This is a genomic window from Rubrobacter aplysinae, from assembly GCF_001029505.1.
Classification (GTDB): Bacteria; Actinomycetota; Rubrobacteria; order Rubrobacterales; family Rubrobacteraceae; genus Rubrobacter_A; species Rubrobacter_A aplysinae.
In genome coordinates this window covers 112,013-201,704 of record NZ_LEKH01000006.1, presented here as the reverse complement: position 1 = coordinate 201,704, position 89,692 = coordinate 112,013, and the positions used below count along the sequence as shown (strand labels likewise).

At 66.3% G+C, this 89,692-nt stretch carries 91 protein-coding genes and 1 tRNA gene (1 of these 92 only partly in view); 64 read left to right on the top strand and 28 right to left on the bottom strand.

All coding sequences use genetic code 11. The annotated features are described in order from the left end of the window. From ABD53_RS08580 to ABD53_RS08555, 7 genes are all read left to right on the top strand, one after another. Window positions 1–389: aldehyde dehydrogenase family protein (locus tag ABD53_RS08580; RefSeq protein ID WP_152670672.1), on the top strand; the 389-nt coding region annotated here is incomplete at its 5' end. Between the two features lie 203 nt (window positions 390–592). Then, window positions 593–1,999 carry a dihydropyrimidinase gene (gene hydA / locus ABD53_RS08575; protein WP_084709440.1) on the top strand — a complete coding sequence of 469 codons (1,407 nt, stop codon included), beginning with the start codon at window positions 593–595 and terminating at the stop codon, window positions 1,997–1,999. Between the two features lie 228 nt (window positions 2,000–2,227). Then, the gene (locus ABD53_RS08570) at window positions 2,228–3,472 is read left to right on the top strand and encodes a Zn-dependent hydrolase (protein WP_200900341.1); all 1,245 of its coding nucleotides are present in this window, start codon (window positions 2,228–2,230) and stop codon (window positions 3,470–3,472) included. Window positions 3,473–3,519: 47 nt separating this feature from the next. After that, window positions 3,520–5,070: an NCS1 family nucleobase:cation symporter-1 gene (locus tag ABD53_RS08565; RefSeq protein WP_053057847.1), complete on the top strand. Its 1,551-nt coding sequence runs from the start codon at window positions 3,520–3,522 to the stop codon at window positions 5,068–5,070. A 94-nt stretch (window positions 5,071–5,164) separates the two neighbouring features. Then, the gene (locus tag ABD53_RS17810) at window positions 5,165–5,380 is read left to right on the top strand and encodes a LysE family transporter (RefSeq protein ID WP_200900340.1); all 216 of its coding nucleotides are present in this window, start codon (window positions 5,165–5,167) and stop codon (window positions 5,378–5,380) included. 58 nt (window positions 5,381–5,438) lie between these two features. Continuing rightward, window positions 5,439–5,729: a LysE family translocator gene (locus ABD53_RS17805; RefSeq protein WP_200900339.1), complete on the top strand. Its 291-nt coding sequence runs from the start codon at window positions 5,439–5,441 to the stop codon at window positions 5,727–5,729. Between the two features lie 18 nt (window positions 5,730–5,747). Beyond that, entirely contained in the window at window positions 5,748–6,743 is a 996-nt protein-coding gene (locus tag ABD53_RS08555) for a TIGR03842 family LLM class F420-dependent oxidoreductase (RefSeq protein ID WP_047865321.1), read from the top strand. Window positions 6,744–7,032: 289 nt separating this feature from the next. Here ABD53_RS08555 and ABD53_RS08550 read toward each other — a convergent pair whose 3' ends face one another. The 5 genes from ABD53_RS08550 to ABD53_RS08530 all read right to left on the bottom strand — a co-directional run bounded on the left by ABD53_RS08550 (window position 7,033) and on the right by ABD53_RS08530 (window position 11,626). Continuing rightward, entirely contained in the window at window positions 7,033–7,824 is a 792-nt protein-coding gene (locus ABD53_RS08550) for a 2-keto-4-pentenoate hydratase (RefSeq protein ID WP_047865320.1), read from the bottom strand. 39 nt (window positions 7,825–7,863) lie between these two features. Then, window positions 7,864–8,730: an alpha/beta fold hydrolase gene (locus ABD53_RS08545; RefSeq protein ID WP_047865319.1), complete on the bottom strand. Its 867-nt coding sequence runs from the start codon at window positions 8,728–8,730 to the stop codon at window positions 7,864–7,866. A 69-nt stretch (window positions 8,731–8,799) separates the two neighbouring features. Next, complete coding sequence (dmpG, locus tag ABD53_RS08540) at window positions 8,800–9,846, bottom strand: 4-hydroxy-2-oxovalerate aldolase (protein ID WP_047865318.1); 1,047 nt, start codon at window positions 9,844–9,846, stop codon at window positions 8,800–8,802. Further along, entirely contained in the window at window positions 9,843–10,811 is a 969-nt protein-coding gene (locus tag ABD53_RS08535; RefSeq protein WP_084709439.1) for an acetaldehyde dehydrogenase (acetylating), read from the bottom strand. Before ABD53_RS08535 ends, dmpG begins: the two co-directional genes overlap by 4 nt. Further along, on the bottom strand, window positions 10,808–11,626 hold the full coding sequence (locus ABD53_RS08530; RefSeq protein WP_047865317.1) for an IclR family transcriptional regulator: 819 nt from the start codon (window positions 11,624–11,626) through the stop codon (window positions 10,808–10,810). Before ABD53_RS08530 ends, ABD53_RS08535 begins: the two co-directional genes overlap by 4 nt. A 192-nt stretch (window positions 11,627–11,818) precedes the next feature. Here ABD53_RS08530 and ABD53_RS08525 point away from each other — a divergent pair, with 192 nt between their 5' ends. From ABD53_RS08525 to ABD53_RS08470, 11 genes are all read left to right on the top strand, one after another. Beyond that, the gene (locus ABD53_RS08525) at window positions 11,819–13,165 is read left to right on the top strand and encodes an aromatic ring-hydroxylating dioxygenase subunit alpha (protein WP_053057846.1); all 1,347 of its coding nucleotides are present in this window, start codon (window positions 11,819–11,821) and stop codon (window positions 13,163–13,165) included. A 26-nt stretch (window positions 13,166–13,191) separates the two neighbouring features. After that, window positions 13,192–13,701 carry an aromatic-ring-hydroxylating dioxygenase subunit beta gene (locus tag ABD53_RS08520; protein ID WP_047865316.1) on the top strand — a complete coding sequence of 170 codons (510 nt, stop codon included), beginning with the start codon at window positions 13,192–13,194 and terminating at the stop codon, window positions 13,699–13,701. 41 nt (window positions 13,702–13,742) lie between these two features. Beyond that, window positions 13,743–14,192, top strand: coding sequence for a hypothetical protein (locus ABD53_RS17485; protein WP_053057845.1), 450 nt, complete (start codon window positions 13,743–13,745; stop codon window positions 14,190–14,192). A gap of 31 nt (window positions 14,193–14,223) precedes the next feature. Next, window positions 14,224–15,033 (top strand): SDR family NAD(P)-dependent oxidoreductase, encoded by an 810-nt coding sequence (locus ABD53_RS08505; RefSeq protein WP_047865315.1) that lies wholly within the window; start codon window positions 14,224–14,226, stop codon window positions 15,031–15,033. Beyond that, on the top strand, window positions 15,030–16,796 hold the full coding sequence (locus ABD53_RS08500; RefSeq protein ID WP_235401471.1) for an adenine deaminase C-terminal domain-containing protein: 1,767 nt from the start codon (window positions 15,030–15,032) through the stop codon (window positions 16,794–16,796). Before ABD53_RS08505 ends, ABD53_RS08500 begins: the two co-directional genes overlap by 4 nt. A 221-nt stretch (window positions 16,797–17,017) precedes the next feature. Beyond that, window positions 17,018–18,259, top strand: a complete 1,242-nt coding sequence (locus tag ABD53_RS08495; RefSeq protein ID WP_152670671.1) for an ABC transporter substrate-binding protein — start codon at window positions 17,018–17,020, stop codon at window positions 18,257–18,259. 51 nt (window positions 18,260–18,310) lie between these two features. Further along, the gene (locus ABD53_RS08490) at window positions 18,311–19,183 is read left to right on the top strand and encodes a branched-chain amino acid ABC transporter permease (RefSeq protein ID WP_047865314.1); all 873 of its coding nucleotides are present in this window, start codon (window positions 18,311–18,313) and stop codon (window positions 19,181–19,183) included. Between the two features lies 1 nt (window position 19,184). Next, window positions 19,185–20,165 carry a branched-chain amino acid ABC transporter permease gene (locus ABD53_RS08485; protein ID WP_053057843.1) on the top strand — a complete coding sequence of 327 codons (981 nt, stop codon included), beginning with the start codon at window positions 19,185–19,187 and terminating at the stop codon, window positions 20,163–20,165. Continuing rightward, on the top strand, window positions 20,162–20,920 hold the full coding sequence (locus ABD53_RS08480) for an ABC transporter ATP-binding protein (protein ID WP_047865313.1): 759 nt from the start codon (window positions 20,162–20,164) through the stop codon (window positions 20,918–20,920). Before ABD53_RS08485 ends, ABD53_RS08480 begins: the two co-directional genes overlap by 4 nt. Further along, window positions 20,913–21,608 carry an ABC transporter ATP-binding protein gene (locus tag ABD53_RS08475; protein ID WP_047865312.1) on the top strand — a complete coding sequence of 232 codons (696 nt, stop codon included), beginning with the start codon at window positions 20,913–20,915 and terminating at the stop codon, window positions 21,606–21,608. Before ABD53_RS08480 ends, ABD53_RS08475 begins: the two co-directional genes overlap by 8 nt. 31 nt (window positions 21,609–21,639) lie before the next feature. Next, the gene (locus ABD53_RS08470; RefSeq protein ID WP_047865311.1) at window positions 21,640–22,854 is read left to right on the top strand and encodes a benzoate/H(+) symporter BenE family transporter; all 1,215 of its coding nucleotides are present in this window, start codon (window positions 21,640–21,642) and stop codon (window positions 22,852–22,854) included. 16 nt (window positions 22,855–22,870) lie between these two features. Here ABD53_RS08470 and ABD53_RS08465 read toward each other — a convergent pair whose 3' ends face one another. The 3 genes from ABD53_RS08465 to ABD53_RS08455 all read right to left on the bottom strand — a co-directional run bounded on the left by ABD53_RS08465 (window position 22,871) and on the right by ABD53_RS08455 (window position 25,683). After that, entirely contained in the window at window positions 22,871–23,956 is a 1,086-nt protein-coding gene (locus ABD53_RS08465) for an NAD(P)-dependent alcohol dehydrogenase (RefSeq protein WP_235401468.1), read from the bottom strand. 91 nt (window positions 23,957–24,047) lie between these two features. Then, entirely contained in the window at window positions 24,048–24,683 is a 636-nt protein-coding gene (locus tag ABD53_RS08460; protein WP_047865309.1) for a class II aldolase/adducin family protein, read from the bottom strand. A gap of 7 nt (window positions 24,684–24,690) precedes the next feature. Then, the gene (locus tag ABD53_RS08455; protein WP_053057842.1) at window positions 24,691–25,683 is read right to left on the bottom strand and encodes a VOC family protein; all 993 of its coding nucleotides are present in this window, start codon (window positions 25,681–25,683) and stop codon (window positions 24,691–24,693) included. A gap of 290 nt (window positions 25,684–25,973) precedes the next feature. Between ABD53_RS08455 and ABD53_RS08450 the strand changes: the two genes are divergently transcribed. Genes ABD53_RS08450 through ABD53_RS08440 form a run of 3 tightly spaced genes read left to right on the top strand, consistent with a single transcriptional unit; the run spans window position 25,974 to window position 29,015 of the window. Next, window positions 25,974–27,554 (top strand): benzoate-CoA ligase family protein, encoded by a 1,581-nt coding sequence (locus ABD53_RS08450; RefSeq protein ID WP_047865308.1) that lies wholly within the window; start codon window positions 25,974–25,976, stop codon window positions 27,552–27,554. Window positions 27,555–27,604: 50 nt separating this feature from the next. Continuing rightward, window positions 27,605–28,123 (top strand): gamma carbonic anhydrase family protein, encoded by a 519-nt coding sequence (locus ABD53_RS08445; protein ID WP_047865307.1) that lies wholly within the window; start codon window positions 27,605–27,607, stop codon window positions 28,121–28,123. A gap of 40 nt (window positions 28,124–28,163) precedes the next feature. Continuing rightward, complete coding sequence (locus ABD53_RS08440; protein ID WP_047865306.1) at window positions 28,164–29,015, top strand: amidohydrolase family protein; 852 nt, start codon at window positions 28,164–28,166, stop codon at window positions 29,013–29,015. A gap of 16 nt (window positions 29,016–29,031) precedes the next feature. On the opposite strand, the gene ABD53_RS08435 is transcribed toward ABD53_RS08440, so the two are convergent. Further along, window positions 29,032–29,103, bottom strand: a tRNA-Val gene (locus ABD53_RS08435). A 112-nt stretch (window positions 29,104–29,215) separates the two neighbouring features. Then, complete coding sequence (locus ABD53_RS17800) at window positions 29,216–29,776, bottom strand: PAS domain-containing protein (protein WP_268778275.1); 561 nt, start codon at window positions 29,774–29,776, stop codon at window positions 29,216–29,218. Window positions 29,777–30,096: 320 nt separating this feature from the next. Here ABD53_RS17800 and ABD53_RS08425 point away from each other — a divergent pair, with 320 nt between their 5' ends. Further along, window positions 30,097–30,528: a roadblock/LC7 domain-containing protein gene (locus tag ABD53_RS08425; protein WP_047865305.1), complete on the top strand. Its 432-nt coding sequence runs from the start codon at window positions 30,097–30,099 to the stop codon at window positions 30,526–30,528. Further along, the gene (locus tag ABD53_RS08420) at window positions 30,518–30,730 is read left to right on the top strand and encodes a hypothetical protein (protein ID WP_152670670.1); all 213 of its coding nucleotides are present in this window, start codon (window positions 30,518–30,520) and stop codon (window positions 30,728–30,730) included. Before ABD53_RS08425 ends, ABD53_RS08420 begins: the two co-directional genes overlap by 11 nt. 605 nt (window positions 30,731–31,335) lie before the next feature. On the opposite strand, the gene ABD53_RS08415 is transcribed toward ABD53_RS08420, so the two are convergent. Continuing rightward, window positions 31,336–32,562, bottom strand: coding sequence for a 4-hydroxy-3-methylbut-2-enyl diphosphate reductase (locus ABD53_RS08415; protein ID WP_053057851.1), 1,227 nt, complete (start codon window positions 32,560–32,562; stop codon window positions 31,336–31,338). Between the two features lie 85 nt (window positions 32,563–32,647). Between ABD53_RS08415 and ABD53_RS15900 the strand changes: the two genes are divergently transcribed. The 5 genes from ABD53_RS15900 (at window position 32,648) to ABD53_RS08390 (ending at window position 37,467) form a co-directional block, all read left to right on the top strand. Further along, complete coding sequence (locus tag ABD53_RS15900; RefSeq protein ID WP_084709436.1) at window positions 32,648–33,112, top strand: response regulator; 465 nt, start codon at window positions 32,648–32,650, stop codon at window positions 33,110–33,112. Between the two features lie 93 nt (window positions 33,113–33,205). Continuing rightward, the gene (locus ABD53_RS08405) at window positions 33,206–34,378 is read left to right on the top strand and encodes an FAD-dependent monooxygenase (RefSeq protein ID WP_047865302.1); all 1,173 of its coding nucleotides are present in this window, start codon (window positions 33,206–33,208) and stop codon (window positions 34,376–34,378) included. A 44-nt stretch (window positions 34,379–34,422) separates the two neighbouring features. Then, the gene (locus ABD53_RS08400) at window positions 34,423–35,118 is read left to right on the top strand and encodes a hypothetical protein (RefSeq protein WP_047865301.1); all 696 of its coding nucleotides are present in this window, start codon (window positions 34,423–34,425) and stop codon (window positions 35,116–35,118) included. A 61-nt stretch (window positions 35,119–35,179) separates the two neighbouring features. Further along, window positions 35,180–35,764 (top strand): GNAT family N-acetyltransferase, encoded by a 585-nt coding sequence (locus tag ABD53_RS08395; RefSeq protein WP_200900338.1) that lies wholly within the window; start codon window positions 35,180–35,182, stop codon window positions 35,762–35,764. Window positions 35,765–35,976: 212 nt separating this feature from the next. Beyond that, window positions 35,977–37,467: an arylsulfotransferase family protein gene (locus ABD53_RS08390; protein WP_053057839.1), complete on the top strand. Its 1,491-nt coding sequence runs from the start codon at window positions 35,977–35,979 to the stop codon at window positions 37,465–37,467. 58 nt (window positions 37,468–37,525) lie between these two features. Here ABD53_RS08390 and ABD53_RS08385 read toward each other — a convergent pair whose 3' ends face one another. Both ABD53_RS08385 and ABD53_RS08380 read right to left on the bottom strand, forming a co-directional pair. After that, window positions 37,526–38,998 carry a phytoene desaturase family protein gene (locus ABD53_RS08385; protein ID WP_047865300.1) on the bottom strand — a complete coding sequence of 491 codons (1,473 nt, stop codon included), beginning with the start codon at window positions 38,996–38,998 and terminating at the stop codon, window positions 37,526–37,528. Then, window positions 38,995–39,870, bottom strand: a complete 876-nt coding sequence (locus ABD53_RS08380) for a UbiA family prenyltransferase (RefSeq protein ID WP_047865299.1) — start codon at window positions 39,868–39,870, stop codon at window positions 38,995–38,997. The genes ABD53_RS08385 and ABD53_RS08380 overlap by 4 nt, the downstream gene beginning before the upstream one ends. A gap of 46 nt (window positions 39,871–39,916) precedes the next feature. On the opposite strand from ABD53_RS08380, the gene ABD53_RS08375 reads away from it, so the two are divergent. Then, window positions 39,917–40,720: a carotenoid biosynthesis protein gene (locus ABD53_RS08375; RefSeq protein WP_053057838.1), complete on the top strand. Its 804-nt coding sequence runs from the start codon at window positions 39,917–39,919 to the stop codon at window positions 40,718–40,720. 71 nt (window positions 40,721–40,791) lie between these two features. Continuing rightward, the gene (locus tag ABD53_RS08370) at window positions 40,792–42,018 is read left to right on the top strand and encodes an FIST signal transduction protein (protein WP_235401474.1); all 1,227 of its coding nucleotides are present in this window, start codon (window positions 40,792–40,794) and stop codon (window positions 42,016–42,018) included. A 67-nt stretch (window positions 42,019–42,085) separates the two neighbouring features. Here ABD53_RS08370 and ABD53_RS08365 read toward each other — a convergent pair whose 3' ends face one another. After that, window positions 42,086–43,192 carry an EAL domain-containing protein gene (locus tag ABD53_RS08365; RefSeq protein WP_084709434.1) on the bottom strand — a complete coding sequence of 369 codons (1,107 nt, stop codon included), beginning with the start codon at window positions 43,190–43,192 and terminating at the stop codon, window positions 42,086–42,088. A gap of 479 nt (window positions 43,193–43,671) precedes the next feature. Here ABD53_RS08365 and ABD53_RS08360 point away from each other — a divergent pair, with 479 nt between their 5' ends. The 4 genes from ABD53_RS08360 (at window position 43,672) to ABD53_RS08345 (ending at window position 49,894) form a co-directional block, all read left to right on the top strand. After that, window positions 43,672–44,289 carry a TetR/AcrR family transcriptional regulator gene (locus ABD53_RS08360; RefSeq protein ID WP_160309649.1) on the top strand — a complete coding sequence of 206 codons (618 nt, stop codon included), beginning with the start codon at window positions 43,672–43,674 and terminating at the stop codon, window positions 44,287–44,289. A 350-nt stretch (window positions 44,290–44,639) separates the two neighbouring features. Further along, complete coding sequence (gene betT / locus ABD53_RS08355) at window positions 44,640–46,718, top strand: choline BCCT transporter BetT (protein WP_047865295.1); 2,079 nt, start codon at window positions 44,640–44,642, stop codon at window positions 46,716–46,718. Window positions 46,719–46,859: 141 nt separating this feature from the next. After that, window positions 46,860–48,347 carry an aldehyde dehydrogenase family protein gene (locus tag ABD53_RS08350; protein ID WP_047865365.1) on the top strand — a complete coding sequence of 496 codons (1,488 nt, stop codon included), beginning with the start codon at window positions 46,860–46,862 and terminating at the stop codon, window positions 48,345–48,347. Between the two features lie 35 nt (window positions 48,348–48,382). Further along, entirely contained in the window at window positions 48,383–49,894 is a 1,512-nt protein-coding gene (locus ABD53_RS08345; RefSeq protein ID WP_047865294.1) for a GMC family oxidoreductase, read from the top strand. Between the two features lie 65 nt (window positions 49,895–49,959). Here ABD53_RS08345 and ABD53_RS08340 read toward each other — a convergent pair whose 3' ends face one another. Beyond that, window positions 49,960–51,354: a glycine--tRNA ligase gene (locus ABD53_RS08340; protein WP_047865364.1), complete on the bottom strand. Its 1,395-nt coding sequence runs from the start codon at window positions 51,352–51,354 to the stop codon at window positions 49,960–49,962. A gap of 158 nt (window positions 51,355–51,512) precedes the next feature. On the opposite strand from ABD53_RS08340, the gene ABD53_RS08335 reads away from it, so the two are divergent. From ABD53_RS08335 to ABD53_RS08320, 4 genes are all read left to right on the top strand, one after another. Further along, window positions 51,513–52,109 carry a DUF4126 domain-containing protein gene (locus tag ABD53_RS08335; protein WP_047865293.1) on the top strand — a complete coding sequence of 199 codons (597 nt, stop codon included), beginning with the start codon at window positions 51,513–51,515 and terminating at the stop codon, window positions 52,107–52,109. Between the two features lie 65 nt (window positions 52,110–52,174). Further along, window positions 52,175–53,146 carry a 2-phosphoglycerate kinase gene (locus tag ABD53_RS08330; RefSeq protein WP_053057837.1) on the top strand — a complete coding sequence of 324 codons (972 nt, stop codon included), beginning with the start codon at window positions 52,175–52,177 and terminating at the stop codon, window positions 53,144–53,146. A gap of 91 nt (window positions 53,147–53,237) precedes the next feature. Continuing rightward, complete coding sequence (locus ABD53_RS08325; RefSeq protein ID WP_047865292.1) at window positions 53,238–53,711, top strand: YtxH domain-containing protein; 474 nt, start codon at window positions 53,238–53,240, stop codon at window positions 53,709–53,711. Then, window positions 53,704–54,447: a hypothetical protein gene (locus ABD53_RS08320; RefSeq protein ID WP_047865291.1), complete on the top strand. Its 744-nt coding sequence runs from the start codon at window positions 53,704–53,706 to the stop codon at window positions 54,445–54,447. Before ABD53_RS08325 ends, ABD53_RS08320 begins: the two co-directional genes overlap by 8 nt. A gap of 36 nt (window positions 54,448–54,483) precedes the next feature. Here the strand turns inward: ABD53_RS08320 and ABD53_RS08315 are convergent, their stop codons facing one another. The 4 genes from ABD53_RS08315 to ABD53_RS08300 all read right to left on the bottom strand — a co-directional run bounded on the left by ABD53_RS08315 (window position 54,484) and on the right by ABD53_RS08300 (window position 59,131). Then, window positions 54,484–54,996, bottom strand: coding sequence for a hypothetical protein (locus ABD53_RS08315; RefSeq protein WP_047865290.1), 513 nt, complete (start codon window positions 54,994–54,996; stop codon window positions 54,484–54,486). Further along, the gene (locus ABD53_RS08310; protein ID WP_047865289.1) at window positions 54,993–56,180 is read right to left on the bottom strand and encodes a TolB-like translocation protein; all 1,188 of its coding nucleotides are present in this window, start codon (window positions 56,178–56,180) and stop codon (window positions 54,993–54,995) included. The genes ABD53_RS08315 and ABD53_RS08310 overlap by 4 nt, the downstream gene beginning before the upstream one ends. Window positions 56,181–56,281: 101 nt before the next feature. Continuing rightward, window positions 56,282–58,393: a HAMP domain-containing histidine kinase gene (locus tag ABD53_RS15895; RefSeq protein WP_053057836.1), complete on the bottom strand. Its 2,112-nt coding sequence runs from the start codon at window positions 58,391–58,393 to the stop codon at window positions 56,282–56,284. A 24-nt stretch (window positions 58,394–58,417) separates the two neighbouring features. Then, a complete protein-coding gene (locus tag ABD53_RS08300; RefSeq protein WP_047865288.1) occupies window positions 58,418–59,131 on the bottom strand; it encodes a response regulator transcription factor in 714 nt (237 codons plus the stop codon). 194 nt (window positions 59,132–59,325) lie between these two features. Between ABD53_RS08300 and dnaK the strand changes: the two genes are divergently transcribed. From dnaK to ABD53_RS08270, 6 genes are all read left to right on the top strand, one after another. Continuing rightward, entirely contained in the window at window positions 59,326–61,248 is a 1,923-nt protein-coding gene (dnaK, locus tag ABD53_RS08295) for a molecular chaperone DnaK (protein ID WP_047865287.1), read from the top strand. Window positions 61,249–61,337: 89 nt separating this feature from the next. Continuing rightward, on the top strand, window positions 61,338–61,982 hold the full coding sequence (locus ABD53_RS08290; RefSeq protein WP_047865286.1) for a nucleotide exchange factor GrpE: 645 nt from the start codon (window positions 61,338–61,340) through the stop codon (window positions 61,980–61,982). 11 nt (window positions 61,983–61,993) lie between these two features. After that, complete coding sequence (dnaJ, locus tag ABD53_RS08285) at window positions 61,994–63,139, top strand: molecular chaperone DnaJ (protein ID WP_047865285.1); 1,146 nt, start codon at window positions 61,994–61,996, stop codon at window positions 63,137–63,139. A 10-nt stretch (window positions 63,140–63,149) separates the two neighbouring features. Next, entirely contained in the window at window positions 63,150–63,575 is a 426-nt protein-coding gene (locus ABD53_RS08280) for a MerR family transcriptional regulator (protein ID WP_053057835.1), read from the top strand. Next, window positions 63,575–64,060 carry a B-box zinc finger protein gene (locus ABD53_RS15890; protein ID WP_053057834.1) on the top strand — a complete coding sequence of 162 codons (486 nt, stop codon included), beginning with the start codon at window positions 63,575–63,577 and terminating at the stop codon, window positions 64,058–64,060. The genes ABD53_RS08280 and ABD53_RS15890 overlap by 1 nt, the downstream gene beginning before the upstream one ends. Window positions 64,061–64,156: 96 nt before the next feature. Further along, window positions 64,157–64,831 carry an ATP synthase subunit B family protein gene (locus tag ABD53_RS08270; protein ID WP_152670667.1) on the top strand — a complete coding sequence of 225 codons (675 nt, stop codon included), beginning with the start codon at window positions 64,157–64,159 and terminating at the stop codon, window positions 64,829–64,831. Between the two features lie 163 nt (window positions 64,832–64,994). On the opposite strand, the gene ABD53_RS08265 is transcribed toward ABD53_RS08270, so the two are convergent. The 4 genes from ABD53_RS08265 to ABD53_RS15885 form a co-directional block, all read right to left on the bottom strand. After that, window positions 64,995–65,777, bottom strand: coding sequence for a hypothetical protein (locus ABD53_RS08265; RefSeq protein WP_047865283.1), 783 nt, complete (start codon window positions 65,775–65,777; stop codon window positions 64,995–64,997). After that, window positions 65,761–66,609, bottom strand: coding sequence for an SAM hydrolase/SAM-dependent halogenase family protein (locus tag ABD53_RS08260; RefSeq protein ID WP_047865282.1), 849 nt, complete (start codon window positions 66,607–66,609; stop codon window positions 65,761–65,763). Before ABD53_RS08260 ends, ABD53_RS08265 begins: the two co-directional genes overlap by 17 nt. 135 nt (window positions 66,610–66,744) lie before the next feature. After that, window positions 66,745–67,827: a type IV pilus twitching motility protein PilT gene (locus ABD53_RS08255; protein ID WP_047865281.1), complete on the bottom strand. Its 1,083-nt coding sequence runs from the start codon at window positions 67,825–67,827 to the stop codon at window positions 66,745–66,747. A 62-nt stretch (window positions 67,828–67,889) separates the two neighbouring features. Beyond that, window positions 67,890–69,503, bottom strand: coding sequence for a glycosyltransferase (locus ABD53_RS15885; RefSeq protein ID WP_053057833.1), 1,614 nt, complete (start codon window positions 69,501–69,503; stop codon window positions 67,890–67,892). Window positions 69,504–69,717: 214 nt separating this feature from the next. Between ABD53_RS15885 and ABD53_RS08245 the strand changes: the two genes are divergently transcribed. Genes ABD53_RS08245 through ABD53_RS08225 form a run of 5 tightly spaced genes read left to right on the top strand, consistent with a single transcriptional unit; the run spans window position 69,718 to window position 73,484 of the window. After that, window positions 69,718–70,026, top strand: coding sequence for an acylphosphatase (locus tag ABD53_RS08245; RefSeq protein ID WP_047865358.1), 309 nt, complete (start codon window positions 69,718–69,720; stop codon window positions 70,024–70,026). Continuing rightward, entirely contained in the window at window positions 70,023–70,988 is a 966-nt protein-coding gene (locus ABD53_RS08240) for a ribonuclease HIII (RefSeq protein WP_047865280.1), read from the top strand. Before ABD53_RS08245 ends, ABD53_RS08240 begins: the two co-directional genes overlap by 4 nt. After that, a complete protein-coding gene (locus tag ABD53_RS08235; RefSeq protein ID WP_047865279.1) occupies window positions 70,988–72,028 on the top strand; it encodes a threonine aldolase family protein in 1,041 nt (346 codons plus the stop codon). Before ABD53_RS08240 ends, ABD53_RS08235 begins: the two co-directional genes overlap by 1 nt. Before the next feature lie 11 nt (window positions 72,029–72,039). Next, a complete protein-coding gene (locus ABD53_RS17250; protein ID WP_160309648.1) occupies window positions 72,040–72,522 on the top strand; it encodes a GNAT family N-acetyltransferase in 483 nt (160 codons plus the stop codon). Beyond that, complete coding sequence (locus ABD53_RS08225) at window positions 72,519–73,484, top strand: proline dehydrogenase family protein (protein ID WP_047865277.1); 966 nt, start codon at window positions 72,519–72,521, stop codon at window positions 73,482–73,484. The genes ABD53_RS17250 and ABD53_RS08225 overlap by 4 nt, the downstream gene beginning before the upstream one ends. A gap of 104 nt (window positions 73,485–73,588) precedes the next feature. Here ABD53_RS08225 and ABD53_RS08220 read toward each other — a convergent pair whose 3' ends face one another. After that, window positions 73,589–74,080 (bottom strand): GNAT family N-acetyltransferase, encoded by a 492-nt coding sequence (locus ABD53_RS08220; RefSeq protein ID WP_053057832.1) that lies wholly within the window; start codon window positions 74,078–74,080, stop codon window positions 73,589–73,591. Between the two features lie 609 nt (window positions 74,081–74,689). Here ABD53_RS08220 and glmS point away from each other — a divergent pair. Both glmS and ABD53_RS08210 read left to right on the top strand, forming a co-directional pair. Beyond that, entirely contained in the window at window positions 74,690–76,576 is a 1,887-nt protein-coding gene (gene glmS, locus ABD53_RS08215) for a glutamine--fructose-6-phosphate transaminase (isomerizing) (protein ID WP_047865276.1), read from the top strand. Window positions 76,577–76,593: 17 nt separating this feature from the next. Then, window positions 76,594–77,220, top strand: a complete 627-nt coding sequence (locus tag ABD53_RS08210) for a LysE family translocator (protein WP_053057831.1) — start codon at window positions 76,594–76,596, stop codon at window positions 77,218–77,220. A gap of 529 nt (window positions 77,221–77,749) precedes the next feature. On the opposite strand, the gene ABD53_RS08205 is transcribed toward ABD53_RS08210, so the two are convergent. Further along, on the bottom strand, window positions 77,750–78,616 hold the full coding sequence (locus ABD53_RS08205; RefSeq protein ID WP_047865275.1) for a diacylglycerol/lipid kinase family protein: 867 nt from the start codon (window positions 78,614–78,616) through the stop codon (window positions 77,750–77,752). Window positions 78,617–78,715: 99 nt separating this feature from the next. Here ABD53_RS08205 and ABD53_RS08200 point away from each other — a divergent pair, with 99 nt between their 5' ends. From ABD53_RS08200 to alr, 4 genes are all read left to right on the top strand, one after another. Continuing rightward, window positions 78,716–79,126: a holo-ACP synthase gene (locus tag ABD53_RS08200; RefSeq protein ID WP_053057830.1), complete on the top strand. Its 411-nt coding sequence runs from the start codon at window positions 78,716–78,718 to the stop codon at window positions 79,124–79,126. Next, window positions 79,123–80,640 carry a bifunctional ADP-dependent NAD(P)H-hydrate dehydratase/NAD(P)H-hydrate epimerase gene (locus ABD53_RS08195; RefSeq protein WP_047865274.1) on the top strand — a complete coding sequence of 506 codons (1,518 nt, stop codon included), beginning with the start codon at window positions 79,123–79,125 and terminating at the stop codon, window positions 80,638–80,640. Before ABD53_RS08200 ends, ABD53_RS08195 begins: the two co-directional genes overlap by 4 nt. A gap of 106 nt (window positions 80,641–80,746) precedes the next feature. Further along, window positions 80,747–81,226, top strand: coding sequence for a CBS domain-containing protein (locus tag ABD53_RS08190; protein WP_053057829.1), 480 nt, complete (start codon window positions 80,747–80,749; stop codon window positions 81,224–81,226). Next, complete coding sequence (gene alr / locus ABD53_RS08185) at window positions 81,223–82,335, top strand: alanine racemase (RefSeq protein ID WP_047865273.1); 1,113 nt, start codon at window positions 81,223–81,225, stop codon at window positions 82,333–82,335. Before ABD53_RS08190 ends, alr begins: the two co-directional genes overlap by 4 nt. A 13-nt stretch (window positions 82,336–82,348) precedes the next feature. On the opposite strand, the gene ABD53_RS08180 is transcribed toward alr, so the two are convergent. Together ABD53_RS08180 and ABD53_RS08175 are read right to left on the bottom strand one after the other, a co-directional pair. Beyond that, window positions 82,349–82,780 (bottom strand): MarR family winged helix-turn-helix transcriptional regulator, encoded by a 432-nt coding sequence (locus ABD53_RS08180; protein WP_047865272.1) that lies wholly within the window; start codon window positions 82,778–82,780, stop codon window positions 82,349–82,351. A gap of 169 nt (window positions 82,781–82,949) precedes the next feature. After that, window positions 82,950–83,783 carry an alpha/beta fold hydrolase gene (locus ABD53_RS08175; protein WP_047865271.1) on the bottom strand — a complete coding sequence of 278 codons (834 nt, stop codon included), beginning with the start codon at window positions 83,781–83,783 and terminating at the stop codon, window positions 82,950–82,952. A 299-nt stretch (window positions 83,784–84,082) separates the two neighbouring features. On the opposite strand from ABD53_RS08175, the gene ABD53_RS08170 reads away from it, so the two are divergent. From ABD53_RS08170 to rimI, 8 genes are all read left to right on the top strand, one after another. Beyond that, the gene (locus ABD53_RS08170) at window positions 84,083–84,445 is read left to right on the top strand and encodes a hypothetical protein (RefSeq protein ID WP_047865270.1); all 363 of its coding nucleotides are present in this window, start codon (window positions 84,083–84,085) and stop codon (window positions 84,443–84,445) included. A 28-nt stretch (window positions 84,446–84,473) separates the two neighbouring features. After that, on the top strand, window positions 84,474–85,358 hold the full coding sequence (locus ABD53_RS08165; protein ID WP_047865269.1) for an HD domain-containing protein: 885 nt from the start codon (window positions 84,474–84,476) through the stop codon (window positions 85,356–85,358). A 105-nt stretch (window positions 85,359–85,463) separates the two neighbouring features. Beyond that, a complete protein-coding gene (gene panC, locus ABD53_RS08160) occupies window positions 85,464–86,363 on the top strand; it encodes a pantoate--beta-alanine ligase (protein WP_047865268.1) in 900 nt (299 codons plus the stop codon). A 137-nt stretch (window positions 86,364–86,500) separates the two neighbouring features. After that, a complete protein-coding gene (locus ABD53_RS08155) occupies window positions 86,501–86,704 on the top strand; it encodes a PspC domain-containing protein (RefSeq protein WP_047865267.1) in 204 nt (67 codons plus the stop codon). A 9-nt stretch (window positions 86,705–86,713) separates the two neighbouring features. After that, complete coding sequence (locus ABD53_RS08150; RefSeq protein ID WP_053057828.1) at window positions 86,714–87,346, top strand: uracil-DNA glycosylase; 633 nt, start codon at window positions 86,714–86,716, stop codon at window positions 87,344–87,346. Between the two features lie 6 nt (window positions 87,347–87,352). Next, window positions 87,353–87,856 carry a tRNA (adenosine(37)-N6)-threonylcarbamoyltransferase complex ATPase subunit type 1 TsaE gene (tsaE, locus tag ABD53_RS08145; protein WP_152670664.1) on the top strand — a complete coding sequence of 168 codons (504 nt, stop codon included), beginning with the start codon at window positions 87,353–87,355 and terminating at the stop codon, window positions 87,854–87,856. Further along, window positions 87,850–88,563 carry a tRNA (adenosine(37)-N6)-threonylcarbamoyltransferase complex dimerization subunit type 1 TsaB gene (gene tsaB, locus ABD53_RS15880; RefSeq protein ID WP_053057827.1) on the top strand — a complete coding sequence of 238 codons (714 nt, stop codon included), beginning with the start codon at window positions 87,850–87,852 and terminating at the stop codon, window positions 88,561–88,563. The genes tsaE and tsaB overlap by 7 nt, the downstream gene beginning before the upstream one ends. After that, entirely contained in the window at window positions 88,560–89,033 is a 474-nt protein-coding gene (gene rimI / locus ABD53_RS08135; protein WP_047865266.1) for a ribosomal protein S18-alanine N-acetyltransferase, read from the top strand. The genes tsaB and rimI overlap by 4 nt, the downstream gene beginning before the upstream one ends. Window positions 89,034–89,056: 23 nt before the next feature. Here rimI and ABD53_RS08130 read toward each other — a convergent pair whose 3' ends face one another. After that, complete coding sequence (locus ABD53_RS08130) at window positions 89,057–89,332, bottom strand: hypothetical protein (RefSeq protein ID WP_047865265.1); 276 nt, start codon at window positions 89,330–89,332, stop codon at window positions 89,057–89,059. Between the two features lie 74 nt (window positions 89,333–89,406). On the opposite strand from ABD53_RS08130, the gene tsaD reads away from it, so the two are divergent. After that, on the top strand, window positions 89,407–89,692 hold the beginning of the coding sequence (gene tsaD / locus ABD53_RS08125; RefSeq protein WP_047865264.1) for a tRNA (adenosine(37)-N6)-threonylcarbamoyltransferase complex transferase subunit TsaD. The gene runs 710 nt beyond the window's last position; only the first 286 of its 996 coding nucleotides appear in the window; the start codon lies at window positions 89,407–89,409; its stop codon lies beyond the right edge, outside the window.

Here is an 89,692-nt window from a genome sequence, read left to right as displayed (position 1 = left end):
TGACAGATGAGATGCGGGTCTCGAGAGAGGAGATCTTCGGCCCCGTACTTTCGGTGGTGCGGGTAGGCAGCTTAGAAGAGGCCATAGAGTTCACAAACGGCTCGGACTTTGGCAACGCCTGCTCCATCTACACCGAGAACGGGGCGGCTGTAAGGCACTGGAGAGAAGAGGTAGAGGCCGGGATGCTCGGGGTAAACATCGGGGTAGCGGCACCGATGGCGTTCTTTCCGTTCAACGGGGTGAAGAACTCCTTTTACGGTGACCTGCACGCCACTGGAAAGGACGGGGTGAGGTTCTTCACCGAGAACAAGGTACAGGTCACCCGCTACCTGTCTGACCCCACGGGTCCGGCACCCGAGGTCGAGGGCACCGTGGAGGCCGGCGCCTAGGCTATGGAAGCCGCTGCCCCGGTAGGGCTACAGTGGTAGCGGGTTGATCAGGGTATCCGGGGAACGTGCGGCCGCCGGTGGGGAGGCGGTCGCGCGTGGCACATATTCCGTCATCGGGCCGAATATTTGACACGAATGGTGCTACGTAGTCTCCGTGTGCAGGATGCGATAGTAGAACCACAAGTAGCATAAGGAGGAGAGAGTTGGGTAGGACACTGTTCTCTGGGGGTACGGTAATGACCGCCGACGGCGGCTACCGGGCCGACGTGCTGGTCGAGGATGAGAAGATCTCCGCCGTGGGCACGAACCTGAACCCGGAAGGCGCCGAGGTGGTCGACGCCACCGGGCGGCTCGTGATGCCGGGCTTTATCGACGGGCACACCCACATGGACATGCCGTTCGGCGGGACGATGACGGCGGACGACTGGCACGCCGGTACCCGCGCGGCCATAGCGGGCGGTACGACGACCATCGTTGACTTCTCGTTGCAGGACGCCGAGGGCACGCTCGACGGGGCGCTACAGACCTGGTTCGGCAAGGCCGAGGGCAAGGCGCACATAGATTATGGTCTGCATGTCGCCATCACCAACCTCACCGAGGAGATAAAGGCCGAGATCCCCTCCCTCCCTGAGAAGGGCGTCTCGACGATCAAGATCTTCATGGCCTACAAGGGCACCCCGCTCTACAGCGAGGACGACGACCTCTTCGAGACCCTCCAGATCGCGCGCGACGCGGGAGTCCTCGTCATGGTCCACGCGGAGAACGGGGACGTAATAGCGAGGCTCACGGATCAGGCGCTCTCCCGGGGCGACACCGCCCCCCGGTTCCACGCCCTGACCCGCCCGCCCGAGGTCGAGGCCGAGGCCACGAACCGCGCCATACGCCTCGCGGAGGTCGCCGGAGCGCCGCTTCTGGTGGTCCACGTCTCCTGCGCCGCCGCCCTCGCCGAGGTACACCGGGCGCACGAGCGCGGCCAGACGGTGTACGCCGAGACCTGCCCGCAGTACTTCGTATTCTCCTACTCCGACCTCGCGCGCGAGGGCTTCGAGGGCGCGAAGTACGTCTGCTCCCCGCCCCTGCGCGACGAGTGGAACCGCGATCCGCTGTGGCGCGGGCTGCAGAGCGGGGACCTCCAGATATTCGGCTCCGACCATTGCGCCTTCAACTACGAGGGCCAGAAAGAGCTCGGCCTGGACGATTTCTCCAAGATCCCGAACGGCCTACCCGGCGCCGAGGAGCGTGCGATGACGCTCTGGACCGAGGGCGTGCGTGGGGACCGCATCTCCGAGGCCCAGTTCGTCTCGCTCCTGTCCACGAACCAGGCCCGCATTCACGGCCTCTACCCGCGCAAGGGCGTCATAGCGCCCGGGGCGGACGCGGACATAGTTCTCTGGGACCCGGACCTCACGATGACCGTCACCGCCGAAAACCGCCACGGCAACGTGGACTACACCCCGTACGAGGGCATGACCTTCCACGGCGGCCCGACAGAGGTGTACGTCCGCGGCAGGCTCGGCTACAAGGACGGGGAGGTAATCGCCGAGGCCGGCTCCGGCCGGTTTATAGAGCGCAGCTTTGAAGGGCCCGCCATAAAGTCGGCGCTGGTCTGATCGTCTCAATGAACCACGACGATCTGCTACAACGACACAGGCCTGTGATACCTGGCGTGCTCGTCGGAAATCGTCGGAAAAGGGCAGGCTGGAAGGTGACGCGATCCGCATCGCGTCGCCCCTGATCGTCACGCAGGAAGCCGCCGCCTCGGTGGACGTCTTTGTGGAGGCGCTGTCCGGGCTACAGAGCCGGGGCAAAGGGGAGAATAAACGGGAGAAAGTGGGGTAGTGGTGGACACGCAGCAGGTAGATTCACGCAGGGCGGTGGACGAGCTCAAGGAGCTGGCCGAGCTAACCGGCGGGCCCGGAGGCGCCCGCAGGGTGTGCTGGACCGAGGAGTGGCGCAACGCCCGCGAGTGGCTCAAGGGCAAGCTCGCCGAGATAGACGGCGTCGAGGTGGAGACCGACGAGGCCGGAAACCTGTGGGCCACCGCCCCGGGCGAATCCGAAGACGAGGTCCTGATCGGCGGCCACATGGACTCCGTACCCGAGGGCGGCTGGCTCGACGGCAGCCTCAACACCATCGCGGGTCTGGAGGCGATGCGGGTGCTGGCCCCACAGAGGCGGCCCGTCACCCTGCGGCTCGTGGACTGGGCCGACGAGGAAGGGGCGCGCTTCGGGCGCAGCCTGCTCGGTTCGAGCGCCACCGCCGGATCCCTGGACCCGGACTCCGTGCGCGGCCTCACGGACCGCGACGGCGTCGCCCTGCCGGATGCCCTGGCCGAGAACGGGGTGGACCTCGACCGGATGAAGGAGTCGCACCGGCAGCTAAAGAACGCCCGGGCCTACATAGAGCTCCACATCGAGCAGGGGCCGGTGCTCGAAAGGATGGGCCTCCCGCTCGGGGTGGTGCTCGGCACCTTCGGGGTGGAGCGGCACATGGTCCGCTTCCGGGGCCAGCACGCCCACTCCGGCTCGACCCCGATGGACGTTCGCCGGGACGCGTTTCTGGCGGCGGCGAAGTCCGCGCTCGCCTTCCGAGACGACGCCGCGTCCCGCGACGACGTGCGCGGCACGACCGGTATCGTGAACGTGAACCCCGGCATAGTCACGGCGTTCAACGGGTGGTGTGAGACCTCGTTGGATCAGCGCGCCCTCGACGCCGACGTGCTCGCCGACATGCTGGAGAAGGCAAAGGAGGCCAGCGAGAAAGCCGCTTCCGAGGAAAACGTCGAGCTCGAGTGGGAGAAGGTGTGGGAGATAGAGCCCCGCCCCTTCGACGACGACCTTATAGAGCTCGCCGACGAGGCGGTGCAGGAGGTCGCCGGGAGCTCTCACAGGCTGGCCTCGGGGCCGCTGCACGACGCGGCGGAGATGGCGCCCCTGATGCCGACGGTGATGCTCTTCGCCAAGAGTCTGCGGGGACTCAGCCACACCAAGGAAGAGGACACGCCGGAGGAGGACATCGAGCTTTCCGTGCAGGCGGTCCACAGGCTCGCGCAAAAGACGATGCAGTGGGTGGGTAACCGCTAGAAGCCTAGAGGCTCATAGCCGTAGGCTAAACAGGGGAGGGAGGCGCGGTGGAGAGGGAAGAGTTCCGGGATCTCGCGGTAAGGGATCAATCAGAGGCGGAGGGGATAAGGCGCGAGGTAAGGGGATCTCGCCTGTACAACGAGGACCTCGCGCCGATGGGGCCGGAGGACCGCACCTGGAGCACGTACAACATCGCGGCGCTCTGGATCGGCATCTCGGTGGTCATCACGACCTACACCATCGCCTCCGGCCTTATAGCGGCCGGCATGACCTGGTGGCAAGGCCTTTTGACGGTCAGCCTCGCAAACCTCATAGTGCTGATACCCGTCCTCCTGAACGGCCACGCCGGCACCAAGTACGGCATACCGTTTCCGGTGTTCGTCCGTTCCTCGTTCGGGGTAACCGGCTCCAACTTCGCGGCCCTGGCCCGGGCGTTGGTCGCCTGCGGCTGGTTCGGCATCCAGACCTGGATCGGCGGGCTGGCGCTAAACTCGCTGATGACCGCGGTCTGGGGCGGGTGGGCCGACGTTGCGGGGGCGCAGTTCATAACCTTCTTCGTGTTCTGGGTGATACAGGTCGCGATAGTCCTCCGAGGCGTGGAGGCGATAAAGGTACTGGAGTCGTTCGCCGCCCCGCTGCTGATCGTCGGCGGTCTCGCGCTCCTGGTCTGGGCGTTCTCGGCGAGCGGGGGCCTCGGAAACGCCTTTGCCTCATCCTCGGCCCTGCGAGAGGGCAACGGCTCGTTCTGGGTGCTTTTCTGGCCGGGGCTCGCGGCGAACGTCGGTTACTGGGCTACCCTGAGCCTGAACATCCCGGACTTTACCCGCTACACCAGGAGCCAGAGGTCCCAGATCATCGGCCAGACGCTCGGGCTCCCGCTGACCATGATCGCCTTCAGCTTCATCGGGATAGCGGTAACGGCGGCCACGGTCGCGGTCTACGGGGAGGCGATCTGGGACCCGGTGGAGCTCATAACTCGGGTCGCCGGGCCGTTCCCGCTACTGTTGATCGTATGCATGATCGTGATAATGATCGCCCAGATCTCGACGAACATGGCGGCGAACGTGGTCTCGCCCTCGAACGACTTCTCGAACCTCGCCCCGCGCTACATCTCGTTCAAGATGGGCGGCATCATAACGGCGGTGATCGGGGTGCTCTCGTTCCCCTGGGTGCTGTTCAACAACGTTGGGGCGTACATCTTTACCTGGCTAAACGGTTACGGCAGCCTCCTCGGGGCCATCGGCGCGGTAATGATAATGGACTACTGGATACTGCGCCGGCAGAGGCTGAGTCTCACCGACCTCTACCTGACCGACGGCTGCTACTCGTTCTCGAGAGGCTGGAACCTCAAGGCGCTGGCCGCCGTGGCCATCGGCGTCGTCCCGGTCATCCCCGGCTTCGTCAAGGCGGCGACCACCCCGAACTTCAGCGGATCGTTTACCGACCCGACCTTCGTGGAGGGCCTGTACAACTACGGGCTCTTCCTGACCTTCACCCTGGCCGCCATCGCCTATCTGGTAATGTCCGCCCTCTCCGCCGCCCGCGAGCCCGCCTCGGAGCCGGCAACGGAGAGCGCCCGCGAGACGGTAACGGAGTAAGTGATGCTGGACGTGGATACGCTGCTCGTCTTTATCCCGGCCACACTCGCCCTGACCCTCGCGCCCGGACCCGCCGTGCTCTACGTTATCTCCTGTGGCGTGGAAGGACGCGAAAGACGGCCGTGTATCCGGGCTGGCCTCGGCTTTCGGCATCGGTGCGGGAGGGCTGGTACACATAACGTTCGCGGTGGCCGGGCTCTCTTCGCTGCTCGCTTCTTCAGCCGCGGCTTTCACCGTGGTGAAGTGGCTCGGCGTCGCCTACCTCGTGTGGCTCGGGCCCTCGCGCCTGCTCGGGAGCGGCCACACGTGAGGCGTTAACGTGGCCCCGTGGATGCAAGGAGGCTTTCGACCATCTTCAGAGCATGCTCGTGGACGCGTTGAACCCGAAGGTCGCCTTGTTCTTCCTGGCATTTCTGCCGCAGTTCGTGGACCCGGCGGTCGGATCTGCCTGGCTCCAGCTCCTCTTGCTGGGGCTCGTATTCGCCGTTATTGGCCTTTTTACAGACGCGCTGTACGCTCTGCTCTCCGGCTCCGCCGGGGATTGGCTGCGGCGCAAGAGCGAGAGTGTGCGGCTGCGGAGGGCGGGGCGCTACTCGAGCGGCGGAGTCTATCTGGCCCTCGGGGCGGGCGCGGCCACCTCTGGTCCGGGCAAGAACTGATACAGAAAGGTTGAACAGATGGATTTCGGAGTAACGCTACAGACCGACCCACCGGCGAGCCGCATCATAGAGCTAACGCGGAAGGCCGAGGCCCTGGGCTTTACCCACGCCTGGACCTTTGACTCCCACATCCTGTGGCAGGAGCCGTACGTGATCTACTCGCAGATGCTCGCCGCAACCGAGCACATCAAGGTGGGGCCGATGGTCACCAACCCCGCGACCCGCGACCCCTCGGTAACGGCCTCACTATTCGCCACGCTGAACGACATGTTCGGCAACCGTACCGTCTGCGGCATCGGGCGCGGAGACTCGGCCCAGCGGGTGCTCGGCAAGCGGCCGACCACGCTCGCCAGCCTCGAAGAGGCGATGAGCCTGATAAAGGAGCTCGCAGAGGGGCGTCCCGTACAGACGGAGACCGGGGAGGTTCAAATTCCCTGGGTGGATGACGGCGAGCTCGAGGTATGGATGGCTGGATACGGTCCGAAGGCGCTCTCGCTGGCCGGGCGCCAGGCGGACGGCTTTATCCTGCAGCTCGCGGACCCGACGATACTGGAGTGGACCGTGGGCCACGTCCGGCGCGCAGCCGAGGAGGCCGGGCGCGATCCGGACGAGATAAAGGTCTGCGTAGCCGCCCCAGCCTACGTCGGCGAGAACGTAGAGCACCAGCGCGAGCAGTGCCGGTGGTTCGGCGGCATGGTAGGCAACCACGTCTCGGACCTCGTATCCCGCTACGGCGAGAGCGGCGCGGTCCCGACCGCGCTTACGGACTACATAAAGAGGCGCGAGGACTACGATTACGGCCACCACGGCCGAGCCGGAAACCCCTCGACGGACTTCGTGCCCGACGAGATCGTGGACCGCTTCTGCATCCTCGGCACCCCCGAACAACACGTCGAGAAGCTGTCGGAGCTGGAGGAGCTTGGCGTGGATCAGTTCAACGTCTACCTCATGCACGACGCGATGGACGCGACGCTCGACGCCTACGGCGAGAGCGTGATCCCGGGTCTCACCTAGCCTCGATCCACTATCCATACCGCACTAGCGTTATTGAAAGCCCCCGCCACTCTGGTGCCTGGCTCGGAGAACTTCCACTATATCGAGCCGGGAAAGCGGACGATAGCTGATTCCGAGCTAGCGGCCTCTGCCGTGTGAATGAGAAACATTATATGCCGGAGGTTTCTGGATATTTCTTGCTGCTATCTATCCATGTTATATACGTTACTTTACTAATTGAGTTACGTGTGGCACCCCAAGGAGCAAGCACAGGTGGGTGGTTCTTTAAGACGTACTTCTAGCCTACGCTCTAGTCGTCGGTGAATTTTACGGTCAATGGCGACTTTTCCCCTAGGTGTAGGGTGAATTCTTCACCAGACGTCACCGGCACGGCTGCCGCCAGCGCTCCGGAGAGTACGATGTCGCCGGCTTGCAGGCTTATTCCAAAGCCGTGGAGCTTGTTAGCCAGCCAAGCCACGCACAGTGCGGGGTCTCCCATTGCCGCCGAGCCTTCGCCTTCTCCAACGAGCTCGCCCGAACGCTCCACGCGCATCGGCAGCGAGCCCAGGTTGGAGTCTTTTAGAGATGAGTCCCAAGGGCCGGTGGTGAAGGCTCCGTAGGAGGCGTTATCCGCAATGGTGTCGGGGAGCTTTATGCGCCAGTCTTCTATGCGGCTGTCTACTATCTCGAATGCCGGGGCTAGTGCCTCGGTAGCCGCGAGCACCTGCTCGGGGGTGGCCTCCGGCCCCGAGACTGCTTCACCGAGCAGGAAGGCGATCTCTCCCTCTATCCTCGGAGCGACGAACGTGTCTGCAGGTATCTCCGCATGGCCGTCTTTGGCGGGGAAATAGCGGGAGGACCAGAGGCTGCCGTAGTCCGGTTCTGAGACGCCGAGCTGTTCTTGCATGGCGAGACTGGTAAGCCCTATCTTGCGCCCGAGTATACCTTCTCCACCCGCCAAACGGCGCTCGGTCCAGGCCATCTGCACCGCGTAGGCGAACTCCGTGTCCTCTAGGCCGTAGCTTTCCGTGAGTGGGGGTATGGGGGCACTTTGTTTGGTCCAGGCCGCGTCCAGCGTCTTTGCTATATCGCTTGGATCCATCTGTCTATTCGTTCCTACGCTCTAGTCGTTTTAGTCGTTCTAGCCGAGGAAGTCGGCGACCACGTCGTTGAAAGCTTCGCGGTGCTCGATCATGATCCAGTGCCGGCAGCGCCCGAAGACGTGCAACTGCACCTGGGGCAGCCTCTCCAGTAGATACAGGCTGGTTTCTAGTGGGATGATCACATCATCGCGGCCGTGTACCAGGAGAGTAGGATTCTCTATGGACTGGAAGAATGAGTCCGGGAGGGCCAGGTTATCCACGTGCTGCTGGCGCGGCGCGGGGAACATCGAGGCGAAGCTACGCTTCGTGTTCTCGTCCATCGCGGCCTCGTAGCGGGCTTCTGCTATGGCGTCGAGGTCGCCGCCAACTATGGCCGGATCGTAGACGAAACGCTCGATAGCCTTTTTCATGTTTTCGGGAGATGGATCATCGTAGAAGCCCCAGAGGTCGGCAAGGCCGTCTCTGATCTGGTGTGGCGTGCCCATCGTGCCCATGAGCACTAGCCTCCCAACCTTCTCGGGGTTGCGCTTGAGAAAGTGAAGCGCGAGCGCCCCGCCCATGGAGTTGCCGACTATGTGAACCTTTTCGACCTCTAGCTGCTCCAGAATCGAGGAGATCTGATCCAGCCACACCTCTAGCCACTCGTCAGACCCCTGGGGCGGGTGCTCAGGATGGGCGCTCTTTCCATAGCCGATCATGTCCGGTCCTATGCAATCGAAAGCCTCACCGAGGGCGGGCAGGGCGAACTGCCAGTTGGACCAAGCTGTAGCGCCGGGACCCGAGCCGTGCAGAAAGAGCACCTTCTCCTCGTTACCCTCCCCGGCCCGATTGTAGTGGGTGGTGTATCCTCCGGTCTGTAGCGTGCCCGTACTTACCTCTGCGGCTGCGGTGTTGGTTTGTGCCATATACTATCTGCTCTCCTCCCACTGTGACTTCACAGTTCCCTGTATTGATACTTCCCGGGCTGTCCGAGCCTAAGCCGCGCCCTGCTCCTTGGCCAACTCCAGGGCGACGTCCAGGATCCAATCTTCTTGTCCGGCTACCGCCTCCCGGTGTCCAAGCTCGACAAGTATGTCTCTGGTGTCTATGCCGTAACGCTCTGCGGCTCGCTTTGCGTGTAAGAGAAACGTTGAGTATACCCCGGCGTAACCTATAGCGATAGAGTCGCGGTCCCTGCCGGGCTGGAAGGGCATGAACGGAGCCACGACGTATTCCGCTGCGTCCATGAGACCGAATGCGTCCATCCCGGAGTCGAGCCCAGACTTGTCCAGCACCGCCGCCAGAAGCTCGGTTGGGGCGTTGCCGGCCCCGGCACCGAGGCCGCGCAGAGAGCCGTCCAGCTGGTCCGTGCCGGCCTCGACGGCGGCGAGGCTATTGCCGAGGGCGAGCCCGAGGTTGTCGTGGGCGTGGAAGCCGACCTCGCACTCGAGGCTGTCTTTGAGGGCGCCGATCCGCTCTCGAACCCCGTCGGGCAGTAGCGCCCCGGCGGAGTCCACTATGTACACGCAGTCGGCCCCGTAGCTCTGCATGAGACCGGCCTGCTCGGCTAGCTCGGCTGGGCCCCGCATGTGGCTCATCATCAGAAAGCCCACGGCTTCGAGGTCCATCTCCTTTGCGAGCTCGAAGTGCTGCTGAGAGATGTCTGCCTCGGTACACTGGGTCGCCACGCGCACTATGCTGGTGCCTCTCTCAGCGGCGTCCTTTAGCTCGCTCGCCGTGCCGACCCCGGGCAGCAGGAGCGAGGCTATCCTCGCCTGCCCGCACACCGCTGCGGCTTCGGAGATGAGATCCATCTCCGGCGTCGCGGAGAAGCCGTACTGTACGGAGGAGCCTGCGAGGCCGTCACCGTGGGTTACCTCTATGACCGGAACCCCGGAGGCGTCCAGGGCGCGGGCGACCTCCCGGACCTGCTCCGTGGTAAACCTGTGGCCCATCGCGTGGGAGCCGTCGCGCAGAGAGGTGTCCGTTACCCTGGGGGCCGCTCCGGAGCCGCTCCTGCTGCCATCTACTCCCTCGCTCACGCCACGGCCTCCTTGCCTAGCAGGTGGGCGGAGAGGCGCTCTCCGACGCCCCGCGCGGCGGAGGTCATGATATCCAGGTTTCCGGCGTAGGCCGGGAGATAGTCTCCGGCTCCCTCGACCTCCAGCAGCATTACTATTACCGGCCTCTCGCCCCACGGCGTCTGGCGGCGGTCGAAGACGGGGCCGTTCTTTAGCTGGTATCCGGGGACGTAGGCCTGGATCTCCTCTACCACCCGTTCCACGGACTCGGCTATCCCGGTCTCGTCTACCTCCTCGCTCTCGGGGACGACGTAGACGGTGTTGCGCATCATGATCGGGGGATCGGCGGGATTGAGGATGATGATCGCCTTACCAGACTCCGCACCGCCGATCTGCTCCAGGCCGCGAGCCGTGGTAAACGTGAACTCATCTATGTTCTGGCGGGTTCCCGGCCCGGCGGAGAGGCTGGCTATCGTGGAGACCATCTCGGCGTAGCGTACCGGCGCGACCCGGGAGACGGCGTAGGCCATCGGGGTGGTCGCCTGGGCGCCGCAGGTCAGGAGGTTCACGTTACCGGAGTCGAGATGCTCGTCTATGTTCGCGACCGGCACCACGTACGGACCTACCGCCGCCGGGGTGAGATCCACGGCGATCTTGCCCGCCTCCTCTAGCGCGGCCGCGTGTTTCACATGGGCCTTCGCGCTGGTGGCGTCGAAGACGAGCTTTATCTCCGGGTCCTCGAGTATCTCGTCTATGCCGTGGTGTGTGGTGCCGACGCCCTCGGAATCCGCCCGTTTCAGGCCCTCGGAGTCCTTCTCTATACCGGCCAGGAGCGAGAGCTCCATGTGCCCGGGGTCCTTGAGGAGCTTGTACATCAGGTCGCTGCCGATATTGCCGGAGCCCAGTATCGCGACCTTTATCTTTTCCTGGGCAGTATCTCGAGTCTCTCGTGCTTGTGAGGCCCTCTGGGTACTCTCGGTGCTCAACTCCTCGACCCCTCCATCCTGTGAGTCTTGCGATCTTCGTGGTCCTGATACCGTCCCATTGTGTTTCCCACTCCCTGTGAGATCCGGCGGGCTGCCTCCAAAACCGCCCGCGTGTATTCTTCCTCGTTCGTCTCGAAGCGGAACGCCGGGGCCGAGATGCTCAGGGCCGCGATCACCTCTCCTCCGGCGTCGCGCACCGGGGCCGCCACGCAACACAACCCCTGTAACGTCTCCTCCAGGTCGAAGGCGTGGCCTCTGGCGCGAACCTCCCGCAACTCCTCGGCCATCGCCTCCGGCGTGACGATGGTGTTCTGCGTGAAGGCGGGCATTCCCTGATGCTCCAGGGCACGCTCTACCCGATCCCACTCGCAGGCGGAGAGGAGGACCTTGCCCACGCCGCTACAGTGAGCATGGAGCCGGCCCCCGGCGCGAGAGGCGAGTATCTTCACCGCGGGTGTGGGCTGCTGCTTCTCTATGTACACGGCCTGCATGTTGTCCAGCACCGCCAGGTGGACGGTCTCGCCGTAGCCCTCCACGAGCTCCTCGATGACCCGGTGGGACTCGGTACGGAACTCGGTGGTGTCCAAGAGATTCTGGCTCAGCTCGAAGAGCCGCCAGCCAAGCCGGTAACGCCCCCCTTCGGTGCGGCGCAACAGCCGCTGCTCGGCGAGGGTGGTCATGAGCTCGCTTGCGGTGGTCTTCGGAACCCCGAGCGCCTCCGCAACCTCGCCGACGCGCCACTCCGGACTCTCCGGGGTGAAGAGATCCAGCATCCGCGCCACCTTCCACACCACCTGCTGTTTCTGTTGTCTCATGGCGACCCCTGTGTACTCCGTGCCTCTAAAGTTCACACGTTCCTTATCCCAAGATATACCGGCATACTAGGCTCCGGGAGCCGGAGGCTCAACGGGTGTGTTCGTTATTGACGGCCGCGGCTGTGGCGGTGGCTCGTCATCACGTTAGACGGGGCTATAAACTTAACCGGAGGGCAGCGAAGGAGGAGGACGATGCTTCAACAGCCAGCTCAACATCCGGCCCGCGAGGGAGAGACTTACCAGGCGCTCACGGAGGCCAGAAGGGCTCTCGTGGAGGAGGGTAAGCTCCTGGCGAAGATCTACAACGAGCCCGCGGTCTTCGAGATGGAGAAGGACAACATCTTCACCAAGACCTGGATATTCCTGGCCCACGAGACGGAGTTGCCGGACCCCGGGGACTACGTCGTGCGGCGCATCGTGGGGGACTCCTTTATCGTCTCCCGGGACGAGCATGGCGAGATCCACGTCCTCTTCAATATGTGCCGCCACCGGGGGATGCAGCTCTGCCGAGTGGACTCGGGGAACACCTCGCACTTTCGCTGCCCGTACCACGGTTGGACCTACCGCAACACAGGCAAGCTAAACGGCGCCCCCTTCCAGAAGGAGGCCTACGGTAAGGACGGACTCGACAAGGAGGAGTGGGCGATGACCCCCGCGCCCGCCGTCGGGGTGTACAAGGGTATGATCTTCGCCAGCATGAACGCCGACGTGCCCCCGATAGAAGAGTACATCGGCGGGATGGGCTGGTATCTGGACTTCTACCTGAACAAGACGCCCGCGGGCTCTGAGGTGATCGGCGCGCCCCAGCGGTGGGTGCTAGACGCCGACTGGAAGCTCGCCGCGGAGAACTTCTTCGGCGACGGATACCACACCCAGTCGGCGCACATGTCGACGATCAAGGCCGGCATCATGCGCGTCAAGAAGGCCGCCTACTTCAAGGACGGCGTGCAGTACAAGGTCGGGCCGCACGGCGGGATGTTTATCCCGTTCAAGCCGGGCAGCTTCTTCAACTACCCGCAGGACGTGGTAGACGGGATGCGCGAGAATCTTGGGGCGGACCAGTTCAAGGTGCTCGAAGAAGACTCCATACTGCCCCTGAATGCGACGGTATTCCCGAACCTGAGCTTCTTGCATTCGGCTATGGCCGTCGAGCCGGAGGGTCGGAGCATCCCATACCTGACGATCCGGCTCTGGCAGCCTCTGGGGCCCGGCAAGATAGAGGTCTGGTCCTGGGGCGTGGTCGAGGCCGACGCCCCGGAGGAGTTCAAGGAAGAGGCGAAGCGGGCGTACCTCACGACCTTCGGGGCCTCGGGGACCTTCGAGCAGGATGACGCCGAGAATTGGCGCAGCGTCACCCGGGTGGCTGCGGGCGAGATGGCCGATCACCATTACCTCAACTACCAGATGGGCCTCGACCACGTAGAGCCGATACCAGACGAGGAGTGGCCCGGCCCCGGCACCGCCTACGCCCGGAACTTCGCCGACTTCGCCCAGCAGCGCTTCTGGCGTACCTACTTCGAGTACCTGCTCGGTCAGTAGAGCCGGAGATACAGAGAGGACCGGAGATGCTAGAGACGTCAGCCGAGACCTACTGGGAGGTGTACGAGTTCCTGATGCGGGAGGCCGAGCTTCTAGACGGCCACCACGAGCGGGAGTGGGTGGAGCTTTGCACCGACGACGTCGTATATCGCATGCCCGTGCGCGAGACCCGGGAGAGGGGCGCCGGCGAGGGATTCAACGGGCAAATGTATTACTTCGATGAGACGCGCGGCAGCCTGGAGCTTCGCGTCCGGCGGCTGGAGACCGAGTACGCCTGGGCCGAGGACCCACCGTCCCGCACCCGGCACTTCGTGACCAATATTCGCGTTTCCTCTGCAGACGCGGAAGAGGAGCTCGCGGTCCGCTCCAACCTGCTCCTGTATCGTTCTCAAGGGACGGAACTGCACCAGGATCTCATCTCGGCCGAGCGCCGGGACGTGCTGCGGCGCTCGGAGGAGGGGCTCAGGCTGGCGCGGCGTGAGATCCTGCTGGATCACTCCGTACTGACCACCCACAACCTGTCCATCTTTCTCTGAGTTTCTCTGAGCCTGTGCTGGAACACTCTACGGGAGGGAAGATGCAAGAAGAGTACACCGAGGTCTCGAACGACTCGGCGAACGCCCTGGTGCGCCGGGTACGCACCGGGAACGGCGCCCGGTTGGAGGTCTACTCCCCTGGTGCGGGCACCCGGGTCTTACTGGACGCCCTGCTGCTGGAGAGCCTCTCGTGGCAAAGCCCGGAGGGGCTAGCCAGCGGGCTTGACTCTCCGCACGAGCGGGCCGACGGTCAGCGTGAGGTGGAGCCCTCGGGGGACGAGCCTTATACGGAGTTCAGCAACGAGTTCGCGGTCGTGCTGGTCAGGGTCGTGGGGGAGAGCGAGGACGGAAGGCTGGAGATCCACTCCCCAAAGCTCGGCTACCAAGTATACCTGGCCGCGCCCCTGCTGGAGACTCTCTCGTGGCAGAGCCCCGAGAAGCTCTCGGAGGCCCTGGAGGAGCCCTACGGCCCCGCCGGGGCCGCGCACTAAGACGATAGATTGACGTGGAGGATGTTCTGGATTGAATAGTTCAGAGGGGCTTGAGGGAAAGGTCGCGCTCGTAACCGGCGGCGGCTCCGGCATAGGCCGGGCCGTGGTCGAGGCCTTCGTCGGCTTGGGGATGAGGGTCTGTGTACTGGAGAGGTCCGAGGAGAAGGTCGGCGGACTCGATGGCCTCGGGGATTCGGTACGGGCGGTGCGCGGAGACGCGACGAGCCTGGAGGACAACGAGCAGGCCCTCTCGCAGGCTCTGGAGGAGTTCGGGCGGCTGGACACGCTGGTGTGCTGCGTTGGTCTGTGGGACAACCTGGTGAAGATGCGTCGGTTGCCGAAGGAGAGGCTTCACGCGGCGTTTGAGGAGATTTTCTCCACCAACGTGGAGAGCTACGTGGTCGCCACGAAGGTCTGCCTCGATGCCCTCGTGGAGAGCGAGGGGTCAATCGTGTATACGCTTTCGAACTCGGCCTTCTACTCCGATGGCGGAGGGCCACTATACATGGCCTCGAAGTTCGCCGTGCGGGGTCTCCTGACGCAGATGGCCTACGAGCTCGCCCCGAAGGTGCGGGTGAACGGCGTCGCGCCCGGCGGCACGGCCACCGGGATCGCCGGGCTTTCGAGCCTGGAACAGGAGCCGATGCTCGGCTCCGAGAAGATGCAGGAAGGGATCAAGTCCATAAACCCCCTCCAGCACGAGTTCACACCAGAGGACCACGTCGGGGCCTATCTGTATCTCGCCGACCCCACGCTGGCCGGTGGGGTGACGGGTGTGATCATCAACTCCGACGGCGGGCTGGGGGTGCGAGGCTTCTCCAAGCCCGGCGGCATGGTGTGAGTCAGGGGGTGCCCCGGCCCTACGCCCTATCCGAGGACGAACGACTGACGCTCCGGCGGGTGGCCCTCGGTGAGGAGGAGGCGGATCTCTTCCTGCGGGGCGGCACGGTGGTCAACGTGTACTCCGGGGAGCTCGTGGAGGCTAACGTCGCCGTCCGGGGCGGGCGTATAGCCTACGTGGGCCCCGAGGAACGTTGCGTGGGGTCGGAGACCGAGATGATCGAGGCCGGAGGCGGCTACGTCTGTCCGGGTTTGATCGAGCCGCACTCCCACGCGTACCTCGGATACAACCCGGCCAGCCTGGCCGAGGCCGTCCTACCGGGCGGCACCACCACGATAGTTAGCGACGACCTTGTATTCTCGCTCGTTGGCGGCGCGGGGACGAGCCGTGCCGTAATGGACGCCTGCTCCCAGCTCCCGGTGCGCTTTCTCTGGTACGCTCGGCCCGAGCCCGCCTCGCCGCTCGCAGAGAACGGCGAGCGTTTCGGGCGAGAGCGGCTCGGGCGGGTTCTGGATCATCCACTCGCCGTCGGGGTCGGCGAGGCCCCGGCCTGGGTGCGGTTCCTCTCGGAGGAGTCCGGGGGCGCCTACGGCGCGGCGATCGCGGAGGCCGAGTCGCGCGGCGCGGTCGTCGACGGTCACACCACCGGGGCCCGCGGTCCGCGGCTCACCGCACTCGCGGCCTCCGGCCTGAGATCCTGCCACGAGGCGACCACCGCCGAAGAGGCCCTGGAGCGGCTGAGGCTCGGCTTGTGGACCCCGCTGCGGCACAGCTCCGTAAGGCCGGACCTGCCGGAGCTTCTGCGGCTGCTGACAGAGAAAGAGGCCGACACCCGGCGGGTATTGCTAACCACCGACGGCCCTTCGCCGGACGCGGTAGCCGAGCGCGGCTACGTGGACGGTCTCCTGAGGCTGCTCGTCGAAGCCGGCGTTCCGCCCGTAAAGGCCATACAGATGGCGACGATAAACGCCGCCACCTACCTCAAGCTGGACGACCACCTCGGAGGGGTGGCGCCGGGGCGTCTGGCGGACATGCTGCTGCTCGACGACCTCGACTCCTTCAGGCCCTCTCGTGTGATCTCCGGCGGCGTGATAAGAGCCCGAGACGGCGAGCTTACCGGCGCCCCGCCGGTACTCGACCAGGATGCTCTCGGTCGAGGGGTGGAGTTCTCCGGAGGAGATTGGATCTCCGCCCCCGCCCTGTACAAGGCCCATAGGTCCCCGGAGACGCCAGTGATCGAGTTCGTCTCCGACGTGATCACCCGCGCCGGAGCGCCGCCGAACGCCTCCGAGGCCCTCCCCGAAGGCCATCTCCACGCCGCGCACGTGGACCGTCACGGCACCCGGGTCGTACACGCCCTGGTTAGCGGATTTGCGCCGGGGCTCACCGGCCTCGCGACCACCGCGACCTCCAGCGGAGACCTGCTCGTCCTCGGCCGGGAGCCGGAGGCCATGGCCCTCGCGGCCCGCCGTGTGTGCGAGATGGGTGGCGGGGTAGCCGTCGCCGATTCGGGCGTGGTGTCCTGGGAGGCGGCCCTGCCGTTGGCCGGGATAATGTCCGCCGGTGGCTTCCCGGAGGCCGTGCGCTTCGCAAGGGGGTTAAAGTCCTGCCTGCGAGACGCGGGCTTCCCGTTCGAGGACCCACTGTACTCGCTACTCTTCCTGACGGCGGACTTCCTGCCTGGCCCGAGGCTCACCAGCTCCGGAGTGCTCGACGTGGCGGGCGGCAAGCTGCTCTCCGGCACAGAGGCCATGGAGCATTAGGGCACGGCGGACCACCGGCGGCCGGCCCCTAGCGGAAGCGCCGAATGACCATTTGTATCGAGCATCATTCGCTTCACAGGGCGCCCTGAACGTCTATGACGAACTGTGAGACTCGTCGCAATTGAACCCTCTTTGAGAAGTCGCTACCGTTGAGACGAAAGGTGATTAGGTAAGTTCTACGGCATTCTACGGAGCTGCCTAGAGGGGTTAAGGAGAATATCTTGAGGAATAGAGATTCGGTGTCCGGTGCCTCGGCCCGTTCCGCGAGGAAGCCGGTCCTGGCGTTACTGATGACTGCGAGCCTCGGGCTCATCGCCGCCGGTTGCGGCGGGGGCTCAGGCGGGAGTGAGAGCGGAGAGAGCGGAGGGAGTGGGGAGCCCCTCAAGATAGGCGTGATCCTGCCTTACTCCGGCGTCTACGCCCAGCTCGGCGAGGATATTACGAACTCTATGGAGCTATACCTGGACGAGCAGGGCGGAGAGATCGCGGGCCGCCCGGTGGAGATCATCCAGGAGGACACAGAGGCCGATCCCCAGGCGGGGGTCCAGGCCGCCCGCACGCTGCTGGAGCGCGAGGACGTGGACTTCCTGACCGGGGCCGTGAGCACTTCGGTCGCCTACGGCGTCATAGACCTGGCCGAGAGGGAGCAGGTGCCGTTCGTGATCTCGAACGCCCTGGGCAACGACGCCACGCGCCAGGGCTCGGACTACGTGTTCCGCACCTCCGGGAACAGCTGGCAGGTGACGCATCCGATGGGACAGTACCTGGTAGACCAGGGTGTAGAGGAGATCTTCGTGTCCGCCGCGGACTACGCCGCCGGTACCGAGATGGCCGGGGACTTCAAGGCCGGGTTCACAGAGGCCGGTGGCGAGGTCGTGGATGAGGCATACCCGCCGCTGGGCACCAACGACTACAGCTCGTACCTGACGAACATCGAGCAGTCCGAGGCGCAGGCCTCCTGGAGCTTCTACGCCGGGAGCGACGCCGTGAGTTTCGTCCAGCAGTTCGACGAGTTCGGCCTGCACGAGACCACCGATCTTTACGGGACCGGTAACCTGGTCGGCACCGACACCCTGGAGGCCCAGGGCGAGGCCGCCGAAGGCGCCCAGACGGCCCTCTTCTACGCGCCGGACCTCGACACCCCAGAGAACCAGGAGTTCAAGGAGAGCTTCCAGAGTAGCTTCGATCACGAGCCCGGCGTGTACGCCGTACAGGGCTGGGACGCGGCCTGGCTCATGGGCGAGGCGGTCAAGGCCACGGAAGGAGATACGGAAGACACGGATGCCCTGATCGAGGCCATGGAGAACGTGGACTTCGAGAGCCCCCGCGGCCCGATGACGCTCGACGCCAACCACAACCCGATCCAGAACATCTACATCCGGGAGGCCCGGGCCCAGGACGACGGTTCCGTACAGAACGTGGTGGTGGATACCATAGAGGAAGTCGAGGACCCTGGTGAGTAGCCCCACCGGGAGGAAGCCAAGCTCCCCGAGCAGCGGTTTGCGGAGCTAGGCATGCCCGCCGCGGACGCGCTCATAAGCCACGTGATAAACGGGCTCGCGTACGGGCTGCTCTTGTTCCTGCTCGCCGCAGGGCTGTCGTTGATCTTCGGCATGATGGACGTGATCAACCTGTCGCACGGCTCGTTCTTCATGCTTGGGGGATTCGTGGGTATAAGCGCCCTCGCGCTCACCGGCAGCTTCTGGGTGGCCCTGCCTCTCGCCGTGGCCGCGGTCGTCCTGCTCGGGCTCGTCGTCGAGCGGGCACTTCTAAGGCCCCTATACTCCAGGGGCCATCTGGACCAGATTCTCCTGACCTTCGGCCTGGCGCTCGTGATAGACGATGCCGTGGAGTGGATCTGGGGCACCAGGATACGCTCCCTGGACTCCCCGGCTCTCGTTACGGGCTCGGTCGAGGCCTTTGGCGTCTCCGTGCCGGGTTACCGGCTGTTCGTGATCTTCGTCGGGCTGCTGCTTGCCTTCGCCCTGTGGTACGTGCTCGAAAGGACGCGGCTCGGGTCCATCATCCGGGCCGGGGTCTCCGACCGCGAGATGGTCTCCGCCATAGGGTTCAACATAACCGCCGTGTTCGCCGGTGTTTTCGTGGCGGGCGTGGGGCTCGCGGCCTTTGCCGGGTTCGTCGGGGCGCCGATACTCGGGGTCTACCCGGGCCTGGACTTCACCGTCCTGATACTCGCGCTGATAATCGTGGTGATCGGCGGTCTCGGCAGCCTGACCGGGGTCTTCTTCATAAGCGTGATCATCGGCCTCACCCAGACGCTCGGGCAGGCGTACTTCCCGAGTGTCGCCGCCGTGATCGTGTACGTGATAATGGCCGCGGTGCTGCTCGTGAGGCCCTCCGGCCTGTTCCAGAGAAAGTACGCCTGAGATGGCCGTCGAGACGAAATCCCCGACCCGGGGCCTGCGCTCCATCTCCTCCTACTACGCCCCCGCCGCGGCCCTCGCCGGTCTTCTGGCGCTGGCGGCGCTACCCCTGTCCGGGTCCTCCTATCTGGTAAGCGTCGCCTCCGAGATACTGATACTCGCGGTGTTCGCCATGAGCCTGGGGCTTTTGATGGGTTTCCCGAAGCTGATCTCCCTGGGGCACGCGGCGTTCTTCGGCGGCGGGGCGTACGCCGCCGGTATCGTGGCGGTACGCGTGGAGGCGAACATACTGCTGACGCTGGGCGCGGCGCTCGCGTTCTCCGCGCTGCTCGCGCTGGTTATCGGGGCGCTGTCGCTGAGGAATACCGGGGTGTACTTCCTGATGATCACGCTGGCCCTGGCGCAGCTCGTCTACGTCGTGGCGCAGCAGTGGGTGTCGCTCACGGGTGGCACGAACGGGCTCGTCGGCATACCCTACCCGGAGCTCTTTGGCGTGATCAGCTTCGACGGCACCGCCCTGTACTACCTGATACTGCTCTTTGCGGCCGGTACCTACCTGCTGCTTAGGGCGCTGACCCGGTCACCCTTCGGTCGGGTGCTCGTCGGGATCGGCTCCAACGAGCGCCGGGTGCGCGCCATCGGATACGACCCGAGAATCTACAAGCTAATAGCCTTCGTCATCGCCGGAACCGTGGCCGGAGGGGCCGGGGCGCTGTGGGCGCACTTCAACGGCCTGGTCGCCCCGACCGACCTAAACTGGCCGCTATCTGCGGAGGCCCTGATAATGGTGATAGTCGGCGGCGCGGGAACCCTGATAGGACCGATGCTCGGGGCCGCCCTCGTGTGGATGCTGGACAGCGGTCTCGGCTCGTACACGGAGCGCTCGACCATGATCACCGGCGTGGTCTTTATCCTCTTCGTGTTCTTCGCCCGGCGCGGTATCGTCGGGCTCGCCGAGGACCTGTGGCGTAAGGTCCGAGGATGAGCCTGTTAGAGCTAGCCGGGGTCTGCAAGAGCTTCGGCGCGCTGGCGGCCACGAACGAGGTCGGCTTCTCGGTCGGCGCCGGGGAGCGCGTGGCGATAATCGGTCCGAACGGCGCCGGCAAGACCACGCTGTTCAACCTGATCAGCGGCGAGCTCACCCCGGACTCGGGCACCATAAAGCTCGGCGACCGCGACATCACTCGCTGGAGCCCCGAGAAGGTGGCGGCGGCCGGCCTCGGACGCACCTTCCAGAGAAACTCGCTCTTCGCGGAGAGCACGGTGTACGAGAACGTGCGGCTCTCCGTCCAGCGCAAGGTCGGCGGCGGGCTGAGGATGCTGCGGTCCGTGGAGAGGTACCGGCGGCTCAGGGAGGAGACCGAGGAGGTGCTAGAGCGTGTCGGCCTCGACGAGCGAGCCGGGGTGGTCGCCGACGAGCTCTCCTACGGCGAGCAGCGCCAGCTGGAGCTCGGCATGGCTCTCGCGACCGACCCGGAGGTCCTCCTGCTCGACGAGCCGGCGGCCGGCATGTCCTCGGCGGAGACCGGGGAGATGGTCGAGATGCTCGGGGGTCTGCCGCAGGAGATCGCGCTCGTCCTGGTCGAGCACGACATGGACGTGGTAGCCGCGCTCGCCGGCCGCATCGTGGTTCTGAACTTCGGCGAGGTCATAGCCGACGGCACCCCAGAGGAGGTGCGCCAGAGGCCAGAGGTGCTGGCCGCCTACCTCGGAGCCCCGGAGGAGACGCCTGATGCTTGAGCTGCGGGACGTGCACGCCTACTACGGGAGCAGCTACGTGCTGCAGGGTGCCTCGCTCGGCGTGGAGGGCGGCGAGGTCGTAGCCCTCCTCGGACGGAACGGGGTGGGAAAGACGACCACTATCCGCGCCGTCATGGGCCTGCTGCGTTCCAGCGGGGGCTCGATCAGCTTCAAGGGAGAGGCCATAGAGGCCGAAGCTTCCCACAAACGAGCCCGCCGGGGGCTCGGGCTGGTGCCGCAGGGCCGGGGGATCTTCCCGAACCTCAGCGTCCGGGAGCAGCTCGTCCTGCCGCCGCGCCGGAGCGAGGCGGAGGGCTGGAGCCTGGAGGAGGTATACGAGCTCTTCCCCCGTCTCCGGGAGCGCGACCGGCACAGCGGCGACCAGCTCAGCGGCGGCGAGCAGCAGATGCTGGCCATCGCCCGGGCGCTGCGCGGCTCGCCCGACCTTCTGCTCCTGGACGAGCCCTCCGACGGGCTGTCTCCGATGATGGTCAGCCACGTGGGCGAGATCCTCAAGAGCCTCAAGAGCCGTTCTCTGTCTATCCTGCTCGTCGAGCAGAACCTCCAGCTCGCGCTCTCCGTGGCGGACCGCATCTACGTCATGAACAAGGGCCGGGTGGTGCACGAGTCGAGTGCGGCAGAGCTCGCGGAGGACAAGGAGATGCAACAGCAACTCCTGGGCGTGTAGTGGAGATCTCCGTGCCCGAGGCGGCCGCCCGGTGTGGCTAAAAAGCCCCGAGCCGCCCCGGGCCGCCCGCCGCAATCTGCGGGACTCCGCGCGTCACATGAACGCCTCGACGCTGGGCGCCGGCTCCGTCGCCACGCTGCTCGGGATCACGGGCCCGGCCCTGCTGGTGTACCAGGCGGGCTCGAACGCCGGGTACCCGGAGGCCGTCATAGACTCCTGGTTCTTCGCCATCTTCGTCGGGGGCGGGATACTGAGCCTGTTGCTCGCGTTCTTGTACCGGGAGCCGGTCTGTGGCGCGTATCCCATCGCCGGCAGCGCCTTGCTCGTAACGACGCTCTCCGGCTACGGTGTCTCCGAGGCGGTGGGGGCGTTCCTCATCTCCGGGGTGCTCGTCGCCGTGATCGGCTTCTCCGGGCTCTTCGGGATGATAATGGCCCGGGTGCCGAACGAGGTGGTGATGGGGGCGCTCGCCGGCATCCTGATCGACTTCGGCATCCAGGTCTTCGCCTCTCTGCCTTCCGCACCGCTGCTCGTTGGCTCGATGGTCGTGGCGTACCTGCTCGGCACGCGTTTCGTCGGCGGTATACCCCCGGCGGTCCCGGCTCTGGCGGCCGGTCTCGCTGTCGCCGGCCTCGGCGGACAGTTCGGCAGCGGCGAGGTCCAGCTCTCTCTGACGCAGCCGGTCCTGGTGGCCCCTGCCTTCGACCTGTCCGCGCTCTTCTCCATAGCCATACCACTTACCCTGCTCGCCATCGCGACCCAGAATGCTCCGGGGGTGGGCATCTTGAGGGCCAACGGTTACGAGCCGCCCGTGAACGCCATAACCATCTTCAGCGGCATCGGCTCCATACTGACCGCCCCGCTGGTCGGCAACGGACTGAACATCGCCGCGCCGATGACGGCGGTCTGCGCGGGGCCGGAGTCTCACAGAGAGCCCGAGAACCGTTACGTGGCGACCGTGGTGCAGGGCCTGGGCTTCGTGCTGTTCGGGCTGCTGGGCGCCACGGCGGCGTCCCTGATACAGGTCATGCCCCCGGCCCTGGTCGCTGGTGTCGCCGGTCTCGCGTTGCTCCCGGTGATCCTGCAATCGCTCCGGCTCTCCGTAGGAGAGAGCCGACACTCTCTAGCCGCCGGGATCTCGCTGCTGGTCGCGGCCTCGGACGCGAGCCTCCTGGGCATCGACTCCGCTTTCTGGGCCATAGTAGTCGGCATGGTACTCGTGTGGATGCTGGATACGGGCGACTGAGAGCCTCACCGAATCGTCAGCCCGTGCGGAGCACCGGCTTGAGGGTATCGCCTTTCTCCGCGTCCTCGCAGGCGCGGTTGATCTCGTCCAGGTCGTAGAACCTGATAAGACGCTCGAACGGGAACCTGCCCTGTGTGTTTAGCTCTATTAGCCTCGGTATGAACAAGGAGGGCACGCTGTTGCCCTCGACGATGCCCCGGATCTTCTTCCCCGGTATGAGGATGTCGTTCATGTCGAAGCTGGCCTCGGTGCCGAGCGGTGCGGCCCCGATAAGCCCGCACTCCCCGAGAGGGCCCAAGGCGTCCACCGCCTGCCGGAAGACGCTCGGCGCCGCAGAGGTCTCTAGAGCATAGTCTACTCCACCGCCCGTGATGCGCCGGATCTCCTCGACCGGGTCGGTCCCGGAGGCGTCTATGGTGTGGGTCGCGCCGAGCTCGCGGGCCAGCTCCAGACGGCCCGGCTTTATATCCACCCCGACGATCGTGGTGCAGCCCGCCACCACTGAGGCCATGATCGCGCTCATCCCGACCGCCCCGGCGCCGAAGACGGCGATGCTGCTCCCGGCCTCCGGCCTCAGCGCGTTCAAGACCCCGCCGGCCCCGGTCTGTACTCCGCAGCCCAGTGGGCCGAGCTGCTCCAGCGGCGCGTCGTCTCCGACCTTCACCACGCTCCGCTCGGCGGCCAGCGCGTAGGTCCCGAACGAGGACTGCCCGAAGAAGTGGCTGTGCACCTCCCGCCCCTCGTCTTGCAGCCCGACCGAGCCGTCGGGCCGTGAGGCGCCGAAGTTGCGCCCGAAGAACTCGGCGCAGAACGCCGGATTACCGCTGGCGCAGTTGGCGCAGAGGCCGCAGGAGTTGAAGGTGAGCACCACGTTGTCGCCGGGCGCGACGCGCGTTACGTTATCCCCGACGCGTTCGACCACTCCAGCGCCCTCGTGGCCGAGCACCGCCGGCAGCGGCACCGGGTACCACTGGTCCCGGACTATGAGGTCGGTGTGGCACACCCCGGTCGCCACGACCCGCACCAGTACCTCATCCGCCCGCGGCTCCTCTAGCTCAAGCTCCCGGGAGACGAAAGGCTGCTCCTTCTCCTCTGTGACCATGGCCTTGATCCTCATACGATCCCCTTTCCCGTGCCCTTTTGTCTCATACTGACCGTGCTCCGGGTCCGCCGCAAACCTCCTTCAAACCTCCTTATCCCCTCAGGTGGGCCCAGATCCTACCCAGTATCTCTTCCGATACGGAGTCCCAATAGACGAACTCTTCCTCGCTTATCGGGCGCGGTATACCCGCCGAGGCGGCCCGCTGGTTCATCTCAGCGGAGGCTTCGAGCACCCTCATCCTGGCCGCCGCGAGCCCGACGCTCGCGCCCACCGCAACCGCCCCGTTACCGCGCATCACGAGCCCTCCGGCTTCGCCCAGGCACTCGGCCAGAGCCTCTCCCGTGGCGTGCTCCCTCACCAGCCGGGCCTCGTCGAAGACCGGGACCTCCCGGCCCAGAAAGGCTCCCTGGCCGTGCAGGGGGAGTATCGGGACGCTGGCGGAGGCCAGGGCCGTCGCGACCGGGGGCTGGGCCCGGCAGATCCCCCCGGCGTCGGGGCGGCGGTTGTAGATCGCCCAGTGAACCCAGGCCTCGCCCGGCACCCCGGCGGGCAACTCGTTTCCTACTAGGGATACCTCTGAGAGAGGATCGTCGTCTTCCAGGGCGCCGAGCGGCTTCGGCGGCGTGATGTAGAAACTATCTCCCTCCCGGTAAGAGGCGTGCCCGAAAGCGGTTACGAGCCCGACACGGGAGAGGGCGCGGGCCGCCGCAATAACCTCTTGTCTCATCCCCGGCCTACCGCGTGGCGGAGGCGTTCTGGGTACTCGGGGCGTTTCTGATTTCGGTGAACCGGCACTCGGTGCCGTAGGTGAAGTAGCTCTCGGGCACGTCGGAGCCCCAGAGCTCCAGGCCCAGAGAGCCGACCGAGGAGTCCCAGCGTATCGGCTCCCAGTCCGGGGCGAAGATCAGCATCCCGCCGGTCCAGATCTCCAGCCGGTTACCGGCCGGGTCGAAACAGTACAGGAATATGGCCCCGCTCGTGCCGTGCTGGCCCGGCCCCCACTCGATCTTTACGTCGTTGTCCGCCAGGATGGTCGCCGCCCGGATCAACTGATCCGGCGAGTCGAGGAAGTAGGCCGTGTGGTGCAGCCTGGTGCCGTTTTGCGCTTTGTTTCGCATCAATGCGATTTCGTGGGCGATGTTCGTCCGGCTCATCCAGGAGCCGAGCCGCTCGCCCTCGGAGTTCTCGACGTAGTAGCGGTGGTGGATGCCGAGCTCGTCGGCGAGCCATCTCTGATCCTCGGCGGGCGAGTTCTGCAGGAAGTTCATGTGGTCGAAGCGGCGGGGCGCTATGCCCCGGGTCCCGTAGCGTTGCGGGTGGCTCGGGAGCCTGGAGGCCTGCCCGTCGTGGCCGGGGACGAACTGCTCGACCTCCCAGTACAGCTCGAAAGGCATGCCGGACGGTGTGTAGAAGCGCAGGCCGTCGCCCTGGCCCGGCTCGCGGCCGCCTTCGAGCCAGTGATAATCGACGCCTAGCTCGGAGAGGCGCTTCTCGTATGCGGACATGTCCTCGGGCCTCTCGACCCGCCATCCGACGTGATCCAGGCCGGGCTCGGCGGCCTTGGTCAGGGTCAGGGTGTGATGGTCCCAATCCTGCCAGGCTCTGAGGTAGACGTGCTCGTCGTCCTCCTCGGTCGCGTAGAGGCCCACGATCTCCGTGTAGAAATACCGCGCCGCCTCCAGGTCGGTTACCCGGATCTCCGCGTGTCCTAGATGTGCTACCGCCATAACGGTTCCTACCTCCCGTTCCCAAGAAGTGTCGAGACCGGACCCCTCGAAGGCCCGGCGTAAAAAGGATAATAGAACCCGGGAGATAACGCCTCAACGGATACGTTCGCCATGAGCGAATGTGAGCGTTGACCGGTATCCGGCCTGAAAGTAGCATCGATTTCGTAGCCGATACGTTGGATACGTTGGCTATGCATGGAGAGCATAAAACAGGGGCGGCGGGGAAGCCCGGGCGGATAGGGATTCGAGGTAGTCCAGCCAGGGCGCGAGTGTTAGGAGGATTGGTCGTTTTGAGTACCGTATTACCCGAGCTATACAACGCCAGCCGAATCGTAGACGCTAACCTGGAGGCCGGACGCGCCGGGAAGGTTGCGATCTACTGCGAGGGCGAAGAGGTGACCTACGGGGAGCTTGCGGAGCGGATCAATCGCCTCGGTAACTCGCTGCTCGACCTCGGGGTAAGGCAGGAGGATCGGGTGCTCATGGTCCTGAACGACACCCCGGCCTTCCCGGTGACCTTCTTCGCCGCGATACGTATCGGGGCCGTGCCAATACCCACGAACACCCTGCTCGGGGCCGAGGACTACCGGTTCTTCGTCGAGAACAGCCGGGCCGAGGTGGTGGTCCTGGACTCCCAGCATCACGAGAAGGTCTCCGAAGGTCTGCGGGATCTGGACGCGAGCCCTACCCTGATACTTGCCGATGGTGACGCCGGGGGATGCTTGAGACTGGCGGATCTCATAGAGGCCGGGGATGCGGAGTTGAGCCCGGCGGATACCCACAGGGACGACCCGGCGTTCTGGCTGTATAGCTCCGGTAGCACGGGCAAACCGAAGGCCGCCGTACACCTGCAGCACGACATAGACTATACCTGCGATACATACGCCCGTAACGTGCTGAGGATCTCTGAAGAAGATCACGTGTTCTCGGCCTCGAAGCTATTTCACGCCTACGGGCTCGGGAACGGGATCTCGTTCCCCTACTGGGCCGGGGCCTCGACGGTGCTGTATCCGGGGAAGCCGACCCCGGAGGCCATACTGGAGACGGCGCAGGCGAACAGGCCGACGCTGTTTTTCAGCGTACCGACGCTTTACAACGCGATGCTCAACCATCCCGGGGCGGAGGAGTACGATCTCTCCTCGATAAGGCTCTGCGCCTCGGCTGCGGAGGCCCTGCCGGCGAGCATCTGGCACAGGTGGAGGGATACCTTCGGCTCCGTGATCCTGGATGGTATCGGCTCCACGGAGATGCTCCACATCTTCGTCTCGAATACCGAGGAGGAGCTCAAGCCGGGCTCCAGCGGCAAGCCCGTGCCCGGCTACGAGGCCCGGATAATAGACGAGGAGGGGCATTCGCTAGGGCGCGGACACGCGGGGTATCTCGCTGTAAAGGGCGACTCCGCGGCAGCCTTCTACTGGCGGAACCACGAGAAGACCAAGGCTACCATGCAGGGCGACTGGCTGTTTGCCGGAGACTGGTATCACGTGGATGAGGACGGCTTCTACTGGTACGAGGGGCGCTCGGACGACATGATCAAGGTCAGCGGCCTCTGGGTCTCGCCGGTGGAGATAGAGAACGTGCTCGGCGAGCATCCGGCCGTGATCGAGGCCGCGGCGGTCGGCGTCACGGTAGACGAGCTGACCCGGGTGAAGGCCTCCGTGATACTGCGCGAGGACCACGAGGCCTCGGAGGGGCTGATCGGCGAGCTCCAGGACTGGTGCAAGGAACGGCTAAAACGCTACCAGTATCCGCACGTCGTAGAGTTTGCCGAAGATCTACCGAAGACCGTCACCGGGAAGATACAGCGGTTCAAGCTCCGGCAGAGCCCGGATGACCTCGAGTTCCCTCGCCAGGAGGACGAGCTAGTATAAGGGTGAAAACGACGGTCCACCGAAGGTCCATCTAGGGGAGGAAGACGGGTTTGGCGAACATACTATCTTTCGAGGGCAAGGAGCCCAGCGTCGCCGCCGATGCCTACATAGCCCCGACCGCCACGCTCATCGGAGACGTGGTGGTCGAGGCGGGGGCGAGCGTATGGTTCGGGGCGGTGCTCCGCGGGGACTTCAACCGGATCGTGATCGGGTCCGGCACCAGCGTCCAGGACAACTCCGTGATCCACACCAACGAGGGACTGCCCACGACGGTAGGATCCAACGTCACCGTCGGCCACCTCTCCATGCTCGAAGGCTGTACCGTCGGAGACTCCGCGCTTATCGGCATGGGCTCCATAGTCCTCAACCGAGCCGGCGTCGGAGACGGGGCGATGCTCGCGGCCGGCAGCGTGGTGGTAGAAGACGCCGAGATCCCGAGCGGTGTCCTAGCCGCCGGAGCGCCGGCAAAGGTCAAGAAAGAGCTCGGGGGCAGCTCGGCCGAGTGGGTCGAGATGGCCGCCCGCGAGTACCAGGCGCTCAGGCTCAAGTACATGAACGGCTCGGGCTAGCTTGCTCAGTCCTATACACTTCGTCGCGGGAGTAACCTAGGTGCTGGGAGAGACTCCGCTAATAGACGCCCACGTCCACGCGGCGCGCCGCCCGACGCTCAAGGAGTCCTGGACCGAGTGGGCCGCACGCTTCGGCAAGAACGTGCCCCTCGACGAGCTCTACGACGACGAGGGCACGATAGTGCCCGAGCGCCTCGACCGCTACATGCAGGGCGAGGGCGTGGACCTTGCCATACTGCTCTGCGAGTATAGCCCGCTCGCCACCGGCATCCAGCCGATAGAGGATCTCCTGCCCATCGTGCGTTACAACCCGGAGCGTTTCCGGATGCTGGCGAACCTCAACCCGCACTACCACCATCCGGTATCCGACGAGCTGGAGCGTCAGGCGGATCTCGGCGCCGTAGGCCTCAAGCTCCACCCCGTGCATGGCGGTTTCACCCCGAACGACCGCCGGCTCTACCCGGCGTACGGGATCTGCCGCGATCGTGGTCTACCGGTGGTGTTCCACTGCGGCACCAGCACCTTCCCCGGCTCCACGAACCGCTACGCGAACCCGGAGCTCATGGAAGACGTGGTCCGCGACTTCCCCGGGCTCAAGGTGGTGCTCGCCCACGGCGGGCGTGGCTGGTGGTACGACGCCGCGGCCTTCATGGCCTCCATGCGCGAGGATGTCTGGATCGAGGTCTCCGGCCTGCCGCCGAAGAAGCTCCCCGAATACTACGTCAACCACAACTTCGAAAGGCTCGCCCGCAAGATGATCTTCGGCACCGACTGGCCCGGCGTTCCGGGCCTCCGTCAGAACGCCGAAGCCATCCGGAACCTGGGCCTAGACGGAGAGACCGTGGAGATGATCCTGCACAGGAACGCCCGGGGTGTGTACAGACTGGAGTAAAGAAGGCTCGGTACTGTGGGCGATGCTGGTTTCGAACCAGCGACCTCTGCCGTGTGAAGGCAGCGCTCTCCCGCTGAGCTAATCGCCCTTAGACAGAGAGAATATAGCATTCTTCCCGGTGATTGTTAAGGCTCTGGCACCGGCATTGGCGGACGCATGTACCCGTGACGCCCGCGGCCTCATCGCAGGTGTCACGGGGATTATCCGTTGCGGTTGGCGCTGATGTCGCGCTGTATGGCGAGATACTGGAGGACATCTCCCCGGTCGTCGGTTACCGGTATGACGCGCCAGTCTATGACGAACTCAGAGCCATCCTTGCGGTAGTTGATCGTCTCGCCTTCGAAGATCCGCCCCTCGGACATGTCGCGCACCAGACGTCTATCACTTCCGGGTCGGTCTTTGGACCCTGGAGCATCTTCGGCGTGTTGCCTATCGCCTCTTCCCTGCCGTAGCCGGTCATCAGCTCGAAGGCCGGGTTGACGTAGGTTATCGGCCAGTCTCCCGAGGGCGTGTCCGGCCGGGCGGAGGTGAGCGTGATGGAGTCGAAGGCGTTCAGCATCAGACTCTCCAGCAACGGGGCAGCCAGCCCCGTCTCGAGCCCGGACGATTTGAGATCCTCGGTCTGCCAGTTTTGCACTTTCTTTCCTCCCGATTCGAACGTCTTCCGCGTATCCTCGCGTGTGGTGGTACGGCTCGCGCTTCGTACTCGTGGAGCATAGAACGGGAGTAAGACGAATACAGTAAATCCGCTCCCACCGCACGGTGCTTGGTTGACGGGATCTGGTAGATTCTGGCTGACCTCTCCGCGAGGAGCGTGGCGGGGCAGAATACTCAGAATCTTTTAGAGAGGAGTTCGTGGTGGGCGATGGAGACGATAAAGGCCTCAGTCGCAGAGAGGTGTGGGCAATCCGTATAGCTTACCTGTCAGTACCGGCGGCTCTGACGTTCTTCTTGGTCCTGCGCAGGTTGCAGAGATCATAGCAGACTATATGGCGATCCAGAATGGCGGCGGGTGCGTGAGAGGACGTTCGGATATAATCTTTCTCCTGTAGACCGGCTTCGCGGATGGAGAAGGAGCGGCATGACAGAAGATGGCGACGCCGCCACGCAGGGCAGCGAGAGCGGCGAGGGCGGCGGGTCCGGGCTCGGGCGTGTCCTAGAGGATCTGCGTTCGCTTTCGGGAGAGGTCGAGGCGGGGTACGTGGTCTCGGGTGAGGGAGGTATTCTCGCCTCCACGGTGGAGGGCGGTGGAGAGCGGGCCGGAGCCATGATCTCGGCCCTCTCTAGCGCATCAACCCGCCGGGCCCGGGAGCGCGGACACGAGGCATACTCACAGGTCAGGGTACGCGCGGAGGAGGGTTACGTACTGCTTACCCGTCTCTCTGATGGATCTACGCTTGCCGCCACCACGGGGCCGGAGGCCCGGGTCGGGCTCGTGCTCTATGACATGCGTAACGCCCGCCCGGAGGCAGAGCGGGTGCTATCCGGGACGAGTGGGGGCGATGATGCGTAAACTACTTAAGGGAGCGGCCCTGCTAGGAGCGGCCGTCGGTACCGCGTACGCCGTGAAGGCCTATCTCGATAGATCCGCCGGAGCGGGCGGGGACGAGGTGCAGATCTCCTTCGAGGACGGTACCACGGAGATGTTGAGCGCCGACGAGGCAAAGGAGTTTACGGACATAGCCAGCGGCGTGCTCCGCAGTAGCGGCCGCTGACGGCTCCACCGGAGAGCGCCGCGATGCACTCCTCGCGGATAGACAGAAGCTCGCGCCAGTCGAGCCCGCAGGAAGCTGGGAGCCCGGACCACCCTCCCAGAAATCGTTCATGTAGGGTGGTTTTGTAGCTTCCGATTCCTGCTGGAGATATTGTCTCTTCATAGAGGAAATGGTTTATAGGCTTTGCTGCCGAACCTCCGTCATGGGTGAGGTCCACCCTCACGCCGTTATGCTTTAGATAGCAGTGTGCCTCTGGAATTTTGGATAAGCCGTATCTGTCTAGCACGGGACCGACCCCTGGTGTGTTATCAGCGTCCATCTCGTAGATACCCAAGGTGAGTAGCACATCGTTACGGTTCTGTTCTTCGGCCAGGCGCGTCAACAGAGCATGCTTGGTGCTACAGGTGCCGCGATCTTCGCGGAGGACCAGTGAGTAGTCTGCCCGATCCACGTTTCTGCCGTAGGGTAAGCGATACACGTATCCGGCTGCTAAGCGGAAGTCTTCTATCCCAATGTCGAGGAAGCCCTGCGTAATCTCCCCGGCGATAACGAGTGGAAAACCTGGCAGAGGCTTTGGGGAGTGGATCACGACCGTTCAGGCTTGTTCAGGCCAGCGCCTCCTCGGCGGAGACGTTGCGGGCCTCCAGAATGCGCTCCACAGCGCGGCCGATCTGGGAGTTCGGGGTCGAGGCCCCGGCTGTGAGGCCGATACGCACCGGTCCGTCCGGCAGCCAGCCCTCTTCTACTATCTCCTGTGCGGGGTCCAGCGGCGTTCCGGCGGGCTTGTGGCGGATGGAGTCGCCCTCTATGCACGAGCCGTCCGGGATGTGGAAGGCCCGCGGCACCTTCTCCTCCGCGATTATGGCGAGGTTGTTCGTGTTCGAGGAGTTGTAGCCCCCGATCACGACCATTACGTCCAGCGGCTGATCCAGTAGCTGCATCAGGGCGTCCTGGCGGTCCTGGGTCGCCGAGCAGATGGTGTCGAAGAGCTCGAAGTGCTCGGCGATGTTCTCCTCGCCGTAGCGGTCGAGCATGGCCTTCTGGATCTCCTTGCCCACCGCGAGCGTCTCCGTCATGAGCATCGTGGTCTGGTTCGCCACCCCGACGCTCACCAGGTCCGTCTCCGGCTCGAAGCCGGGGCTCATGCCGTGTCCGAGACGCTCCTTTAGAGTCTCGGCGTCCAGTTCGCCCCGGATGAAGTCGGTGACGTGGGCCGTCTCTTCGAGGTTGCGCACGATGAGGTATTTGCCGTTGCCGCCTTCTTTCTCGGTCTGGGAGGCGGTCGCCTTGGTCTCCTCGTGATAGTACTTGCCGTGAATAACGCTCGTAAAGCCCTTCTGGGCGTAGCGGGTGACGCGCTTCCACACGGACAGTACCGAGCCGCAGGTGGTGTCCACGATAATGCAGCCGCGCTCGCGCAGGGCGTTTACCCACTCCACGGGCGCGCCGAAGGCGGGCAGCAGGACAACGTCCTCGGGCCCGATCTCGTCGAACTTCTCGTCCGGGCGGCCCTCGAAGCCCTCGGAGAGGAACTCGATGCCGAGCTCCACGAGGCGGTCGTTCATGGAGGCATTGTGGATCATGTCCCCCGTGATAAAGATGCGCTTGTCGGGGAACTTCTCGCGGGCCTGGAAGGCGTAGTCGACCGCGCGGTCCACGCCGTAACAGAAGCCGAACTCCCCGGCCAGGGTTATCGTGAGGTCTCCGGCTTCGAGGATGTTGCCCGAGGAGCGGATGCTATCCACTATGGCGGACTGGTAGTCCCGGTCCAGCAGGTGCTGGATCTCGCCGCGCATCTTGAAGCCTTTGCGGTAGTACTTCTGATCCTGCACGATCACCTCTCGTCTCTCGGAGACGCCCCTTGCTCTCTGAGCCGGGGCTCGTCGTGTACGGGGCTGTACGGGGAAATTCTAACGCATGCCCGCGCGCGTGGAGCCGGAGTCCGGCATGGTCTCAGACTTCCTTGCCACCAGCCCGCGCGGGTGTACAATCTCCGCCGTGGAACGCGGAACCATAATCCTCGCGGATAGCGACCCCTCGGTAGTAAGCTCGGCCCAGGCGCTGGAGACCGCCGGCTTCAAGGTCATAATGGCCGGAGACTGCCAGAGCACCATAGAGGAGAGCCTCACCCGCAAGGTGGACCTCATAGTCCTGGACGTGGCGATGCCCCAGATGGGCGGCGTCGAGACCTGCCACTGCCTCAAGGCGATGCCGAAAACCTCCAGGGTGCCCGTGATCCTCACCGCCGGCAAGAAGGACCCGGCGGCCAAGACGCTCGCGAGCCGCACCCACCGCTCTGTGAAGGTGCTCCGCAAGCCCTTCGAGCCCGATGACCTCGTCTCGCTCGCCAAAGAGGTCGTGCGCTCGAAGTCCCTGATCTAGCCCCTACCGAGGCCCTCTTGCTCGCTCTTGCCAGCCCCGTCGGGCTCTTATCAGCGCAACCCACGAGACATGTGAAGCATCCATGAAGCGCCTATGAATTGCGAGAGAGCGCTGGTGGCCGGAGCCGGTATCGGGGGGCTCGCGGCGGCGGTTGCCCTGCGTAACGCGGGGTTCGAGCCCCTAGTACTGGAACGCGCGGCAACGACGCGGGAGGCCGGGGCCGGGCTCCTGCTCGGCGCTAACGCCGTGGCCGCGCTCCACTCCCTCGGGCTGCACGAGACCGCTTCCGGGCTCGGGGTGCCGACGACCGCCGGGCTGCTCCGCGACCCTCGCGGAGAGACCCTGGCCGACCTCCGGCTGCCGGCGGGCAGCGAGCGCCTGGGAGCGGATAGCATGGCCGTGAGCCGGCCCGAGCTGGTTTCGGCGCTCGTCTCGGCGGCGGGCGGGGACGTCGTGCGCACCGTGCGCCGGGTGGCCGGGCTGCGCCGGACGGAGGGCGGCGTGGCGGCGGTGCTGGAAGGCGGCGGCGAGGAGCGCGGGCGCGTCCTGATCGGGGCGGACGGGCTCCACTCCACCGTGCGGGCCGTGCGTGGGCGGCCTCGCGAAGCGCGCTTTGAAAACCCTCCGCGCTACGCCGGCTACACCGCCTGGCGGGGCGTGGCGCGCCGGGCCGGAGGGCTCGTGCCCCGGGGTGTGGGGCTGGAGACCTGGGGGCGGGGCGTGAGGTTCGGCTGCGTGTACATCGGCGGCGGGCGGGTGTACTGGTTTGCCACCCAGAACGCGCCGGAGGGGGCGCGTGATGTGCCCGGAGAGAGCCGGGCGCGGGTGCTGGGGCTACTGCGCGGCTGGCACGAGCCCGTACAGGCGCTGGTACGAGCCACCCCGGAAGAGGAGATCCGGCGCGACGACATCTACGACCGCGACCCGACGCTACGCTGGGGCTCGGGCCCCGTCACCCTGCTCGGCGACGCCGCCCATCCCATGACCCCGAACCTGGGCCAGGGCGCGGGACAGGCTCTCGTGGACGCGGCGGCTCTCGGCGGCGCGCTCTCGCGCCCTGGGACCCCCGAGGCCGGGCTCAGGCTGTACGAGCGTCGCAGGGCCGCGCCGGCCGCCGCCCTCGTGCTCTTATCCCGTTACGCGGGCGTCGCCGGCCAGCTTGAGAGCCCTACGCTCACGGGTCTCCGTGACCGCGTGTTCCGCGCCGCGCCACGGAGGTTGAAGGAGCGCCAGCTACGAGAGATGCTCGGCTACCGGGGCCGCTAGAATATGCGACTTATGCGACCGGTAGATATATTCAGGAGGCCGCGTTGACCACTCCGGACAGGGAGTTACCGTTAGAGGAAGTGCCCGGGCCGCCGCTGTACCGGCTCGTGGACGGCTCCGGCGCACCCGTTCTGGAGCACGCGGAGATAGGTGGAGAAGCCGGAGAGGAGGGGCTCGTCGGGGTGATCTTCGCCTCACCGGACCTCGCCCGCGAGTTCTCCGAAGAGGCCGGAGGGCTGGGCTTCTCCGCGCTCGCCGGCCTCTCGCCGGAGGAGGCTCCGGCGGGGGGAGGGTACCCGCTGCCGGGGGCCGGATACGTGCTCGTGGTGAGCGAAAGGGGCACCGGCCTCTTCCACGCCGAGGACCTCGCGGCCCGGCTCGCCCCGGTGCCCGGGCCTGGGGCCCCGGGGACGGCGAGCCTGAGCTTCCCGCTGTACCTGATCTCCGATGAGGCCGGGGAGTCGCCCCTGATCTCGGTCGCGGACGAGGAGGCCGGGGAGGAGGGGCTTCTCGTGGCGGCCCTGTTTACCTCCCCGGAGCTTGCCGGGGATTTCCGCCGGAGGGCGGGGCACCTCGGGCTGCCGGGGTCTCTGGGGACCATAGAAGACGCCGACGGCCTGCGCCGCCACGCCCTCGTCGCCCAGAAGGCCGGGGCCCGTTACGTCGTCGTGGACCCGGAGGCCGGAGAGACGGACGCGCTCCCCGTCGAGGAGCTGATCCGGTACCCATATGGCCCGTAGAGAAGCCAGAGAAAGTAGAGAAGCCAGAGAACGGCGGAGCCAGAATCAGGGTGGGAGCCGGTTGGAGGAGAGCCTGGAGGCCCGGGGCCGGCGCATCTTCCGGGAGCTGCCGACTCTGGAGACCCGGCGTCTGACGCTGCGCCGCATGCGGCTCGGTGACGCCGGGGCCATGCACGCCTACGCCTCCGACCCGGAGGTGGCCCGCCACATGCTCTGGGAGCCCCACGAGAGCCTCCGGGACTCGGAGAACTTCCTCCGCTTCGTGCGGGAACGTTACTCCAGAGGCGACCCGGCGGGCTGGGGCCTGGAGGAATGTGAGACCGGGGAGTTTATCGGGACGTGCGGCATCCAGGGCTGGCAGCCGGAGCACTCGCGGGCCGAGATCGGGTACGTGCTCTCCCGCGAGCACTGGGGCCGGGGCCTGATGACCGAGGCCGTCGCCGCCGTCGTGGGGTTCGGCTTCGACCGGGTGGGACTCAACCGGCTGGAGGCCCGCTGCCTGGACGGTAACGCCGCCTCGGCCCGGGTCCTGGAGAAGGCCGGCATGGCCCACGAGGGGACCTCCCGGTCGAGCCACCTTATCGGGGGAGGCTTCCGGGACCTGCACCACTACGCGATACTCCGGGACGATCCGCGCCCAGGGTGAAAAGGACTGGAGACGGTCTGAAAACACTGTGGCAGCCCCGGCAGCCGTGGTATGAGATTCCGGTGTGATCCAGGGTTATCATTGAGCATTGCTCAGGCCCGGTGGGCTCCGGTAGGCACCACGGTCGTCCCGGCAGCCGGACGAGCCGGACACGCCGGACAGGCTTGAAGCCGCGGCCAGCAGGGTAGAGATGAGCTTGGAGGGGGTACGACTTGGGCGTTGAGCTAACCCGGCAGAGATTCTTGCGGACCCTGGGCGTCGGCGCCGCGGGGACCGCTATGCTGGGTGCAGCGGGCTGCGGGTCCAGCAAGCGCACCCGGAAGGCGAGCCTACCCGGCGTCACCCCGTCCGGGTCTTACGTGCGGACCTTCCTCTCCCGCCCGGATCTGCTCCCGCCCGCGATACAGGTGCGGAAGTCGGCCAGCGGCACCGCCCCGGGGTACATATTTATCAGCCCGGCAAAGGGACCGGGACAGTACGGGCCCATGATCCTGGATGATCAGGGACAGACCGTGTGGTTCGACTACTCCCGGGAGAAGCAGGTGAGAGACTTCCGCGCGCAGAGCTACCGGGGAGAGCCCGTGCTTACCTGGTGGGAGGGCAGGGTCAGCAGCATCCGCGGCCTCGGCGAGTACGTGGTGCTCGACGACTCCTACAGCGAGATAGCCCGGCTGGAGGCCGCAAACGGACTGAGCGGCGACTTGCATGAGTTCATCATCAGCCCCGACGACACCGCGCTGGTCACGATCTACAGCCGCGTGCGCCGGGACCTCACCCCGTTCGGCGGGCCGGACGACGCCGCGATCCTCGACGGGGTCATACAGGAGCTCGACATCGAGACCGGCGAGCTCCTGTTCGAGTGGCGCAGCCTGGATCACGTCGGAGTAGACGAGGCGTACATCGGACATTCGGGGAACCCGGACGAGGACTTCGACTACTTCCACATCAACTCCATAGACGTGGATCACGACGGCCACCTTCTCGTATCCGCCCGCAACACCTGGGCCGTGTACAAGATAGACCGCGACACCGGAGAGGTCATCTGGCGTCTCGGGGGGCGTCAGAGCGACTTCGAGATGGGACCGGGCACCGGCGTCGCCTTCCAGCACGACGCCCGCCGCCAGCCGGACGGCACCATAACCATCTTCGACAACGGCTCCCACCCGCCGGTCCGCGAGCGGTCCCGGGCCATCGTGGTCGAGCTGGATATGGATGCCATGTCCGCAACCATGAAGCGGGAGTACGTCCACCCAAACAAGCGGCTCCTGGCCGGATACCTGGGCAGCATGCAGACGCTGCCAAACGACAACGTGTTCGTGGGCTGGGGTGCGGAGCCGTTTTTCTCGGAGTTCAGCCGCGACGGCGAGCTTCTGTTCGACGCGCGGCTCCCCATCGAGTACACCTCGTACCGCTCGTACCGGATGAAGTGGAAAGGATACCCGGAAGAAGAGCCTGCGGTCGCAGCCGAGCGCCGCTCCGGCGGCGGGGTAACGCTGTACGCCAGCTGGAACGGCGCCACGGAGGTCGCGGTCTGGGAGGCCCTGGCGGGTCCCGAACGGGACCGGCTGAGGCCGGCCGCGACCGCCCTCCGCGAGGGCTTCGAGACCACCATCGGCGTGCAGACCGAGGAGCCTTACGTCGCCGCCCGCGCCCTGGACGACGCGGGCCGCACGCTCGGCGTATCGGAGGTGATCGAGCTTTAGAGAGGTGCGGGGTGGGATAGGGAGAGCCTGATAGGAGCTTCTCCGGGCTCGCCGGTGGCTAGCGCCTGCCGCCCAGGGAATCCAACATCCGGTCGGTCGAGATCATGGCCCCGCCGAGCACCGCCGGGATGCCGCCGCCCGGATGAACCGAGCTCCCCACCCGGTATAGCCACGGCGTTTTTCCCACCCGCCACGGCTTCTCCTTTAGCGCGTAGCGGGGCCGGTGCAGGGGCCCACTACGCCAGAACGGCCTCGCGGCGCCGTACAGCGCACCGCCCGTGGCCCCGCGCCCGGCGAAGTATTCGGGATGGAGCACCGTGCTCTGCCCGAGGTACTCGGTCAGGGGGAGATCCAGGCCCATCACCTCCGAGATACGGCCCAGCTCCCGCGCCACGAACGGGTCGTCCACGCCGTACTCTGCGCCGTTCGCCGGGGCGGTCAGGAGCACCGCGAGCGTGGTGCGGTCGTTGGGGTAGACCTCGCCGGGCCGGAAGCGGTTGACGAAAGCCATCGTCTCCTCCGGCTCCTCGCCGCGCTCCAGGCTCCCGTACAGGCTCTTTGGGGAGGACGGGAGGACCACGCCGTGGGCGGGTGTCCCCCGGGGCAGCGTGGCGTCCTCGCGCAGGGCTCCGTAGATGGCAACCCCCGAGCACGAGAGGCTCTCGGGGTCGGGGTCCGGGTGGCCGATCAGGCGCTCCAGAAGCCCGGCGTCCAGACCGCTCACGACGAGATCGGCCTCGTAGACGCCGCCCCCGGTCTCGACGCGGCCCGGGCTGACGCCGCCGACCGGCTCGCCGGTTCGGATCTCGACCCCCGAGTGGCGGGCCAGACGCTCCAGGGCGAGGACCAGCTCGTACACGCCGCCTTCGGGCACGTAGACGCCGTCGGTGGCCATGATCGCGGGCATGCTCGCGTATAGCGCGGCGGTGCGGTGCGGGCTGACGCCGGCGTTCAGGGTGTGGATGGCTATGATCTCGCGCAGCCCCTCCGGCATCCACTCCAGGGAGTCCAGATAGCCGCGGGTCGTGGGGTGCCGGCCGTAGGCCTTCAGCAGCTTCCTGAGCGCGGGCAGCGCCCGGCGGTCGGTGGGTGAGGTGGTCAACAGGCGCGTCACCTCCGGGCCGAGACCGCCGTGCCCGGCGACGAACCGCTCCCAGGCCGGATACCACTCGTGGCCGGGCGGGACCGGGAGCGACACCGCCTCGCCGCCGTAGTGATAGCGGCCGACCTCGGGGAGCCGCAGGAGCCGCAGGCCGGATATCTCCGCCGCCTCTCCGGGTTTGGGGGAGCCGCCGAGTGCGTCCCACCGCAGCAGGAGCTCGTCCCACACGCCCGGGAACGTCACCAGAGACGGCCCGGTGTCCACCCGCTGGCCATCCACGGTGATGCGGCGGCTCTTGCCTCCGAGATAATCCGCCGCCTCCAGCAGCGTCACCCGGTGCCCGGCCCGCCCGAGCAGCGCCGCAGCCGCGAGACCGCCGAGCCCGCCGCCGACCACGACGACACGCTTTCCGGTATCCGGCGCGCTCACGGGTACGCCCCGATGGAGAGCGCGCCGACGAGCTGGATGCCGGCGACGGTACCGGCGACGTAGGGGTAGAGGATGGAGATCCGGTACAGTCTGCGTCCGGTTCGAGGCTCTGGACGCCGGTAGAGAGCGGAAATCAAACCACCGGAGATAACGGCGACTATCAGCGCCACGGGCACGTTTACCAGGGCGAAGCACACGACCGAGACGAGCCACAGCCCCCCGCTCCAGTAGGCGACACCCCGGGCCCCGAGCCGGACGGCGGTGGTGCGGATGCCCGAGCGCCGGTCCTCGTGTATGTCCTGCACGGCGTCGAAGGTGTGCTTGGCCGCGCTCCACGCCATCAGCCCGAGGGCGGCGGGCCACACGACATCAGCCCCGAGGGCGAGCGGGACGAAGACCAGCGGGAAAGCGTAGGCCGCGTTCGAGAGCGAGTCCAGAAAGGGCCGGGCCTTGAAGCGCGCCGGTGGGGCCGAATAGCCGACGAAGACCGCCGCGTACAGGGTCATCCACGCAAAGGCCGAGGCCCCCACGCCGAAGAAGAAGTACAGGAGAAACGGCAGGTTGGTCGCCAGCACTCCGAGCCGGATGTGCCTCACCTCGCCGCCCGAGATCCGCGCCCCCTCCAGCGAGCCCTTGCGCGGGTTGTCCGCATCGGTGTCGCGGTCGAACACGTCGTTGACGCCGTAGATCAGAAGGTTGAACGGCAGCGTGAGCCACAGGAGTATCGGCAGGGCCTGCCAGGACCACAGGCTACCGGCGAGCCACATCCCGACCACGGCGGTCCCGACGGTGTTGACCCACAACACCGGGCGCGAGATGTGAAAGAGCCGTACGAATAGCTGGAGGAGCACAGAAAAGAATATACCAGCCATGCACCGGCCGTCCGGCTCCTCTTACAGCGGCTCGGGGATGTAGCATATGCCCGTGAACCGTGGTGGTGAAAATAGGGGACCCGAAAAACCGGGCCGGTTCGCGGTGCCCCGTTACCTGCTCGCGGGCAGCGTCGCGCTCTTTGTGGTGTCGTACTTCGCCGCCCGCTTTACGGACTTTCCGGGCGCGTGGGCCGGCTCCTATATCTCCACGGCCCTGATCGCGCTCCCTTCAGCCGTCGCGCTGTGGCGCTATATGGGGGCCGGCCGGGCTTCACTCTCGCTTGGCGTCCTGGCCGTTTTCGGCTTTGCCATAGAGTCGACCGGCACCGTCACCGGCTTTCCATACGGTGCTTTCTTCTACGGTGACTCCCTGGGGCCCAAGATCGCCGGTCACGTCCCCTACATACTCCCCGTCTCCTACGTGCCGCTGGTCATAGGGGCGGTCGCGGCCTGCGTCCCGGCGCGGTCTCTTACCTCCCCGGCGGGGCCGGCTCGCGGGTTGGCCTGGGTCGTGGTCTCCGCGCTCCTCCTGACCCTCGTGGACGGCGTGCTCGACCCCGGCGCGGCGGCGCTCGGCTTCTGGGTGTGGCCGGAGGGAGGAGCTTACTACGGCGTCCCGCTAACAAACTACGCGGGCTGGGTCCTCTCGGGGCTACTGGCGTGCGCTCTGCTCGTCCTCGCCGGGAGGTGGCGGGAGCCGCCGCCGGGTGGCCTGCTGGACAGCGTCCTGCTCGCGCTGGCGTTCTGGTGCGGGGTGGCCGTGTTCGAGGGCCTGTGGCTGCCCGCGCTACTCGGGGCCGGGCTGTACGCCGCGCTGTTCGTCCGGCGGCGCGGGCTGACGAAGGGCTGACGAGGGGCCGAGGAATCCGGCAGGCGGTATAAACTCCGTAAGGTAGCGAGAGGAGGCTGTTTTTGGACTCTGTGGGTTCTATGAGGTGGGCGACGGCGATCTCCCGCGACACGGACCTCGACGAGGCCGTCGCCGGGTGCGCGGCGGAACTGCGGCGAGAGCTCGGCGAGGGTCCGGTCTCGCTTGCCCTGATCTTCGTCACCCCGCACCACAGGGAGCGTTACCGGGAGGTGCCCTCGCTGGTGCTCTCACACCTCGGGGCCGACGCGCTCCTCGGATGCTCGGGGGGCGGCGTCATAGGCGGCGGCGAGGAAGTCGAGGGCGCGCCGGCGGTTACGCTCACGGCGGCCCGCATGCGGAACGTGGAGGTGCGCGGTTTCCGTATCGGGGGGCCGGGTGCCCTGCCGGACCTGGACGGACCGCCCGACGCCTGGGAGGAGCTCGTCGGGGCCCGCGCCGCCGAGGAGCCCCAGTTCGTCCTGCTTGCCGACCCGTTCTCCTCGGACCCGGTGACGCTCCTCTCCGGGCTCGACTACGCCTTTCCGGGGGCGGCCAAGGTCGGGGGGCTCGCGAGCGGCGCGACCTCGGCCGGGGAGGGGGCGCTGTTCGTCGGCGAGGACTACTACGCCTCCGGGACCGCCGGCCTCGCCCTGACCGGCGACGTCGCCGTGGACACCGTGGTCGCCCAGGGCTGCAAGCCCGTCGGTGGGGTAATGCAGATCACCTCCTGCCAGGACAACGTGCTGCAAGAGCTCGACGGCCGCCCGGCGTTCAAGGCGCTGGAGGAGGTCTACGCCGCCCTGGACGAGCGCGACCGCAAGCTCGCCGGCAGCGCCCTGTTCGTCGGGATGCTCATGGACGAGTTCGAGGAGGAGCCGGGTCCGGGGGATTTCCTGATCCGGAACCTCATCGGTGTGGACCCCCAGAACGGCTCGCTCGGCGTCGGGGAGCGGCTGCAGGAGGGGATGCGCGTCCAGTTCCACCTGCGCGACGCCGAAGCCTCCGCCGAGGACCTCCGCGCCGTCCTCACCGGCTACGAGCGCGCGATGGGCCCGGCCCGCGCCTCAGGCGAGGTTTCGGGCGCGCTCTTGTTCTCCTGTCTCGGGCGCGGCGAGGGCCTGTACGGCGAGCCGGGCTTCGACACGGGAGTCTTGCACGAGCGTCTCGGCCCGGTGCCGGTCGGAGGGTTCTTCTGCAACGGCGAGTTCGGACCCGTGGGCGGCACGAGCTTTCTGCACGGCTACACCTCGTCGTTCGGCTTGTTCCGGCCCAGAGGCCCCAGAGAGGGTCGGCAGTAGCCTCCGAACAGCCTGAAGAGTCTGGAAACTTGTCGGCGGCGCGTCCGCCGGAGGTGCCGGGCGCTTACTAGAGGCTGACGACCGGTGGCGAGGTGGGTCTGGAGATGAGAAAGCCCTGCACGTAGTCCGCGCCCTCCTGTTGCACCCAGGAAAGCTCGCCGGGGGTCTCGACGCCCTCTGCTATGGTCTGGATGCCGAGACCGCGGGTTAGCTCCAACAGCTTGCGGGCTATTACCGCCTTGTAGGGGTCCGTGTCCACGTCCCGGATGAGCCCCAGATCCAGCTTCACGAAGTCGGGTCGGAGGCGGTGGATCAGGTTCAGCGAGGAGTATCCCGAGCCCAGGTCGTCCAGGGCCACCCGGAAGCCCTGCTCCCGGTAGTAGCGGACGATGTTCTCCAGGTGAGTGGCGTCACCGACGTCCTCGCTCTCGGTGATCTCGAACGTAATGCTCTCATGGGGTATCCCCACCTCGTCCACGGTCTCCACCGTCTGACTCAGGCAGAACACGGGATCGTAGATGGAGGTGGGGGTGAAATTCACGAACAGGTTGGACTCGACCCCGTTGGCCGAGGCCTCCCGGATCGCCGCGCGCCGGGCGGCGAGATCGGTCTGGAAGAGCACGCCGCACCTCCCGGCGGCGGCGAATATCCTGCCGGGCGGGATCGTGGAGCCGTCCTCGTCTATCCCGCGCAGCAGGCACTCCTGGGCGTAGACCTCCTCCGGAGAGTCGGCGGGGACGATGGGCTGGAAGTGGACGGTAAGCCGCTCCTCGGCGAGCACGTCCAAGAGCCACTCCGAGCGTCCCAGGCCAGCCAGGCGTCCGAGCGACTCCGTCCGGGCTATGTCCGCGACCTCTAGTTCTCCGCCACCGGACTTGAACAGCGCCCGCGTCTCCCCGAGCTCCGCGCCGGTCAGCGTGTCCTCGGAGAGCGCGGAGAGGAGATCCCGCGCCCCCTCCCCGATGGAGACCATGAGCCCGCCGCCGGCCGCGCTTTCGGGCCTGAGCCCGCTGCGTCTCAGGTGACTCCGGACCTTGCCCAGGGTATGGCCGAGCGGGGGCCAGAGATACAGCGTGCCGGAGCCCCCGGGCCTCTCGGGCAACGACCCGCAGTTCGGACACCCGCCTCCGCCTTCCCGGACGTCGTTGTTGGCGCAAGTCTCTCTCTCACTCAAGCCGGCACCATCCTCTTGACTCCGCTCTTCCCGGTCCCCGGGGCCCGAGGCTCCGGCGGAACGCCGTCTCGCCGTCGCGCATGAGCTCCCGCCTCTCCAGAGGGCGCTCCGCCAGGTTCATCCGGCACGACTTTTATATCACGCGTTATGAAGCCGCTCCTTAACCGGGGACTCCCGCAACACATTTGCAGCACAAGCAACACAAAACAGGTCCGGCCGGGCCGGCTTTTATTCACTCACCCCTACCTTCGTCTCCGCTCCGCCCTGGCCGCATCCTTGTTTAGCAGCTTTAGCCACTTCCGGGATCCGTGTCGTGGCCCTCCCGGTACAGGATAGCTTTTATACGTTTTACTCGCGCTACCCTGGAGGAGTCTCCGAGCCGCACCAGAGGAAGCCGGCTAGCCTAGGCTCATCCGGGGCCGCTGGCACGGGCCGTCAGGCGTTGACCCCAAAACCGTCCAGCCGGTATAGTCATGCCTGTGGATGCGAAGCGAGGCTCGGCGGACACGCACCAGAAGCTGCTCGACGCGGCGGAGAGGATCGTGCTCGGCGAGGGTGCGGGCAGGCTGACGCTGGACGCGGTGGCTCGGGAGGCCGGGGTCAGCAAGGGCGGTCTCCTGTACCACTTCCCGAGCAAGGAGAGGCTCGTCGCGGAGATGGTCGAGCACCTCGCGGTAGAGCGTTTCGAGCGGGAGCTGGATCGCAGGGTCCAGAGGTCCGAGGGCCAGGAGAAGGATGACGGCGGCGACGGCAGCTGGGTCAGGGCCTACGTGGAGGCAACCTTCGAGCCCGAAGACGAGGAGCGCAACCTGGCCGTACAGTCCGGGCTCTTCGCCGCCGTCGCCAACGACCCCGCCCTGCTCGAACCGCTGCGCGAGCGTTACGGCGCGCTCCAGGAACGGGCCGAGAACGACGGGGTGGACCCGGCGCTCGCCACCATAGTCCGGCTCGCCTCGGACGGGCTGTGGTTCCTGGAGCTATTCGACATCCCCGGTGTCGAAGGTGAGCTGCGCGAGGAGGTGCTCACGCGCCTGCGCACGATCACGGACGAAGACCCCAACCCGGCCCCGCCCGACTCTCCAAACAACCAGGCATAAGAGCCACCGTAAGATCCGTCCGAGCCGGCCCCGGACGCGCACCCCGGGCGCCTCACCGCCCCTGTAACGGTGAATAATGGCAAAACATGCCATTTTGCTATTGACTACTAAACCGTCCAGACGGTACACTGCCGAGCCGACATGCAAATAAAGGTTTGCAGGCGTCGAAGGAGTCTCGGGGGCGGGCCGTAACGAGCGCAACCACATCTGGGTCGGAGGATCAAAGTGGTGGAATTGTGACGTAGGTTACGGGAAGGTGCTTTACTGCCGGTCATGACGTGCGCCGGCTATGTACGGCCACGTATATCGGGCCACCGGGCCGCGATGGGAAGACAGGAAGGAGAGGGTTTATGAGTGATGTGAACGATACGAGGCAGCCGGAGCCGGAGGGCTCGGACGGCGTGCCGGAGGGCTCGGAGCCCAGGAACCGGATCAATCCGGTGGTGTTCTTCGGCTCGGCCATAGCCATCGTCGTGTTCGCGCTGTGGGCGATGATCTTCCAGGAGAACGCCAGCGGGGCCATTGGGGTGCTGGTTGGTTGGATCTCGACCGGCTTCGGGTGGTTCTACATCCTGATAGCGACGGTGATACTGGCGTTCGTGATCTTCCTCGCGCTCTCCCGGTACGGCAGCGTGAAGCTTGGCCCGGAGCACTCCAAACCCGAGTTCAGCCTGTTCTCCTGGGCCGCGATGCTCTTCGCCGCCGGTATCGGCACGGACCTGATGTTCTTCGCCGTCGCCGAGCCCGTTACCCAGTACCTCGCCCCGCCGACGGGCGGCGGTGAGACCCAGGCCGCCGCCCGTGAGGCCACCGTGTGGACCATCTTCCACTACGGCCTCACCGGCTGGGGAATGTACGCGCTGATGGGTATCGCGCTGGCGTACTCCGCCTACCGGCTGAACCTGCCGCTAAACATCCGGTCGGCGCTGTACCCGATCTTCGGCAAGCGCATCTACGGGCCACTGGGTCACGCGGTAGACCTGGCCGCGATACTCGGCACCATCTTCGGCATCGCGACCACGCTCGGCATCGGGGTGGTGCAGCTCAACTTCGGGCTTAACATCCTGTACGGTATCCCCGAGGGGCTATCGGCTCAGGTCGGGCTGATAGTGCTCGCCGTGATCGTGGCTATTATCTCTGCGGTAAGCGGCATCGCCCGGGGCATCCGGCGGCTGTCGGAGCTCAACGTGTGGCTGACCATCGGGCTTGCGGCGTTTATCCTGATCGCCGGTCCCACCGTGTTCCTCCTGAATGCCGTGGTCCTGAACATCGGCGACTACGTGAGCAACTTCCCCAGCCTCACCCTGCAGACGTTCGCCTTCTCCGGCGGCGAGATCGACTCCTGGATGACGGGCTGGACGCTGTTCTTCTGGGCGTGGTGGATAGCCTGGGCTTCTTTCGTCGGGCTGTTCCTGGCCAGGATCTCGCGCGGGCGCACGATCCGGCAGTTCGTCGCCGGTACCCTCACCATCCCGTTCATGTACATCGTCATGTGGGTCGCGATTTTCGGCAACACCGCCCTCAGAGAGGTCAGGAGCGGCAACGGGCAGTTCGGCCAGACGGCGATGAACAACCCCGAGCAGGGCTTCTACACTCTGCTACAGCAGTTCCCGGCCTTCACTATCATCGGCACCCTCGCTACCATCGCGGGTCTGTTGTTCTACATCACCTCCGCCGACTCCGGCGCTCTGGTGATGGCGAACCTCTCCTCGTACCTGCGCTCGGTGCGTGAGGACGCCGCCTCCAGCGTGCGGATCTTCTGGGCGCTGGCCATCGGCTTGCTCACCCTGGCCATGCTCGTGGTCGGCGGCGTGCCGGCGCTACAGAATGCCACCGTCGTCATGGGGCTGCCGTTCGCCTTCGTGATTATCCTAGTGATGGTCGGGCTGTACAGGGCCCTGCGTGTGGAGGGATTCCGGGCCGACAGCCAGCGCCAGAGCCTGCCCGCCCGGCTCTCCGGCCGCAGCTCCACCCCCGAGGAGGAGCGGGCGAGGGAGCGGGGCTGGCGGCAGCGCCTCAAGCGCAGCATGAGCTTCCCGGATCACGACGCCGTATCGGAGTTCCTCGCCGAGACGGCGCGCCCGGCCCTGATCGAGGTCGGCGAGGAGCTCGGTGAGCAGGGCATCGAGGCTCGGGTCGGCGGCGGCACGGACGAGTCCGGCTTCGGCTACGTCGAGCTGACGGCGGACCTCGGCGAGGAGGAGCCCTTCCAGTACCGGCTCGCCCCGCAAGAGGCCCCGATGCCCGTGTACGGCGACCGCTCCCTGCGCGAGAGCGACGTCTACTATCGCCTCGACGTCCACCTGCGCGAGGGCGGCCAGGGCTACGACGTGATGGGCTACACCCACAGCCAGCTAATAGACGACGTCCTCGACCAGTACGAGCAGCACGTCGAGTTTATGCGGCTCAACGCCCAGGCCACCCGATAGCCGGACCCGGTATTAGAGTCCCGGAGACAGCCGCGTCGTCCCGGCGGCGTGGCTGCGCATCGTGGCGGGTAACCACGCCGGGAAAGATTATGGAAGATTAGAAACACTCAGAAACCCGCGGAAGAGAGGCAAAAGTTGACCATGACGGACGTGCAGACGAGAAGAGGCATGTTGATAGGCGGGGAGTGGGTCGCCGCCGAGGAGGGCGGGGAGCGCGAGATCCTGAACCCCGCCACATCCGAGGCGGTGGCCGCCGTCCCCGAGGCGACCCGCGCCGACACCCGCCGGGCGATAGCCGCCGCCCGCCGCGCCTTCGACGAGGGCCCGTGGCCCCACACGCTCCCCCAGGAGCGTTCGCGCCTGCTGAACCGCGTCGCCGACCTGCTGGAGCGCGACGAGGCCGAGCTTGCGAGGCTGGAGACGCTGGACACCGGCAAGACGCTCGTGGAGAGCCACGCCGACATGCAGGACATCGCGGGTACTTTCCGGTACTATGGCGCGCTCATCGCGACCCACGGCGGGGACATCAACCCGGTACCGGACAGCTCGCTCAGTATGACCGTGTACGAGCCCATCGGTGTGGTCGGCATGATCTCACCCTGGAACTACCCGCTGCTCCAGATCTCCTGGAAGATTGCCCCCGCGATAGCAGCCGGATGCACCTTCGTCGCAAAGCCGAGCGAGCTAACCCCGCTCACGACCATAAAGGTCTGTGAGCTGTTGCAGGAGGCCGGACTGCCCGACGGCGTCGCAAACGTCGTGCTCGGCGCGGGTGCGGAGACCGGTGCGGAGCTATCCGAAAACCCGGACGTCGACTTCGTCTCGTTTACCGGCGGGGTCGTCAGCGGCCGCAAGGTCGCCGAGTCCGCCTCCGAGTCCATAAAGCGCGTCGCGCTGGAGCTCGGCGGCAAGAACCCGAACCTCGTATTCGCCGACGCCGACTTCGACGTCGCCGTGGACTACGCGCTGCAGGCCGCGTTCTTCCATGCCGGTCAGGTCTGCTCCGCCGGGTCCCGGCTGCTGGTAGAGGACTCCATCCACGACCGGTTCGTTGACGCCATCCTGGAGCGTGCCGACCGGATAAAGCTCGGCTTCGGCGCAGAGGACGAGACCGAGATGGGGCCCGTGATCTCCGCCGAGCACCGGGAGAAGATCGAGGGCTACATCGAGCTCGCCAAGGAGGAAGGCGCGGAGCTCCGCCTCGGCGGCGGCCGCCCGGAAGGCGAGAAGTTCGAGAACGGCTTCTTCGTCGAGCCGACGGTGTTCACCGGTGTGGAGCCCGAGATGCGGATAGCGAAGGAGGAGATCTTCGGTCCCGTACTCACCATCGAGCGTTTCACGAGCGAGGAAGAGGCCGTCCGCAACGCCAACGCCACCGACTACGGCCTGGCCGGGGCGGTGTGGACCACGGACATGCTCCGCGCCAACCGGGTCGCCCGCGGCCTCAAGCTCGGCACCGTGTGGGTCAACGACTTCCACCCGTACTATCCGCAGGCCCCGTGGGGCGGCTACAAAAAGAGCGGCTCGGGACGCGAGCTCGGCGAGGCGGGTCTTCACGAGTACCAGGAGACCAAGCACATAAGCGTGAATCTCGCCCCCGAGTCCTCCGGCTGGTTCGGCAACGTCTAGCCGCCGCTTGATCTTCTGTGACGGAAAGGAACGAGTTGGATACTGAGCTGGATACTACGACCTTTGATTACGTGGTGGTCGGCGGCGGGACGGCCGGCGCGGTCGCCGCGGCCCGGCTTTCGGAAGACCCCGAGACGAGCGTGTGCCTCGTCGAGGCCGGGCCCTCGGACGAGGGCGTGCGCGAGATCCTGGAGCTCAAACGCTGGCAGAACCTGCTCGGCCACGAGAGCTACGGCCAGGAGTTCGAGATAGAGGATCAGCCGCGCGGCAACTCCAATATCCTGCACAGCCGCGGCATAATGCTCGGTGGCTCGAGCTCCCACAACTCGGCCATCGCCTTCAAGCCGACCGAGGGCGACATGCGCCGCTGGGAGGGTGCCGGAGCAACGGGCTGGGGACCGGACGGCGTGGCGAAGTACTTCTCCCGCGTCTCCCGCACGGTGAACATGGAGCCTTCGGACGCGGGCAACCCGCTGGTCGAGGCGTTCCTCGCCGGCGGCGAGGAGCTCGGCTTCCCGCGCCTGAACTTCGGCAAGGGCGTGAAAGAGGGCGTCGGGCTCTTCCAGCTCAACAAGAAAGGCGAGCACCGGCAGTCGAGCTCGGCTGCGTATCTTCATCCGATGCAGGAGCTACCGGATAACCTCACCGTCTTGACCGGCACGCGCACGTACCGCGTCCTGTTCGACGAGAACCGGGCCGTGGGTGTGGAGACCGAGAGGGGCGAGCTGCGGGCGAATGAGGAGATCGTGCTCTCGGCCGGGGCCTTCGACACTCCGAAGCTCCTGATGCTCTCCGGCGTGGGCGCGGCGGAGCCGCTCGGGATGCTAGGCGTGCCCGTGGTCTCGGATCTGGTCGGGGTTGGGGAGAACCTCCTGGATCACCCGGAGGGCGTCATCATGTGGGAGGCGTCCCGTCCGGTACCCGACGAGACGGCCAACTACTACGAGGCCGGGCTCTTCGCGAACGTGGACCCCGACGCCGGAGACCCGGATCTTATGTTCCACTTTGGCTTACAGGCGTTCGACATGCACACGCTGCCAAAAGGTTACCCGACGGCGGAGAACGCGTTCTCCATTACCCCGAACGTCACCCGCGCTAGGAGCCGGGGGACGGTGCGCCTGCGCTCCGCCGACCCCGACACGCCACCGGCGATAGACTTCCGCTACTTCACCGACCCGGAAGGCTACGACGAGCGGATCATGGTCGAGGGAGTCCGCCTCGCCCGCGAGATCGCCGCGAGCTCCTCGATCTCGGAGTGGATGGAGCGCGAGCTGGCTCCGGGGCCTTCGGCCCAGAGCTTCGAGGAGATCTCGGAGTACGTCCGCACCACGGCCAACACCGTGTACCATCCGGCCGGGACGGCAAAGATGGGAGCGCCCGACGACCCGGACGCCGTCGTGGACCCCGAGCTCCGGGTGCGGGGCGTAGAGGGGCTACGCGTGGCGGATGCTTCGGTGTTCCCGGCCATGATAAGCGTAAACCCCTGCATCACCTGCATGATGGTCGGAGAGAAGGCCGCCGATCTGTTGAAGAGTGTAAAGGTGTAGCGGAGCTCAGCAAACCCGGCGCACGAACGAGCGCGCCGGGCTCCGCAGTACTAAATTATCCTGAGTTACCTCTCCGCCGCGGCCGAGCCGGTCGAGATCAGGCGTTGAAGGCGCTCGCGCACCTCGCTTATCGGCACCCGCTCCTGCTGCATGGTGTCTCTGTCGCGGATGGTGACCTGATCGTCCTCCAGGGTGTCGAAGTCCACTGTGACGCAGAACGGGGTGCCGATCTCGTCCTGGCGCCGGTAACGCCGCCCTATCGCCCCGGTCTCGTCGTAGAAGATGCTGTAGTCGCCGCGCAGGTCGTTGTATAGCTCCCGGGCTTTCGTGGAGACGGGCTCCTTCTTGGTGAGCGGGAAGACCGCCGCCTTTACCGGCGCAATGCGCGGGTGCAGCTTCAGCACAACCCGGCTATCGTCGGACTCGCCCTCTAGCTCCTCCTCGCGGTAGGCGTCCACGATAAAGGCGAGCGCGACCCGGTCGGCCCCGGCTGCGGGCTCGATGACGTAGGGCACGAAGCGGTTTCCGGTGCCCTGATCTATGTACTCCAGCTTCTGGCCGGAGAACTCCGCGTGGCGTGAGAGGTCGTAGTCGGTACGGTTTGCGACGCCTTCGAGCTCGGACCAGCCCGCGAACGGGAAGTCGTACTCGATGTCCACGGTGCGCTTGGAGTAGTGGGAGAGCTTCTCGGGCGGGTGCTCGTACACGCGCAGATTCTCCGGGTCCATGCCGAGGCCCGTGTACCAGTCCCAGCGTTCCTGTATCCAGGTCTCGTGCCACTCCTCGTCGGTGCCGGGCTCGACGAAGAACTCCATCTCCATCTGCTCGAACTCCCGGGTGCGGAAGATGAAGTTTCCGGGGGTGATCTCGTTCCGGAAAGACTTGCCCTGCTGCGCTATCCCGAACGGCACCTTTACGCGGCTCGTGTCCAGCACGTTCTTGAAGTTGGTGAATATCCCCTGCGCCGTCTCCGGCCGCAGGAAGGCCAGGTTCTCCGGGCCTTTTACGGGACCGGTATACGTCTCGAACATCAGGTTGAACGGGCGTGCCTCGGTAAAGTCCCGGCCGCCGTCCACCGGGTCCTTTATCCGCTCGTCTTCCCGGATCACCTTCGTCATCTCCTCGGCGGAGAGGCCCTCGGCGTCTATCTCGGTGGCCTCTTCTATGAGGTGGTCGGCGCGGTAGCGCCGTCCCGAGGTGCGGCTTTCGACGAGCATGTCGTTGAACGTGGCGGTGTGCCCCGAGGCCTCCCACACCCTGGGGTGCTGGATGATGGCGGAGTCCACGCCGACCACGTCGTCGCGCATGTGCACGAGCCGTCTCCACCACTCGTCCTTGATGTTCTTCTTCAGCTCGACGCCGAGGGGCCCGTAGTCGTAGGAGGAGCGGATGCCGCCGTAGATCTCTGACGACTGATACACGAACCCGCGGCGCTTGCAAAACGAGACGATCTTGTCCATGTCTACGGGCTGTGTCACTCGGGCTCCTCCAGGGTTTGCGTAATGGGCCTGCTAGTCGAACTAGTTGAGTGGGGCAAGTATAGCCGCTTGCAACGGTCGTTGAAAACGGGGTCCGAACCGTCCGGTCCGGGTGTCCGGGATTACGGCTGGCGGGTATAATGCCGGACATGAATACGCTGGAGATAGTGCTCGCCGCTGGCACGGGTATAGGGCTGGCCTCGGTCGCCGGGATACGGGCCTTCGTGCCGCTCCTGCTCGCGGCCCTCGCCGCGCGCCTCGGGCTGCTGGAGCTGCCGGATGCGCTAAGTTTCCTCTCCGAGTGGGCTTTTGTCGGCGTGCTCGTCGGGCTGGCCGTCGCCGAGGCCGTGCTGGACAAGTTCGGCGCCCTCGACCGGGTGCTCGACGGAGTGATGACGCCAGTGAGGCTGGCGTCCGGCGCGCTGCTCTTCGCCGTGGCGCTGCAGAGCACGCTGTGGGCCGGGGCCATCCCGGAGCTCGTGGCCGGCGGGGTCATAGCCGCCGCGGTGTCCGTGCTGAAAGCCGTGCTCAGGCCCCCGGTCGGGTCGGGGAACGTCGGGGTGTCGGACGGGTTTATCAGCATTATGGAGGACGCCGTCGCCCTGGTGGGGGGCGTGGTTGCGATACTCGTGCCGCTGGTACCGCTGGCCTTCGTAGCCTTTTTCCTGTTCTTCTTGTACCGGGTCCGGCGCAGGCGGGCCAAGAAGTATGGAGGCCTGCGAATACTCGGTGACTAGCCGAGCCGGGCCCGTTAAAGACCCGGCCGGCGTTCCCGGAGCTTCCGGGAGTCTTGGAGGGTGCTGTGGAGGAGCGAGAGATCACCGTAGTCAAGGGCGGCAGGGAGACCCCGTTTTCCCGGGGAATCCTGGCCCAGACGCTGGCCCAGGCCGGGGCCAGGATGGAGCTTGCTCACAGGATAGCGAGCGAGGTGCGGGCCGAGCTCGTCGCAGAGGAACGCTACACGGTCGTCGAGGAAGAGGTGCTCGCCCGGGTGCGCGCCAAGCTCCAGACCATGGACGCCTTCATCCTCTCCCGCCTCGACCGCTGGCGGCTACTCAGGGAGTCCACGGAGCCGGTGATCGTGCTGATAGGCGGGGCGACCGGGGTGGGTACGAGCACGCTCGCCGCCGACGTGGCCCGCCGCCTGAACATCCAGAGCGTGATCGGCACCGACGCCATCCGGGAGGTGCTGCGGCGTGCGGTGAGCCCGGCGCTGCTGCCGATACTCCACAAGAGCTCCTACGGCGTCAAGAGAGAGGACATCCGGGTGCCGATAGAGGAGTCCGAGAGGGTGCTCTACGGCTTCCGGGCCCAGGCGAGCCAGGTGTCGGTCGGGGTGGAGGCCATCGTGGACCGGGGGCTCGAGGAGGGGACCAACCTCGTCGTCGAGGGGGTGCATCTCGCGCCCGAGCTCCTGATGGAACGTTACAAGGATCACCCGAACGTGTGCCCTCTGATCGTGTACCTCTCGGACTGCGGTGTCCACCGCGACCGTTTCCACATCCGGGCTCTCGGGACCTCCATGCGCCGCCCCGCCGAGGAGTACATAAGCCACTTCCGGGAGATACGCCAGATCCACGACTACATACTGGAGACCGCCCGGGGGCGCGGGGTGCGGGCGGTGGAGAACGTCTCCATAGAGGCGGCTTCGGACGCGGCGGTCGAGATAGTCACCGAGCGCGTCTCGAAGATCGCCGCCGGGGCCGACGGCCACGGCGCCTCGATGCTGCTGGACACCGGGCCGGGGGAGACCGGCTCCCGGGGTCCGCTGTAGAGGCTCTGCACGGAGTTGCACAGAGCTACACGGAGCCGCGCGGCGGCACGGCAGGGGGTAGAATAGCTTCCGAGTGCCAGGAGGTACAGCAATGGACAGGCAGAAGATCGAGAAGTTAGAGAAGCTCGGGACCTTCGTCCTGGGCGGCATAGCGGGGACCGTCGCCGGGATAATGATCTCACCCCGCAGCGGACGCGAGCTGCGGGGCGCGATGTCTTCCCGCGCCGGAGAGGCCCGGGAGCGGGGCCGGGAAGGTTACTTCGAGGCTCGTGAGCGCGCCCGGGAGCGGCTCTCCGGTCTGCGCGAGTCCGGCCCTCACGACGAAGCCGAGGTCTCCCTTGGGGATCTCGGGGATCTCGGAGAGCCCGAGCAGCCAGAGGCGGACGGGGTAGCCCCCGAACAGGCTCCCGGAAGAGCCCCCGACGAGCCTGCGGCTCATCTCAGGGCCGTACCGCCGGACGAGGAGCCGGAGACTTCCGGCGAAGATTCCGAGGACTTGAAGTTCAGGATACGACAGACCCGCGAGAGGCTGCGCCGGCGGGGGCCGGGGAGCGGGGATGGATGAGCGGCTCCAGGAACGACTCCAGGAACGGCTGCCAGAGGGCCTGCGCGTAAGGCTGCGGAGTCTCGTGCCGGAGGTGACGGAGATCCCGGCCCCGGAGGCGGGTGAGATCCCCGGCCTCTCCGGCGCGGTCGCCTACTGGGCGGGAGAGGAGCTCCGGGCCGAGGAGTGGTTCCGGGAGGTGGAGAGGCACTGGGGCCCGCCGGGGCTCGTGATGCGGCGGGGGCCGGAGGTTCTGGGATACGCCCTTTTCGCCCCGGTCGAGCACCTGCCCCGGTCGTTGAGCCTCCCCGTCTCGCCCGCGAGCCGGGAGTCCGTGCTCCTGGCCTATGCCGGCGGCGGCCCCCGCACCCGGAGGCATCTGCTCGTGCGCGTCCTGCGGGAGATGCGGCTCCGGGGAGTCGGGGTCGTGGAGGCCATAGGCAGCGACGCCGGGCTGGCGCCGTATCACCTGGCGACGCGGCACCTGATGGAGAGCGGCTGGGAGCCAGTCGAGAGCGGGCGGCGGTGGGGCCTGCGCTACACCCTGACCCGGGTAGAGCTCGCCAACACCGTCGAGGTGGCTGAGCTTGCGCGGGGTTTGATCGGGCGTGTCAGGATACCCTCCTTCGGCCGCGCCCCCGCGCCCGGTATGTACAGAGGCTACGGGGACGGCTTCAGCCGCTCCAGTACGGCACCCCGGACACCGCGCAATAGGTACCCGAAGCATCCGTCAGAACGGACCCCGACCCCGGTATAGCTCTGCTGCCAGTGTGCCGTTCCGGGGCAGGCCGGATCAGAAGGAGAGCACGGCGGTCTTGACCGTCGAGGCCCCCTGGGAAGAGGCGGCCCGCGCTTCCAGGATGGTGAAGGAGTCCTGCTCCCGTGAGCCGCTCTCCCCGCCGCCGGATTCAGAAGCGTCGGGTGAGGAGAGGTCCAAATCGAACGTGACCCGCTTGGATTCGTTGGCCGCGAGCTCGGATATCGAGGCCTCGTAGTAGCGGGCGTTCTGCTCGGCGGTGTCCTCGGAAGAGAGGATCAGGTACACGTTTATGTTCGTCAGGGGGCGGTCGCTGCCGTTCGAGAGGCTCATGCCAAGCTCCTGATCCTCCGCCTCTTCGAGGCCCTGTAGCGTCTCTTGACGGAGATCCAGGCCGAGCGACTGCCGGTCGCCGCCTTCTCGTCCGGCGTCGGCGCTGAGGCTGCGTTCCGGCGGGGACGTGCCAACCTCCGCCAACATGAGGAACACGGCGGCCGTAACGGCGAAGGCGAGCACGGTGCTCGTTATCCAGAAAAGCGTGCCCCTCATTCCGGCTCCCGGAGGTCGTCCACCGGTACCTCGTATACGTTGTAGAAGGGGGCCAGCAGGGCGGCCGCCGAGCCACTGTAGACCTCCGGCTCGGAGACGTCGCTCCGGGCGACTACTGCGACGCTCCCGCCGTCGGGGTGCCAGTCGAGGCTGTCCGTGCCGGTCTTGATCTCCATGTCCTCATTGCTAGTGGCCGAGTACAGGTTCCCGTCCGAGAGGTCGAGAACGTAGAGGTTCGTCGCCGAGCCCGACTCCCGGCGGCCCAGTAGTGCCAGCCGGCCGCCGTCTGGAGATACCTTGATGCTGGAGGCGATAAAGTCCTGGCCGACGCCGGAGGCCGGCTCCGGGGAGCTCGAGCCTTCGGGCAGACGGTACAGGGTGTACTGTATGTCCTCCTGAGCGCCGTCCTCGGTATTCCTCGCCCCCGCCACGTAATAGATGCCGTCCGAGGTCTGCTGGGGGGCCCCGAATATCTCCTGATCCTCGGGCAGCCGCGCCACGCGCCGGCTGTCGCCGGTCTCCAGGTCGAAGGTGTGGATCTCGTACCGCCGGGAGCCGGAGCCGTCGGCGGAGATCACCGTCGCGAGCACCCGACCGCCACCGGGCGCCACGGATATCTCCGCCACGCCGCCCTCTATGCTCCCCGGATAGGCTTCGATCTCTCCCGAGCCCACATCCACGGCCGAGATGCGGCTCTCCTCCGGGCCGGACTCCAGGGCGGCCACCAGCGGCCCATCGCCCGAGGGGGCGCTCATCGCCAGGGCGTCTTCGGTAAGGCTCTCGATCTTGAGCTGCCCTTCGTCGCCCCGGGTGACGTAGAGCGGGTGGGGGTGGGCTCCACCCTCGGAGCCCGGGTCCTTGCTCTCCCCGAGGATCACCAACCGCTCACCGGATACGGACCACGTTACACGCTCAGCCCCGAGACCCCGCACCGTGCGGCGTGTGGAGCCCTCCGCGGACAGGCTCTTGTCCGAGACGTAGCCGTCCACGACGAACGCAACCCGCCCGCCGGACGGGCTCCAGGTCGGAGAGTCCTTATCCCCGGGGCCGAAGCTCAGAGGGTCCACCGCCGGCGAGCCGAGCTCCGGGTTGTTCACCTCCCGGGACGCCGGAGAGGATTCTATGCGGGAGACCTCGCGCTCCGGGCCGCATCCGGAAAGGCCGAAGAGCCCAAAGAGTGTCATAGCCAGCAGTAGCCCGAGCAGAGCCGCCCCACGGCGTGCGCGCCGCGTCTGGCATCTGGACCGGCAGGCGTGAACGGAGGGGGGAGAGGAGGAGGGCAAGGTTAGATCGCGTAGTTCGCAGAGCGCGAGAGGGGGGCCTTTGGCAGCCGGACCTCAAAGGTCGAGCCTACGCCCACCTCGCTGTGCACGGAGACTTCGCCGCCGTGGAGCTCCACGAGCTCTCTGGTGATGGAGAGGCCGAGTCCGCTGCCGCCGGTGGCGCGGGAGCGGGCCTTGTCCACCCGGTAGAACCTCTCGAAGAGCTGCGGCAGGTCCTCCTCGGGGATGCCGACTCCGGTGTCCCGGATCCTCACCAGCACCGACGAGCCCTCCTCTTCGAGAGAGACATAGACCTGGGCCCCGGGGTCGGAGTACTTTATTGCGTTGTCCAGCAGGTTCAGGAAGACCTGATACAGCTTTCCCGCGTCGCAGACGCAGTAGTGTTCTCCGGGCTCTGCGGAGCCTGTGCCATTTACCTCATCCGCCTCATCCGCCTCATCCGCCTCGTCCGGGGCGTCGCCGTGTCCGCTGAAGTGGAGCTCTATGCCGAACCTGCCCGCCTTGGACTCTACGCTGTCTACCGCGCTCTTCACCACCTCGTCTATGTCGTTTGGCTTCATCTCCAGCGCGTACTGCCAGGAGTCCATCTGCGCCAGCGTCAACAGCTCCTCGACCATCCCCCGGACCCTGCCGAGCTCTCCCTCCGCGAGCTCCAGGGCCCGGTGCTCTATCGGGTCCAGCTTCTCCCGCCCCCGGCCCATTAGGTCTACTGCGCTCTGGATCGTGGTTAGCGGCGTCCTCAGCTCGTGCGAGACGTCCGAGACGAAGGCGGTTTTTGCCCTTTCGAGCGAGCGATGCTCGGTGATGTCCCGGACCGCCAGGATCGTGCCGGCCCGGCCGCGCCCGGGTTCCGCCGGTTCCAGGCTGTCCGGTTCTCCGCCCTGGCCGTCCGGGTGCTCCGGCGGCTCGGAGCCGTGACCGTTGGCCTCGCGGGAGGCGGGGGAGAGGCCGTCCGTCTCCGGACGAGGGGATGCTTGATCTCCCCGGCGGCCGTCCTGCCCAGGGAACTCGACGCCGTCGGCCTCGGGGCTCATCTGGGCGGCGTAGGCCCAGAAGACCTTTTCGCCGGCCTCGAGCTCCCGGACCGCCGCCCCGGTGGAGGAGGCTTCGCGCAGGCACTTGAGAACCTCCTCCGGCACGCCGAGCTCCTCGATGCGGCGGCCGACGTCGGACATGCGCACTCCGAGCATCCGGGCGGCCGCCGGGTTCGACATGGTGATGCGCTCATCGGGGTCCACGGCGATGACCGCCTCCGGAGAGGCTTCCAGCACCGCCTCCAGACGGGATTTCTGCTCCTGGATCTCGCTTATGTAGTGCTCTATCTCGGCGGCCATGTAGTTGAAGGCGCTGACGAGCTCGCCGAGCTCGTCGCGGTTGTCCACCGGGACCGCCCGGTAGTCCCCTGACGCGACCCGGATCACCGCGTCCCGTGTCTCGGATAGCGGGCGCGTGATCTGGCGCGCCAGCACCAGGCTCGCGAGCCCGGCCAGTAGCACGCTCGCGCCTATAGCTCCGAGTATCCCGTACCGCAGGAAGGTCAGCGCCTCGTCGAAGCCTGCCTGTGGGTCGGCGTAGACCATCACGCCGCGCACGGAGCCGTCTGAGCTCGTCAGGGGCCACACCGCTATGTACCGGGGCCAGTCCTCCCGGGCTATGAGCCGGCCGCCGGTCTCGCCGCTCTCGCCTCTTTGGACCGCGTTCTGTATCGTCTTCTCGTTGAGCCCGAGGCGGTCGTAGGCGGTCTCGGGCTCCAGGGAGCTTTCCTCGCCGTTACGGGCGGCCAGGGGCTCTCCTTCGGGGCTCAGATACAGCGCGCTCAGGCCGGTGCGGTCTATGGAGCGCACCAGTTCCTCAGCGTAGGCCTCCGGGGCCGGGAAGGTATCGTCCTCGGGGTTTCTGAGCCCCGAGAGGAAGTCCTCGGCCCCGTCGTGAGCGGTGCGGGAACGCTGCTCCATGAGCCCCTCCTCGGCGGTGGCGAGCTGGTTACCGGCGAAGTAGAAGAGCACCAGCCCGATAGCGAGACTCGTGAACGCGGATATCCCGACGAGCGCCACGAAGGTGCGGGCCCTGAACGAGAGCGGCGGCAGTAGCCTCCGGAGTCCCCTCTCCTTCATCTCCGCCGCAGCCTCCTAACCCGCCTAGCCTACGGCTTCCGCCGCGCTCTTGGAGGCCCGGTACCCGATGCTCGGGACGGTCTGTATGAGCTGGGGGTGGCGATGGTCGGTCTCGACTTTGCCCCGCAACCGGGAGATGTGCACGTCGATGTAACGGCTGGCGAGGTAGTGCGATCCGGTCGAGACGGCCTCGGAGATCTGGCTGCGCGAGAACGCCTGCCCCGGACGCCGCATGAGCATCGCCAGGATCTTGAACTCCGTCGGCGTCAGCTCCAGAGGATCGCCGTCCCTGGTAACGGTGTAGGCCTCGGGGTCGAGCTCCACCGGCCCGAGCCTCATGACGTTGTCGCCGTGGACGGGGCCGCCGTCCTGCCGCCCGAAGCGCCGCAGGATGGCCTTGATCCTGGCGAGGAGCTCCTTGGTGTCGAAGGGCTTGGTTATGTAGTCGTCCGCGCCTAGCTCCAGGCCGACCACCTTGTCCACCGACTGGCTCTTGGCGGTCAGCATCACCACCGGCACGTCCGTCTGCTCCCGGAGCTTTTTAAGCACGTCGAAGCCGCTCATCTGCGGGAGCATGATGTCGAGCACGACGAGGTTCAAATTCTCCTGCTCGCTGATCTTCAGGGCCTCCGCCCCGTTCTCCGCCGTCAGCACCCGGTACCCCTCGGAGAGCATCATGATCGACATGACCTCTAGAAGAGCCGCGTCGTCGTCCACGACCAGAATAGTCTCTTCCAACGCTCGCTCACCCCCGCTACTAGATAAACTCCGAAAAGCCCCGTGGTCCGGCGCGTCTCCCTCGAACTTTCTTGAACCTAACCAGGCATTACAAACATTATACTAGTGTCGTGACTTTAGAAACCTTGAAGCACCTACACTAAGATTTTATACTGCTCTCAGGTTAGAAATTTCAAAACGAAGGAGGCAGGCGCATGGGCAAGAGCATTGGGATAGACCTGGGCACGACCAACAGTTGTGTCGCGGTTCTTGAGGGCGGAGACCCGACCGTTATATCCAACTCCGAGGGCGAGCGCACGACGCCGTCGGTCATCGCTTTCGACAAGAAAAGCGGAGACCGGCTCGTGGGACAGCTGGCTCGGCGGCAGGCCGTGACCAACCCGGAAGGCACGATCTACTCCATCAAGCGTTTCATGGGCATGAGCTACAACGGCGTCTCGGACGACGCCAAGAAGGTTGGTTACAACCTCAGCAAGGGCTCTGACGGTGAGGTCAAGGTAGACGTAGAAGACAAGGACTACTCGCCGCAGGAGATCTCGGCCATGCTCCTGCAGAAGATCAAGCGCGACGCCGAGGATTACCTGGGCGATGAGGTGACCGAGGCGGTCATCACCGTTCCGGCGTACTTCGAGGACGCCCAGCGCCAGGCCACCAAGGATGCGGGCCGCATCGCCGGGCTGGACGTGAAGCGCATCATCAACGAGCCGACCGCCGCGTCCCTGGCATACGGGCTCGACAAGGAGAACGACCAGACCATACTCGTCTTCGACCTCGGCGGCGGCACGTTCGACGTGTCCGCGCTAGAGCTCGGCGAAGGCGTGTTCGAGGTCAAGGCCACCAGCGGCAACAACCACCTCGGCGGCGACGACTTCGACAACAAGATCGTCGAGTGGCTCACGAGCGAGTTCAAGAAGGCCGAGGGCATAGACCTCTCGCAGGACAAGATGGCCACCCAGCGCCTCGTCGAGGCCGCCGAGAAGGCCAAGCGCGAGCTCTCCTCGACCACCTCGACCAACATCAACCTGCCGTTCATCACCGCCGACCAGAACGGCCCCAAGCACCTCGACCTCACGCTTAGCCGCAGCGAGTTCAATCGCCTCACGGCCGACCTTGTCGAGGGCACGGCGGGTCCGGTGCGGCAGGCCATGAAGGACGCCGGTCTGGACAAGGGTCAGGTTGACCAGGTGATACTGGTCGGCGGCTCGACCCGGATACCGGCGGTTCAGGAGAAGGTCAAGGAGATCACGGGCAAGGACCCGCACAAGGGCATCAACCCGGATGAGGTAGTCGCAATCGGCGCCGCGATCCAGGCTGGTGTGCTCTCTGGCGACGTCAAGGACGTGCTGCTCCTCGACGTTACCCCGCTCTCCCTCGGCATCGAGACCAAGGGTGGCGTGATGACCAAGCTCATCGAGCGCAACACGACTATACCTACACGTAAGAGTGAGACCTTTACGACCGCGGACGACAACCAGTCCTCGGTCGAGATCAAGGTCTACCAGGGCGAGCGCGAGATGGCGGCGTACAACAAGCTCATAGGCAACTTCCAGCTCGTGGGCATCCCGCCGGCACAGCGCGGCGTGCCCCAGATCGAGGTCTCCTTCGACATCGACGCCAACGGCATCGTGAACGTAGGCGCCAAGGACCTCGGCACTGGCAAGGAGCAGAAGATCACGATCACGGCCTCCAGCGGCCTGAACGACTCCGACATCGAGCAGATGGTCAAGGACGCCGAGTCCCACGCCGAGGAGGACAGCCGCAAGCGTGAGGAGGCCGAGGTCCGGAACAACGCGGACAACCTCGTCTACTCCGTGGAGCGTTCACGCAGCGAGGCCGACGGCCAGGTGGACGTCGCGACCAAGAACGAGATCGACGAGGCCCTCAAGGAGGCCAAGGAGGCCCTCCAGGGCGAGGATATCGAGCAGATAAAGGAGAAGCAGGAGGCGCTGCAGACGGCCTCCCACAAGCTCTCCGAGGCCCTCTACCAGAACGCGCAGCAGGAGCAGCAGGCCTCCGACGCCGGGGAGTCCGACGAGGACTTCGTGGAGGACGCCGAGGTCGTCGACGATGACGACCAGCGCGGTGATCAGCAGGACGGTCAGGAGGATCGCCGGTAGAGCACGCCGGAGTGGCGGGACCGGACTCCGTGCCCGGTCCCGCTCCGCGTCCCGGTGGGCGATTCTGGCCGAGAGGAGGCTTACGAAATTTGAGTAGCGAGGAAAACAACCGAGACAATCAGGAGCATCCCGAGGAGACGCCCCGGGAGGAGTCCGTGCAAGAGGGCGAGGACGCGCCCGGCTCCGGCCCCGATCCCGAAGAGGCGGTAGAAGGCGAGGTGGTCTTCGAAGAGGCTGCCGATACCGGAGAGCCCGAGGAGCCCGAGATGGCGGAAGCCGGGCAGGTAGCGGCCCTTACCGAGGAGCTCGAAGCCTTGCGCGCCGAGCGCGACGAGACCCTGGACAGCCTGAAGCGTCTGAGGGCCGAGTTCGAGAACTCGCGCAAGCGTCAGGAGCGCGAGCGGGAACGGATACTGGAAACCGCCTCCGAGAAGCTCGTAAAGGAGCTCCTGCCGGTGGTGGACAATCTGGACCGGGCGCTACAGGCCGAGGGCGACATCCGGGGCGGCGTGAGCTCCACCCGGGACCAGCTCGTGAGCATCTTGGGAGAAGAGGGCCTGTCTCCGGTCTCCAGCGACGGGGAACACTTCGATCCCAACGTGCACGAGGCAGTTATGGGTCAGCCCTCCGAAGAGCACGAGGATGGAACCGTGATCCAGACCTTCGAGCGCGGCTATGTGCTTAACGGCAAGTCCATACGGCCCGCCAAGGTCGTGGTCGCCAGGCAGGGCTAGGGCCGCTCAGAGTGGACACCAAAGACCTCTACAAGGTTCTCGGCGTAGAGAAGAGCGCCTCCCAGGACGACATCCGGCGCGCCTACCGCAAGCTCGCCCGCAAGTATCACCCGGACGCGAACCCGGAAGACCCGGATGCCGAAACCCGCTTCAAAGAGGTCCAGCAGGCGTACGAGATACTCTCCAACCCCGAAAAACGCCGCGAGTACGACCGCGGCCCTCGCGAATACTTCGGCGGCGGGGCCGGCCAGGGTGGCAGACAGCCCGGCGGCGGGGCTGGTGGAGCCGGCGAAGCCTCCTTCTCGGACCTCTCGGATCTCTTCGGCGGCTTCGGGGACATCTTCGGCGGCCGCAGTGGGACCCAGCAACAGCGCCGGAGCGCCTCCACGAAGGGTGACGACGTAACGGTAACGGTGAACCTGAGGTTCAAAGATGCCTTTCAGGGGATCACGACCCGGGTAAACGCGCCGGCCGAAGAGTCCTGCGGCGACTGCCGGGGGACCGGGGCCGCGCCGGGGACCGCGCCGCGCACCTGTCCCGATTGCGGAGGCTCGGGTATGAAGAACCGGGACCAGGGCTTTTTCGCGCTCTCCGGGACCTGCTCGCGGTGCGGCGGCAAGGGCACGGTGGTCGAGAAGCCGTGTCCGGCCTGTAGCGGCCGAGGCCGCGTGAGGCGCGTGCGGCAGGTTACGGTAAAGATACCGGCTGGGGCGAGGGACGGGATGAAGATCCGGGTACCGGGCCGCGGAGGCTCTGGGACCAGAGGAGGACCGGCGGGAGACCTGTACGTGGTCACCCGCGTCGAGGAGCATCCCGTCTTCAAGCGCCAGGGGGACGACTTCGTGGCCGAGGTGCCGGTCAGCTTCGTGGAGGCTGCGCTCGGCTCCGAGATAGCGGTGCCCCGTCCAGAGGGCGGCACGGTGAAGCTCAGGCTGGCCGCCGGCACCCAGGACGGCAAGCAGATGAGGGTGCGCGGGGCCGGCGCGCCGCGCGCCAAGGCTCGCGGCGAGCGCGGAGACCTGATGGTGAAGATCCGGCTCGTGGTGCCGGAGAAGCTCACCAAGCGGGAGAAGGAGATACTGGAGGCCCTGGCGGACGAGCGCGACGAGGACGTGCGCGAGCGGCTCTTCCGCGAGGCTCGCGAGGCCGGGGCCTAGGAGGCTAGAAGTGGGCGCGAAGGTGCGCAGACGGCCCGTGTACATGATCGGCGTGGCCGCGGAGTTGATCGGGGTGCATCCGCAGACACTGCGGATGTACGAGCAGAAGGGCATACTCTGTCCGCGTAAGAGCATAAAGAACACCCGCCTCTACTCCGAGGAGGACGTGGAGCGCGGCCAGTACATACAGAGGCTCACCCGCGAGACGGGGATGAACCTCGCCGGGGTGAAGAAGGTCTTCGACATGGAACGCCGCATAGAGAAGCTCGAGTACGAGAACCGGAAGCTCTACCGCGAGCTGGACCGCGCCCACGTCGAGCACGAGCACAGTCTGAGCGAGGTACACCGCAGCTACAAACGCGAGCTCGTCGTGCTACCGCGTGGAGAGGTAGAGCAGTTCGCACCACCCCGCCGCGGGCTGCGAAAGGGACTGTAGTGGCCGCGCCAAAGCACTGCTACCGCCACCCGGACCGCGAGACCCGCCTCACCTGCGCCACCTGCGGGCGTCCGATCTGCACCGAGTGCATGCGCCAGACCGACGTGGGCATAAAGTGCCCGGACGACGCCCGCCTGCCGCGCGGGGCCCGGGCCGGGGTCATGAAGTCGAGCCAGATACTCCGGGCCGTGGGCGCCGGGGTCGGGGTTGCGCTGGCGGGTACCCTGGTGGCGTACATCATTCTCCAGATAGGCTTCGGCAGCATCATACTCTCCGGCCTCGCGGGCTACGGGGCGGGGACCGTGATCTACCGCGCCGGAGGCTACAACGGCGGGCCCATAGCAATGACCATCTCGGCCGCCGCCGTGCTGATAGCCTTCGCGCCCTGGGTACTGCCAGCGCTGCTCGCCGGGGTGTTCGGGCTCGGGGTGGTCCTCGGCCCCCTGATAGCCGTGGCCGTCGCCCTGTACGCGAGCCGGGGCTAGGCCCGCCGCCAGCACCGGGACGCATGATCCTGAGCTTCAGGGTTAGAAATCGGCCGGCTGAAATGCTCCTTTCGAGCTAGCGAGGCGATGGTCGCCGTGCTAGGGTTCCAAGGCATGAGGGCGGATCTCGAATACATAACCGGCGTCCTGGATGAGCTCGAGTCGCTGGTCCAGGATGCTTCCAATGTACCCATGAACCGGGCCCGGGCAATGGTGGACCGCTCGGACGTGCTCGTGCTGGTGAAGGAGTTGCGGGACTCCCTGCCGGGAGAGCTAGAAGAGGCCAAGGCCATCCACCGGGAGCACGAGTCAATAGTAGACTCCGGCCGGGAAGAGGCCGAGAGGATAGTGCAGAACGCCCGCCAGCGCGCCCAGGAGATGGTCGCCGACTCGGAGACGTACCGTAGGGCACAGCGCCGGGCGGACGAGAACCTGGATAGCGCGGAGAAATACTCGGAGGAGGTCTGCCGGGGCTCCGAAGCCTACAGGGAGCAGGTCATGGCGCAGGTGGAACGCTGGTTCGGGGAGTCCATGCAATCCGTGGCCGATTCGCGCCAGGAGTTCGAGGTGCGTGATTCTCATAAGAGCCGTGAGGATCGAGGGGCCGAAGAGGGCCGGGAAGATCAAGAAAGTCACGAGAGTCACGAGAGCCGGGAGGTTCCATCCGGGGAGCAGAACCCTCTCGACGACACCCGACCCCAGGAGCGCCAGGAGCCAATTGCGGGGGATAGGGAAAACGGCGGTGGTGGATGGCGGGCCAGCTCGGCCTGATCCTCCGGGTAGGTCTGTCACGGGGTAGCCAGTCCTACGCCAGCTCGTGAGCTTATGTGCCCGGGGCTCGTAACAGGGCAGATCCGAGCCCCTACGGTATCCCTTCCGGGCGGGTTATACCGCGTTGCTTCATCCTGCCTTACGTTGCGCTATGCTCCTTGCATTAGCCGGACGGCGGTTCAGTGGTCTCGCCGAGAGCCTCGACGCGGCGGTTCAGGTCGTCCAGGTTCCTGATCAGGGACCCGGCGGCCTCCCGGGCGGGCTCGCCGCTCTCCAGGGATACCCGGACCACCCGGGAGCGGAGGGTGAGTAGCCGCTCGACCATGTCCGAGAGCTCCCGGTCCATGCGCTCGGCCTCCTGCTGGAGTCTCTGTATCTCCTCCTGGACGCCCCGGCCTCCGGTCTGGTTTCCCGATTCTGGCTCCCGGAGCTTCTGGAGCTCCAGGACTTCCGATCCCGCTTTTTCGCGGCGGTGGGCCAGATCCACCAGCCCGTTACCCAGCTCCCCGAGCTTGGGGACGGCGCCGGAAAGTACCTCGCGCGTTACCTCGTCGGACTCCTCTATAGCGGCTATCGTCTTGCGGCGCACCTCGAGCGCCGCCTCGACCTTCTCCCGGGTCTGTCCGCGCGGGAGCCAGCGGGCGCGGCGGTCGGGCGAGGGCTCCTTCGCTTCCTGCTCCGCTTCCGGGAGCCCCGGGCGCTGGCGGCCTTCAAGCATGCGCCTCTGGAAGAAAGGGTCGCGGGCGGAGAAAAAGACCGCGGCCCCGTACGTGGCCAGGGTCAGCGGCGGTACCCAGAAGGCCAGAGTGGTCAGGAACATCACGAGACCTACGAGCAGGATCAGCAGGTGCATCGGCCGCCGGGCAGAGGCCAGGGCGACCCGCCGCTGCTCTTCCCGGGAGAGCCCGGCCCAGCCGGGGGTATGCTGGTTATTCTCCTGGCTCATCCGGGGCTCCGGTTTCGAGCAGCGTTAACCTTACCCGGTGTCCGACCTTCAGGCCGAGGGCCTTGGCCGCGTTCCCCTGGTTTATGGAGATGCTCAGGCGCCGGTGGGAGTCGGGCACGACGAGCAGATCCCCGAACGCAGAGCCCCCGAAGGTCTCAGCGTAGCGGCACTTCAGGGCGCCCTCCGGGGTGTCTACCTTGAGCAGACAGCCGAACTCGAAGCCCGGCGTATCCTGGGAGGCGGAGAGCCTGACGTTACCGTAGCGGTCCACGGCGAGCACCCTGGTCTGGACACCGCCCGGGACAATGGTCCCTGCCTCGGGGAGCTCTAGCCGGACCAGCGTGTCAGGGTCCACGCCCTCGCCGAGGTCTGCCACCGGCACGCCGGAGGCGATCCTCGCGGCCACGGGGGCGAAGACGTCCCTGCCGTGGAAGGTGCTAGAAACCGGATGCACGTGATAGCGGTCGTCGGTCAGCGAGACCGCCTCCTCGACGCCGCCGAGGGTCTCGGCCGCCGGTACTAGTAGGCCGTTGTCCGGCCCGACGAGGCTAGCTCCGCCGGAGGTTCGGAGCGCCAGGGCCCGGCGCGTGGTGCCGACGCCGGGGTCTATGACGGCGAGGTACACGGCGTCGGCGGGCATGTAGCGGGTCGCGTGTTCGAGGACCTCGGAGCCGTATTCCAGGCCGAAGCCCGGCAGCTCGTGGGCCAGATCCACGACGTTCGCGGAGGGCAGGAGCGAGGAGATCACCCCCTTGCACACCCCGACGTAGTCGTCGCCGAGCCCGAAGTCCGACAGAAAGCAGATCACCCGCGTGCCCCGCGTCTCGTCCATGCCCGGAGTATAGAATCTGGCGGGGCTCCGCGCCTCCGGTCCTCGAGCCCCATCCGCTCCCGCCACACTACGCCCGGAGCTCTTCGGGAGATATTAGCGGTACTTAGCGATGCTAGCTAGCGGTACTTAGCGATGCTAGCGCGGTGCCCCGACCCCGAGAGACTGCGCCATGAGCTTGAAGTTCTGGGGCTGGCTGGCGACGCCCAGCGCCTCGGCGTAGTCTATGGTCCCTTCCTCGACGAGCTTCAGGAGCGCCTGGTCGTAGGTCTGCATCCCGTAGTACTCGCCCTCGGCGATGGCCTCGTGGATCTGGCCCGTCTGCTCCGGATCCAGGATAAAGTCCCGGATGCGGTTCGTGGCGACGAGCACCTCGCAGGCGGCGGCCCGACCCGCGCCGTCGGCGGTACGCAACAGCCTCTGGCCGACGATTCCCTTCAGCGTCCCGGCGAGCATGGTCCGCACCTGACCGCGTTCGTGCGGCGGGAAGAGGTCTATGATGCGGTTTACCGTCTCGGTGGCGTCCACCGTGTGCAGCGTCGAGAGGACGAGATGCCCCGTCTCGGCGGCGGAGAGCGCGATCTGGGCGCTCTCCGCGTCCCGGATCTCGCCGATGAGGATTATGTCCGGGTCCTGGCGCAGCACGCGCCGCAGGGCCCGGGCGAAGGAGTCCGTGTCCGCCCCGACCTCGCGCTGGTTTATGAGGCTCTCCCGGTCCCGGTGCAGGAACTCTATCGGGTCCTCTATGGTCACGATGTGCTTGCTGGAGGAGCGGTTTATGAGGTCGATCATGGACGCCAGCGTCGTGGACTTGCCGCTGCCGGTGGTGCCGGTCACGAGCACGATGCCGCGCTCCTGGGCGGCGAGCCTGCGGATTGCTTCCGGAAGCCCGAGGTCCTCGAACTTCGGCACCCCGAACGGTATGTGCCGCATGACTATGGAGATCGAGCCCCGCTGGCGGAAGGCGTTTACCCGCAGACGGCCCACGCCTTCGACCGCGTAGGAGAAGTCGGCCTCGCCCTGGGAGGCGAACTCCTCGGAGAGCTTCTGCGGCAGGATCTCCCCCAGTATCTCCTCCGTGTCCCGGGGGGTGAGCGGCTCGTGCTCGGAGCGTTGCATGCTGCCCTTCACCCGCATCGCGGGCGGCGACCCCACCTTCAGGTGCAGGTCGCTGCCCTCCCGCTCTACCAGCAGGCGCACCAACTCGTCTACCCTGGCCAACTTGAGACCGCCTTCCTCGTCGGATACCTCGTGCTAGAGTCCCAAGCCTGACTGGACCGGGCTCAGTCGGATTTTCGTACCGTGGGCCCTGACACTTTAGCGGGCGCTTCCTGAGGCCCCGGCTCCGGCGGGGGGTCGAAGATGCCGCCCGCATCCTGCACGTAGGCGGTCAGCCAGTGCAGGTCATCCTCCGAGAACCGGGCGCTGGCGCGCCGGGTGACGTAGAAGACGCCGCGCACCTGGTTGCCGAGCGAGACCGGGACCGCGAGCGAGTTGTCCCAACGCGCGTTGGTCCTCGCCTGCGGCAGCCGGCGCGGGCCGTTCACAACCAGCATCGGCTGTCCGTTCCCCAGCGCGAGCTCCGCGATGCTCCGGTCCGCCCCGGTGAGCCTGCCGCCGGAGGAGAGGCCGACGGTCTCGGTGTCCCCGGCCCGCACCAGCGCCACCAGATCCGCCCCGAGCGCCGAGCGCACCCTGTCGGCCACCGCGTCCGGGCCTTCCTCCGGGTCGGGGTAATCTGGCTTCGAGGGCCGGAAGACCACCCGGGAGTTGAGCGTGAAGTTCACCATCATGCCCGCCAGGATGCCCAGGAAGTTGAAGAAGACGTAGTAGGGGAAGGCCTCGGTCACGTACTTCAGAAGCGGGTAGTACACGGCGAAGTTCGCCCCGATGCCGATAATCGCCACCGGATACGCCAGCGCCCCGCGCGCCAGAAAGTGTATGCGGCTGGCGTGCCGGATGTCGCGCCAGGTAAACGCGCTGTTCAGGAGAAAGTTGGAGAGCGTGGAGAGCCCGACGGCGAACATCCAGGCGATGACCTTGTGGGCGTTTACGTACTCGGCGAGCAGGATCAGGACCGCCATGTTCACCAGCACGCCCGACGCCCCGACCATCGCGAACTTCCAGAACCTCCCCGCCGATGGCACGTACCAGAACAGGCTCGCCAGGTGAGACAGGTACTCCGCGCCTTGCCCGAGGCTCGCCTTCGATACCCCGGCGTTTCGCGCCTGGAAGTTGAACGGGACCTCTACCACCTTGAGGTCCGGGGCGCAGACCAGGATCTCGACCAGTATCTTGAACCCCGTCGGCCTTAGCTGGATCCCCGAGATCGCCTCGTTGCGTACCAGGAAGAAGCCGGTCATCGGGTCGGTGGTCTTGCGGGCCTCCCGGAACACTATCTGCGCCAGGTACTTGCTGCCGGTCGAGACTGCGCGCCTCAGGGGGCCGGAGAGCCCCTCGTAGCTCCCCCCGGAGACGTAGCGGCTGGCGACCACCACGTCCGAGCCCTCGTTATCGGCGGTCCCCAGCATCTCGCGCACCTTCTGCGGCGGGTGCTGGAGGTCGGCGTCCATGACACAGGTGTACTCGCTGGCCTCCGAGACCGTGTCTATACCCGTCGTAACGGCGGTCGAGAGCCCGCCTTCCCGGTCCTCGCCTTCGCGGTGGATCAGGGTTATCCGGGGGTCTTCCTCTGCCAGGGAGCGTACTATCTCCGGGGTCTCGTCGGTGGAGTCGTCCACGAACACGAGCCGGTAATCTATGTCCGACAGGCTTTGCCGGACCTCGGAGACCAGCCTGGGCACGTTGCCCGCCTCGTTGCGGGTCGGGACGACAAGGGTGAGCCTGGAGCGCCCGGCTCCGTCCGCCTCTGGCGGCTCCGAACCTCCCGGTAGCACCTGACTCCCCGATTCCATAGCCGTGCTAGGCTAGCATACCCGTGACCCCGGCCCAAGTTACGCGCTGCGCCCCACGCCTGCGCCCCGCTCCTGGCGGACTTTTCACCACAGAGACCTGGACGTTAGACTCTGGATGCTCCCGCTGGCGGACCCGGGGGAGCGCGTACCGTAAGCTATCGCCGGAGCGCCGGCGGGTATAGTGGGGGTGAGGATCTTGCAGGGCGAAACAGAGGATAGAGAGAGGGCTCACGTATACGTCTCGGGCCGCGTGCAAGGCGTGTTTTTCCGGGATGCGGCCCGCCAGGAGGCGAACCGGCTCGGGCTCTCCGGGTGGGCCTCGAACCTGCCGGACGGCCGGGTCGAGGCGGCCTTCGAGGGAGAGTCCAGTAGCGTGCGGCAGATGATCCGGTGGTGCGAAGAGGGCTCGCCCGAGGCCTCCGTCGAGAGCGTGGAGACGGAGTTCGAGGAGCCCGGAGAAAGCCAGGGCGGCTCGGAAAACTCGGGAGACTTCGAGATCCGGTGAGCAGAGCCGGCGAGGCCCCCGCGGACCTGCGGCGTCTGCTCGATGGGGCGGGGGCCGAAATCTCCGAGGGCCGCAAGATAGACCACGGCGTCCAGCACCGCATCTTCCGGGGCCCGGAGAAGGTGACCCTCAACCTCTATGATAGCGGCAAGGCGCTGGTTCAGGGCAAGGAGTCCGACCTCAAGGGTCTGCTGGAGGGCTGGAAACAGGAGCGGCGGCCCGCCACGGCGTCCACGGCATTCAGAGCGTCCAAAGCATCTAACAGGGCGTCTAACAGAGCGCCCGGAGAAGACGGCACTACGAACGGAGGTGCGAAAGCCTCTGCCCAGAGTCCCAGCCGGACCGGCACCGACGAGGCCGGGAAAGGGGACTACTTCGGGCCGCTGGTGGTCGCCGGGGCGCGGGTCCGGGACGCGGAGACGGACCGGGCGCTGCGCGGGCTCGGGGTGCGGGACTCCAAGCTGCTCACAACCGTCCAGGCCGTGGAGCTGGCGGAGGGCATCGAGGAGGTGCTCGGGCCGGAGAACGTGCGTGTGTCGTGCCTGGAGCCGATGGAGTTTGAGCGCCGCCGCTCAAAGGCGGGCGAGAACGTAAACCGGCTGCTCGGGGAACTGAACGTCGAGATCCTCGCAGAGCTGGGCGGCGTTGAGAGGTTCGTGGTGGACGAGTTCGCGAAGAAGGCCCGCTCCTACATAGAGCCCGGAACCCCCGACAGGGTAGAGCTGGAGGTGAGGCCGCGCGCCGAGGATGATATGGCGGTCGCGGCGGCCTCTATCCTGGCCCGCGCCCGCTACCTGCGAGAGATGGACCAACTCTCCCGGTGGGCCGGGTTTACCCTGCCGCGCGGCTCCACCCACGTAAAGGCCGCCGCCCGGCGGCTGTACGCCGCGCGGGGCCGTGAGGGGCTGGAGCGGGCCGCGAAGGTGAGCTTCTCCATAACCACCAGCATCGGGGCCGTGTGATGGCCGGGGTTACGGGAGGAGAGAAGACGATAGACCTGCGCAGCGACACGGTGACGCGGCCCACGCCCGGCATGCGGAGTGCGATGGCCGAGGCCCCCGTCGGCGATGACGTTTTCGGGGAGGACCCGACCGTGGAGCGTCTGGAGCGGCACGTCGCCGGGGTCCTGGGGAAGGAGGCCGCGCTCTACGCCCCGTCGGGCACGATGACTAACCAGATCGGGGTGATGGTGAACACCGCCCGCGCTGACGAGATCCTTCTTCACGAAACCTCCCACATATTCAACTACGAGGGTGGCGCTCCGGCATTGCTATCCGGCGTCCAGGCCCGGCAACTATCCGGTGAGGCCGGGATCATAAGCCCGGATACCCTCCGCGCCGCCGTCCCTCCCGAGAACATCCACTTCGCCCGGCCCGCCCTCCTGTGTCTGGAGAACACCCACAACGTATCCGGAGGCCGGATCTTCCCGCTACAAGATTTCGCCGCCGTCGCCGCCGAGGCCCACGGCCTCGGCCTGCGGGTCCACCTCGATAGCGCGAGGCTCTTCAACGCGGCCGTCGCGACCGGCGTCCCGGCCTCTGAATGGGCCGAGCACGCGGATACGGTATCGGTGTGCTCTTCCAAGGGCCTCGGCGCTCCGGTCGGGTCGCTGCTCGCCGGGAGCGAGGAGACTATCCGCGAGGCCCGGCGCGCCCGCAAGGCGCTCGGCGGCGGGATGCGCCAGGCTGGGATGATCGCCGCAGGCTCCCTCTACGCCTTCGAGCACCACGTCGGGCGGCTGGCGGAGGATCACGCCCGCGCCCGCCGTCTCGCGGAGGGTCTCGCCGAATCCGGGTACGAGGCGATGCCGCCACAGACCAACATCGTGCTCGTGCGGGCCGAGCGCCCGGCGGACCTGACCCAGGCTCTCCAGCGAGAGGGAGTGCTCGTCACCCCCGGCGGCAGCGGCTACGTCCGCCTCTGCACCCACCTCGACGTGGACGACGGAGATATCGAGGCCGCGATACGGGCCGCCGGTCGTGCCGTGGCGAGGTCCGCCTGACCGTGGAGCCCGTGGAGGTGGGACCGGCCCCGGCGGACGATCTCCGGCCCCCGCTACGGCTGCTGGAGGCCGAGCTCAGGGAAGGTGAGCCACTCCCCGAGGAGATCGTGCGCTCGCTCGCGGACGCGGTGCGCGCCGGGGAGGCGGATGTGATCACGGCCAGAGCGGCCAGAGAAACGTCCGAGACCGGATCGGACGCGGTGCTCGGAACGGCGCTACTCTACTACCGGCTGAACCTCTCCTCCGGCGGCCGTTTCGCGAGCTTCGAGGAGCTGCACGTCGCCCCCGGCAGCCGGGGCCGGGGCGTAGGCCGGGCGCTGCTGGCGGAGGTAGAGCGGCGTTGCTCCGAGAAAGGCATCTCCTACATAGAGGCCCAGATCATAGCGGAGTCTGTAGAGTTCTTCTTCTATATGGGCTACGAGTCCGAGCCAGATCTGAAAGTGCTCTCCCGGTCCATAGCTTTTGGCGGTTATCAAGCTGAGGAGGACATATGAAAGACGCTACACCGGAGATTGAAGATGCTGACCGGGCAGCGTTAGCTCTAAAAGGTATAGCTCGTGACGAGAGCATAAAGGCTTACATACTGAGTGAGCCGAACTTACGCGCCGTACTGTTACGATCCGCCAGACGTTTTATCGGTGGTGAGCAGCTAGAAGAGTGTTTGACCGGCGCGCAATCTTTCAACAGTGAAGGCTTCGCCGTAACCATCGATTACATGGGTGAGAGTACCCGCGACGAGCAGATAGCCAGGGAAGCCGTGCAAGAGTTTGAGACCGTCATCGACTCGATTTTGCGCTGGGGGCTGGATTCCTCTGTCTCCCTGGACCTATCTCATATAGGTCTCGCCGTGGATGAAGAACTTTGTTATAGCCAAGCCTACCGGCTGGCGGAGAGAGCCAGACGCGCTGGTCTGGAGATGATGATCAGTATGGAAGGCTCTGAGAGGACAGAGCAAGTGTTGTCCATATATCATCGGCTCGCCGAACGTTTCGAGAACGTAGGCGTAACTCTTCAAGTGTATCTACGTCGCACCCCTGAGGATATGGAAGCGGTACTCAAGCATCCGGGACGTATACGCTTGGTCAAAGGTGCCTTTGAAGAGCCCGAAGAGGCGACGATAATGAAAGGGGTAGAGACCGACGCAGCCTATCGTTCTTGCGTGGAAAGGGTACTGTCCGAGGGCCACCCTTGCTCGATCTCTACCCACGACCAGCAGTTGCTTGAGCATGCTGATAGGTTCGTCCGAGATAACGAGCTCTCGACCGACAACATAGAATTCGAGATGCTAAAAGGAGTAGAGTTAGAACGTCTAGCTAGAATGCGCGATCTCGGATACGGAGCCCGCGTTTATCTGCCTTACGGTGAGGAATGGTACCTATACCTCTGCCACCGGCTGGCCGAGCATCCTCCCAACATATATCAAGCTATATCTGATGCCGCGGATGTTCAGGGTTGATCGTGGATAAGAAAACTTCACTTTGCGCACCCGGCCTTGTGGCGCTTCTCAAAATTGCTCTAAAGGTTTCTTTGGACTCCAAAATTGATCGCCAAAAGTGACCTCTACAACTCTGAGACGGCGTAGACCGAGACCTCTCGGAAGCCGAGCTCCCGGTACAGCTTGCGGGCCCGCTCGTTTCCGGCTGCGACCTGTAGGGAGACGCCGTCGGCGCCGCGGTCGGCGGCCCACTCGCGGCAGCGGCGCACGAGCTCCCGGCCCACGCCCCGGCTGCGATGCTCGGGTGCCACGTAGATGTCGTCTACCGAGGCCCAGGTCTTCGGGGAGAAAGTCGGTGACCCCTCGCGGAGCTCCCCGGAGAGGAAGCCGATCACGCCTCCCTCATCCGGCTCGACCGCGACGAGCAGGAAGGCGTGACCTCCGCTCGCCAGGTCCGCGAGAAAGCGCCGCATGGTCCTCTCGGCCTGCGGGGAGGTCCGGTAGACCTCATCGTACTCCGTGTGCTCTTCCGCACTCTGCATCCAGAGCCGGGCCGCCTCCGGCGCGTCTTCCCGGCGTCCGGGGCGTACGGCATAGTCTCCGTCAGCGTTAGACATAACCACAATCCTAGCGGATGCCCCGGGCGGATGCTTCCGGCCCTCCCCGCTGCCTGCGGCATGTCTCCAGCGCCGTTCAGAGGCAACAGGGGTCTTTTAAAGCTCCGTGCGGCGGGGTATGCTGCCCGTGTGCCGGAGAGGCCGAGAGTGAGGAGGTAAGCTAGAGTACAGGAGTACGGAGGCTCACCGGATACAAGCCGGTAAGCCGCGTGAGTTAGAAAAGTTAGCGAGAGGCTCTGGCGGGAGCGCGGTTTTACCGCAGCTCGGGTCGGAGCGGAGGACGGTCAGCGAGAGCTGCAAGAACGGCAAGAGCAGATATAGCGCCAGGGCTCCCGGCGTGAGAGGCGGGGAGTCGACGAGGTAGACGTTATCGAGTTATTCGGCGGATGCGTCTCGGCCTTCGGGTGGTCGAGAGGGCGGTGGTAAAACCCCGGCGGTGACGCCGGGAACAAAGCCCCGCCCGGACCCGGAGCACTCCAGGCTGTTCCTGTGGCCCCAGGTGATCCCACATGTATCTACGTACCTACGGATCTGTGGACCTGGCCGTGCCTGCTCGCTATTACGTTGGAGCTACGGAAGCTAAGGGAGTTACGGAAGGAGAAGGCTGGGATGTGCGGAATAGTCGGTTACGTGGGCGAAAACGGGTGTGTCGAGGTCCTGATGGAGGGACTCGGGCATCTGGAGTACCGGGGCTATGACTCGGCGGGGCTCGCCCTCGCCGCACCCGACACGGACGAGATATGGCGTGTCCGGCGTGTGGGCCCCCTGAGGAATCTTACCGAGGCGCTGGCCGAGACGAACGGATCTCTCGGCGGCGTGCGGAGCGGTATAGGCCACACCCGCTGGGCGACACACGGGCGGCCTACGGAGGCGAACGCCCACCCGCACGTCGGCGCCGCGGGTAACGCCCGGGCGGAGGCCGGACGGGTCGCCGTGGTGCACAACGGTATCGTCGAGAATCACGCCGGGCTGCGGCGCGAGCTCGAAAGCAGGGGTCACGGCTTCGTCTCGGAGACCGACACCGAGGTCATAGCCCACCTGCTCTCGGAGCGGGTGGAGGCCGGAGAGGGGCTGCGGGAGGCCGTGGCCGCCACACTCGGCAGGCTTACGGGATCTTTCGCAATCGCCGCGGTCAGCGCCGACGAGCCGGATACGATAGTCGCCGCCCGGCACCAGAGCCCTTTGATCGTCGGGCTCGGAGAGGGAGAGAACTTCCTGGCCAGCGCGGTGCAGGCCCTCGTCGGTCGCACCCGGCGTTTTCTGGTGGTCGAGAACGGTGAGATCGCGACCATCACCGGCTCGAAGGTCGGGATCACGACCCCGGACGGCCGGCCCGTCGAGCGCGACTACTTCGAGGTTGACTGGAGCCCGGAGGCCGTGGAGCTCGGCGGCTACGAGGACTACATGCACAAGGAGATCCACGAGCAGCCCGGCGCCCTGGCCCGAACCCTCTCCGGCCGTCTGGACACCGAAGGGAACCTCGACCTCTCCGAGCTAGACCTCGACCTTACGGATATAGACCGTGTCGTGGTCGCGGCCTGCGGCACGGCCTATCATGCGGGGCTTCTCGGGAAGACCGTCATAGAGCGGCTGTGCCGGATCCCGGTGGACGTGGAGATCGCGAGCGAGTACCGTTACTCGGACCCCATCGGCGACGGGCGGACGCTGGTGGTCGCCATCTCCCAGAGCGGCGAGACCACCGACACGCTGGCGGCGGTCGAGTCCGCCCGGGGCTTCGGCGGCAAGGTGCTCGCCCTAACCAACACCCGGGACTCGCTAATTACCCGCGAGGCCGACGCAGTTCTGCTCACCCACGCGGGCCCGGAGATAGCCGTCGCCTCCACGAAGGCTTTTACCACCCAGATCGCGGCCATGTACCTGCTCGCGCTCGGGCTCGCGGAGGCGCGGGGGACTCTACCCGAGGACGGGCGCCGAGAGCTCGGACAGGAGCTACGCCGCTCGCCCGACAGGGTGGAGGAGGCGCTGGCCCTGCTAGAGGGCGAGGACGGCGTGAGCCGGATGCGGCGGGCCGTCGGCATCTTCGAGGAGGCCCGATGCTCGCTCTTTCTCGGGCGCGGCGTCTCGTTTCCCATCGCGCTGGAGGGGGCGCTGAAGCTGAAGGAGATCTCCTACCTCCCCTCCGAGGGATACCCGGCGGGCGAGATGAAGCACGGTCCGATAGCGCTCGTGGACGACTACTGCCCGGTCGTCGCCATCCTGGGCCACGGCGTGTACCGGGAGAAGACGCTCTCCAATGTCGAGGAGACGATGGCCCGCGGCGCCCGCGTCATAACCGTGGCCGCAGAGGGAGACCCGGAAGCCGAGCGGGTCGCGGAGTCCACCCTGCCGCTACCTGCCTCGGCGCTCGAAACCCCCGAGCTGAGCCCGCTAGTGGTCTGCGTGCCGCTACAGCTCCTCGCCTACCACGTGGCGAAGTTCCGCGGGCTGGACGTGGACAAGCCCCGCAACCTCGCGAAAAGCGTAACCGTGGAGTAGAAGGTGAGAATTTGAGTGTGCTGCCGGAAGGTTCGAGTCTACTGTTTTTACTGGGCGCGTCGCTGGCCTTGATCGCGACCCCGGGCCAGGACAACCTGTACGTGCTGACGCGCGGTGTGGCCCAGGGCCGGAGGGCGGCGCTCGTCTCCTCGTGGGGAGTGTGCGCCGGGCTGCTCGTACACACCACGCTCGCCGCCGCCGGGCTCTCAGCGATACTGGCGAGCAGCGCCGCCGCTTTCCAGGTCGTAAAGTATGCGGGGGCGGCTTATCTAGTGTACCTTGGTGTAAAGACGCTCTTTGATAGAGAGAGTTTCTCCGTACCAGAGAGCGGGCGTCTGGCGGCGGGGCTCAGGAGCATCTTCGCGCAGGGCCTCCTCACGAACGTGCTGAACCCGAAGGTCGCGCTTTTCTTTCTGGCTTTCCTGCCGCAGTTCGCGGGCTCCGGCGGGGCGTTGGGCTTCCTCTCGCTCGGGGCGGCTTTTACGTTGCTCACACTGGTGTTTACCGGGGTGATCGCGCTTTTCTCCGGAGCTCTGGGCGGCTGGTTTAGAGGCAGACCCGGACCGGCGAAGGCTCTGGGATACGTTACGGGTGGGGTGATTGTCGGCCTCGGGTTGCGGCTGGCTTTCGCCGAAAGTGGATAGAACCTAAAATATAATAGCCGCCAAGGTTCGCAATCTCTTGAAAGAGTAGGAGTCTAGTAATTCTCATGAGCAGGCTCCTCGCTCGATACAAAGGCTTCTCTCCTGGGAAGATTGCTTACCAAAACTTCTAGTGCTACGGTTAAGTAGCTGGATTTCGTACAGGAGAACGGATGATTTCAACACGTGCGTTCACTAGAGTTATCTTGCCACTTTTACTTCTTGGTAACGGGCCTTGGTTGCTTTCAAAGTTTGTAGAGTTTCCAAACGTAATTGATACGGTGCTTTTATGGTTACTCGGGTTATGTACCGCACTTGCACTCGGATTTGGTGTCGTAGTTGCCACCACCGATAAGCTCGATAAGTTTTTCCTTGAAGATGAGAGTCATTAACTTATTTCTTACGAGAAGTCTACCTCTCAATTTCGCGTAGCTCCGAGGTTAGCCTGAAGACCTTCTCCACCCGTTTTCGAGACGTTCTGCGAGCGCTGTGTAGATCTTATTCGGAACCTTGCTCTCTGCTGGACATCTATTCACCGGATCACACGCAGGCTGGAGGGGTCGACGCGGAATGACATCGGCAGGCAGCCCCAGATCTCGCCGTCGAGCTGCACGGGGACTTTCTCGCCCAGGGCGCGCGCGCTAACCTCCGCGCCGGAGAACGTCGGCGAGAAGCCGGAGAGTGGCTGGCGGGCGAAGATGCGTCCCAGGTAGTCCGGGCGGAGCAGGGAGCCGACCTTCTCGACCCTGACCACGGAGAGCTCGCCGCTGGTTAGAGATACCTCGTCTATCACCTTGAAATCGCCGCCGTAGTGACTGGTGTTGGCGACGATGGCGAACTGGGTGGTGTATACCTCGTCGCCGTGGGTGAGCTCGAACTTTGGCATCTCGCTCTTGAAATAGACCTGGAAGGCGGTCAGCGTGAATGCTGAAGTTTTGAGGTGGCGTTTCATGTGAGGGTCAACCTCGCCGATCACGCTCGCGTCGAAACCGATGCCCGCCATGCAGGCAAAGCGGCGCTCCACGCTCTCGCAGTCGGTCGCCACCCCGACGTCTATGTCGATGGTCTGACCGCGGATGATCCTCTTGCACGCGGCCTCCAGCCTCATCGGGAGATCCAGCTCCCGCGCCAGGACGTTGGCTGTGCCGAGTGGCAGGATGCCCAGGGTCGCCTCGGCGGAGATGCCGTTTATTATCTCGTTTACCGTGCCGTCGCCGCCGGCGGCCACGATCAGGCCGTCCCCGGCCTTTGCGGCGAGCTCGGTGGCGTGCTCGGGGTACTCGGTGGGCCAGATCTCGGCCTCTATGCCGCCGGACTCCAGGATCTCGGCGCAGCGTTCCAGCTTGCCCTCGCCCCCCGCCCGGCCCGCGCCCCGGTTGCCTATGATCACCGCCGTCATGGCCTCTATAATATGTCTTTTGGCGGAGCATCACCTGAGTGGGACGCTGGCCGCCGTGAACATGACCCGTAAAACCCGCGACAGGAGCGGAAGAGCGCCTTGGAAAATCTCCCAGAGAACTTCTACGTGCCAGAGGTCGGGGTGGACGTCGTGGACTGTGGGCGGATGAAGTTCGCCCTGGAGCGAACGCCCCGTATCCGCCAGAGGCTGTTTACCGGGGATGAGATCTCCTACTGCGAGAAGTACCGCTTCTACGAGCGCCACTACGCCGGACGCTGGGCCGCCAAGGAGGCCGTGTGCAAGGCGCTGGGCTGCGGCCTCATACAGTGGAACGGGGTAGAGGTGATCCGGCAGCGCCGCCGCGCCCCCTACGTGCGGCTGATGGGCAAGATCTCGGATTTCGCGAAGCTGGTCGGGGTGCGCGAAGAGGACATCTCCATCTCCATAACCCACTCCGAGCTTTCCGCAGTCGCCGTCTGCCAGATCCGGCGAAACGGCCCAGCCTCGTGAGGATCTTCACCGCGGACGAGATGTCTCGGGCGGATGCCGCGGCCCAGGAGCTCGGCATCCCGGGCATCGTCCTGATGGAACGGGCCTCGGCCGGGATGATGCGGGAGATACTCAGACGTTTCGAGCCCCGCCGCGCCCTGGTGGTCTGCGGCGGCGGCAACAACGGCGGCGACGGGTTCGTGATCGCCCGCGAGCTGCACCGCCACGGCGTCGGGGTTACGGTCGTGGCAACCAAAGACGATTACTCCGGCGACCCGGAGACGAACCTCGCCGTGCTGCGGAGCCTCGGCGTCGGTATCCACGGCCCCGAACGGCTCGGCGAGCTTCTGGAGGCGCTGGACGGCGCGGATCTCGTCGTGGACGCCCTGCTCGGCACCGGATTTCACGGCGAGGTGCGCGAGAAGGAGGCCGCCCTGATCCGGGAGATAAACCACTCCCGGGCGAAGACCGTCGCGGTCGACGTGCCTTCCGGGGTAGACGGCTCGACAGGGGAGGTAGAGGGCGAGGCCATAAGGGCCGACCTGACCGTCTGCGCCCACGCGGCGAAGGCTGGGTGCGTGATCTCACCCGGCTTCCAGCACTCCGGCGAGGTCGCGGTCGTGGACATCGGCATCCCGCCCGAGGCGGACGCCGAGCCCTCGATACGCCTGACCGACGCCGCCTCTCTACGGGGAACGCTGCCGCGCACGGGGCTGTCCGCCCACAAGTACTCCGCCGGTGCGCCGCTCATCGTGGCCGGATCCCGCGCCATGACCGGGGCGGCGGCGATGGCCGCGAGGGGGGCGCAGCGCGCGGGCTGCGGCATAGTGTTCCTCGTCGTGCCGGAGAGCGCGGCCTCGGCGCTCGATGCGGAGCTTACCGAGGTGCTCGTGTACGGTGCTCCCGAGGACGAGAACGGCTATCTGGGAGCCGGGGCGCTGGATACGATACTGGACCACGCCGGGAAGGCGACGGCGCTCGCCTGCGGGCCGGCTCTCGGCGGCGGCGAGGGCACCCGGGAGCTCGTGGAAGGGATGCTCTCCGGCACGGACATCCCGGCCCTGCTGGATGCCGATGCGGTCACGAGCCTCTCCGGCTCCCGATCCATAGCGGATCGAGACGCGCCGACCGTCATAACGCCCCACGACGGCGAGCTTGGGAGGCTCTCCGGGGCCGGGGCTCGAGAGGTGTCCGCACACCGGCTGCGGTACGCTCGGGAGGCCGCGGAGGAACACGGCTGCACGGTGCTCCTGAAAGGGCCCGATACCCTGGTCGTCCGGGGAGAGGAGAGGGCGGTGAACTCCACCGGCTCTACCCCGGCGCTCGCGACCGGCGGCACCGGGGACGTTCTGACGGGTGTGATCGGGGCCCTGCTCTCCCGTGGCATGGACGGGTACGAGGCCGCCCGGGCCGGAGCCTGGGCCCACGGGCAGGCGGCGGAGCTGTGGCTCGCCGACACCGGCTGGCCCGCCGAGAGCCTAGCCGCCACGGATCTCCTGCCCTATCTGCCTCTAGCCTTCGCCGAGATATTGTAGCTCTTGTACCCCGGGGCCCGTGGGGCCTCGGGCGGATGCAGTAGTATCGTGGGCTGGAGCCCGCCGTGAAAAAAGGATCGTAAGCTCATAATCGAGGGGAGAGCCAGTGGAAGAGCAAGACGTCCGTAACATCCGGGTGAGCGAGGTCATGCACGAGGACTGGCCGACGCTCTCGCCGGACGACACCATAGAGACCGCGATAGGGCTCTTCGCCGAGCGGCGCATCCCCGGCGCGCCGGTCGTCGAGGACGGCGCCGTCGCGGGCATCGTGACCGAGGGCGACCTCATACTCCAGGACGCCAATATCCGCACCCCGGGCTTTCTGGAGATACTCGGCGGCGTGGTGCCATTCGGCGACTGGGGAGAGTACAAGGAGGAGACCATAAAGAGCGCGGGCGTCGCCGTCGGCCAGGTGATGACCGCCGAGACCGTATCAATCCCGCCCGAGGCCGCGCTGTCGGAGGCCGCGACCGCGATGGTGCGTGAGCGGAAGAAGATCCTGCCGGTGGAGGACCAGGGCCGCCTCGTCGGGGTCGTAACCCGCATGGACATCCTGAAGCTCCACCTCAAGAGCCCCGGAAGTTGACCGGAGAGCCTCTCCGGGAAAGCCCCGCCCGAACCGCCGCCCGCATAGACCTCTCTGCGGTCCGCCACAACGTGCGCACCCTGATCGGACGCGCCGGAGGAGCCCGGCTGATGGCGGTCGTAAAGGCCGACGCCTACGGCCACGGCGCGGTGGAGGTGGCGCGAGCCGCGCTATCCGCCGGGGCCGACTCCCTGGCCGTCGTGACCGCCGAGGAGGGCGCGGAGCTCAGGGACGCCGGTATCGGAGCCCCGGTCCTAGTCTTTACCGACCTGCTCCCGGAGAAGCTCGCGCTCGCCGCCTCCAGGGGCCTCACGGTGACGGCACACTCCCCGCAGAGCGCGCGCCGTATCGCCGCGGTGCCCGGGCTGCGGGCGCACCTCAAGGTAAACACGGGGATGAACCGCTGGGGTGTGGCGCCGGATGAAGTGGGGGAGGCGCGGCGCGTGCTCGGCGACCGGCTGACCGGCGTCTACACCCACCTCGCCTGCGCGGACTCCGACCCGGAGGACTCCGGCTCCACCCGGCGGCAGCTAGCCCTGTTCGAGGAAGTTCTGGATGCGGGCTCCTTTGCCGGGCTCACCGTACACGCCGCGAACTCGGCGGGCACGCTGTGGCATCCCCGCTCCCGCTACGACCTCGTGCGGCCCGGAGTGGCCATCTATGGCATGCACCCTCAGGGCGACGAGGGAGACCCCCACGAGGAGGGTCTGCGTCCGGTCATGAGCCTCGTCAGCTACGTTGCGGACACGCGGCGGCTGGAGCCCGGCGACGGGGTATCGTACGGGCTTACCTTCCGGGCCGAGGAGCCGATGTACGCCGCCACGGTGCCTGCCGGATACGCCGAGGGCTACCGCCGCACGCTCTCGAACGCCGGGGTGGCGATCGTGCGCGGGGAGCGGCGGCCCGTGCTCGGGCGGGTGACGATGGATGCGATGGTGCTCGGGGTTGACGGCGTGGTCGAGGTCGGCGACGAGGTGGTGCTGGTCGGCGAGCAGGCCGGCGAGAGGGTCGGCGCGGAGGAGCTTGGCCGGTTGGCGGGCACGATCAACTACGAGATCACGACCGGCGTAAACCCCCGCCGGGTCGAGCGGATCTACATCGGGCGATAGCCGGGTCCGGCCGTTACCCGGAGGCAGACCGGTACAGCGAGGATCTAAGGCTCGCGAGCCTGCCGACGAGCTTCTCCATCTCTCCCGGGGCCAGGTCCGCGGCCTGTTCTATGGCGGCGGGAATGTGCCGGGCCCGCTCTTTGAGCTCCCGGCCGGACCTGGTCAGCGTAACCTCCAGCTCGCGCTCGTCCTCTTCCCGGCGGCGGCGCAGCACCAGACCGGAGCCTTCGAGACGCTTGAGTAGCGGAGACAGGGTGCCGGAGTCCAGCTCCAGTTCCCGGCCGAGCTCGTTTACCAGCCGGGGCGAGCTATCCCAGAGGAGCACCATGACCAGATACTGGGGATACGTGAGGCCGAGCTCACCGAGCAGCGGCCTGTAAACCGCCGTCATCGCGCGGGAGGCGGCGTGGAGCTCGAAGCACAGCATGTCCTCCGGCTGCAGCATCTTCTCTTTACCCGATGTCTTCTCCAAATAGTCCAATATACGACATATACCATACTCGCCCCGTAAAAAGCGAGCCGGACCTACTCCCCCGGTCCGGCTCACCCCTGACAGAGGCCGTAACGTCTAGCGTCCGTACCCCCCGCCCGACGTTAACCGGCGCTGCCCGGCGTTAGCCGAGGAAGTCCAGCAGCGCGCGGTTGAAATCTTCCGGGTGGGTGGCGTTGAGGCCGTGCGGCGCGCCTTCGATGAGGGCCAGCGTGCTGTCCGGGATCGTCTCGTGCGAACGTCGGCCGCTGACCTCGAACGGGACGATGCCGTCGGAGTCGCCGTGGATTATGAGGGTCGGCACGTCGAACTTCTCCAGGTCCTCGCGGAAGTCGGTGCGCCCGAACGCCTCTATGCAGTCCAGCGTACCCTTGGGCGAGGCGAAGGCCGCGATGTCGCGGTGATACAGCCGGCTCGGCTCGCTGACGAGGTCGTCCCGGTCTCCGGCGGTAAAGAAGTTCTTGGTGAACTCCTCCAGGAACGCGATGCGGTCGCCGCGCACACCGTCCTTGAACTGCTGGATGGTGGCGTCGTCCAGCCCGCCGTCGGGGTTGTCCTCGCTCTGGTACAGATACGGCGGCACCGCGGCGGCGAGCACGGCCCTCGAGACGCGAGAGGTGCCGTAATTGCCGATGTAGCGGGCGACCTCGCCGCTGCCCATCGAGAACCCGACGAGCGTCACGTCCCGGAGGTCCAGCTCGGTGAGCAACGCGTCGAGGTCCGCCGCGAAGGTGTCGTAGTCGTAGCCGGCCCACGGCTGGGACGAGCTCCCGAAGCCCCGGCGGTCATAGGTGATTACCCGGTGACCGGCTGAGACGAGCGCCGGTACCTGATTCTCCCACGACCGCCCCGAGAGCGGCCAGCCGTGGATCAGGACGACCGGGCTACCGGAGCCGTGATCCTCGTAGTAAAGCTCTACCGGCGTGCTGTTCTCTTCTCCAACCTTCAAAAATGCCACTATGAAACCTCCTCAGCCCCGCAAACAGGGCCGTGTCCGAACTCCGTAGCTACTCTTTGAACTCCTCGACTTTCCAACCTGTACCTTCCGGTAAACCTCCCGATATCCTGCCTGACCCCGCCCGCAACCTCCCGGCGCAACCAGCGGGATAACTCCGACGCGCACATTATATTTGGCGCAATCTAATTGTCCAATGCTTAAATTCATACACGATTTTCGGTCGGGGAGGTTGGGCCGGGTCCGTGTGCGATAGACTGGTCTTTGCGTATCGAACCATTGCACCGAGAGGAGCCCCGGAGTTGTTGAAGGACCTCAACTGGAGATCAGCCTTTCGCCGGGCGACGATCTTTACCCTGATCTGGCTCGGCATAGTCTACGTTACGAGCGTTATTTGGCCGCAGAGCTTCGGCATCGAGATCCCCGAGGAGCTGCCGTTTCTCGCGATAAACGCCGTGTTCTTCTTCTTCATCTTCACCCTGTTCTCGGCCTTTACCGAGCGCCAGAGAGCGCAGCGGGCACAGCGGGCGCAGCAGGCTAAGAGCAAGGGCGGCTCCGGTAACGGGCGCGCCGCGGGCTCCGGGGAAGACGACGGGGAGGCCGGGCCCCTGAAGGGCCGTCCGAACCCGAACACCAGCCGCAAGAAGGCCCGTCGCCGCCGCTAGGCGCGTCGAACGAGCCCGTGAGACCCTCTTGGAACATCCCGTAGACCCCGCAGCCGGAATAACCGGAATAACCGGAGCTGGCGAGAGCCGGTCGGGCCCGGCGCAGGCCCTCTTCGCCGCGCTGGAGCCGCCCCTGCGGCCGGAGCTCGTGCTGGAGGCGGTGCCGGAGCTCGGGCTCGCCCGGGGCGTGGGTCAGGGGGACTTTCATCACCTCGACGCCTTCGGCCACATACTGCAGACCATCCGGGAGGTGGAGCGCGAGCTCGACGAGGAGAGTCTGGGGGCGAGGGTACCGCCCGAGAGACGCGCCGGGCTGCGGCTGGTGGGCCTGCTGCACGATATTGCGAAGCCCATCACCCGGGGTGAGATAGAGGGCCGGGTGCTCTTCGTCGCCCACGATACCCTGGGCGCGTGCTATGCCCACGATATCTGCCGCCGGCTCGGGGTGTCTGCCGGGGATACGGACCTCGCCGTGACGCTGACCGCCCTGCACCTGAAGATAGGTTTCATGTCCAACCCGAGCTCGGACTACCCGCCGCGGCGGCTGGCTCGGGCGGCCGGACCGTTCGCCGAGGAGCTCGCGGTGCTCTCCCTGGCCGACCGGCTCGCCGCCCGGGGCGCCAGGCTCAAGCCCGAGCACGTCGAGCGCCACCGCGAGCTGTGTGCGGATTTCCTGCGGGAGAGCCGCCGGCTGGGCGAGAGAGAGCCCGCCGCACAGATGCCGCCGGACTACCGGGCCCTCGCAGGGAGGCTCGGACGGGGGAGACCGGAGGATGACGCCGATGCGGGCCGCGCGGCGGGCCACCTGCGGCTACTGGCGGCCCGCGGGGTGGACGACGAGGAGGCGTTGGCGCAGACGGCCGCGATGTTTCCGGATCGGACACCGCGAACCGACGCCACAGGTCCTTCATAAAGGGCTCCGTGAGGAGCCCTGCGGGCAGGCGCCACCGGGCGTCGAGGACCATGACGGCTGGTCGTTGAGGGTCAACAAGGTTAACAAGTTGGACGAGGAGTGGTAATGGAGGTGCTGAGGAACGCCGGGGACATGCGGTCGTTCGCCGGTAAGTCCGGCGGAGCCGTTGGGGAGTCATCCGTGGGGCTGGTGCCCACGATGGGGTACCTGCACGAGGGGCATCTCTCGCTCGTGAGACGGGCCAGGCGGGAGTGCGGGGCCGTGGTCGTCTCCATCTTCGTGAACCCGCTGCAGTTCGGTCCGGCGGAGGATCTCGACCGCTATCCCCGGGACGAGGAGCGTGATCTTCGGCTGGCCGAGGAGGCCGGGGTGGACGCGGTGTTCCTGCCCCGCCCCGAGGAGATGTATCCGGTCGGCTTCACGACCGAGGTGCGGGTGCGGGGCCTCGAGGACGTGCTCGAAGGCGCATCCCGGCCCGGACACTTCGCCGGGGTCGCGACCGTGCTCGTAAAGCTCCTGAACGTGGTCGGGCCGGACCGGATGTACATGGGCCAGAAAGACGCCCAGCAGGCCGTCGTGGTGCGGCGCATGATGCGGGATCTCGGGTTTGCGGCGAGCCTCGTGGTCTGCCCCACGGTGCGCGAGCGGGACGGGCTGGCCCTGAGCTCGCGCAACGTGTACCTCTCCGCCGCCGGGCGCGAGGCGGCCCTGGCGATTCCACGCGCACTCCGGGCCGCTGAGGAGGCCGGTCAAGCCGGGGACGGGGAGCCTCCGGCCCGGCTCGCCCACAGGCTGCGCGAGCTGGTGAAGGGGGATCTCACCCTACAAGAGGGCCTGGAGGTGGACTACGTGTCGGCCGCCGACGCCGAGAGCCTGGGAGACGCCGCGGACGGCACGCGGGCGATACTGCTCTCCTGCGCCGCAAAGGCCGGCGACACCCGGCTCATAGACAACGTGGTCGTCCGGCTAGAGCCGGAGAAAGCGGTCCAATCACCGCTGTTATAGACTGAGAGACTGTAGAGACGACCGTAACGCCTACCGGCTCCGGTCGGCCCCGGTGGATTACGAAAAGTCGTGAGGGAAGTAATGAGAGTAATGAGAATTATGAGAAGTTACGGAATCACGGGAGGTGTGGAGATCTCATGGGCGGACTGAAGAGGTCCAAGAGCGACCGTTGGATCATGGGCGTCTGCGGCGGCATAGCCCGGGAGATGGGCGTGGCCTCCGTCTGGGTCCGGCTGGCGACGGTGGCGGCGGTGATCTTCATCCCCGGGCCCGGCACCTTGATCGTCGGCGGGGCTTACGTGGCCCTAGGCTACTTCCTGCCAGAGTCCGACGAGATCTAAGGCGTATCCTTGGACTTCGCGGAGGCCCAGAAGGAGGCCCTGGGTTGCAGGCGGTGCGGTCTGTGCCACAGCCGGAGCCAGGTGGTCTTCGGTGAGGGCCCGCTAAACGCGGAGCTGTTCGTGGTCGGAGAGGCACCGGGCTTCAATGAGGACCGCGAGGGCCGGACCTTCCAGGGGGCGTCCGGGATGCTGCTCGACCGGCTGCTTGGCTCTATCGGGCTGGGCCGGGACCGGGCCTACCTGACCACGCTCGTCAAGTGCCGGCCGCCCGGCACCCCGCCAAGAGGGCCGAAGCCGGCCGAGATCAACTCCTGCCGCGAGTACCTGATGAGCCAGCTGGCGGCGGTAGATCCGAAGGTCGTCCTCGCGCTCGGGGACCTCGCGAGCCGGCTGCTCACGGGCCGCAAGGAGGCCGTGTCCCGCATCCGGGGCCGGGCCGTGCCGCTGGACGGCCGGTTCGTCTTCCCGACTCTCTCGCTGCCGCGGGCGCTCTACACCCCGGCCGACCGGGCCCTCCTGCTATCGGACTTCGGGCGTCTGCCGGAGCTCCTCTCCGCCGAACGCCCGGCCACCTATGGCACCCTGAACATCCCCGGCGGCGAGACCGGAGCCAGAGAGCCCGCGCAGCCGGAGCTCTTCTAAAAGTCCGTGGGGGAGCTCCCCGGACCCACGATACTGCGCCAGGGTGTGGACGAGGCCGCGCTTTCGCGCCTCGCCCGAGACCTTGCCCGCGTGCTGGCGCCGGGCGACGCGGTCGTCCTCTCCGGCGAGGTGGGGGCTGGCAAGACCACCTTCGTGCGCGCGGCCGCCCACGCCCTGGGTGTGGAGGAAGAGGTGACGAGCCCGACCTACCAGCTGGCCCGGGCCTACCGGGGTGGGCGCGGAGGCAGGCGGCTCGCCGTGGAGCATCTGGATCTGTACCGGCTGGAGGGCCTCGACCCGTACGACGCGCTCGACCTGGACGAGCACCTCCGTCCGGACGCCGTGGCGTTCGTGGAGTGGGCCGAGCCCGCGCTCGCGCTGCTCGCGGAGCCGACCGTCGTCCGGCTCTCGCACGAGACCGCCACGACGCGGCGGGTCGAGATCTCCGGCCCCGCCGCCCGGCGTCTCTCTGATGCAGAGAATACGGAGGATAGGGAGGCCGGTTGCTAGTCCTCGCCTTCGACACCTCGACGTCGGTGGCGACGGTCGCCGTGGCGCGGGTGAGCGGCGCGGACCGCGGGGGCGACGTACAGGAGGAGCGGGAGATACTCGCCGAGACCTCGGTCGCCGGTAGAGGATCGGGGGGATCTTCGGAGGCTCTGCTACCGGCCATACACTCCACGCTGGGACTGTGCGGCATCGGGGTGGGGGAGATCGGGCGCATCCTCGTCGGTCTCGGGCCGGGAACCTTTACCGGGATCAGGATCTCCGCCGCCACCGCCCGCTCGCTGGCTTTCGGGGGAGGCCTTGAGGTCGCCGGTGGGGACACGCTATCCGCGCTCGCAGAGCCCGCGCTTTCGGTGCTCGGGGAGGGTGGGAGCGTGCTATCTGTGGTGGACGCCCGGCGCGGCGAGGTGTTCGCCCGGCGCCACGGCGGTGGAGGTGCGGGAGAAGTTATCTGCGCCGAGCCGGAGTCGCTGCCGGAGGAGATGTCCGCGGCGCTCGTGACCGGTGACGGAGCGGTACGCTACCGCGAGCGGCTCGGTCATCTGGGCTTTATCCCGCCGGACGGCTCCCCGCTGCACCGGGTCACGGCGGCGGGGATGGTGCGGGGCGGCGACCTGACACCCGTCACGCCCGATGAACTGGTGCCGATCTACGTCCGCCAGCCCGACGCAGAGGCCCGTCGGGAACGCAACCCGTGGAGCGAGGGATGAAAGAGAGGGGAGACGAAGCGCCTCTGGTACCTCCGGTGGAGTTGCGTCCGATGCGCGAGGAGGACCTCCCCGAGGTGTGGGAGATAGACTCCGTAAGCCTCGCCCGCCCCTGGACGCGGGCGATCTGGCAGGCGGAGCTACACAGCCCGTTCAGCGATTATCTGGTCGCCGCGGCGAACACTGCGGAGGGCGGCGGGATCTCGGGATACGTGGGCATCAAGCACACCGCGGACGAGCTACACGTCATGAACATAGCCGTGCGTCCGGAGAGCCGCCGCAGGGGCCTCGCCCGGCGTCTGCTAACCTCGGCTATCTCCAAACACCCCGAAGCACGGACGGTGTATCTGGAAGTCCGACCGAGCAACGCCTCCGCACGCTCCCTGTACGACTCCCTGGGCTTCTCGACCGTGGGACGCCGCCCCCGCTACTACGGCGACGAGGACGCCCTGATCATGAGCCTCACCCTCTAGCCTTTCTAGACCTTCTAGACTTTCTACCTCTCCCGGCTCTCATCTTCCCGGTGCTCTTCGGACTCGTCGTCGGACCCATCCAGACCCCGGCGTGCTCTCCAGAGCTCCCGGCGTTTTTGCAGTGCGTCGCGGTCCTCGTAGGGCTTGAGCAGATACAGAGCCGCCCCCGCACACGCCGCGAATCCCACCAGCAGCGCCACCACGAAGACCGTCTGCACCGGACCTATGATCAGGTACGCCACGAGCTGCACCAGCAACACGAGCGAGATAAAAGCGAACAACAGCGAGAATGCGCGCATAACGGGAGTATACCGGCGCGCCCGATACGTGGAGTAACCGCTATAGCCCGCTACAGACAGCTACAATATGAGTCGTGATCCTCGCCATCGAGACATCCTGCGACGATACCTGCGCCGCCGTGGTCGAGCCGCTCGGTTCCGGCGCCCGCGCGCTCTCGAACGTGGTCCACACCCAGACCGAGCACGGCCGTTACGGCGGCGTGGTGCCGGAGGTCGCTTCGCGGGCCCACCTCGAACGTCTGGATGGTGTCGTGGAGCGGGCGCTATCCGAGGCGGGCGTCGGGCTGGAGGAGGTGGAGAAGGTCGCGGTCACGACGAATCCGGGTCTGATCGGGGCCCTGCTCGTCGGCGTCTCTGCCG

Coding starts and splice junctions, on each gene's coding strand:
- ABD53_RS08555 (WP_047865321.1), top strand. CDS start 5,748: ATGGATTTCGGAGTAACGCTACAGACCGACCCACCGGCGAGCCGCATC.
- ABD53_RS08550 (WP_047865320.1), bottom strand. CDS start 7,824: ATGGATCCAAGCGATATAGCAAAGACGCTGGACGCGGCCTGGACCAAA.
- ABD53_RS08545 (WP_047865319.1), bottom strand. CDS start 8,730: ATGGCACAAACCAACACCGCAGCCGCAGAGGTAAGTACGGGCACGCTA.
- ABD53_RS08530 (WP_047865317.1), bottom strand. CDS start 11,626: ATGAGACAACAGAAACAGCAGGTGGTGTGGAAGGTGGCGCGGATGCTG.
- ABD53_RS08525 (WP_053057846.1), top strand. CDS start 11,819: ATGCTTCAACAGCCAGCTCAACATCCGGCCCGCGAGGGAGAGACTTAC.
- ABD53_RS08520 (WP_047865316.1), top strand. CDS start 13,192: ATGCTAGAGACGTCAGCCGAGACCTACTGGGAGGTGTACGAGTTCCTG.
- ABD53_RS17485 (WP_053057845.1), top strand. CDS start 13,743: ATGCAAGAAGAGTACACCGAGGTCTCGAACGACTCGGCGAACGCCCTG.
- ABD53_RS08490 (WP_047865314.1), top strand. CDS start 18,311: ATGCCCGCCGCGGACGCGCTCATAAGCCACGTGATAAACGGGCTCGCG.
- ABD53_RS08485 (WP_053057843.1), top strand. CDS start 19,185: ATGGCCGTCGAGACGAAATCCCCGACCCGGGGCCTGCGCTCCATCTCC.
- ABD53_RS08480 (WP_047865313.1), top strand. CDS start 20,162: ATGAGCCTGTTAGAGCTAGCCGGGGTCTGCAAGAGCTTCGGCGCGCTG.
- ABD53_RS08475 (WP_047865312.1), top strand. CDS start 20,913: ATGCTTGAGCTGCGGGACGTGCACGCCTACTACGGGAGCAGCTACGTG.
- ABD53_RS08465 (WP_235401468.1), bottom strand. CDS start 23,956: ATGGTCACAGAGGAGAAGGAGCAGCCTTTCGTCTCCCGGGAGCTTGAG.
- ABD53_RS08460 (WP_047865309.1), bottom strand. CDS start 24,683: ATGAGACAAGAGGTTATTGCGGCGGCCCGCGCCCTCTCCCGTGTCGGG.
- ABD53_RS08455 (WP_053057842.1), bottom strand. CDS start 25,683: ATGGCGGTAGCACATCTAGGACACGCGGAGATCCGGGTAACCGACCTG.
- ABD53_RS08425 (WP_047865305.1), top strand. CDS start 30,097: ATGACAGAAGATGGCGACGCCGCCACGCAGGGCAGCGAGAGCGGCGAG.
- ABD53_RS08420 (WP_152670670.1), top strand. CDS start 30,518: ATGATGCGTAAACTACTTAAGGGAGCGGCCCTGCTAGGAGCGGCCGTC.
- ABD53_RS15900 (WP_084709436.1), top strand. CDS start 32,648: ATGCCCGCGCGCGTGGAGCCGGAGTCCGGCATGGTCTCAGACTTCCTT.
- ABD53_RS08405 (WP_047865302.1), top strand. CDS start 33,206: ATGAATTGCGAGAGAGCGCTGGTGGCCGGAGCCGGTATCGGGGGGCTC.
- ABD53_RS08380 (WP_047865299.1), bottom strand. CDS start 39,870: ATGGCTGGTATATTCTTTTCTGTGCTCCTCCAGCTATTCGTACGGCTC.
- ABD53_RS08375 (WP_053057838.1), top strand. CDS start 39,917: ATGCCCGTGAACCGTGGTGGTGAAAATAGGGGACCCGAAAAACCGGGC.
- betT (WP_047865295.1), top strand. CDS start 44,640: ATGAGTGATGTGAACGATACGAGGCAGCCGGAGCCGGAGGGCTCGGAC.
- ABD53_RS08350 (WP_047865365.1), top strand. CDS start 46,860: ATGACGGACGTGCAGACGAGAAGAGGCATGTTGATAGGCGGGGAGTGG.
- ABD53_RS08340 (WP_047865364.1), bottom strand. CDS start 51,354: ATGGACAAGATCGTCTCGTTTTGCAAGCGCCGCGGGTTCGTGTATCAG.
- ABD53_RS08335 (WP_047865293.1), top strand. CDS start 51,513: ATGCCGGACATGAATACGCTGGAGATAGTGCTCGCCGCTGGCACGGGT.
- ABD53_RS08325 (WP_047865292.1), top strand. CDS start 53,238: ATGGACAGGCAGAAGATCGAGAAGTTAGAGAAGCTCGGGACCTTCGTC.
- ABD53_RS08320 (WP_047865291.1), top strand. CDS start 53,704: ATGGATGAGCGGCTCCAGGAACGACTCCAGGAACGGCTGCCAGAGGGC.
- ABD53_RS08315 (WP_047865290.1), bottom strand. CDS start 54,996: ATGAGGGGCACGCTTTTCTGGATAACGAGCACCGTGCTCGCCTTCGCC.
- ABD53_RS08310 (WP_047865289.1), bottom strand. CDS start 56,180: ATGACACTCTTTGGGCTCTTCGGCCTTTCCGGATGCGGCCCGGAGCGC.
- ABD53_RS15895 (WP_053057836.1), bottom strand. CDS start 58,393: ATGAAGGAGAGGGGACTCCGGAGGCTACTGCCGCCGCTCTCGTTCAGG.
- dnaK (WP_047865287.1), top strand. CDS start 59,326: ATGGGCAAGAGCATTGGGATAGACCTGGGCACGACCAACAGTTGTGTC.
- ABD53_RS08265 (WP_047865283.1), bottom strand. CDS start 65,777: ATGAGCCAGGAGAATAACCAGCATACCCCCGGCTGGGCCGGGCTCTCC.
- ABD53_RS08260 (WP_047865282.1), bottom strand. CDS start 66,609: ATGGACGAGACGCGGGGCACGCGGGTGATCTGCTTTCTGTCGGACTTC.
- ABD53_RS08235 (WP_047865279.1), top strand. CDS start 70,988: ATGGCCGGGGTTACGGGAGGAGAGAAGACGATAGACCTGCGCAGCGAC.
- ABD53_RS08225 (WP_047865277.1), top strand. CDS start 72,519: ATGAAAGACGCTACACCGGAGATTGAAGATGCTGACCGGGCAGCGTTA.
- ABD53_RS08220 (WP_053057832.1), bottom strand. CDS start 74,080: ATGTCTAACGCTGACGGAGACTATGCCGTACGCCCCGGACGCCGGGAA.
- glmS (WP_047865276.1), top strand. CDS start 74,690: ATGTGCGGAATAGTCGGTTACGTGGGCGAAAACGGGTGTGTCGAGGTC.
- ABD53_RS08205 (WP_047865275.1), bottom strand. CDS start 78,616: ATGACGGCGGTGATCATAGGCAACCGGGGCGCGGGCCGGGCGGGGGGC.
- ABD53_RS08180 (WP_047865272.1), bottom strand. CDS start 82,780: ATGCTGCAGCCGGAGGACATGCTGTGCTTCGAGCTCCACGCCGCCTCC.
- panC (WP_047865268.1), top strand. CDS start 85,464: ATGGAGGTGCTGAGGAACGCCGGGGACATGCGGTCGTTCGCCGGTAAG.
- ABD53_RS08155 (WP_047865267.1), top strand. CDS start 86,501: ATGGGCGGACTGAAGAGGTCCAAGAGCGACCGTTGGATCATGGGCGTC.
- rimI (WP_047865266.1), top strand. CDS start 88,560: ATGAAAGAGAGGGGAGACGAAGCGCCTCTGGTACCTCCGGTGGAGTTG.
- ABD53_RS08130 (WP_047865265.1), bottom strand. CDS start 89,332: ATGCGCGCATTCTCGCTGTTGTTCGCTTTTATCTCGCTCGTGTTGCTG.